Below are 87,312 nucleotides of genomic sequence, written 5' to 3'. Positions count from 1 at the left end.
TACTTACCAAAGAGAAGTGGGGGCCACCGCTCCACGCATCACCACGGCGATTGGATTTCCAACTGGGAGCCGGGAGCGTCGGTTCCATCGTGGCAGGAAGGCGTTTCGCATACCGCGAAATCCGCGAGCTGAGACGCGCGGAGGGAGGTGGCCGAAACTGACGCCCTAGCGCCGCGCTTTATGCGCATAAAGCGCAAACCCGTTCCACAACAACAGCATCGCTCGTTGAGTATTCAACTATGCTCGTCCTCCGCCGCGGCATTCGCTGCCGAGAAATCCACGCGCGGAACGTCGTTCACTTCGGCGCGAGCTTGCGAGATCGCCGTCTCGCATGGGCAACCCGCGTGGTCTCTGCGCGAACTAGCTGCCCCAACGGTGCACCACACCCATCGTCAGTCTGCGCACATGCAATAGATTATCGAAAAATTCAAAAACAAAAAATGCACCCTTAACGGAAGGTCCAATCCCCCCGCGCAAATCATCCCTCGCATAGCGCTGCCAAAGTGTCCCAGCCCCTTCGGCCCCGATCTGCCACAGCAACCCACCTCCCCAACCGGTAAGATCCCCACATAAACCACCCAACCTCCCGTCGCACACGCGCAGTCCGCAACCCCTACTCACCACCACCCCGAAACCATGATCACGATCTACCACAACCCCCGCTGCTCAAAATCACGCGCCGCATGCGAGCTGATCGCCGACACCTACAACAGCGCAAACGAAGCAACGGAAATCGTCGAATACCTCAAGCATCCGCTCACGGTCGATCAGCTCAAGCAACTCACCGCGCAGCTAGGCTGCGCAGTCCGCGAAATGATCCGCGACACGGAAGCCGAGTACAAAGAACTCCAGCTCTCCGATGCTACGCTGACTGACACTCAGTTATACGAAGCATTGGCGAAACATCCCATCCTTTTGCAACGGCCAATCGTCGTGCGAAACGGGCGGGCCGTGATTGGCCGCCCGCCCGAAAAAGTCGCCGCGCTATTCGCCTGATTGCGCCCGACAGCGCCTGATTGGCGAAACAGACCGAGCAGACAGACCCGGCAACTGGAAAACTGTACGTCAGGCCAGCAGACTAGACCTTGCTCGCTGGCAACGCCGCATCTTTAGTCACGATCCGCGTCGGGATGACGTGCAGGTCGGCGAACGTGTCGGCGATATGCTGTTGTTCCGCGAGCACACTCGCATCGACGGGTTTGTAGATGTGCGCATAGTGTCGCAAGCCCGCTTCGATCACGCCTGCGTCGAGCCCTTGAATGGGCGCGAGCTGTGCGGCCGCTTCGCTGTAATGCCCCCGCACCCACGCCCCTTCCTTGCCGACTTCGTCCATCGTGATCGCGAGCACATCGGCGTTCTGTTGCGCGAACGACCGCGCGCTCAGGAAGAACTGATGATGGCTCACGATGCCCTCGCCATCCGCGAGTAAGCGCGCGTTCGACTGCCGCTTCGCCGCTTCGAGGAAAGGATCCCAGATCGCCCACGCATCGATCGCGCCGCGTTCAAAAGCCGCGCGGGCATCGGCGGGCGCCAGGTAGACGGGCTGAATCTCGCTGTACTTCACGCCGCTCTTCTGCAGGGCAGCGACCAGAAACCAGTGAACATCCGAGCCCTTGTTGAAGGCGATTTTCTTGCCCTTCAGATCGGCCAGCGTTTTGATCGGTGAATCCCGATGCACCAGAATGCCTTCGGCGTGCGGCGTCGGGATTTCATAGGCGACGTAGACGAAGTTCGCGCCGGCGGCTTGTGCGAACACGGGCGGTGCCTCGCCAACATAGCCGAAGTCGATGGCGCCGACATTCAGCCCCTCAAGCAACTGCGGCCCCGCGGGAAACTCAGTCCATTTGACGGTGATGCCAAGCGGCGCGAGCCGCTTTTCAAGCGTGCCATGCGACTTGAGCAACACGAGCGTATTGGCTGCCTTTTGATAGCCGATGCGAAATTCCCTGGCGTGCGCATCGGCGGAAAAAACGGACGTGGAGACGACGGGCAACGTGGCGGCAGCCAACGAAGCGCCCACACCGGCAATGAACGCGCGGCGCGTGAGCAGCGGATGACGTGACATAAAAATGCTCGTTAAAAAGACGGACGCAAAACGGACCGATTGGCCTTGACAATAATTCGTCTGCAAGCCTGGACGAACCGATAAATTCGCATAAGCAAATCACGCGAGCTAGCGAAGCTCGCGGGGCTCCCGATCCGGCGCCTTCTGCGTCCAACCGCCGCCCGCCGCTACAATTCGTCATCCGCGGGCGGCCCGCGGATGCGTCACTCTCTCGACCAAAAGGGACACCGTGCATTTAACAACAACACTCGCGCCGTGGTCATCCCACGACACCCAACTGATCCTCTCGTGCGCGCTCGGGCTCGTACTGATCATCGTTTTCATCAGCGCGCTGAAGCTCGCGCCGTTCCTGTCGATTCTGGTCGGCACGTTCGCAGCGGGGTTTTCGGCGGGCCTGCCGCTCGAAGCTGTTGCCAGTGCATTCAGTAAAGGAGCAGGCGCGCTGCTCGGCGACGTCGGCATCATCATTGCCCTTGGCGCCATGCTCGGCGCGCTCATGGCCGAATCCGGCGCCGCCGACCGGCTGGTCTCGACCATTCTCAAGCACTCCACGCCGCGCACGCTGCCGTGGATGATGGCGCTGGTCGCGCTGATCATCGGCTTGCCGCTCTTCTTCGAAGTCGGCCTCGTGATGATGGTGCCGATCATCTTCGTGATGGCGCGCCGTTCGCAGCAACCCATCCTGCGTATCGCGATTCCCGCGCTGGCCGGTATGACCACGCTGCACGCGCTCCTGCCGCCGCATCCGGGTCCGCTGATCGCGGTGAGCGCGCTGCATGCCGATCTCGGCCTCACGCTCGGGCTTGGTCTGATCGTCGCGATTCCTGCGGTGATTCTCGCGGGACCGCTCTACGGCATCTGGTTATCCAGGCGGATGCACGTGGTCGAGCCGGAAGAAATGGGCAAACTCTTCAGCGCCAAACAGGACACCGGCGAGCCGCCGGGTTTCGCGATCTCCCTTATCACGATCCTGTTGCCCGTCGTGTTGATGTTGGGCCGCACGGTCGCCAAGCTGCTGCTTCAGCCCGAGACGTTCCTGTTCAACACGCTGGATTTCCTCGGTGAGCCGTTGGTCGCTCTCGGCCTCACCGTGCTGTTCGCCGTGGTGGCGCTGGGTTGGTCACGAGGTATGGCGCGCGAGCGCGTGGGCGGCATTCTGCGCAAGAGCCTGCCGCCGATCGCCGCGCTGCTGCTGACCATCGGTGCCGGCGGCGGCCTCAAGCAGGCGCTGGTGGTTGCCGGCATCAGCACGACGATCGGCAAGATCGCGGTCGGCGCGCACATGCCGCTGATTCTGCTGGCCTGGCTGATCGCGGTCGCGCTGCGTCAGGCGACCGGTTCGGCGACGGTTGCCACCACCACCACGGCCGGCATTGTCGCGCCGGTCGTCGCGGGGCTCAGCACGACGCACAATTCGCTGATGGCGCTCGCCATCGGCGCGGGCTCGGTGTTCTTCTGCCACGTGAACGACGCCGGCTTCTGGATGGTCCGCGAGTATTTCGGCCTGCAATTGAAACAGACGGTGATGGTCTGGTCGGTTTTGCAGACGATCGTGTCCGTCGTCGGCCTTGCGCTCACGCTCGTGTTGTGGACCGTGCTGACGTGAGCATGGAATAGGCTGGCGCGGCATTGGCAGGAATTGACGTGGCGCTGTCAATTCCGGGTGGCCGGTGCCGCTTACACTGGCCGGCAGGCGAAAGGCGCTTGCGCACCTCGCTTCCCTGACAATGCGGAGCCACCATGCTTGAACTGAGACCGTCCTGCGAAGGATGCGGCAAGTCACTGCCGCCCAACGCATCCGACGCCATGATCTGCACGTACGAGTGCACCTTCTGTGAAGTGTGCGCGTTCACGAGGCTGCGCAACGTGTGTCCGAATTGCGGCGGCAATTTCCAGCATCGGCCGATTCGCACACGGGCTCAACTCGAGAAGCATCCGGCCGGCGCCACGTCGCATCCCGTTTCGATCGACGAAGCATCGCATGCGCGTTTCTTCGAGCGCTACCGGGACACGCCACCCGGCGAGCGCTAGACTGCGCGGCGCGATCGCGAGCGCCGCGCGGCCAAAGCGCAACGCGTCGCCCGCACGCGCGAGGCGCGCTTCAATCCTCGCGATTATCCGCTCTCAAGGCTTTCTGGAAGGCGTCTTCCGCGTCGGCGGCATGGCTCAATTGCACATGTGCGGAGTGACCCCTCTCACGGACCTCAGCACGGAAATCCTCGCGGATTGTTTCAATATGCAAAAAATTGTCTTCTTGTCTTCGCTGTTTGTCGGCGGACGTTGAATCGATATTCTTCAGTCCATCGATCGGGACCCGATCGCGAACCAAACGCCGAAGAGGAGTAGCACCATGAAACGTATTCTTTCCGCCCTGATCGCTTCCGTTGCCCTGTTTGCAGCCGCGTCGGGCGCAGCCAACGCTGCAACACCGGCGCCGTGCAACGGCCCGGCTTCATATTGCAACGTGTTCTTCGGCAACTAATCGGTCAAAGCGGCCAAAGCAGACGAAGTCGAAAGTAAAGACTAAAGGCGCCGTTAGTGGCGCCTTTAGTTCATCTGGACAGCGCGGCGGGCCAACAGCGTCAGCAAAGCGGCAAACAATACACGGCACTCCAAAGCAACACTTGGGCCTGATGCGTAAATGCGTTCAACGCTCACCCTACTAACGTGTTACAGTAGGTCAACAGCTTGCAGTTCTCCTGCGCGTATCGCGCAGTTTCTATCGCAAACGCCTCGCATCAGAGCGCCCTGACCGAACAGGGTCCCTTCCTTCTACCTGGCTCTACGGTGTCGTCAATCCGGCTTGATTAAAAACGGCCGTTCTTCACGTGCATCGTCGATCAACACCACGCTTCGCAGATACGCCGCGATTTGCCGGCATTGCGCCTGTCAAAGACGCCGCGTTCAGCGAAAGCCTTCATCGGAGACGAGCACCATGAGCAATACAATCAGAAGTTACCGGGGTCTTGAGATCTATCCGCTGGTGTATCCGCATCAGCCTCGCGGTCTCGATGGCACCCGCCATTACGACGCCGGCTTCGACGCTGCCGTACGAATCTGCCGCCGCGGCACCGACGACACGATGACCAGCAGCCGCGTCTTTCGCGTGCCGAGTCGCTCGCCGTTCGGCGCGGCGGGCGACGCCCGCATAGCTTCGGCCAGTTACGCAGAGCAGGTTATCGACGGCATGGTTGCCGGCCAGTCGATCGCTGGACTTTGATGCGCGCGCCGATGGCAAGTCAGGTTTCCAGGCGCTCGCAGCGCGCGAATCTTCCTGCGCTCACTGGCCGTGCGAACTATCAGGTCATGGCGTCCTCGCGCCGTACTTCGAGTGGCACGGTGCCGACGTTGAAAGTGATCCGCTTGAGCGACGAACGGGTGATCTACCCGTTCCAGGGCCACGCTGACATGCCCTTTTTCGACGACGCCGACGCTGCGCAGTTATTTGCCGAGACCTACGGCTGGCAACTGGTGGATGGCGACATCGCCGTGCCGGAGTGAGCGCGTTTAACGCGCCAGGTTAAATCCGCAGTAACGCAGTAAGTAAGACACTCTCCAGATTTCAGGCAGCAAGGCATCGCGCCTTGCCGCCTGCCACAGTGGCGCGCTTTCCTGCTTTATCGGCTAGCGCGCAACCGCCGGATGCGCCACCACACGAGCATGGCGCGAGGTGCGGCATCACCACTACCGGCGGCTAGATCTTCCCGCCGCCATCCATGCCGCTGCCGCGACGCCACACTTCCTTGCCACGTTCGGACAGTTCGCCGCTGCTATGCACGGCGTCCGCTTCCGTACCGTCGACGGCCATCTCACCGCCGGGCTGCTCCTGCGCCCGTTGCTTTTCTTTCTTGCGGGCGGCCACCGCTTCATCGTGGGACTTTCCTGCGTAGTTGAGACTCATGGCTGGGTCCTCCGTCAAGTAGATTTGTTCACATACCGCCTGCATTGCCGGTCATTTGTGCCGGGCTCCTTCGACTTCCGACAGAGCGGGACAACCGCGAGCAACCGTTTGCCTCAAAACTTGCTGGACCGAAAGCATGCTTGATTGACAAGGCAAAAGTATCAGTTATCCACAAGGTTATTCAGCGAATCTGTGGATAACTTTTCGCGATGCCGGGTTATCCACCGCCCAAGGATGCACGCCGTATCGTCCCCAATAGTCGTCCGTTTTGGCTTTTTGCCGCCCGCCGTCGCGGCCCATGCAGCTTTTGCCTATGATGGACAACTCGAACCTTTTGCGCTCCAGGGCGCCACACCATAAGGAAGCGAATCATGGCCTATCACATTGCGGTCGTCGTCGGCAGCCTGCGCCGCGAGTCGTTCAACCGGCAGTTAGCGCAAGCTGTGATATCGCTCGCGCCATCCGACTTCACGTTCGAATTCATCGACATCGGCTCGTTGCCCCTGTACAGCCAGGACTACGACGCCGACTACCCCGAAGCCGGCAAGCAGTTGAAGCAGCGCATCGAAGCCGCTAACGGCCTGCTATTCGTCACACCCGAATACAACCGGTCCATTCCCGGCGTGCTGAAGAACGCACTCGACTGGGGTTCGCGCCCGTGGGGCACTAACTCCTGGGGCAACAAACCGGGCGCCGTGATCGGCACTTCGGTTGGCGCGACCGGCACAGCCCTGGCGCAACAGCACCTGCGCAATGTGCTGGCGTACCTGGACGTTGCGACACTGGGTCAACCCGAGGTGTTCATCAAGCACGATCCCGCGGTCATCAACGAAAAGGGCGAGATTCTGAACGACGGCACGCGCAAATTCCTGCAGACTTTCGTCGACCGTTACGTTGCGTGGGTCAAGCGTCAGATCGCATCCTGAGGCGGTCATCGTGGTAACAGGAGCGATCGGCGCAAACTGAACGCCGTGACGGCAATGGCTGTCATCGAACAGCCTGCCGCCGCGCGGGCGCTCACACTCACACGTGGTGGTGCCCAGTCACGCGCTCCCAGCCATGCCGCACGGCCATCTTGAAGCGCTCCCAGGTGCTGTCCGGCGAAGTCGATTCCCAGTGGCGGCGCGCCTCGGGTTCGACATCGTCCCACGGCTGGTCGCGATAACGCTCGTCCTTGCCGATTTCCGTGCCGTAGCGATAGGCCGGCACGTAGTCTTCGTAACGTTCGTTTTCCGCCGCGTACTGCTCGTCGTAGTGCGCACGGAAGTCTTCCTCGTACTCCAGATATTCGTTCGGCATCTGACCGCCTAAACCGGCGGTTGGCTGACCCGCTTCGGAGACGACCTCGGACGGCCGCATGACCGCGCCGGAACCCGGCATCGAGCCGGCGGCGACCGCACTTCGTCCCGCGTCGCCGACCAATGGATCCGTGACCGGTTCGTTGACCGGATCGATCACAGGCCGCTCGCTGAGGGGCGGCGGCACGAACGGTTCCGCATCGGTGCTGCCTGGCTGGACGGCGTACAGCGGATCGACCGGCGTACCGGACCGGGCGGCTGGCGTCGTCACGTCCGGCGTACGCGGCGTGCCCGGTGTGACTGCGCCGATGCCAAGCTCGTCGAGGACAGAATGCTCGCGCCCGGCTTCTGTCTGCTGGTCCCAATCGGGCGCGCGCTCGCCAATGTCGGTCGCGCCCAGTCTCGTGAACGTGTTACGAGCCAGCTCCGCGTGCGCTTCGCTTGCCGCGTTCACACACACCAGCACGGCGCCGCGCCGCACGGCCTCGGCATAGCGCGCTGTGTCCGGCTCGCGCTGCCCGCTTGTGAACAGGCTCGACAGAAAGCGCTCGATATTGGCCAACACACCCGAACCGGCGACTTCGTCGGTTGCAGAGCCGACAGACGGTTCCGGATTTGCCTGCAACTCGATCGTTTCGCGTGCGAAACCGGTTTGTACAAGGGTGTCGCGTGCGGCTTCAGCTTGGGAAAAGGTGTCGAATAAACCAATTACGGTGTGTTGCATGGCTGTCTCCCGACGTATTTAGGCGGAACGGACGACGCGCAAACGCGCCGCTCTCCTTGCGTCATTAACCGCCGCAACGATCGTGCCGGGCCCGTGCCACAAGGCTGCGCGCCCGCTGGCGCCGGTCCGCGCGAGGGCGGCGGCGCAAAAAACGCGACGCGCCGCCGCGCTTTTACAACCGTGGGTAAATGCAGACCTGGCCGTGCAGCGCTGGCCGGACGCCCACCAGCGTCAGCCTTACTCCGCCGGATGCGCCGCCGGGTCGGCGCCCGTCTGCGTCAGATCGTGCTGGATTGCTTGCAGGAGTTTTTCCAGCAAACCGATATCGAAAGGCTTGGAGAGCACCCGGACGTTGACGTGGCGCGCTCGCTCGAGCTCTTCCGCGTAGCCGGTGACCAGAATGACCGGTAGCGTGCTGTCGAACGCGAGGACCGCCTCGGCCAGATCGATGCCGTTCATGGTGCCGGGCATATGAATATCGGATAACACCAGATCGAACGGCGGCGGTTCGCCGGTGCGCGCCTGCCGCGCGCGGGCCTCGTCGAACAGGCGCAGCGCGGTGTCGGCGTTGAAGACGCACGTGACCTGATGGCCCATCATCTGCAGCAGGGCTTCCGTACCCGCGGCCACTTCGCTATTGTCCTCGACCAGCAGAATGCGCAGGCCCTGAGGTGCGCCACTTTCCTCCGCGCCGGCTTCGGGCGGCCCGTCGGCGGCGGGTTCGGCCGCGGCACGCGGCAGATAGAGACGCACCGAAGTACCGGCGCCGACCGCGCTGTCGATCGCGGCAAGACCACCTGAGCGCTCGCAGAACGCGAAAACCTGCGGCAAGCCGAGGCCCGTGCCCATGCCTTTCGGCTTGGTCGTGAAAAGCGGCTCGAAGGCTCGCGCGAGTACCTCCGGCGCCATGCCCACGCCCGTATCTTCGAGCGATAGCTGCACGAAGTCGCCTGTCAGCGGAAAACCGTCTGCGGGCCGGAAATGGATATTGGTGGCTTGCACCGTGAAGCGCCCGCCGTTCGGCATGGCGTCGCGCGCGTTCACGGCCACGTTGATGAGCGCCAGCTCCAGTTCCGCGACGTCGACGTGTATCGGCCAGATCTCGACACCGAGATCGATGACCAGCGACACCTTCGCGCCGAGCGACGCGCGCAGCAACTCGCGGCATGCCGGCAGCCAGCGTTCGAGCGACAACGTCTCGTTGCGCAACGGCTGCTTGCGCGCTACGCCGAGTAACTGCCGGGTGAGCGACTGGCCGCTCTTGAGCGCCCGTTCCATCGCCGACAATTCGCGGTCGAGTCCGGCTGCGCCGCGCCGCCGGGCGATCTGCAGGTTGGCCGAGAGGATCATCAGCAGGTTGTTGAAATCGTGCGCGACGCTGCCGACCAGCGTGCCCAGCGCTTCCATCTTGCGGGACTGACGGTACGCCGACTCGATCGAGCGGCGCATGGACGCTTCGGCCTGCCAGCGCTCCCACGCTTCCTCTTCGGCGCCAAGCCGGCGCAGCGACAACCAGATCACGCACCACAGCACGATGGACGGCGTGAACATCGACAGGATCAGCACGCCGAGATGCCGGTACCACGCGGCCCAGATCGCGGAGGCGCGATAGCCGCAGACCACGTAGACGGGATATGAACCGACGTGGCGGAACGCGAGAATCAGATTTTCGCCGTCGACGTTCGAATGCATGCGCACGACGCCGGCCCGCCGTCCTTGCGCGAGGGCTTCGGCGAACGGCGTGTGCTGCGCCATTGCGGTGGGTTCGTGCGGTGAGCGCGGGTAGTGCGCGAGGATCGAGCCGTCCACGCGCACGAGGCTCATGGTCATCGGTGTGCCGCTGCCGCCGAGCAATTCGCGGTAGAACGCGTCGAAATAGCTCGGCCGCAGCGCGACGGTGACGACGCCCGCGAACGAACCGTCGCCCCCAGTCCGCTCGACGCCCATGTTGAACACCTGTTCGCCTGCAACATGGCCGGTGATGACCTTCGACACATGCTCGAGACTCTTGCCGTCGCGAACGCCGGTGAAATCGTCGCGCTCGCCGATCGAGACGGCAGGCGACGGAAAGTAGCGGCTGCTGGCGAGCAAGGTGCCGTCGCGCCCGAAGATCGACACGGCAGCCACCTGCGGATAGCCGCCGCCCATCACGCGCAGCTTCTCGTGGATCGCGGCTTCGCGCGCGCGGATGCCGCTGTCGTCCAGACCGTCGGTCAGATCGACGATGCGCGAGTCGAGCGTCTCATTCATGTCGAACACTTTCAGCGCGTGTTCTTCCGCGACCCGCACCGTGCGCAGCGTCATATCGGTGGCGTCGGCCTCGCGCGCGCGCAGATCGCTGATCGCCATTGCTGCGACATACAGGCACGGCAAGACAATCGCCGCGATCAGGAGCGCGATCAGCGTGATACGCCGCACCTGGAAATTCTGTTCGGGCACGGCGGGGAACAGCGCCCCGTCCTGCCGGCCAGCGGAAAGGCGGCTCGCGGATGGCGGGGCGGACCGGTCTGATGTCATTGTCGAATTTACTAAGGTCTTTCGGGATGCAGAGGCCGGGAGTCAGCATCATACGAGAAGCATAGACACGGCGCGGCGGTAGAAGTTACCGTGACCGGCAGCGCGCGTTGGAGTCGCTGTCCAACGGTTGTGGAAACGTGTCCTGACCGGCCGTGTTTTTGAAACAGCGACGAAACAGGAAGCGCAAACGTACACAAAAGTATAAAAGTGAATTCGTGACATAAGAACCTACATATATTTTTCTGTAAATGGCGGGTTGTCAGAAAATCTCATTAATGAAAGTGAAATTGGCGAGTTGCTTTTCCGCCGTTTTACTTCGAAAATCGGCGCCATGATAAAAATGCGTCCGCCATGTTCGGACGCGTCTGCCGCGGGGCACCCAGCCGCATCATGCGTATCGCGCGTGACGGAAGGCGTTCGCGGAATCACGCGCGCGGTAAAGACCAGCCCGATCCACGATGGCCGCGCAGATTCATCTACGGGGTAGGCTTCGAACATGCCGGTCATAGCCGTCGTCCACCGTGCGCGCACGCTTTCATGCTTGCCCACCGGTTCCGTCTATCGCGCCTCGCCGCGTGTGCTGCCCGTTCGTCCGCTACCCGTATTTCCGCAAGCTTCAGCGCACTTTGTCGCTGGTCGACAGACGTCGCGCTAAAGAACCCACCTCGCTTCGCCGTTAACGCGAAAGAGCTAATTCTGCTTTCCGACCCGCCCATGCCTTTGCCTATTGTGATCGCCGATGATTCGTTGCTTGCCCGCAAAGTGCTCACCAAGGCATTGCCGCCGGACTGGGAGGTCGACGTGTCTTACGCATTGAACGGGCGCGAAGCGCTCGCTCTGTATCGTGAAGGCAAAGCGTCGGTGATGTTCCTCGACCTGACCATGCCGGACATGACCGGCTATCAGGTGCTGGAAGCGTTGCAGCACGAGGATCTGAACACCTTCGTCATCGTCGTCTCCGCCGATGTTCAGCCGATGGCCCAGCAGCGCGTGCGCTCGCTCGGCGCGGCCGCGTTCATCGCCAAGCCCGTGACGCCCGAGGCGGTACTGCCCATCCTCAAGGAGTACGGGTTGTATGTCTGAGCCAGTCCTCACCGAAGATCAGCGCGACGCGCTGCAAGAGGTCGCCAATCTGGCGATGGGCCAAGCCGCGACACGCCTTGCGCGGCTGCTCGATGCGTTCATCGAATTGTCGGTGCCGCGCGTGAAAGTGGTGGCGGTCAGCGAGGCGGCGCAGGCGCTGCGCGAGATGACCGGGATCGAGGACACCGTCAGCGCCGTGCGCCAGGGCTTTCGCTCCGACATCAAGGGCGAAGCGCTGGTGATTTGCCGCAGCGACAGCATCGAGCAACTGTGTTCGCTGGTCAGCGATCCGTATTCGCGCTCGACTTACGAGACGGTGAGCCAGAAGGAACTGGTGTTCGACGTCGCGAATGTGCTGACGGGCGCATGCGTATCGTGCATTCTCGATCAGCTCGGCCGCACGCCGATTTTCTCCGCGCCGGGCCTGCTCGGCGAAGCCATGACGCTCGACGCGGTCTTTCAGCCCGGCGTGCTGCAATGGGAAGTCGCCCTGCTGGTCGAAGTGAATTTCGCGCTCGAGGATCAGAGTTTCCGCGCTCACCTCGTGATGCTGATGGCCGAAGAATCGATTCGCCACATGAACGGAGCGCTCGACGCGCTGTTGTCGAGCTTATGAACGTGCCCGTGGAGTCGTTGAGCGATCTGGTGGTCGAACGTGTCGGTTTCGGCATTTTCGTGCTGGACCGCGATATGAACGTGCTCATGTGGAATCGCTTCATGCAGGATCACAGCGGACTGTCGCCGCAACAGGTGGTCGGCAAGTCGCTGTACACGCATTTTCCGGAACTGCCGCGCGTGTGGCTGTCGCGCAAGATCGAAAGCGTCTTTCAGCTCGGCAGCTTTGCGTTCAGCTCGTGGGAGCAGCGCCCTTATCTGTTCAAGTTCGATCACGACCGGCCCATCACCGGCGGCGTCGACTTCATGCAGCAGGACTGCACGTTCATGCCGCTCATGCGCGAGCGCGAAGTGGTGGCCGTGTGCGTGACCATTTCGGACGTGACGCATGTGAGCATCGTGCAGCGCGAACGCGAAGAGGCGGTCGCGAAGCTTCAGGAATATGCCGACCGCGACGGCCTGACGGGGATCGCCAACCGTCGTTTTTTCGAAACGCGCCTGCGCGACGAATACACGCGCTGGCAGCGGTACGGCGGCGATATGTCCATGCTGCTGTTCGATCTCGATCATTTCAAGAAGATCAACGACCAGTTCGGCCACGGCGTCGGCGACACGGTGCTGCGCGTGATGGCGCAACGCGTCGCCGAGGTGGTGCGGGCGCAGGACACCTTCGGGCGCTTCGGCGGCGAGGAGTTCGCGTTGCTGCTGCCGTGCACGCCGCTCGACGACGCGATGCGCGTGGCGGAAAAAATCCGCTGCACGATCGCCGACACACCGGTCGAAGTGCAGGGCACGAGCGTGCCGGTGACGGCGAGCGTGGGCGGCGCGTGCGCCCGTGTCGGCGTGCCTTCGTACGACGTGCTCATCAACGAAGCCGACGCCGCGCTCTACAGCGCGAAGCGGCAAGGCCGCAACCGTTCGGTCGCATTCGTCTGAGGCCGCCCGGCGGCGGGATTCCGGTTCGCGAGAGGCGCCGCGCGCGCCACACGGCGCATTGCCGGGCGCCCGCCCCACCGGCTTCGGGCCTGCTTCCTGCCCTGTATTCGCCGGCGGAACTGCGGCATCTTACAAAGATTGATATACTTTTCGCCGTTTCCGGCCTCCCAGCCGGGTGTTTCGCGCGTGTCCGCGCGCGCGTGCCGCCTGCCTTGCGGCAGGCATCAAACTTCTTGAACGCCTTTCAGCGGGCGCCTCCAGCGGAGATCGTCTTGGCTGTTTCCAATCTTGTCGTGGACGATACAGAAATCGACGCCGCTGCCGCCACGTCCGGCAGCTCGTTCTATCTCGCCATGCGCATTCTGCCGGCCGCGCAGCGCGATGCGATGTATCAGGTCTACGCTTTCTGCCGCGCCGTCGACGATATCGCCGACAGCGACATGCCGCGCGCCGAGCGCGCCGCCGCGCTCGAACGCTGGCGTGCCGATATCGACGCGTGCTACGCCGGTGCGCCGCGCACGTCGTTGCGCGCGCTGACGCGGCACATTCATACGTTTCATCTGCAACGCGAAGATTTTCACGCAATGATCGACGGCATGGCGATGGACGCCGCCGCCGACATCTGCGCGCCCGACGAAGCCACGCTCGACCTCTATTGCGACCGCGTCGCGAGTGCGGCGGGCCGTCTGTCGGTGAGGATATTCGGGATGCAGGACGAGCCTGGCCGGCTGCTTGCGCACCATCTGGGCCGCGCGCTGCAGCTCACCAACATCCTGCGCGATATCGACGAAGACGCCGGCATCAACCGCTGCTATCTGCCGCACGAACTGCTCGCGCGCGAAGGCATTGCGGTGACGAGCCCCACGCAGATCGCTGACGACCCCTCGCTGCCGCGCGTGTGCGCCACGCTTGCCGAGCGGGCCAGGCAACACTTTGCCGCGTCCGACGCAATCATGGACCGCGAGCCGCGCAGCCAGGTGCGGGCGCCGCGCATCATGTCGGGCGTGTATCGCGTGCTGCTCGAACGGACGCTGGAGCGCGGCTTCGACATTCCGCGCACCAAGGTCCGCAAGCCGAAGCTGCGCATGCTGTGGATCGTCGCGCGTTACGCGTTCTTCTGAGCTGATGCAAAAGCTCGTACATGTGGTCGGCGCGGGCCTTGCCGGCCTGGCCGCCGCAGTGCAGTTGCAGCGGCGCGGCGCGCATGTCGTGCTGCATGAAGCCGCTGCCCAGGCGGGCGGCCGCTGCCGTTCGTATTACGACGCGAGGCTGGGCGCGACGCTCGACAGCGGCAATCACATGGTCCTCGCGGGCAATGTCGCGACGCTCAACTACACGCGAGCGATCGGCGCCGCCGACGAACTGACCGGACCGGCGCAGCCCGAATATCCGTTCGTGGACCTCGCCACGCGAGCGCGCTGGACCGTGCGCCTGTCGCCGGGACACCTGCCCTGGTGGATCTTCGATCCGAACGCGCGCGTGCCGAACACCGGGCCGGGCGATTATCTGGCGCTCGTGCCGCTACTGTTCGCCAAACCCGGACGCAGCGTCGCGCAGACCATGCGCTGCAACGGTCCGTTGTGGGACCGCCTGCTGCGGCCGCTGTTTCACGCGCTGCTGAACGTCGAACCACGTGAAGCGTCGGCGGAACTGACGGGCGCCATCGTGCGGCAGACGGTGATGGCCGGCGGCCTCGCGTGCCGGCCGCTGGTCGCGCGCAATGGTCTCGGCAGCGCGTTCGTGGATCCGGCGTTGCGGCTGCTGCAGCATGGCGGCGCGGCGATCAGGTTGGGTTCGCGCCTGGAAGAAGTGATATTCGCCGCCAACAACGCCCGTGCGCAGGCGCTGCGGTTTGCCGGCGAAAGCATCGCGCTCGAAGCGGGTCACGCCGTGATCCTCGCGGTGCCGCCGGAGACCGCACAGACACTCGTGCCCGGTGTGCGCGTACCAGCGCGCTTCGCGGCGAGCGTCAACGTGCATTTCGCGATCGATCCGCCGTTTGGTTTGCCGCCGGTCACCGGGCTGCTCAACGGCACGGCCGAATGGCTGTTCGCCTTCGACGGGCGCCTGTCTGTGACCTTGAACGGCGCCGAGCGGCTGCTCGACACGCCGCACGAAGCGCTCGCGGCCACTGTCTGGGCCGAAGTGGCGCAGGCGGCCAACCTGCCTGCCACGCCCATGCCGGCGTGGCAAGTCGTCGTGGAAAAGCGCGCGACCTTCGCCGCGCTGCCGGATCAGGAAACGCTGCGGCCCGGCACGCGCACTCGCTGGAAAAACCTGATGCTCGCGGGCGACTGGACGGCCACCGGCCTGCCCGCGACGATTGAAGGCGCGATCCGCTCAGGCCAGAAGGCCGCGGATACGCTGCTGAATGAACCGATGGAACGCCGATGAACGATTTATCCCAAACCCAGCCGCGGGACGCCGTCCTGCCCGAAGCCGCCGGCGCGGTGCCGCCCGCATCCGCGCCCGCGCCGGCTGCCGCGAGCGAAGCTCCCGCAGCATCGCTCGACACCGCCATCACACGCGCCACCGATGCGATCCTCGCCGCGCAAAAGCCGGACGGCCACTGGGTCTACGAACTCGAAGCCGACGCGACGATTCCCGCCGAATACGTGCTGCTGGTCCACTATCTCGGCGAAACGCCGAACGTGGAACTGGAGCAGAAGATCGCGCGCTATCTGCGCCGCATCCAGTTGCCCGACGGCGGCTGGCCGCTCTTTACCGATGGCGCGCCCGACGTCAGCGCCAGCGTCAAGGCGTACTTCGCGCTGAAGATGATCGGCGACCCGGCGGACGCGGAGCACATGGTCCGCGCACGCGAGGCGATTCTCGCCAACGGCGGCGCCGAAGCCGTGAATGTGTTCACGCGGATTCTGCTCGCGCTGTTCGGCGTGGTGTCATGGCGCGCGGTGCCCATGATGCCCGTCGAGATCATGTTGTTGCCCATGTGGTTCCCGTTCCATCTCTCGAAGGTGTCCTACTGGGCGCGTACCGTGATCGTGCCGCTGCTGGTGCTCAATGCGAAGCGGCCGCTGGCGCGCAACCCGCGCCGCGTGCGGATAGACGAGCTGTTCCGCGGTGCGCCGGTCAACACCGGCCCGCGCGACCGGGCGCCGCATCAGCATGCCGGGTGGTTCCGGTTTTTCAGTGGCGTGGACATGCTGCTGCGCGCGGTGGACGGCCTGTTCCCGAAAGCCACGCGAGAGCGCGCGGTGCGCGCGGCGGTGGCCTTCGTCGATGAACGGCTGAACGGCGAAGACGGGCTCGGCGCGATTTTCCCGGCGATGGCGAACTCGGTGATGATGTACGACGTGCTCGGCTATCCGGCCGATCACCCGAATCGCGCAATAGCTCGCCAGTCGATCGAAAAGCTGCTCGTTATCAAGGATGACGAAGCATATTGCCAGCCGTGTCTGTCGCCGGTCTGGGACACCTCGCTCGTCGCGCATGCGCTGCTCGAAACCGGCGAGGCTCGTGCCGAGCAGGCCGCCGAACGTGGGCTCGCGTGGCTGCGTCCGCTGCAGATTCTCGACGTGCGCGGCGACTGGATTTCGCGCCGTCCGAATGTGCGGCCGGGCGGTTGGGCATTCCAGTACAACAACGACTACTACCCGGACGTCGATGACACGGCGGTGGTGGTCATGGCCATGCATCGCTCGGCGGCGCTCACGCATTCCGAGGTCGATCGCGAAGCCATAGCGCGGGCGCGCGAATGGGTGGTCGGCATGCAGAGCAGCGACGGCGGCTGGGGTGCGTTCGAGCCGGAAAACACGCAGTACTACCTGAACAACATTCCGTTCTCCGACCACGGCGCCTTGCTCGATCCGCCGACCGCGGACGTCTCCGGCCGCTGTCTGTCGATGCTCGCGCAACTCGGCGAACTGCCGCAGGGCAGCGAGCCGGCGCAACGCGCGTTCGCGTACATGCTGAAGGAACAGGAGCCGGACGGCAGCTGGTATGGCCGCTGGGGTCTGAACTACATCTACGGGACGTGGACGGCGCTGTGTTCGCTGAACGCAGCCGGCATGCCGCACGACGACCCGCGCATGAAGCGCGCCGCGAAGTGGCTTCTGTCGATCCAGAACGAAGACGGCGGGTGGGGCGAGGGCGGCGAGAGCTACAAGCTCGACTACCACGGCTATGAACGCGCGCCGAGCACGGCTTCGCAAACGGCGTGGGCGCTGATGGGCCTGATGGCGGCGGGCGAGGTCAATCACGAAGCGGTGGCGCGCGGCGTCGCGTATTTGCAGCGGGAACAGCGCGAGCATGGCCTGTGGGACGAAACGCGTTTCACCGCCACCGGCTTCCCGCGCGTCTTCTATCTGCGCTACCACGGCTATCGCAAGTTCTTCCCGCTGTGGGCCCTGGCGCGCTTCCGCCATCTGAAGCGTCATGGCCTGACGCGCGTCGCGGTCGGGATGTAACGGATGCCTCTTCCGAGCACTCCGTCAACGGATGGCGGCCGTAGCCGCTTGCCGGTCATCATGGTGACCGGCATGGCGTTCGAAGCGCGAATCGCGCGTGGCGAAGGTGTCGAGGTCGTCTACGCGGCGCGCGCCGATCTGCTCGAACAGGCATTGAGCGCGGCGGTCGCGCGTGGCTGTTCGGGCATCATGAGCTTCGGTACGGCGGGCGGTTTGGCGCCGGATCTGCAGCCGGGTTCGGTGATCGTCGCGGACGCGGTCGAGGGGCCGTTTGGGCGCTTGCCGACCGACCGGCGATGGGCGGACAGGCTTGCGGCTGCGCTGGCGGTCGGGCCGCTCTCCGGGCGTGTGCGGCGCGGGCTCATGGCGGCCGTCACGGCGCCGTTGGTGAGCGCGGGCGACAAGGACGTTCTGCATCGCTCGAACGGCGCGCTGGCGGTGGATATGGAGTCGCATATTGCCGGCGCGAAGGCTGCCGCGCATGGGGTGCCGTTCGCGGTGTGCCGCGCGATCGTCGATCCGGCGTGGCGCACGTTGCCGTCCGCCGCCACGGCGGGCCTGCGCGATGATGGAAGTACGGCGCTTGCGCCGATTCTGCGGGAATTGTTGCGACAGCCGTTGCAACTCGGCGCACTGATTCAGGTTGCCATCGACGCCCGGGCGGCGCGCATCTCGCTAGTCGAGGCGCGGCGCGCAATGGGCGAGGCCGGGGCGTTGCAGATGGCGAGCGTCTGAAAAAATTCGGCCTGAAAGAACCTCCGGCCTGATAAAGCCCGCATATCGGGTGCCGCGCTGAGGTCAGTCCCAAACGCGGCTTTCCTCTGAATGCTCAATCTCCTACTGCGTTGCCGGTGCCGAAGCCGGCCGTGTCGTGTCGGCCGGTGGCGCAGCGGGCAGTGTGGGGGCGGGTGTTTCTGAAGCGCCGGCCGGCGCTTCAGCCGGCGCAACCGGCGTCGAGCCCGCTGCACCGCTCGCCGGCGTATCACCCGGATCGGTGTAGTCGGGCACGCCCGCCGGCGCACCTGTAGCCGCGCCGGAAGCCGCGTTCGGCGCTTCCGCGGCGTCGCCCGGATCGGCGTAATTCGGCAGAGCACCTGCCGCCGGCGCGCCTGCTGCCGGCACCGACGAAGCGCCGGAATCACCCTGATCGTCGTAGTTCGGCAGCGGCGCCGCATTGTCGCCCGTGCCGCGCAGACGCGCGCGGCGTTGCTGCGTATAGGCGTCGCGCACGAACGAGTACTTGTCCAGGGCGGCCTGTTGCAGCAGGTCCGACGCGCCCAGCAGGTCGGAACGCACGCTGACGAACTGGAGCACGTAAAGCGGATTGCGCACCGCCGGCTCCATGTAGTTCAGCGGGTTGAACTTCACGTCGACGATAAGCCCCATGCTGTCACGCACCGTGCTCGGGCCGAACAGCGGCAGGACCAGATATGGGCCCGACGGAATGCCCCAATGGCCCAGGGTCAGGCCGAAATCCTGATGATGCTTGGGCAGCCCGGCGGGTGTCGCCCAATCGAGCAGGCCGCCCAGACCGAAGGTCGAGTTGAACGCGAAACGGACGATGTCCTCGGTCGCGTCGGTGATCTTCAACTGCAAGAGCGCGTTGGCCGCGTTCGACAGATCACCCAGATTCGAGAAGAAGTTGCTCACTGCTGTGCGCAACGGCTGCGGCGTTACTTTCTGATAACCCTTCGCCGCCGGAACGGCGATATAGCGGTCCAACCCATCGTTAAAACTGAACACCGCCCGGTTCATCGGTTCGAACGGGTCGCCCGGTTTGCGGTCGGGGCCGGTGGCACAGCCAGAAATCAAACCGGTGGCGACGAGTGCCAGCGCGGTGTTACGCAGCTTCATGCTCATATTCCTTTTTGCTTCGCGCGACGTGCGCGCGGCTTGCCCATCAGCACGGGTTGAAACACCACGGCGCCGATCAGCGTGCACAACAACGAGAGCGCCAGCAGGCGCCCCATACTTGACGTCCCCGGATGGTGCGACAGCCACAGGCTGCCGAACGCCGTTGCCGTGGTCGCCGCGCTGAACAGCACGGCGTGCGTCAGGCTCGACTGCAGGAGGCCGGTTTGACCGTTGCGCCACGCCATCACGAAGTAGATCTTGAACGCCACGCCGACGCCGAGCATCAGCGGCAGCGCGATGATATTCGCAAAGTTCAGGGGCATGCCGAATACCACGCACAGTTCGAGCGTCACGAGCGCCGAGACCAGCAGCGGAACCAGCGTGCGCAGCATGTCGCTGACACGGCGCAGCGCGATCCACAGCAGGATCGCAATCGAGATGAGCGCGTAGGCGGCGGCCTGCAGGAATGCCTTGATGATGGTGTCGGCCGAATGCAGGATCGAAATCGGCCCGCCGATCGCGCCTGGCTCCGCCTTCTTCACCGCGTGGGCGAAGCGGGCCAGCATGGCGTCGTCGTTCGGATCGGTGCCGGGTTTCACCTTCGGCGAGATGTCGACGAGCGCGCGGCCGTCCTTCGATACCCAGCCCGACGAGATTTCCTTGGGCAGATTGTCGCGGGTGATTTCAGTCGGCTGAAGCAGGTTGGCCAGCTGACCCAGTGCGATGCGCAGCGTGTCGGACATCGCGGTTTCGGCGCGGTCGCGCGTGGCGGCGTTGGCGGCGGCCAACTTCTCTAGTGTGGCCGATAGATGCTTGGCTTCGGCGGCGCCGGGGCCGGGGTGATCGTCGGCGGCGAGCGAAAGCTGGTTCGACGCGCGCTTGAGCGCGGCGACGCGCACCGCGTCCGTGGCCTGTTGCGCGGGCTGCTGCTGCAGCGCGGGCAATAGCTGCTGCGCGGCGCTCGCGATCAGCATCAGCTTTTGCTGCTGGTCGGTGGGAACGAAGGTGTCGAGCGTGTTGACGCGGCCCACTTCCGGCAGCGTGCGCAGACGCGCGGCCATGCGGTCGGCTTCGGCGAGCGAAGGCGCCAGCACATGCACGTTGTTGACCGCCGCTTCCGGAGAGTCCTTCAGCGACAAGAGCGTGGCCATTGACTCCGTATGCGGATCCTTCAGGTGCAGCGGATTGAAGTCGAAGCGCAAATGCGTGAGCAACGGCGACGCGCCGATCACGACGATGAGCGTGCCGATCAGCACCGGCTTGCGATGATGATCGAGAAAATCGTCGACGGGCGCGAGCTGCTTGAAGCCCGGCGAACCGGCTTCGCCCGGCGGATTGAAGATCTTCAGCAGGGCCGGCAGCAGCGTCATGTTGGTGAAGTACGCGACGAACATGCCGACGCCTGCGATTTCGCCCAACTCGGACACGCCGCGGTACGCCGTCGGCAGGAACGAGAAAAAGCTCAGCGCGACCGCGACCGCGGCGAGCGTGAGCGGCACGCCGATGCTGTGCGACGTATGCATGAGAGCGGCGGACAGACGGTCGTCGCGATTGCGCTCCTCACGATACTTGACGCCGAACTGCACGCCGAAATCGACCCCGAGCCCGACGAACAGCACCATGAAGGCGACCGAAATCATGTTGAGCGCGCCCACCATCAGCAGGCCGAGTGCCGCGGTGATGGCGAGCCCGACAAACAGCGTGATGAACACGGCAGCGATCATGCGGCCCGAGCGCAACGCCAGCCACAAAATGATCAGCACGACGATAAAGGTGCCGATGCCGTTGAGCACCGCGCCGTCTTTGACCGACGCGAATTCTTCGTCGGCGAGCGGTTGTTCGCCGGTCAGACGGATCGTGGCGCCGTAGCGCGAGTCGAGGTGCAGCGAGGCTGCGGTGTCGCGGATCGACTTCGAGGCTGTTGCGCCCGGCTCCAGCGCGTCGTAGTTCACGACCGGCTGCACGACGACGAAGGCGCGCGCCGGCTCCGTGGCCGCGCTCCTGTCCACCAGCGCGCGCCACGAGAAGGCCGCCGGCTGGCCGGCCAGCACCCGGTCCAGGGTGGTCGCGCTTTGTGACAGCAGATGGCTCATGTCGCCGAGCTTCACCTGGCCGATCTGTAGCGGCAGCAACAGGCTCGTGGTGAGCGTGCCGGCGAGGCCGGTCAGGCTCGGATCATGTGCGAGAGCGTTGACGAGCGGGCGCGACTGAACGAGTTGCGAGGTGGTCGACATGACCTCGTCGGTCGACGGAAACAGCAGGCCGTTGTGTTCGAAGAACGGGCCGCCGGCCGGCTGCGACACTGCCACGAACTCCTTGGGATCGGCTTTGAGCGCGGCGGTCAGCGCTTGGGCGGCGGCGTCGGCGAATTCCGGCGCGCGCGCTTCGACGACCACCAGCACGGTGTCGCCGCGATCGGGGAAGGCCTGGTCTATCGCGTTGTCGAGCGCCGTCCACTGCTTGTCGGTCTCGATGAGACGACTGATGTCCGTGTTGATCTTGAAGTTATGGGCAACGTAGAAGCCGCTCAGAACCGCGAGCACGAACGACACGGCGACGATCCGCAGTGGATGACGCACAGAATACGCGACGAGACGGACAATAGATGACTTCAGCATGTAGGCGAAGGTGGTCTTATCACGGTGTTGTTTTTGACGAAAGTGCACAAGTATACAGAGCCGGAGCGATCAGGCTCTGGTTCGCTAGCAAGTGCGGCTCCCGGAAGGGTGCTTTGGGGCGGGAACGCAATGTCGGTATACTGGTCTATCCTGCTTTCGCCGCGAGCTTGCGAGCCCGGCGGCGCTTTCTTCTTTCAGGTTCTGTCGAGCGTATGAAACGTTATCTGTCTGCTTTTCTGGCTGCGGCCGTCGTATCCACTGCGGCTTATGCGCAAAGCGCGCCCGACGCGGTGGTAAAAAGTGCCGTCGAGGGCACGGTGGCCGCAATGAAGGCTGACCCACAGGCGCGCGGCGGCGACATGGCGAAGATCACCCAGCTCGTCCAGTCGCGTTTCCTGCCGGCCACCGACTTTCAGCGCACCACGCGGATCGCGGTGGGCAAGGCGTGGACCACCGCGACGCCCGAACAGCAAAAGCAACTGTACGAGCAGTTTACGCTGCTGCTCACCCGCACTTATGCTGCCTCGCTATCGCAACTGCGTGATCAGGACGTCAAGTTCAAGTTCTTGCCGACCAACGTGCCGGCCGGCGCCAAAGACGTCGTCGTGCAGTCGCACGTGCTCAGCAATGGCGGTGACGACGCGATTGACTATCGCATGACCAAAGACGGCGCCGGCTGGAAGGTCTACGACATCAACATGATGGGTGCCTGGTTGATCCAGGTGTACCAGACGCAGTTCGCCGATCAGATTGCCAAAGGCGGCATTGACGGGCTGATCAAATTTTTGACCGCTCACAATGCGCGCAGCGCGGGGTAATGGTGGAACGGGTTGAATGCCTCATGAGACATGAGGCGTAAAAAAGCGCGGTGGCCATCAAACCACCGCGCTTTTTTTATTCACGATCACCGGCGGCGCGACAGCACCGCCGCCGACCTGCTTAGTGTGCCGCAGTAGCCGTCTGTACTTTCTTGCCCTTGCCGGAAACCTTGATCTCTTCCAGCTTGATCTCGACGTGGCGGGAGAAGACGTACTCAGCCGGACGCTGCTTATCCAGAGGAATATCTTTGGTGAACGCGCCCGACGTTTTCGGTCCGCGCAGGCTGACCTTCAACGCTTTCAGCGGATGCGCCACCGTGTCCATCACTGCGGTCGCTTCGAAACCGCAGTGAACCATGCAGTCGGCACACTTCTCGTAGTTACCCGTGCCGTATTTTTCCCACTGCGTGGTTTCCATCAGTTCCTTGAAGGTCTTCACGTAACCTTCGCCGACCAGATAGCACGGCTTTTGCCAGCCGAACACGGTACGCGCGGGGTTGCCCCACGGCGTGCACTCGTACGTCTGATTGCCGGCCAGGAAGTCGAGGAACATGCCCGACTGGCTGAACGACCAGTTCTTGCCATTGTTGCCGCGCTTGAAGATTTCGCGGAACAGTTGCTTGGTCTTGTCGCGGTTCAGGAAGTGCTGCTGATCCGGCGCGCGCTCATACGCATAACCCGGCGAAACGGTGATGCCGTCCACACCCATCGGGCCCAGCGTGTCGAAGAACGCGGCGACGCGTTCCGGCACGGCGTCGTTGAACAACGTGCAGTTGATGTTCACGCGGAAACCGCGGCGCTTCGCTTCCTTGATGGCGGCGACCGCCTTGTCGTACACGCCTTCCTGCGACACCGAGTGATCGTGCGCCTGCTGATCGCCGTCGAGGTGAACCGACCACACGAAGTACGGATTCGGCTCGTAGTCGTCCATCTTCTTTTCCATCAGCAGCGCGTTCGTGCACAGATACACGAACTTCTTGCGCGCGATGATGCCCTTCACGATTTGCGGCATTTCCTTGTGCAGCAGCGGTTCGCCGCCCGCGATCGAGACCACCGGTGCGCCGCATTCGTCGACGGCGCCGAGGCATTCTTCCAGCGACAGACGCTGATTCAGGATGGGATCCGGATAGTCGATCTTGCCGCAGCCATTGCAGGCGAGATTGCAGCGGAACAGCGGCTCCAGCATCAGGGCGAGCGGGTAGCGTTTATTGCCGGAGAGATGTTGACGCATGATGTATGCGCCGACCCGGACTTTCTGTAGCAGCGGAATAGACAAAACGTCCTCCTTAAACTTCGCGTGCGGCGAGTGGTTGCATCAGCTTCGATGGCAACTTGAATTCGACTTTCTCTTCACGGCCCGCCATCGTCGTGACATCGACAGGCCCCAATGCGCTCAGCGCATCGATTACGTTCTTCACCATCTCTTCCGGCGCCGAAGCACCGGCCGTGATGCCGACAGTCTGCACGTTCGCAAACCATTCCGGCTTCACTTCCGAACCGTCGGCGACGAGGTAACTCGCCACGCCGCTTTCGCTGCCGATCTCGCGCAGCCGGTTCGAGTTCGAACTATTGGTCGCGCCCACCACCAGCAGCACGTCTACCTGTTTGCTCAACTCGCGCACCGCCGCCTGGCGGTTTTGCGTGGCATAGCAGATGTCGCGCGTATCCGGACCGACGATGTCGGTGAAACGGCTCAGCAAGGCGTCGATAATGCCACGTGTGTCGTCTACCGACAGCGTGGTCTGCGTGACATAAGCGAGCGGCGTGTCGAGCGGCAGGTCGAGGTTTTCGACCTCGGCCTCGCTCTGCACCAGCAGCACTTTGCCCGGAATCTGGCCGACCGTGCCTTCCACTTCCGGGTGCCCGGCGTGGCCGATCAGAATCAGCGTGCGGCCGGCGCCGACATATTGGCGGCCCTGCACGTGCACTTTGGTGACCAGCGGGCAGGTCGCGTCGAGCACGTCGAGACCGCGCGCTTCGGCGTCACGCTCGACGGTTTGGGCGACACCGTGGGCGCTGAAAATTGCCACGGCGCCTTGCGGCACTTCGTCGAGTTCCTCGACGAAGCGCGCGCCTTTCTGGCGCAGATTGTCGACCACGTGGCGATTGTGAACAATCTCGTGGCGTACGTACACGGGTGCGCCGTGTTGCTGTAACGCGCGATCGACGATCTCGATTGCACGAACAACACCCGCACAAAAGCCGCGGGGTTGAGCAAGGATGACTCGCATAAGTTGGCGAACTCCGACTGACGCGGGTTCGAAGAAGTCGGTAAATATGACTCTATCGCCGCGATCATCTAATTAGTTGACGTCTTGAGCCCGGCGATAGCCGGTACAGCAAAACCAAACGCGCATTCTAACGCTATCAGGCCGGCTTTGCTTTGGGGGCGCCCGGCCGGTGTTGGGCGGGCGCCGCACCGGCAGTACCGGTGGCCGGAGCCGCAAGCAGGCTCACGGCAATGCGATGCGGCAATCATTACACGCTGCAGCGGTTTGACGGAACCCTTAAACTACGTAGTCCTGCGGCGCCGCGGCGCCCGCATTACGAAATGGTTTCGAGGCTCGCTGGATGGACGTCGATCAGTACGAAAATTTTCCGGTCGCGAGCGTGTTGCTGCCCAAGGCGCTGCGCGCGCCTGTCGGCGTAATCTATCAGGTCGTCCGCACGGCGGGCGACATTGCCGACGAAGGCGACTGGAGCGCGGCCGAACGGCACGCCCGTCTCGCCGACTTCCGCGCCGGTCTCGACGCGGTGGCGGAGCGGCGTGCGGCGCCGGTGCACGCGCTTCTGTTCGGCAAGCTCGCCGGTGTCGTCGCGCAGTATAAACTACCGCTCGCGCCGTTCTACGATCTGCTGCATGCGTGCGCTCAGGATATCGACACCAATCGCTACGCCGACCGGGCCGCGCTACTGGACTATTGCCGCCACTCGGCGAACCCGCTCGGGCATCTGATGCTGCACCTGATCGGCGCGGCCACGCCGGAAAATCTCGCCGACGCCGACGCGATCTGCACGGCGTCGCAGCTGATCAGCTTCTGGCTCGACGTCTCCGCCGACTGGGAAAAAGACCGCGTATATCTGCCGCTCGCCGACCTGCGGCGCTTCAACGTCGGCGAGGCGCATATCGCCAACGGTGTCGCCGATCAGGACTGGCGCGCGCTCATGGCACATGAAGTGTCCTTCGTCCGGCAGATGCTGGTGCGCGGCGCGCCGCTCGCCTTGCGCATTTCCGGCCGGCTGGGAATCGAGTTATGCGGCGCCATTCACGGCGGCCTGCGCTTGCTCGAACGGATCGAGAAGGCAGGCTACGACGTGTTTCGCGAGCGACCGGAACTCAACACGTTTGACTGGTGCGTCGTCGCGGCCCGCACCGCAGTGATGTGGCTGTCGCGGCGCGTCGGTGTGGCAGCGCGTTCAATCGAGGGTAATGCTTAATGGCGGTGGTTCTGTTTCTTCTTTCGTGTGTTTCCCTGCTGATCTGGTGTGTATTGCTGTTCGCGCGCGGCGGTTTCTGGCGCGCGCGTCCTGCCGCGCCGCTCACCATCGGACCGCGCGCATCCTGGCCGGCGGTGGCCGCCGTGGTGCCGGCCCGCAATGAAGTCGATGTGATCGCTGAAGCTGTCACCACGCTGCTTCAGCAGGACTATCCGGGCGAATTCCACGTGATCGTCGTGGACGACCACAGCGCCGACGGCACCGCCGACGCCGCCCGGGCGGCCGCGCTGCAGTTGCAATGCCCGGACCGCCTGACCGTGCTGAGCGCGAAGCCGCTGCCGCCGGGCTGGTCCGGCAAGGTGTGGGCGCAGTCGCAAGGTATCGAGGCCGTGCGCACGCTCGGCTTGCCGGCGGACTTTCTGCTGCTGACGGATGCCGACATCGGCCATCCCGCCGACGCGGTCGCGCAACTCGTCGCGCGCGCGGACGCGGAACAGCGTGATCTCGTCTCGCTGATGGTGCGCCTGCGCTGCGATTCTTTCTGGGAAAAGGCGCTGATTCCCGCGTTCGTCTTCTTCTTTGCCAAGCTGTACCCGTTCTCGTGGGTCAACAACCCGCGCAATCGCACGGCGGCGGCCGCGGGCGGCTGCATGCTGGTGCGCCGTAGCGCGCTGGAAGAAGCGGGCGGCATCGAGTCGATCCGCGCCGAGCTGATCGACGATTGCAGCCTGGCCGCACGCATCAAGCATCGCGGCACGGGGCGCCATGCGATCCGGCTGGATGTGGCGGCGCGCAGCGTGTCGCTGCGTCCGTACGACAGCTGGCGTGAGATCTGGAACATGATCGCGCGCACGGCTTTCACGCAGTTGCATTACTCGCCGTTGCTGCTGGCGGGCACGCTGGTGGGCATGACGATCATCTATCTGATGCCGCCGGTGGCCGCGCTGGTGCTCGGTCCGACGGGCTGGCCCGCATGGCTCGCGTGGGCGGCCATGTGCTGCGCTTATGCGCCGATGCTCAGCTACTATCGCCGCTCGCCGCTGTGGGCGCCATTTCTGCCGCTGGTCGCGCTGTTTTATGTCGGCGCGACGTTTGCGTCGGCGGTGCGCTACTGGCGCGGCAAGGGCGGGCAGTGGAAGGCGCGAGTTCAGGCGCCGGTGCAGGAACGCTGAAGCAGCGCTCAGAAACGGTCGGAATGGAAAAGCGGCGCTCCCGGGCGCCGCTTTTTCACATTAGCCTTTGGTGAGCATCATGTAGAGCTGGATCACCATGTCCGGCGAGAACGTGAACGGTACCCAGCCGTGGCCGGTATGGCGCATCACCAGCAAACGGTCGCCGTTCGACTGCTTCTGCACCGCCATGACCGGATTCTTGGTGGATACGAAGCGCCACCCCGTAGGAATACCCGGCGGCGGTTCCGGCGTCATTGAGGCGCGCGCGTTCGACAATTCCTCGATCAGTTGGCCGATCTGCTCCGCGCGCAGCGCGACCGTCTGGCCGCCGATCGTCATCGTGATCTCGTTCTGCGCGGGGCGATTGATTTCGAGCGTGGGCTGAAGCTGCGGGGCTGGTGCCTTGTCTTCGACGACGGCCGCCTCGGTTTCAGCCGCAACTGCTTCCGCCGTGGCCCCGGTCGCGACCGGAGCCACCGCCGCCGCTTGCGGCGCGGCGGTGTGAGCGGGTGTCTCGGGAGTGTTTTCGGCCTGCGGGGCCACGACAGCCTGAATGAGCTGGTCGACGCCCATTTCCAGCGCGCCGAGCTGTTCGTGAAGATTCATGCGAGGTTTCTCTGGTAAGACCTACGATTTTACCTGCTGCGCGTAGGCTTTTACCTGTCGCTGACACGGTGACGTTGTAACAAAATGCTTGCGGCCACGCCGGATTGTCCGGCGCAGGCCGCGTGTCCGGACATGCATCAGGCCTTCAGATAGCCTGCTTGCCGGAACCATTCGAGCGCGTCGCCCAGACCCTCGCGGTAGGGGCGCGCACGATAGCCGAGCTCGCGTTCCGCTTTCGCCGACGTGAAATACATCTTGTTCTTCGACATTTTCAAACCGTCGACGGTAACGAACGGTTCGCGTTTCGTGATCTTGGCGATCGCTTCGGCGCCCATAGCCAGCGGATAGAGCGGCCAGCGCGGCAGGCTCAGTGTGGGCGCCTTGCGGCCGGTCAGCGCCGCGATATCCGCGAGCATCTGTTGAAGCGGCAGATTTTCGCCGCCGAGAATATAGCGCTCGCCAATCTTGCCGCGTTCGAGCGCGAGGAAATGGCCGGCCGCGACGTCGTCCACGTGCACGAGGTTCAGGCCCGTGTCGACGAACGCCGGAATCTTGCCGAGCGCCGCTTCCACGATGATGCGTCCGGTCGGCGTCGGCTTGACGTCGCGCGGACCGATCGGCGTGGACGGATTGACGATCACCGCGGGCAGGTTGTCTTCCGCGATCATCCGCTCGACCGCGCGTTCGGCCAGCACCTTGCTGCGCTTGTACACGCCAATGGCCTGGTCGGCTTTGAGCGGCGAGGTTTCATCGGCGGACTGGCCGGAGCTCGTCACTTTGAGCGTGGCCACACTGCTCGTGTAGACAATGCGCTCGACGCCTTCCTTCAGCGCCGCGCGCATGGTCGCCTCGGTGCCTTCCAGGTTCGAGCGCTCGATCTCGCTCGGGTCCGGTGCCCACAGGCGATAGTCGGCGGCCACGTGCAGCAGGTAGCGCACGCCGCGCAGCGCGTTGCGCATCGACGCTTCGTCGCGCATGTCGCCGACCACGATTTCCGCGTCCAGCGACTCGACGTTCTGACGCGGACTGGTGGCGCGTACCAGCACACGCACCTTGAAACCCTTCTGTTGCGCGATGCGCGCCACCGACGAGCCGACGAAGCCGGAGGCGCCGGTCACGAGCACGAGATCGCGATTCTGTTCGGTCATTCTGTTTCCATTTTCCTGCGTGACAGTCGACGGATTGTACGTGGCGCGCGTGTTGCGTGTCGCGCGGGCGGCCTCGAGCGGATGGCAGGAGGCGCGTTGCCGAGCAAGCTCGCCGTGACACGACTAGAATGCCGGCTTGAAGATTTTTGCGTTTGCATGGGACCGGAGTCAGCGCTGAAGCGCTAACTCCGGCCGACAGAGGAGAAGACGGCATGGCCCCGGATCTGGATCAGCGGATCGAAACATATTACGTGCGGGTGCGCGGCACCGTGCAGGGCGTGGGCTTTCGCCACGCGACCGTGCGGCAGGCCCACGCGCTCGGAATCAAGGGATGGGTGGCGAATCTCGACGACGGTTCCGTCGAAGCCATGTTGCAAGGCTCGGCCAACCAGGTCGACCGCATGTTGTCTTGGCTGCGTCACGGACCGCCGGCGGCGCGCGTGACCGAGGTCAGCGGCGAAGAGCGCTCGACCGAAAAGCGTTACGAACGCTTCGAACAGCACTGAGCCGACTTCCACGCAAAGAAAAGGCGTCGCGCCATCATACCGGTGGCGCGACGCCTTGCTTTTTTGCGCGGCTACTTAAGTGAGCCCGCGAGCCACCGCGTTCACCGCGCCACGAGCAGGCTTTCCGCAAAGCCCCAGTCTTCCTCGATCCATTGATGGCTGCACACGAAGCCGGCGTCGTCGGCAATCGCGGGCATTTCTTCCGCGCGATATTTGTGGCTGCTCTCCGTCCAGATCGTTTCGCCCGCTTTGAGCGACACCGTCAATTGCGCCGCGCCCACGTGCGCGGTGATATCGCGCTTCGCCCGCAGATGCATTTCGATACTGCGCGCGTCCGGGTTGAAGCGCGCGACGTGTTCGAATGCATCGAGCGGGAAGTCGCCATCGAGCTCGCGATTGATGCGCGCCAGCAGATTCAGATTGAACGACGCCGTGACGCCGATCGAGTCGTCGTAGGCGGCGACCAGTACGGGCGTCGGCTTGATCAGATCCGTGCCGAGCAGCAACGCGTCGCCGGGCGCGAGCATGTTGCGGATATCGCGCAGAAAACGTGTTGCCGCGAGTCTGCCGAAATTACCGATCGTACTGCCAAGAAACAGTACGAGTAACCGTTCGCCCGTTGCGCGCTGCTTGCTCACTTCGGCGAGGCCGGCCAGGTAATCGCGTTCATAACCCACGATCGAAATGCGTTCGATGTCGCCGAGTTCGCGCCTGCACAACTGCAATGCGCTGCGCGAAATTTCAATCGGGCAGTAAGAAGTGGGGCGCTTTTTACACAGCGCTTCCAGAATGCGCCGCGTTTTGCGGCCGCTGCCGCTGCCGAGTTCTGCCACTGTCACGTCGTGCGGCAGGTGCGCGACGATGTCCGCGGCATGTTTCGCGAGCAGGCGTTCCTCGGCGCGGGTCACGCCGTATTCCGGCAGCACGGTAATCACTTCGAACAGCGCGGAGCCCACTTCGTCGTACAGATATTTCGACGGCAACTCTTTTTGCGGCGTATGGGTGAGACCTGCGCGAACCTCGGCGGCGAAGGCGGCGCGCAGATCGGGCGATGCGTCGTGCGATAGGGCTGGCTGGGTCATGCTGTCTCCAGTAGTCACATTCGAGAGCGGGATTGCTGCCGGGGCGGCGGCACGCGCGGTGAAACTCAGTTGAGGCGTGCCGCGAGGAAGAAGGGTGGGCAGGGTCCGTAGGACTGCCATTGCCGGCCCGGCTCATGGATGCTGCATATGTCGTCCCACGGGGACTTCCTGCGGGGTGTTGCGAGCAACGCTGCCAACAGCGTCGCAATACTTCGTAGCAAGATTCGCGCTTGAGCCGCATTGCGCGAGAGAGTGTGCGATGTTGCCGCTGACAAATCGCGGCATGGCCGGTCGCACGTGCAGTTATGTTCTAGTGCACCGACGCGCAATGCGCACGGAATAATTGCAGTCGCCTGTAGACGCCAGCAGACCGGTGGGCGGATACCCGTCTAGAATGCCGGATTGCGCCGCTTTTGCACTGTCCGCTGCTAAGACCGCTTGTGAGACTTCAATTCCAATGACAACGACCCACGCCGCGCGACCGCATGCTGCGCTGCAAATACAACCATCAGCCTACGCACACGCATCTGCACCGACTGCCAAAGCGACCGCGCGACAGGGCGTTCAATGAACCAGTATGACCCAAAGCGCGGTATCGCGTTGTCGGTCGGCGCGTCCGCGATGTTTGCATTACTTTCCGCTTACGCAACACTACTCGCGCCACTGAGCGGGCTCGACATTTTCGCGTGGCGCATTGTATGGACGGTGCCTGGCGCGTTACTGCTGATCGCGCTGCGAAAGCGCCTGCCTATTCTCCGGCAGCTTCTTTACCGCATGGTGACCGAGCCGACGCTCGGCGCGGCGATGACCGTGAGCGCGGCCCTGCTCGGCGCGCAACTGTGGGTGTTCCTCTGGGCGCCGCTGCATGGAAGGATGCTCGAAGTCTCGCTCGGCTATTTCCTGCTGCCGCTGGTGATGGTGCTTGTCGGGCGCTTCTACTATCACGAGCGTCTCGACGGTTTGCAGTGGTTGGCCGTTGCCTGCGCCGCTGCGGGTGTCGGCCATGAACTGTGGATGACCGGTGCCTTTTCGTGGCCGACCTTGCTGGTCGCGCTCGGCTATCCACCGTACTTCGTGTTGCGTCGCAAGATCAATCAGGATTCGCTGGCCATGTTCACCGTGGAAATGATGCTGCTCCTGCCGGTGGCGATCGTGATGGCGCTCGGCAGCGATTCGCTGGCATTGATCGCCGGGCGCGCGGATATGTGGTGTCTGTTGTTGCCCGGCCTCGGCGCATTGAGCACCATTGCGCTGGCTTCGTATCTGAAGGCGAGCCGCCTGTTGCCAGTCGCGTTGTTCGGCATTCTCGGCTATGTCGAGCCGGTGCTGCTGGTGCTGGTTTCGATCACGTTGCTCGGCGAAACATTGGGCGCCGCACAGTTGGCCACCTACATTCCAATCTGGATCGCGGTCGCGTTGACGGCGTTGCATGGCGTGCGTCTCGTTCGCCTCGCGCCGGGCTGATCCGGATCGATCCGCACCGAACATGCAGCCGATGAATCAGGCGGCGCGCTCTAGTGATGGGCGGCCGTACGGTCCGCATTGATACGCGTCGGACCGACTTGCTCCTCGATCGCTTCGCGCAGCGCGGGTCGCCAGCCGAAGCCGAACAACGCTTCCGCAAGCACGAACAACGGTCCAATCAGCAGGCCGATCACGTCGTCGACGAAGGCAGGCTTGCGATGCTCGTAGGCAACATGCCCGACGAACTGAAACACCCAGCCGACCACAAAGAGCCCGACGCCGATAACGAGCCACGCCAGCGTGGATTGCGCCGCCGTCCACTGGCCGAACGCGACACATAACGCGGACACGAACGCCATCATCACGCCGAGCGACACGTCGAGCACGAGGTAGTAGAGCGTGGCCGCGACGAACAGCACCCAGGCCGGCGACAGCATCACCGGCAACGCGCCGACAGCAAAAGCGGGCCGGCTCAACAACGCCGCCAACGCCAGCACGATCATCGGAATGCCGATGAAATGCGTGGCGATATTGCGCCGGTCACGATGGTAGGCCGCGTATTGCGTAAGTTGTTGCGTCAGCGTTCTCATGGATCCCGCTCCCTGGTTAAAGTCAGCATAATCGCGGGCAGCGGAATTTGAAACCATCGGGTAGCCGACAATCGGACACGGGTGCCGTCCTATGACTGCGAGTTTTCCATCGAACAAGCTTGCGGCGGTGCTCGAGCGCAGCGCGTGGTTTCGCTCGGCGCCGGCTACCATGCAGGCGCAACTGGTCGAAGCGGGGCGTCTCGAACGGCTCGCCGCCGGTCAGCGGCTCTTCACACGCGGCGATTCCGATGACGGCCTCTATTGCGTGCTCGACGGCCTGGTGAGAATCGGTGCGGCCAGTTCGGCGGGCAAGGAGGCCTTGCTCGCCGTCATCGAACCGGTGAACTGGTTCGGCGAGATCGCGCTGTTCGACAATCGGCCGCGAACCCATGATGCGTATGCCGAGCGCGATTCCGAGCTGTTTCATGTGCCGCGCGCGGCGCTCGCCGCGCTGCTCGAACGCACGCCGGCTTATTGGCACGTGTTCGGTTTGCTGTTGACGCAAAAGCTGCGCCTTGCGTTCGACGCGATCGAAGAAGCCGCGTTGCTGCCCGCAGCGCAGCGCGTAGCGCGCCGTTTGTTGTTGATGGCGGGCGGCTACGGCGAGCCCGGCGCATTGCGGCGCGTACTCAAAGTGCCGCAGGAAGATCTCGCGATGATGCTGGCGCTGTCCCGGCAAACCATCAACCAGGTCCTGAAGCAGTTCGAAACGCAAGGTGCGCTGAAGCTCGGCTATGCGGAAATCGAAATTACCGATGTGCAAAAACTGGGCGCGTTGGCGCAACTGAATCCGGCTGCAGATTGACGGCCGTGCTTCTGTTGTTGCCTGCATAGACCTCGCGCGATACACCACGCGCCGCCGCATCTTTATAAGCATTTTACGGCGCGCCCCTATTTCTATTGCGATTCGCTACATCCAGCCTGGTAAGGTCGAGAGATCCCGGTCAGGAAGCGAAACTATGCATGGAGATAGCGCTCTGCAAGGTCTGTCACCACGACGAAGAACCGACCCTTACCCGGCAACTCGGGGTTTGAAGATCATGCTTGCGGCGATCATGTTCCCGTTCGCTGCTGCCGCGCATGCCGCCGAGACCGATGCCGCTGCACAGTCGGCCGTATCGGCTCCGCTCATCGCGAGCGACGCGACTCTGGAAGCCGGCTTGCCCACGCTCAGCGATATCACCGCCGTGCTGCGCGCGCAGTTTCGCGTGGCGCCGGCGGAATCGCTGCAGATTGCCCGCGCGGTGCTGACCGAAGCCGACCGCCACGCCATCTCGCCCATCCTGCTGCTCGCCGTGATGGCGGTCGAATCGAGCTTTGATCGCTATGCGGTCAGCGTCGCGGGCGCGCGAGGGCTCATGCAGATCCTGCCCGCCGCGCATCCGCAACTGATCGCGGGCGCGGCCGATCTGACCGATCCGGCAATCAACGTGCGGATCGGCTCGACCATTCTGCGTCGCTATCTCGACCAAAGCGGCGGCGATCTCGATGCCGCCTTGCTCCGCTACAGCGGCGGCGGCCGTGGCTATGCGCGGCGTGTCGTGCTTCGCATGCGGAGTTTCGACGCAAGCTTGGGCCGCGAATGAAGTACTCATTCGTGGCGCAGTGACGGCAGATCGAACAGGGATTCGTTAGTTCATCACGCCGGCGAACTCCGCGCGCAAGTCCTGCAACCTGTCGCGCGCGGTGCTCAGACGCTCGACCAGTTGCGCCGATGCGCGCGAGACCGGCATGCGTGTTTCGTCGCTGAGCGAATGATCGAAGGCGAGCATGGCCTTGATGGCGGACGGATTGGGCGCGGCGAACAGGAGCCGTAAAACCGGCAGCAAGCTGGCGAACAGATTTCGTGCATCCACGTCGCGTCCTGCTTGCAGCAGATCCTGGAACGCAACCAGCAGGTCGGCGCAGACGTGCGCGCTGGCGAGAATGCCGCCTGTGCCGCCGTGATGCAGACAGTCGTCGAGGGCTTCGTCGGTGCCGCACAGGACGTTGATCGGCAGGGCGCTCAACGGGCTGAAGTGCTCTTTCACGCACTCCTTGATCGCGACGATGTTGCCGCACTCGACGAGCCGCGCGACGGTATCCGGCGCGATCGACACGCCGGTTCGGTGTGGCACGTTATAGAGGACGACAGGACGCCCGGTCGCGCCGGCAACCTGCTCGAAATGCCACCGCACGCCGGCCTGATCCGGACATATGTATGAGGGCGCGGAGACCAGATAGCCCGCGCAGTCCCAGCGCTCGTAGCGCTGGATATCGTGCAGGACGTCGCGTGTACTCGATCCGCCGACGCCGATCAGCATCGGCAGACGGGAGCGGACTACATCGCTTAGCGCCTGCAATACGGTGAGACGCTCGGCGTCCTGTAGCAAGGCTGCTTCGCCGGTTGTACTCAACGCGACAATGCCGGCGATCTCCGTGCGCGAATAGTAGTCGGCGAGACGCTGCAATGCATCGATGTCGACTTCGCCGTTGCGCAGCGGCGTGACGATGGGCAACCAGATACCTGAGAACATGATTAGCGCGCCTTCGCGACCGCGCTGCGGCGCTTCAATGGGCCGATCATCGCGGCGGGAAGTGTCGAGATCAGCGTATGCAGTGTGAAGTCGAGGTCGTCGAAGGCAATGTCGAGTTGGACGCGAATTTCCTGGCGCATCGCTTCAGTGGCAACGACATAGACACCGAGGGGAGAATGAAGCAGGACGCGAAGTTGGGTGCCGGGAAGTTCGCACGATCGGTGCGGCAGGATGACCTGCAAGCGAACGCGTGCAGTGGGAAAGGGAATGACATTGTTGCGTTGAGCGCGCGGCTCGTTGAGCGGCTGAGCGGCAGCGTTGCCGATTGATTGTGAGAGAGCCATGTGATGCGGCGTTCGTGGACGCCAAGGTTGACCGGGACAGTTCGAGATTAGACGTCCGCAGGTAAACGCAGTGCAAAAATTGGGGCGTCCGCTGAAAAAATCATGCGGGCCGAATGCGGATTTGCCTTGCCCGCAAGCATTCGTCGCGTGCCCGAACGCGCATAAAAAAAGGCGAGTCATATGACTCGCCCTCCCTGAACGGCACAGTTCGGCTTCGATTACCTACACATGCCTGGCCGGTGCGTGCCGAAACCGATCACCTGTTATTGCGTTTTCGTCGTGTCGGTTTTTGCGCCGTCGGCTTTTGCCGGGGCATTGCTGGCCTCTTTCGCGCTCCCGGTTTTGGGATTGGCGGCGCTCGTTTCTGCCGCAGTCTTCTTCGTGGTCTTGTGAGCTTTGGCCGTGTGATGGGCGGAAGTCTTCTTCACATGCGCTTTGGCGGCGGTTTTGGACGGCGCTTTGGCGGCCGCTGCACCTTCGTCCGTCGTGCCCGTTTGCATGGCGGTGCTCGCCTTCAGGTTCGCCTGTCCGGCGGGCTGCGTTTGCGCGGATTGCGCGGATTGGGTGCCGGACGGTGCGGCCGTTTGAGCAAAAGCGGTCGACACGAGCAGAGCGGAAGCGAGAGCGGCGAAAAGCGTCTTCATGGTTTGACTCCTGGTTTAACCGGTTGATTCTTGTGTCGCGGCTGAAATGATTCAGCGCTGCCGGTTTAACGCGGGCCGGGAGACAGGAGTTGACGAGCTTGTGGTGACAAAACGTAACCGCCGAAACATATCTTTGGATGCCGAAGCAGTTATTGAAACGGATTCTGCACGACGCCCGGTTTGGCATCCGGTTCCTCCTTCACCCTGGCGGGCAGATTGCTCTGCGCCTGCAAGCTGGCGACGATCGCATCCACCGCTTCCTTCAACGCTATCGCCGCTTTCAATCCGCGCTGATCCTGCGTCAGTTCCAGCGTGCCGTTCAGCACGATGCGCGTGGTGCCGTTGCTCACGGTCAGCGCATCGCCATGAATGTTGAGCACGTCGTCGTCGTTCGAATAGGGTTTAAACACCTTTCAGTCCTCCCGGTCGCTGATCTTTGAGGTTCTCCGGAATGCCCGGAAAACGGATGCCCGATGCTGCCTCGAGTTCGTGAACCGTCCTGATGTCGTAACGGTTGGTCGAGACATTGTCCACTACCACCGCGAACGCCATCTGCCGCGAAGGTACGTAGACCACCTTGAACAACTGCGTCGGCACGAAAACGCGTGTCGGTCCGATGGTCTGCAACTGCTGGCCGTTGAAGATCGGGCCGGTGACGACATAGGTATCGTCGTACGACACCGCGATCCTGCGCACGGAGGTTTCAATGCGCGCCCACAGGCGCTGGTTGTTCTCACGGTTCTGCGGCACCACGTTGGCGAGCGAGAACGATTGTGCCATCGCTTCCTGATTCCAGCGATTGCCCGCCGGGCTCATATGAAATACCCGGTTGGGTTTCATACTCATACAATTCTTGGCGTATTTCATTTTCAACGGGGTGAAGGTTGTATCTATTATTCGTAGATAGCGGCCTGTGGAGGTTGTGAATTAGGCTGGAGTCCTGTGGGTGACCTGTGGGCAACCCAACGGGTTGTCCATCAGGCTCATCCACAGGAAGCAGCCGGTCCCCGAAGGGGAAATTCACAAATCCACAGGCCAACATCGGGTCTACGAAGTGAGGATGTCGGGGTGGGGCTCGCCATTTGAATTGTGTATGCAGTTGTCAGGCTTGGATGTTTGAGAGGATTGAGCGAATGGCATCCACGAAGGCTGGCGGAAACAGCATGTCGCCCTGCTCAGATTGAATGCTCCCATCTTGGGCCACCTGCAGTCCTTGTTGCGCGAGACGCGTCTCGTCAATTCCCTTTCGCAAGGCAATTACATACCGTTGGGAAAGAGAGGCCGCAGTGGCTCCTTGGTCGGCGGCGCTGACAGATGGTTCGCTCTCGACCGTGAGCCTATGTAGGACGGCCCCGACCTGAAGAGACTTGAATGCCGCATGCAGGTTGTCGTTCACAACCTTTAGTCGTTTCGCGTTGTCCAGCGCAACCCTCAACGTGGCGCGAATACTGGGGTCGGTTATCAATTCCAAGGCCTGGTCTACATTGGCCTTTGTCTTCGGCACATACCTAGTGGATCCGCTTACGGCATCGGCATATGCCGTGATGATTTCTCGATAATGGGCACCCTGGGCATTACGAAGGCTTTGGGTTTTCGGGCCTCCAACAGCCTCTAGGCGGCGACCAACCTCGGCCAGGGAGTAGTCGCGGCCGCCGTCATCACGAATTGCGTTAAGCACCCCCCATACCTTGTCCAGGTTTTCGACCTTAGTCGGCTTTGTCGCGGTGCTGCGATGCGCCGCGTATAGCTGACGAGCATCTTTCAAGATGTCCGGGGCGGTTGTCTGAGTGGTAGCCACTATTCCTGCTCCAGCAAGATTGTCGAGGCAGCCAAGGCAATGCTCTTGGGCTCCAACGTTTCTAGTTGCGCTACAAAGGCTTTTTCAAGGCCCAAGGCCCGCAAGGTCGTGCGCCCATCCACCAACGCGTGGACTGTGTTGGCATCCAACCGAGCGTAGAGGAAGTGACCCATTGCGTTTGCTACCCGCAGCGCATCGCTATCATCCAGCAGTGAAAACCGAGGGGCGTGACCTGAGTTGCGCAACATCCGGTCAAACAGACGTGCCCGCTCTAAATTAGGCTGCCGCCAGTTGATGTTCAGTCCGTCATACAGCGTTGCATTAGTGCAAATCCGATGAAGCTGCTCAAACTCGTGTGTCTCTGACAGCACAGCTTCGAGTTGTCCTATGCCACCGGCAACGACCAAAGAAAGGCGGTCGCCGCTCTCTTGGGCTGCAATCCGAATACACTGCTCAGTCAACGCGTAAGCCGATTGCAGACTGAGTGCGATGGAATCTACCTCGGCCGTAGCGGCCTCGAGCGAGGTTTCCGCTATCTCCAACTCACGTTGCCGGTGGAAAGGCTCTCCACCGCTCAGCGCAGCAGCGTGAGCATCAGCCAGCACATCAAATTTTTCTTGCGCGGACTCAAACGTAAAAGATGCCTTCTTCAACCGATAGGCCAAGTCGTTCACATGCGCTTCCATCCCGAACAAGAACGCGGGACCGGTCATGAAGAACCGACAGCGAGAACAATTTGTGGCGCCGCCCGGCACGGCCTGATACCGGGTTACGCCTGAGTCAACGTCTAGCACGGCCAGTCCTTCATGGCATCGCTTTGCAGCGGCCGGGCAAAGCCCGTGGTCCATAACGAGCAGGCCAACTCCCGTCCCGCTAGCCGCCGCATCCAGTGCAGAGGGATGGTGAAACGCCACTGCCTTTTCCAGTTCGCCACGGCTCGCCCGCGTAATAAACCCGGCCATTTCAGCTTGCGATTTGCGCTGCCGCTCAAGCAATGCCTCGTCCATGCGAAGGCTCAACGTTTCCGCGTTAAGCTTCGTATAATAAAGCGTCATCAACACCGTGGCGTGACCTACGATTTTCATCAGATACTCAGGTGGCACGCCTTCCTCATACATTGCCGTAATGATAGAAACGCGCAAACTATGAAGGTCGAAGGTCGCTCCTGACGCGTTCCCATGCTTATCAAGGGATGCAATCAATTTAATCGGGTCTCCATTGCTCAGCGTCTCCCCAGCCACCGTCAAACGATGCTCCATCTCGGCCATTAGTTTCAGCCACAGATTCCGCACACGGACATCCGTAATCGGCAAATCGGGGCGAAGCTTGTTCGCAGGGTCTCTGAACAAAAAGAAATTGCTACCCATCTTCAGCAAGTCGTCAGGGTGCTTAATTTTCTTTAGATCAGGAATGTCCCGCCAAGCCGTCTGAGATTTTACGGGATTGTATTTTCCCTGCCAATCACGTAAATTAACGAGCAGCTGTAGCGCATCCTGCTTTTCCCATGGCATCACATATCCTTTAATGTCGCTATCAACATCGGCTGTCTTATTGGTATTGAAATAAAACACAGTCCCGGTGCTGCCGTCTTTACGGGTATATCGGCGAAATACGCCACGCTCTACAGGCGCTGTCCCAGGCTTAGGGCGATGCGGCCCAGAATTGGGGATCCACTTTCCATTGCCGGTGTAGCAATATGTGTCACCTTCACCGCTATCAAGCATGCGAACCTGATATGTCCGCGCAGGGAGCAATAACTTTAGCAAAATCGTATAAACCCGGACCGGACTCCAAACGCTCTCGAATTCACCCGTATCAGGATTAACCCATCTAAAGGTATCCGCTACCCGACCCACTTTCCGTGCCCAGGCGAAGTCATTTTCAGTGAGAATATGTGTCGCAAGATTAATCAATCGAGTAGGCATCGCTTCTCGATGGGTCTCGCCCTGATTGACACCTTTATAGCTGACCTTTGGAAGTGGATTCGCGAACCCCGGCATCAAAATGGGAATTTCGTTATCGTCCGGTTGCGTACATACCTTGAATAGAACGTCATTTAAAAAATCAAATATAGCCGCCATCATCTGCCGCCCCTTATTACCGGGGGCATCAAACAAGCTCATAGGGCGTCGACGAATATCAAAATAGGCCGCCGGGTTACGCGGGAGGTCGGGATGTTCTGCATAATGAAGGAGGAATCGATTAATCGAAGACTTTCGTTTTTTATAATTTCCCGGATTTGCTGCCAGATGCTCTATGCCAAGCCGAGACCACTCAGCCATCGCCGGGTCCAGCTGGAGCAACCATTCAAACTTTTCATCACGCGCAAGCAGTCCCATTTTAGCTTTAAAAAAGCCAAAATCTTCCGGGGACCAGGCTTGGGCTTGGTCGTGGTACCTGTCGCGCAATAAGTGTAAAACTGCCTGAATACCCGTGGATCGTAACTTCCTGGTTCGAGTGCGTTCCGGTGTCAAATAAAACGTCTTGGGGGTAAGGTCTCCTATTTCCTGAATTCCTGCTCGGGCTAGCAGGTGGTCCAAGATGAACCGAAAATTAACTGAGTCATCGGGGTTCCCTCTATTGAGATAGTCTTGAATGGTTGTGAGGTAGGAAAGCGGTATCTCGGTGAAACCTATATTGTTAAGCTTCAAAACCGGATTGCCGAACGGCACTTGAGCCTTACCCGGCCATGCAACAACTCCTGCAGACCAGAGGGACAGCATCAGTTCCACCAGGAATCGCAGGCGGCTCTTGATTGAACTCGACTCCAATTTCGCTTGGTACTCGGTAACCAAGAGTCTGTCCAGCGCGACTGCAAGCTTGGCTCGTGTATCGCACTGTATGAGCGCCTTAACGCCTGCTCTGATACCCGGCGTGGGCTTGTGTACAGCGGGAACTAGTTCGATTCGTTGCAGCCACTGACGGGCTATTGCCACAACAGCGTCAAAAGACGTGTCGGGCGATATCAAATACTGCTCCAGCGCGTTATTAACATAGATAGTTCTCCCAGTCAGTTCGCTGGAAATGGCGGTGTAGTCGTCAAGCTGACAAATCATTGGCTTTCAATTCTCAAAAATAAGGGCTGTTGCATAGCGGTGATTTTCCCAATCGCATCCGCAACTTTATCGACACCCAGTTGGCGATACACTTCCTGGCTTTTGGCGTTTAGGTGATGCATCGCCACCTGGCCTTCCTTGTTGCCTAGGCCTAAATCATTCAACCACTGGCCATACCGGTGACGTAGCCCATGGCTCGATGTCCCAGCCCACTTGGCTGGGGTTAGTCCAATCCGGCGCACCGCCGCATTAAACGAGTCCTCGTACCCCTCGGCGCCAAAAGGCTGGCCTGATTTCGTTAGAAATGCCCAAGGCATCTGAGGTGTGACAGGCCTGATATGCTGGATATAAAGCCGCCATAGCGTCAAAAAGATGCGGCCAGCATTCTTGTCGATCCAGAATATCTGGAAGGCCTTTCGGGTCCTATGTGTGAGTAGCGCACCTTTCCAACCAGCATGTCGACGCCCTGTCTCGCGGGTCAAGGGTTTGCGGCCGGCACAAAATCGCTGCAGGAAATCGGCTCGTGTTGTCGTGCGTCGGGCTCCAGTTATCGCATCGACGTATCCGACTGTGCCTTCGCTGGGCTCGTGGATAAGCACCAGGGCCAGTTCCGGGTCGTTAGGGTCCACAAAAACGTCATCAACCCAAAGGTGGAGCGGTTCAGATGCGCGGCAGCCTCCGTATACGCAAAGAAGCGAAACGAGAATGTCTCGGATGTTGTACTTCACCCATGGTCTGGAGTCACGCGCCTTTCCGGGGTTAATGAAACCCTGCCAAAGCAATTCGTCCAGGCGCTCAGCCGGAAACGCCTTTGCTTCGGTGAGGGCTTCATTGCCATTTCGAGGTAGCTTCACCTGCCGGGCGTAATAGGCAGACTCATCCGCGGCATGTCGACTTTTCGTGTGGGCCAGCAATGAGCCTGATCTTTGCTTGTTCCATTTACGCCAGAAGATAAGTTGGTCCGCAGTTGACGCGTGGTTATGAATAGGGTTCAGCATCGTCGTGCCGTACCGCCGATTCAGCCAGTCACTGAACTCGATAAGTCCATTGACCAGTCGTTTCAAGTTTTTCTGGCTTGTAGCGCGCCAGTGAAGCCCGGTTTCATCCACTCCATCGCGATAGGTTCCAAATCGCAAGTCATGCACAAACGCGGTGTACAAAAGGCTACGTTTCGAAGTGTCGGTAAACTCAACCGCGCGCACCGACAGCCACTCAATAAATCGGCCGGTCGCCTGTGCGTACGTGCGCTCCGCCGAAATTGAAACGCACTTTTCGCGAAGAAACTCCAGGAGTTGCTCAAAAGGAGCCGCCCCCACGAGAAGAATTATGGTCGGGGAGTCTGCACGAAGACTGTCGCGAACCAGTACTGACTCGGTGTAGACCATGTGTGTGGGTTTAAGAGCCGCTGATAGAACGTTTGACCGGAAGTCCGCCCAGCAGGCAGAGCTCCCTCATGCTCACAAAAATCGCGCAATCCAAAGAGATACGGTTTTCCTTGTTCGGGCACTCTCCCCCTGGTGTTCACAATCCGTGTGCCCGATCAAGATATGCCCCGCACCTCAAGCAAAGTAGAAACCCTGTCTCTTTCGATCACTTGACATGCGTTAGAACTCCGAAAGCACGACTACGTCGCGTCATCCAGCCATAAGCACTCTCACGATTCTGAGGGAACAATAAGCGTAGGCTTCTGTCGATCCCAAGAAGAGATTCTGCGCATGGGTACGACCAACATGTGATGAACATCTGGAAGACTCTTTTATACGGAATAAGCCAAACGCGCTGGCAGGCTTGAACCAAAAGGTATGCAGCAAGGCATGGTCTTCTAGCGAAGGACCATCATGGACAGAACGCCGCCGGCGCATAGAACGGGTTCGCACCATCCGGAGATTCACGCGGAATAGGATAAGCCCGTTGTGCTGCGGGCAACGGCGGCCGAACTGTAAGGAACGATGTTGGCACGGTCGGTAAAGGAATGCGAAGAAAGCGAAGGCCCGGCTGTAATAGGGGGATAGCCTCGCTGTCTGCGGCATTCTACAATGCCGTACGCCTGAATTCGCCTTTGGGCTGCCTGTCGCCCGGTGCCTATGGGGCAAAGCCGACAGCGAAAGAACCTATCAGCCTGTCCGAAATAGCTCGACCATTACACTTTTTAATTTCCTAATTTTTCTTGCCGGTCCCGACGCAGCCGCGTTTTCTGCTAAACCAGAAATTCCGTCAAAGTTTTGTTGAAGACCTCCGGCGCTTCGAGCGGCGGCGCGTGGCCGCAATCCTCGAGAACGACAAATCTCGATCCGGCGATTCCTTCGTGTATCGCGCGTCCGAGGTGATAGGGCGCAACCTTGTCTTGGCGCGCCTGGATCACGAGAACAGGGCGGCGTTCGAGCCCCGTGAAAGCGCTTTCGAGTGTGTCTTCCCTGCGCGCCCACGATTCGCTGATTGATCTGATCACCGCGCCATCGCCTTTGCCGAGACGGTCTGCATAAAAACCGTCGATCAGTTCCTCCGTCACCAATCCCTGATCATGAAAGACCATTTCCAGCAGACGTCGTGAATCATCGCGCGTAGCCGGGTTCAATGCCCAAAGACCACCGGGCGTGACCGCATGGCCGAGGTCACGAGGATCCTTCACCTCAGGAAGGGCAAGGCCGTAGCCAGCGTTGACGAGGACGAGCGCTTCGACTCTCTCCGGATACTGCGCGGCAAACAGGCCCGCGACATGCCCACCCATCGACTGACCCACGATCGATACCATCTCGAGCCCCAATGCATCCAGCAGAGGCGCAACCATGTCCGAGAGCGTGCGCGGACGAACCGGTACGCTGGGCTTAGATGATTGACCAAATCCCAACTGGTCGGGTGCGATTACGCGCCAGCCACGTTGTGCAAGTGCCGGCATGGTGCTCAGCCAGTTGCTCGCATCGCTCGTGATGCCATGTAGGAGCAACAGGGTTCGAGGCCCGTCTCCGAGTTCAAGGTAACTGATGGTTTGACCGCGCACGGTCGTTTCCAGGCGTTTGATCTCATTCATCTACGGATACTCGTCGGTCAAAACGGTTGCAGGATTTTGCGGGTTTACCCCCTTGCAAGTCTACCCGTCTGATTTTATATAATCAACATCATTGATATTTAATCAACTCATGGAGGCAGGAATGGACATTCGCTCGCTGGACCACTTCACGCTGCGCACGCGGTGCTTGCCGGAAACAACAGCGTTTTTCGAACAGGTTGCGGGGCTACGTGTCGGCCCACGCCCTGCCTTCAAGTTCGACGGGCGCTGGCTTTACCGGGGAGACTGGGCTGCCTTGCACCTCGCCGTCTACGACCCCGCAGATGAACAGTTGCGCGCCTATCTCGGCGACAGGCAGGCGGCTCCCGGAAATACGGGCACTGGCGCGGTGGATCACATTGCGTTCCGCTGCAATGGACTGCCGTCGTTCGAAGCACGGCTGCGCTCGCTAGCGATGCCTTACCGCGCCCGCACTGTGCCCGACCTGCACGAGCACCAGGTATTCGTCGTCGACCCGAACGGCGCCACGGTCGAATTCATTTTTTCATCCTCTGAAGATGCGTCCTGGGAAGGCACTGCGGAGTACGCACCGGCACAGACGTCGGACGCGGTCTGAAAAATTCATTGCCGGCGTTTGCCGGTTCGATGCACGGCTGAGATAAAAGGAGACAGCGACATGAACTACCCTGCCGAAGCGAAGGTAATCGCCGACGCGAGTGCCACCCCCGAGACGCGCCTGATGGCGCTTGGACTGATGCTGCCCAAACCGCCGGCGGCCGTCGGCGCATATGAGCCGTGGGCCCGATACGCGAACTTCATCACGACCTCGTTCCAGTTGCCGTTCGATGGAGAAACGTTGCGCCACGTGGGTTTGCTCGGTGATACCGTTTCTACTCAGGATGGCATTGCGGCCGCCCGTCTTTGTGCGCTCAACGGACTCGCGCAACTGGCTGAGGCAGCTGGTTCGCTCGCGAATGTCCGGTTGATCCGTCTTGATGGACACGTCGGCTGTACGCAGGACTACGACGACATGCCGCTCGTGCTCGATGCCGCATCGAGGTTGCTGCAGGACGTGCTAGGCGAACGCGGGCGACATGCCCGCACGGCGCTGGGTCACCACGTCATGCCGCTTGGTGCGCCAGTGATGTTGGGTTTCTTTGCGGAAATCATCACGACCGAAAGGGGGCTGGCATGAACCGCTCAAGACTTTTCATGGCCAGTTGCATTTCGATGCTGACTACTGCGCTGGTCTTCGCCATTCGCGGCGACATCGAAGCCCCCCTGCGTGCAGCATTTCATTTGAGTGGCGAGCAGATGGGCCTGATCTGGGGGCCGGCGTTCTTCGGCTTCACGGCGTCGATCTTCCTCAGCAGCTTTGTGATTGACCTGATCGGCATGAGACGGCTTTATCTGCTGTCGGGATTCGGCTTCCTCGCAAGCCTCGTCATCATCGTTCTAGCGCCTTACCCGGTCGTACACGCTGATTCGATCTTCGCGCACCTCGGGACGACGATGCTCTACGTGGGTTTCCTCGTGATGGGCCTGAGTCAGGGGCTCGTCGAGGGCGTGGTGAATCCATTGGTCTCGTCGATCTATAACGACCAGAAGACCACGCGCCTGAACGCGTTGCACGCATGGTGGCCTGCCGGCATGATCGTCGGTGGTCTCGCGGCGTTGGGGCTCACCCAGTTCCACGCGATATGGCAGGTCAAGCTCGCGGTCGTCGCAGTGCCAACGCTGACTTACATGGCCATGTCATGGAACCAGAGTTTTCCGCCGACCGAACGCGCCGCTAGCGAAGTACCTACGAACGAGATGTTGCGCGAGACGGTCAATCCCCTGTTTCTGGTGCTGTTCTGTTTCATGTGGCTCACTGCAATCACCGAACTCGGCGCCGATCAATGGTTTCCATCAATGATGAAACAGTTGACCGGTCTCGATGGCATTCTCTTTCTGGTGTATACGGCGGGGCTAGTGTTCACTATGCGCACTGCGGTGGGTCGCTATGTGCACCGGTCGCCGTTCTTTGCACTCACGCTATGCAGCGCGCTGTGCGCGGCGGGCCTATGGATGCTGGGCTCACTCCATCCAGGCGACTCGGTATTGGCTGCGTTCGCTGCAGCGACGCTGTTCGGAGTCGGCAAATCGCTGTTCTGGCCGACCATGTTGGGCATTACCTCGGAGCGGTTCCCACGAGGTGGCCCGCTTTGTCTCGGATTGATGGGCGGCGGCGGATTCTTGTCGATTGCGGTCGCATTGCCGATCATTGGGCGCAACCTTGATCAACTCGGGCCCAATGGAGCGATCAGGGCACTCGCGGTGTTGCCTGCGGCGCTGGTGATCGGCTTCATGGCGATCTATATGCTGTTCAAACTCCGGGGCGGATATACGGCGATCCTGCTGAGACCTGTCGAGGCCCAAGACTGAGACCGGCGGTTTGCAGTTTGTCGGGCGGTAGTTCATAATTCGCATGGTCATTGATTAATGATCAACAACCATGCGTAACGTCCGTGCCAAAACGCCGAGCGCCGAACCGGCCGACTCCGCGGAAGCGTTGCTTTCTGAACCGCGCGTGCGGGAGAAGGCCGACACCACCATCATCATGTCGCTTGAAAAGGGCTTAAACATTTTCGAGCACATCCTGATGGCAGATCGCCCGCTCAAGCTTCACGAAATCGCCACGCATTTCGATATCGACAAGAGTTCTGCATTCCGCTTTCTCAACACACTTGAACGCAGCGCGCTCGTCAACAAGAATGCCGCGCTGAAGACATACACGCCGGGCCCAAAGCTGGCCGCCTGGAGCAGGTTGATTCGTACGGACGCGTCCCTGGTGGAAACCGCGCGACCGCTCCTGAAACGGTTGTCCACGATGACGAAACAGACGTCGCATCTTGCTGTTCTGCAGAACGACCGGGTTGTGCTGATCGAGGTGATGCCGGCCGACAACGTGGTCTCGGTCAAGCAGACGCCGGGCGACTGGGAACCCTTGTACTGTACCGGGGTAGGCAAGGCGATTCTGGCCTTCCTGCCTGAGCACGAGCGCAATCGCCTGATCGATCAGATCACCTTCCGAGAGCAAACCCCGCAGACGCTGACGACCCCCGAAATGCTTCGGATCGAACTCGACCGTGTCAGGGACGAAAAGCTAGCCTTCGATGTTGGCGAAGCAAATCCCCAGTTGTGTTGCATTGCTGCGCCCGTATTCGACCCCGGTGGCTATCCAGTCGGATCCATCGGTATCTCGATGATCTATCCGGTGTTTCCGGATGGCCCACGGGCCCAGATAGCGTTCATCAGCGCAGTAAGGCAGACAGCGCACGAAGTCAGTACAGCGCTTGCGCGTGGTGCCATTTCCCGGTAGCACGCCTGAATCGCTTGGTTGGTGTGGGCGGCACAATGTCGCTGGCGAAATCGTTGGCAAGAGTAGCGTTTCGGCAGTACGGCGCGATCTGCCGATCGCGAAAGGAGATGCAACCTGTGGGCTAACGCGTCCGATAGCACGCTCACGTGCTGCGCGTACATTGGACGCAACAGTATCACTCTCCGGTTCGCATGCCGTAACCTTCGCAGCCAGAAACGATCAACCGGAGCCGCGGCAACGGAGGCTGCTTCGGCCGCGTTGAATTGTAATGAAATGCCCGGATGACCGGTCTTCAAACCGCAATCGTCTGCGTGGAGTCAAGAAGACTAATGGCCGTCTCGATGCTCAAACGGTCATAAGAGCGTCCTACGGGAGACGTTAATGCTTGCGCAAAAACAGGGTCCCAGGATCGTCACGCCGGGATTTTTTCAAGCGCGTAGCTGCTGAGCCCAATCCACGCCCTCGTCCTCTGCGAGAAACTTCAGCCCCCACACTACATCTCTGCGGGGACAGTGATCGACCAGCTCCTGCAGAACGTTCAGCCGGATGTTCCTAAGGCTGCCGATGAGGTCTCGCACGTCTTCTATCAGGACCAGCTCCAGTGAGACACTGACGTATTCGAGAATTGCGCGTTCAGGAACCGAAACCAGCACCTGCGGGTGGCGCCACGCAAGCGGCTTCAACCCGTAGCCTTCATCCATCCGCGTGTCAAACAAGGGGTGGGAATAGTAGGAACAGGCAAGCCTGTCCACCGCCCAGGAAGGAATGCTGCAATAGCCGCGCCCCCATAAATCAATCCGGTCGCGGAAACGAAGATGATGCATCATCCGATGCCACTCTAGCGCCGCTCTTCCCCCTACATGGAGATTTGGGATAAACGCTCGCAAATAGGCAATCGTTCCATCGACCCCCGGCTGGTCGCCGCGAAGCAGATAAGCATCCTCGGACAACTGTCGCAACCATCCCAGTTGCACGAGTTCGCTCACCTGCTGCACGTCAATTCCAAGCGCCGCGAAGTAGCGCAGACCAAGCGGCTGCGATCGTGGCGCGAAGTCCATCAGGAACTGCACGATTTCAGTGGGGTTCAACATATTCTTGCTAACCGATGTACCGAATCGCGTAGTCGGTGCCGAAAAGCAGCGGCGCACCGACTCGCGCATGGAGGCGACGCGGACAGTTCAGCAAAGGGGCGCCGCGCCGCCGAACGTCACACAAGCAGATATTCGTACAGAGATATCGGGAGGCTTGATCGTCTACGCTCATCTATAAGCTTTTGAATCAAGACAGGTGTGTTGCGTCCGAATCTGCATGCGCCCAAACAATCACCTTGCTATGTGCGTCGAGAGGATCGGGTTGCTGAGGTTCGCAGGCTCGCAGACGGCCGTGTGCATCCGCATAAGCAAGATAATCCCGGTCATCTTCAGCGTACGAGTATGACCAAACGCTCGAAACAGGAACCAACGTTTCCCAATCGATCGCCAGCAAACGAGGCTTGGCGGCTCCGTACCCTTCGAGAACCGAAACAAGAATTGATGGATCCGCGACGATAAAGGAATAGCCGTCGGGATCATCAGGTCGAGTCTCCGCAGCCCGTATCAGGAACGTCGTGGCTACGTGATTGAGGCCGGCGAGGCGCCAACGGTTAAACGGGTCATGTCTGATCCGATACGGCGTCTCCCATGGAGATTTTGTAAGCAGCATCTTTTCGAAAAAATCAACGGGCTGAAGTCAACGGTGTCACCGCTACGCGCTGGGCTTGCGAGATTCGGCCCTGTCGTTCAGATGACGTACGGTCCGCAAGAGGTGGTTTGTTACATTTTGCACATTATCAATTGTAGCGCAATCGTGTGCATCCGACGACAGTGACATCTTCAAATTTACCCATATGACTGATGTCGATTCGTCTTGGCCTGGCACGCGGATTGAGAGCGGCTCGCAGAATGCGCGGCATATCTCAAGACGGTCTTGGCGTGTCCAGCAGGACATATCTAAGTGCACTGGAGCTTGGAAAACAGACCCCCACGCTGGACAAGCTCGACGAAATCGCGCGCGCCATAGGCGTACACCCCCTCAGTGTTCTCTACTATGCGTACGCGGTTGACCTGACGCCGCAAGAGGTCCATGCGCTGGGCCGCATTGTTTGCTCGGAGATCGCCGGGCTCGAGAAATACGACATCGCAAGCGGCTAACGCTGCCCGGTGCAGTGATCTTGGAAATCCGCCCGCTCTTTTTATCAGCCAGCCTGAGATTAGTTTTTTCGAAAAGACTTCGGCATGTCTTACCAGATAAACGGGCTAAATTGCTCGAGCGCATCATTTGCCCGTCGGGTGATCGCACATGGCTTTCATTGAGCTTACTCGTGTCCATGGAGCTTTCTTTCGTTCGCGAAGTGCCCTCGGGCCCGTGGTATAACTTCGTATGTCAAAACCTCATGCTGAAACCTCTCTCGATGAGCTTCGCCTCCACTTTAAGCTTGGCACAATACATTTCTCTTTAACGTTCTCGCACATAATGCAATGTCGCTTTAGGGCGACCGAATGCGCATGAACCCTTGCGGCCGCGGCATCACTCCGACGCCTTTGGCCGGGAAGGCCAAAGGCCGGTGCAGATTGCAGCCGTCCAGACACTGATCGAAGGGGGCAACCCGACGGGCAACTATCGGACTCGTAAGGCAGCGATAAAGAAAAGGCAGCATCAGCCGTGCGATCTGGAACCGCCTAACCTGATCGTAAAATCTGCTTCCTGTCCTGCATACACTCCACTATGTATCGCTGGATACGGATCTTACGTGTTTGAAGAAAATCGTCACGGGGCCGTTCGACCGCGGGGAACTGTGCGCTGAAGATCGGCTAGCTCGGCTAGGAATGGCTCAGGATAGTCCCGACCAGATACTGAATGCCAGAACGGTGCAGTCATCGACATGACAAGAGATCAGTGCGAGTGCACTGAATTTCTTCTTGGTATCCACAGAAGACCGCGCATGATTCCGCGGCTACGCGTCGCCAGCAGAGGTTGAGGAGACTTACAATCGAAACGCGGTGCTGTCCACTCGCGCGGCATAGAGCCAGACTCGACGTTCTTCGACAAACCCGGAGCGGTTCAATCCGCGGTTTCACGCGAATGGACCTGAATATTCCGCGCGAGATCCTCAGTGAAGAGGAAAGGCAGCGCCATCACATTCGGAGGATTGCCGAGCTGGCAGTTGCGCGCATGCGGCAACGGGCCTTGTCGATTCTTCAGAAAGAGATGAAGAGCGGCAAGAGCATTGAAGAAATATAGGAATCCCTACCAGATCTCGGGCACCGCGCGAGATATGTCCCGGGGTGTGGTAGTCATTGTGCGGCAGAGCCACCGCTGAAAGCGGTTGCAGGACACTTATTCGGTATCAAATTTGCCTTCAACCAATGTGAGGTGCGATCCCTCCTGACGAGTCAGAACAAGTTCATTCTGCTTAATCCTTACCGTGAACTTCGCCTGTTCGACAATAAAGGTGGGTGGAAACAAACTCCCGTTTTTGACGGTGATCAGGCCTCCGTCGCCGGCTGGCGTCCAACTGGCAGTGCAGCCTCGCGAAAAGAGAATGTCCTCAGGGTGAGCGGTCTGATTGTTTGTGCAATTGGTTTCGATCATGCCGTCGTTGCGGAAGCTGATCCAGTAAGCATCCTCGATGCCCCCTTGGGACGACTCCTTCTTTCCAGTCCCGACTTCTACTGCGGTCAAGCGAACGGTATAGGGAGGCTCTTTTTCTTGCGTAACGGTTGTTGCCTCATACTGTGCTTTGTGCAGATACCATTTCCGTCCAGTTAGTTGAGATAGTGGGGACCTCGGGGGTTGTCCATCGCGAATGCGCTTGTCAACCTCGAGCGCGCATTTGGTAAAGATGTCGAAGGCCTTGAGTTTGTCCGTGCTGTTGAGTGACCCGTCGTTGATCAAGGTGGCCTTTACCGATGAAAGGCGCTCCGCGCTGAGTTCGCCGCCATTGCCAAGCTGGGCTTTCGCCTTGGCTGAAAGGCTGTCGTCCAATCCCCCGCCACACATGGCAAGGACCGTCACGCTGTGGTCCTGCGATTCAGCATGCAACTGTGAGGTTGCCGTTGTGCAGCCAGCAACAACCCCAAACAGGCCACTGGCGATAACAAGCAGGAGAGATCTTTTGATAGTTCGCATTTATCACGCTCGAAAAAACTGACTATGTGCCTTATCGGCTGTGCCGCCAAAAACCTTGAGGTTGAAATGCGGATCTTGGTGGAATATTGAATGGTGAGATGTGTTGCGCATTGGTGCCGCTCACGGCCCGATGGCGTTTTGCCGCTCGTTGCAGATCGGACTAAAACGAGCGCTAGGCCAAAGAAGTCGCAACTGCGTGTATGAATAGTCGCTCGACCAGAACGTAAAGGCGTCACGTCGGGAGTTCGCCGTTCGTTCCTGACGGCGAACGGCTATCAAGTACCCGTGAATCCTCCGTCAATGACTAGGGAGCTACCACGCGTACGTATTCCGCCAGGGAGCGGTTGACGTCATTAGCCACATGCGCTGGCCAAGCGACTTTACTAGGGCGCATCGGGATCGCCGCGGAATTCGACCGGTGCGCCCTTGATCACGCGAAGGGGCGAGTCTGGAAAAACGTCCGCCGGCGTCTGTTCATCAAGCAACGCATGCGGCGAATAAAGCCAGGACGCGCGTCTCCAGCCATCACGATCGTCGTCGCGCGGGGAGTATGGCGAGGAGTGCTGCGATTTCCTTCCGGATGGCGCCAGAGTGGTCAAACTGGAAATCCGGATGGACGAAGCCATGCAACTGCCCTGACCAGACACCAAGTAGGGCGCCCCTTACTCTCGCCTGAGTCGCATACGTTGAAGCTTCCGGATCAGATGTCTTCCCGGTTAGCTCGACAACACGGCGATCGTCAGGCCAGCCGCTCGCGAGTAGCTCGTTACGGAAGTCAATCGCGGCTGTCCTCGCCGGTTCATGCGCGGGATCATCTGTCATGGACATTGACGGAATGCAAACATTAGCCAGGATCGGGAAGGATCTAGCGAAATCTGCCGACGCGGAGAATTTTGCATGAAACAAACAATACCCCTATCCCCTATGATATTCTCGCAGTGAACATATACCCCATAGGGGTATTAGGAGGGTGCGATGAGTCACACGGTTCAGGAAAAACAGAAGCTTCTTAACAGGGTTCGTCGTATCAAGGGGCAGGTTGAAGCCATCGAACGGGCGCTCGAAGAAGAGCACGGCTGCTCGGATGTTTTGCAGCGGATTACAAGTTGCCGGGGCGCGATGAACGGGCTGCTTGCAGTTGTGCTGGAAGATCACATCAGGAACCACCTTGTCGACGCGGATAACGGCGAGGACCACGGTGGCAGCGCGATGGAACAATTCATTGAAGTTGTTCACAGCTATTTCAAGTAGAGTCAAAAATGAGTGATTTCAAAGACGCCGCATTCGGCGCAGGACATGACCACATCTTTCTTGGTGCCGGTCATGAAAAGAACGAGCGCAACACGTGGGCCGTAATTGGGCTGTGCAGCGCGATGATGCTCGTTGAAATCGTTGGCGGCAGCATGTTCGGATCACTTGCGCTCGTTGCCGACGGTCTTCACATGTCGACACATGCCGGTGCGATGTTGATCGCGGCCCTCGCGTACACCTATGCTCGAAAGCACGCGACGGACTCCCGCTTCGTGTTCGGTACCGGCAAACTAGGCGATCTCGCAGGATTCACGAGCGCCATTGTGCTGGCGATGATTGCCGTGCTGATTGGCTACGAAGCGGTGCCACGATTTCTGTCGCCAGTACCGATTTATTTCGGCGAGGCGATTCCCATCGCGGCGGTCGGCTTGCTGGTTAACCTGGCAAGCGTGTGGCTGTTGAGTGGCGGTGACCACGGACACAGTCACGGTCATAGTCATGGCCATGACGAGCACGCTCGCGAAGACGAAATGAAGAAGATTTTTGCTCAGTCCGGCGTGTTTGCCGTCTCCATCTTCGAAGATGGTGTGCCGCCCGTTTTCCGGATTACGCCAGCGACGGCAAATTCGCGACTGGACTTGTCTTCATTGTCCGTGAAGACCGTACGCATTGACGGGACGCAGCAGGTATTCGCTTTCGCGGACTGCGGCGGCTATCTGGAATCGAAGGAAGATGTTCCTGAACCACATGCCTTCAAGGCCATTGTTCGGATGCCGGACGGCGAACACGAGGTCGAATTCGAAGAGCACGGCCATGACACTCATGATGCAGCAACCCGGGACCACAACATCCGCTCGGCCTACATCCACGTAATGGCTGACGCGGCGGTCTCGGTGCTGGCAATCATTGGACTCGTACTCGCTCGCACATTTGGATGGATGTGGATGGACCCGTTGGCGGGTGTCATCGGAGCACTCGTCATTGCAAACTGGTCGTACGGGCTAATGCGCGACACCGGTGCAATCCTGCTCGACATGAGTCCTGACCGGCGCGTGGCAGAAAACGTGCGTCATGCCATCGAGGACCGTGGCGACAAGGTCGTCGATCTGCATTTGTGGCGCGTGGGTCCGGGTCATATAAGCGCGGTGGTGTCGGTGGCTACGAGCGAGTCCCAGCGGGACTCACGTTTCTATCATGCAGTGCTCGGGCGCTTCAAAGAGTTGTCGCATGTCACGGTTGAAGTGCAAGTCACGCCAATGGTGGCTTGACCTATGAGGGTCAAGGTGCTATGCCTTGATATAGTTCACTGCGAGCTTCGAGTTCCTCTTTAGAACCTCTCCGGGTTCTGGTGGAAATCATCGATTCAATGGATGGTCGCCTCGACTATGCCAGCAAGTGCGCACACCACAGCCAGACCGAGGGGCGGAATCTTCCAGCGGGTGAGCAGGAAAAGCCGGTGGTTGCCACGGCAAAGTCGAGTTCCGAGCGAATCGCACTCGTCCAGACCGGTGGGTACAGCACGGCGGCCAGGATCCAACGACCGTATCATTCACCCCGGCAAGCAAAGCAGCCATCGACGGGCGGCCGCGCAACGCCTGCCAGTATGGGAGCGCCGCGATCACGAGTAGCAAACCCGGGAGAAAAGTGCCCGCCGTAGCGAGCAATGCTCCGACCCAGTGATTCGGCGCTTCGTGCATTATCCAGGGCGGTTTCAAGGGTGAAGCGCAACAGCGGGATTAATGTTTAGAGCCTTGAGGTTGACTTGCTGAAGCAAGGGTGGCGGTGAAGACCTCGAATGGCGAATGGAAGGCGTGAGTGGCGCGAGGCCGGCTGTTCAGACTGTCGGCAATGGCATCGAGTTCGTCCTGCCTGTAGACCGAAAGGTCCGTGCCTTTGGGCAGATACTGTCGCAGCAGCCCGTTGGTGTTTTCGCAGGTGCCCCTTTGCCATGGACTGTGCGGGTCGCAGAAGTACACCTTCACGCCGGTCGCGGCGGTGAACTCTTGATGTCGCGACATTTCCTTGCCCTGGTCGTAGGTGAAGCTCTGCCGTAATGGCTCGGCAATCGAATTGAGCTTGGCGGAGAAGCCCGCCAGCGCTGAAGCGGCGGTGGCATCTTCCATCTTCGCAAGCAGCACCAGGCGGCTGGTCCGTTCGACCAGAACGCCTACCGAGGACTGGTTGCCCGCGCCCTTGATGAAGTCGCCTTCCGAGTGCCCGGGCAGCAGCCGGTCCTCGATTTCGGGCGGCCGCACATGAATACTGACCATGTCCGGAATCTGTCCGCGCCGGTCCGTGCCTCGTGTACGCGGCATGCGCGTGCTGTGACCATGGCGCGGGCAGGCAATGAGTTGTCGGCGCAGCTCGCCGCGCGGCTGGGCGTAGATGGCCGTGTAGATGGTTTCGTGCGAAACCTGCCGGGTCGGGTCAGTCGGATACATAAGCTTCAGTGTGCCCGATATCTGCTGGGGTAACCATTTCCACTCGAGCAGGGTGAGAACGATACGCCAGCAGACGCTTTGCAGGCAAAGCTCTGTGGGGCGGCGGCCCGCACTGCGGCGTGCGGCGCTCAACGCTTCAGCCGGCACCGATCCGTAACCTGCAGGAGAGCTGTTTCGCGTCAGTTCACGGCTAACAGTGGCTGGCGAGCGCCCGAGTATCCGGGCCATGGCCCGGATACTCGAACCTTGTAGATGCAGGCTTGCAATGATGAGGCGCTCTTCCGGTTGAAGTTGCTGGCACTGAGTCTTTTCGTGCATCGCAACACCTTATACGAAACCGTGTTGCACTTCAGATTTGAGGCCACCCAGCCAAGAAAAGCTGCGAATGCGAACAAAGGGCCCGGGACCGCCTGTGCGGCCCATAGCCTGCAAGAAAATCGTTCGGTGATACCCAGCCGGTCGCGACTGTTTGCTGTTGCAGAAGTGGAAGCACGACGTGACCTCCGCCAAACACCAAGGCGCCAGAACGATAGAAGGCCTCGAAGACCATGACCTGCCGCCCTGCATGAAGCCCGACCAGCGTCGGAAGACTGAGCAGCAGCACACAGAAGGAAGCCAGTGCGACGGCACTCACCGTGCGGGAGACGCGAATTTCACTGGTTTGCTGGAGCACTCGAATGGTATCCGCCGGTATCTTCTTTCGGCACAACGCGATCCCGAGCCACTCGGCTCGCAAGAGGCCGATCCAGAATCCCATCTGGCTGCTCGCTGGTCCTGGAAGGAACTGACAGAGTCCGACCAGATCGGTGAAGGTTTCGTCACCGAGCCAACCACGCCGTTCGACGAACTCCCTGCGGACGTACGCCAGATGAGCGACGGGACCGCCGAAGCATGTCAAGCCCAGTTTGAGAAACACCTCGAAAACCTCTGTAATAGTGCGTGCCCGGGTGGGTTGCTGCGAAGCGGTTCCAGTTTTCATGGTCCACTGATTTTCCTGACAGAGAAGCTCAGCACGGTCGCCCGATCCGGGAGGTAAATCAAGGGGACTCTCTGCTACTGCGGTTACGCGTGACGTGGCCCTCGACAGCATAAGGTCATCTTAAGAAAATAATGGTTAGATGCCGCTGGCGCTGAATGAAACCGGATCCATGAGAAGCGGCATCCATGGAAAGGCTAAAACCACACAGCGCAGACCCATTAGCAAGAAGCAGTGAGGCACCTATGACAAGGACTCGGCAATGCAATATGACGAGTGATCTCTATTTTTGCTCATATCTCCTATGACCCCGGAGATGCCTTCACCTTCACCCACCAGACCATCTATCCCACGTACGGTCTGGGCGCTTGGCTTCGTGAGCCTGTTCATGGACCTGTCGTCGGAACTGGTGCATGCACTGCTGCCCGTGTTCCTCGTGACCACAATGGCCATGAGCGTGACCGCACTCGGCTTGCTTGAAGGCATTGCCGAAGCAACGGCTCTCATCGTAAAGGTATTTTCCGGCCCGCTCAGCGATTCGCTCGGCCGGCGAAAGGGCCTGTTGTTACTCGGCTATGGATTGGCGGCTCTGACGAAGCCGCTGTTCCCGCTCGCGACCTCACCCGGCGGGGTCATCACGGCCCGGTTGCTCGATCGTGTCGGCAAGGGCATTCGAGGCGCTCCACGCGATGCGCTGGTCGCCGACGTGGCGCCGCCGGAGATCCGCGGCGCGTGTTTTGGATTGCGTCAGTCGATGGATACGATCGGAGCTTTCCTCGGTCCCGCACTCGCCATTGCGCTGATGTTCTGGCTCACCGACCACATTCGTACCGTGCTGTGGTGCGCCGTCGCTCCTGCCTTCATCGCAATTGGTCTCATCGCGTTTGGCATCGATGAATCGGGCCATGCGACGGCACGGCGTGCCTTCCGCTCTCCATTGCGGTGGAGCGTGCTGCACGAGTTCCCGGCCCGCTACTGGGTCGTTCTCGTCATCGGCGCGACCTTCACGCTCGCGCGCTTTAGCGAAGCATTCCTTGTCTTGCGTGCACAGCAAACGGGTCTTGAACTCGCGTGGATTCCCGGCGTGATGGTCGTGATGAGTCTGGCGTATTCGTTGTCGGCGTACCCGGTCGGCGTGCTGTCGGACCGACTGGATCGAAGGCTTCTGCTCGCGCTCGGCATGGTGCTGTTGATTGCGGCCGACCTGCTGCTAGGTATGGGGCACTCGGTCGTATCGGTATTCGTCGGCATCGCAATATGGGGGCTGCACATGGGTTTCACGCAGGGTATCCTCGCCGCAATGGTGTCCGAGACTGCGCCCTCGACGCTGCGAGGTACGGCCTTTGGCGCGTTTAACTTGGCCTGCGGTGTGTGTGTGTTGCTCGCTAGCGCGCTGGCCGGCTGGCTGTGGGACCGCTTCGGCGCTCCGACAACCTTTCTTACCGGTGCAGCAATCGTCCTGGTACCACTACTGCTGTGCGGTCTTGCGCCGCGGCCAGCAATACACCGTGCCTGATGGACGCCTATAGATGACGTCGTGGCTATGAATACACTTGAGGCTGCCAACCGGGCGGTGTTTCTACTGATCAACGGCACAACTGCGACTCCTGCATGGCTAGTCGGTATTGCTATGTTGACCGCCGCTTACGTAATCTGGTTGATCCCGCTACTTATGGCGGCTATGTGGTTAGGAGGCAATGAGGAGCAGCGGAATCTGGCGCTTCGGGCCTGTCTCGTGGCGATGCTCGGCGTTGGCGCGAATCAGTTGATAGCCGTCGTGTGGCAGCATCCGCGGCCGTTCATGATCGGTTTCGGGCACACGTTCTTGCCGCATGCGCCGGACTCGTCCTTCCCGAGCGACCATGCGACCGTCTTTGCCGGCATCGCTCTCACGCTGTTGTGGGGAGGTGCACGCTGTCTGGGCGGACTCACTTTGCTTGCCGGGGCCCTAGTTGCATGGGCGCGGATATTTCTTGGTGTCCATTTCCCGCTGGACATGCTCGGCGCTGTCATCGTCGCCGCCATATCGTTGGAAGTGATCTCACCGCTCTGGCATCTCGCGGGCGATGCTGTCACGAGACGGGCGATCATGCTTTATCGCAACCTTTTCTCACGTCCGATCGCACTTGGCTGGTTGCGCCGGTGATCGTCAATGGTCAACCGCGCATGCGTCGATTGATGTCCGCTTAAAGGCGGACAGCAACAATTTGGCTTTAGCGAGGACTGGCACGAGCCGTGGCGGGTGGGATGTCCCGTGCCCCGTATATTTCCGTCAGCGGGTCGCCGGACAACAAATGTCGGTCCGCGAAAGCGTGCTACCGGAAACAGGCGAACGACGCGATACTCTTGCAGAGGTTGTCGTTCACGGTTAGGTGGCGAAGTCCTTGCATGCCTTTGGCGTGCTATCGCAGGCGTGCGCGACGGCGAGCGTCTAACATTGCCCTTGATATTTGGCCATCCGAATGTCTCGTGCGAGCGTAAACAGCCGTTCGGCTGACACTGAGCTAATGTCTCAAATGTTTCAAGACGCTGTCACACGTCATTGTCGAAGTGAATCGGACTCAATCGATGATGTGACCAGCAAATCTCCGATCCGTGAACCGGTCCACCAGTGGTCGGCGAAATAACCATGTACGTGTACTCCGCACCGATGGCGAGTGGAAAGGCGGTGAGCAGACGGGGTTCACCTCTTGCCGTGATATAGCACCCCGCCGGATTGACGCTCCAGCGGCGAACTTTTGCTAGGCCACGTCAGAGGCTCTGAACCGTTCGCGGTAGTAACCTGGGCTCGTACCAAGCTTGGCGCGAAAGTGATTCCGCAAGGTAGCAGCGGCGCCGAAACCCACTGCAGATGCGATGTCGTCAACGGATAGGGGCGATTCTTCGAGCAATTCACGGGCACGCGTTAAACGCTCTGTGAGCAGCCATTCGCCCGGTGGCATTCCCATTGTGCTCACGAAATGCCGTTGGAAACTTCGACCGCTCATCGCTGTAGCCGCGGCCATGCGCGTGATTGTCCAATTTTCCCCCAGCGCGGCGCGCACCGCGTCGACAAGGGGCGCTAATGTTGATCCACTGCGCCGCTGGACAGGCTCTTCGACATACTGTGCTTGCCCGCCTTCACGGTGAGGTGGCATTACAAGACGTCGGGCAACTTGGTTGGCCGCCCGAGACCCCATGTCGCGCCGTATCAGGTGCAAACATAGATCAATGCCGGCCGCGCTGCCGGCGGAGGTGAGTACATCGCCGGCATCAATGTAGAGAACGTCTGGCTCCACCGAAATTGAGGGATAACGCTCTGCGAGTCCGCCAGCATGCCGCCAATGGGTCGTGGCACGTTTTCCATCGAGCAGACCAGCGGCTGCAAGCACGAAAGCCCCTGTACAAATGGACATAACGCGTGCTCCGCGCTTATGTGCCTTTTTCAGCGCAAGGCAGAGGCCAGCGGGCACGGGCTCCTCGATCCCGCGCCATCCGGGGATGATGATTGTTCTTGCCTTTGACAAAAGCTCAAGCCCACCATCGGCGCGCACCTCGATGCCGCCTGCTCCTCGCAAAATACCCGGCTCGGCGGCTGCGGTCGCGAATCGATACCAGCCATTTCCCATTTCCGGCCTGGGAAGACCGAAAACCTCGACGGCACACCCATACTCGAAAAGGCTCAAGCCATCGTAGACGACCACGGTGACCAAGCCCGCATCCTTCCCCTGAGCAGATTTCATTTTGGCATCATCCGGACGTTAATAGGCATTCGCGCCACTGGCGTCGCCATTTTGCACTATTTACTCTTCGGGTCAATAAGTTGGCTTGATGAAATTTTGAGTGGGTAAGCGGAGCAGGCGGATGAAAGTAAAGATCGTGGCCAGACGAGAAGTGGCCGTTGGAATCGCAGCGTTCGAATTGATGGATCCCCGCGGAGCCCTGATGCCGGCGTTTTCTGCCGGCGCACACATCGACGTACATGTCAGCAATGGGTTGGTGCGCCAGTATTCCCTGTGCAACGACTCTAGGGAGAGGTCCCGCTACATGATTTGTGTATTACACGACCCTGAAACGCGCGGTGGGTCCAGGGCAATGCACGAAATGCGCGAAGGCCAGACCCTCGAAATCAGCGAGCCCAGAAATCATTTCCCACTTGCATCAGACTCAGGCCATTCGGTGCTGCTGGCCGGGGGCATCGGCGTAACGCCGATCGTGTCAATGGCGTTCTCGCTCGCCAGTGAGGGTGCGTCTTTTGAGATTCACTACTGCGCCCGGGGACCATCTCACGCCGCATTCCTCGACCGATTCGCGGAGCCGGATCTACGAGACCGGACTCGCCTGTATTTCGACACCAGCCCAGCGTGCGACCGGTTGCGAATGCAAGATGTACTGGCGACACCGAGCACGGAAAAGCACCTTTACGTTTGTGGACCGAAGGGATTCATTGATGCGGCCGTGACCACTGCGATGGAAGCCGGGTGGAAAACAACGAACGTGCACAGGGAACATTTTTCCGCAGACCCGATGCCTTCCGGAGAGGCGGGTTCGTTCACTGTACGCCTAGCTAAAAATCAACGGACGGTGAATGTTGGGCCCAACGAGCGCGTCATTGACGCGCTTGGCAAAGCTGGTGTATTCGTCCCGGTTTCCTGCGAAGAGGGCGTCTGTGGCACGTGTTTGACGGGCGTCCTCGCAGGCGAGCCTGACCACCGCGACAGCTATCTAACAAAACGAGAGCGGACGAAGAACGATCGCTTCCTGCCATGTTGTTCACGCTCCAAAACACCATTGTTGGTACTGGACCTTTGATTCAACATATCGTTTTTTAGGTGTATTGAAAAACCATTGGCCACCAAGAAAACCGCAGAACCGCTATGCCCCTGACAACGATGATTATTGAGTCCGGCCATTTGACATTGGCCCAACTACGTCGCATTGCACACTTCTCCGAGACAGTCCAACTTTGTCCCAGCACCTTTGCTGCGATCGATGCGTCTGCACAGGCCGTTGAGAATATAGTGAGAAAAGGAAAGCCGGTGTACGGCGTTAATACGGGGTTCGGTCGTCTCGCGAGCACGCACATTCCCTTGGAGCAGCTCGATCTATTGCAGCGCAATCTCGTGCTCTCGCATGCTGTAGGCGTGGGCGAACCGATGTCGCGATCTGTTGTGCGTTTGATGATCGTGCTAAAGGTGTCGAGCCTCGCCCGTGGACACTCGGGTATTCGGAGGGAAGTAATCGCCGCTTTGGTTACGCTTCTCAATGCCGACGTCCTACCGGTAATCCCCGTCAAGGGATCGGTCGGAGCATCGGGCGATCTCGCGCCTCTGGCGCACATGTCCGCCGTGCTTCTTGGCGTCGGTGAGGTGACCATTGGCGAGCGGCGTGCCAGCGCAAACGAAGGCTTGCATGCTGCGGGACTTGAGCCATTTACCCTACGCGCCAAAGAGGGATTGGCGTTACTGAATGGCACGCAAGCATCGACGGCACTCGCGCTGTTCAACATGTTTGCCATTGAGGACCTGTTTTGCACCGCACTGGTAGCCGGTGCGCTGTCAGTGGATGCGGCGGCCGCCTCCGTTGTTCCGTTCGACGCCCGTATCCATGCGCTACGGGGCCATCAGGGGCAAATCGATTCGGCGGCAGCGTACCGTGCCTTGCTGGAGGGCTCCGAGATTAACCTGTCGCACTCAGACTGCGACAAGGTGCAGGATCCCTACAGCCTTCGCTGCCAGCCACAAGTCATGGGTGCTTGTTTGCACCAGATGCGCCACTCGGCGGAAGTGCTTCTGTGCGAGGCAAATTCGGTCTCCGACAATCCTTTGATCTTCCCGGATACCTGCGACGTGCTTTCGGGTGGAAATTTCCACGCAGAGCCCGTCGCGTTCGCGGCTGATAACCTGGCGCTTGCTGTTGCCGAGATCGGCGCGCTCGCTGAGCGCCGCATCGCACTTTTGATCGACACAACGTTGTCCGGACTTCCTCCCTTTCTAGTTCGCGATAGCGGCTTGAACTCGGGATTCATGATCGCCCATGTGACTGCCGCGGCGCTAGCATCCGAGAACAAGACGCTCGCTCACCCAGCTTCCGTGGACTCGTTGCCGACCTCGGCAAATCAGGAGGACCATGTCTCGATGGCCACCTTCGCCGCGCGAAAGCTTGGCGATATGGCTAGCAACACAGCGCACATTCTCGCGATCGAGCTACTCGCGGCCACTCAAGGAATAGACCTGCGTGAGCCACATCGCACCAGCATGCGCTTGCAATCGGTCACCGAGGCAGTTCGCCGGGATGTAGGCCACTACCACTCGGACCGACACTTTTCTCCCGACATTGCTGCGATCGCAGCGCAGGTGCTGAATGGAGAAATCGCGCGACACAGTCCGTTTAGGTTTCCATCGAACCCCTAAGAAATCAAGCATCGACACTACGCTGCGGTAAGGCCCAATTTGGCGCGATCAGGACGCTAAAAGGCATTTGTGCCACTGGTGTTCAATTTTTTCGCTGCATACCCTAAGTCATCGGAAAGAGCGGCCGACGTCCCGCGCTTACCAGAAATGTCCCTTTTTACGGAGCTTCAAAATGAGCACAACCGCGAATCCAGCCGCGCGTCCAAAGTCGAGGCTAACGCCGCTGCGGGCACTCGTCATTGGTCATCGATGGGTGGGAATCCTACTGTGCCTGTTCTTCGCCATGTGGTTCGCGTCGGGCGCCGTCATGATGTTTGTTCCTTATCCGTTTCTCGGTGACGGCGCACGCATTGCACACATCGAGCCGCTACGTACTGAACAAATTGTCGTCGCGCCCGGTGCCGTCCCGGCAGAAGCTGGAATCTCGAATCCCAGCCGCATACGACTGCTCGAAGTTGCAGGGCGGGCGCTCTACGTCGTGAACCCACCGAAAGGCCCTCAGGTCATCGTATCCGCGACGACCGGTAAGCGAGTCGACGGCGTGACCGCGGATCAGGCGAAGCTTGTAGGCGAACACTTTGCGCAAACTCCCGTAGCAAACGTCTCCGAACCGTTCGACTATGACCAGTGGGTTGTACATCACCGGTTCGATCGCTATCGTCCGGTGTATCGAGTCGATCTCGCCGATGGTGCCGGGACACAGCTATATGTGTCTCAACGCTCCGGAGAAGTGATCCAGCGGTCCACCCATTTTGAACGGGCGTGGAACTACGCCGGAGCCGTTATCCACTGGATCTACCCGACGATCCTCCGAAAGAGTTGGGTTACGTGGGACCGCACCGTGTGGTGGCTTTCCCTCGTAGGCGTTGCCGTGACCATCGCAGGCATCTGGCTGGGGATTGTTCGCTGGCGAAACCAGGTGAAGTCCGGGCGCGGCGGAATGAGCCCCTACCGTGGATGGATGAAGTGGCATCACATTGGAGGCATCGTTGCGGCCGGCTTCGTCTTCACCTGGATCTTCAGCGGCTGGCTCTCGATGGATCACGGTCGGATTTTTTCGACCGGTGAGATGAGCGACGCTGAAGACTCCGCCTTCACAGGCATATCGCCGCTGCAGGCCAGCAAATCGGTTACGCGGGACATGCTGCGACGAATGCTACCGGCGTCAGAACTCGAAGTCACGGCGCTCGCGGGCAAAGCATATATCGTCGCGCGAGGTGCGGGTTCCGGTCCGAAGGTGCTGGAGGTCGGAAGTTCTGCGGCGCCGTCGAGCGCATTCCCAGACGCGGCGATCTGGACCGCCGTGCAGGCGGCGTGGCCCGGAAGCAAGGTTGATGCACCAACACTGATCCCTTTGGACGACATATACGCTCGATTGCGAAGCACCGATGGCATCGGCGGCGATGGCGTACGCGTCGTGGTTCATGACAGCAGTAATTCCGACGTTTATGTCAATAACATCACGGGCAAGGTCATCGAGGTAATGGATACAAGTCGGCGAGTCTACCGGTGGCTTTATTTCGGCTTGCATACCCTTGATTTCCCCTTCCTGTCCAATAACGTGATCTGGAAGCCCCTGATGCTGATCTTGCTGATGCTTGGCTTTGCGTTCAGCGTTACGGGCGTCACCATCGGCTGGAAACGGCTCGTACGTAAGCTCTCGTTCCGGCGCGCTTAGCTGGCCGTTTCTGCAGGCCATATCGATGTCATGCAGCGAGCCAAGCTTGCGCCGACAGACCAAGTCTTCAACCAGCAGTGAGACACAAAGTGAAAGATAAATTATTCATGCTTCGTCCAGGCTTTTATCAAGGCACCGAAGGTCCGTTCTATTGCGGAGACTCCGTTGCGGTCGAAGGACTTCTCGGCTTTTTCCCCCAACTTCGCGGCGAGGTCGACGTCGAGTACATCGACGCGCAGCGTCCACGCATAGCACTGGTCGGATTAATTGGAGACGAAAACCAATCCGCACCTGTTCTGATTCTAGCGGACGGAAAAATACCGCTGGACGAAGGTGTACAAACACGCCTATACGGCAACACACGCTTCATTGATTCCCCGGATCACATTCGTCGATACCTGTCCTCTCAGTACGGCGTCGCGCGACCTGCTTAACGACCGATTTCCTATCCAAAGAGTCCTCTCATGCAAACTCGGCACATTATGGCCGCTGTCGTAATCGGCAGTATCGCAAGCTCGGCTCATGCCCAAAGCGGTGTCACGCTATATGGAATCATCGATGACGGTATCGCCTACGTGAACAACATCGGCGGGGCGCATTCAGTACAAGCGTCAACAGCAAATCTGTACGGCAACCGCTTTGGCCTGAAGGGTGCCGAGGATCTCGGCCAAGGGCTCAAAGCTGTGTTTGCGTTGGAAGGCGGGTTTAACGGATTCAACGGCCGCCAGGGACAAGGCAGCCGGGAATTCGGGCGACAAGCGTATGTGGGCTTGGCTGATACCACCTACGGCACACTGACCCTTGGTCGTCAATACGACCCGATCGTCGATACTGTCAGTAATTTCTCAGCCCAGAACGAGTGGGCGACGGACTATGCCGCCCATCCCGGTGATGCCGACAATCTTGACGGGGATTATAGAATCAATAACTCGGTGAAGTACGTGAGTCCGACGTACAGAGGTTTGCAGTTGGAAACTCTGTACGGATTCAGCAACCAGGCGAGTACCGGCGGTGGCGAAGGATTTTCAAACAATCGAGCTTATGGGGTTTCCCTTTCGTACGCGAATGGTTCATTGAATCTGGCGGCTGGCTATCTCAAGCTCGACAATCCGAACGCAGCCAACAACACGAATGGCGCAGTTAGCGGTGACTTTGGCGGCACGCTCTATGTCAGCCCTCAGTCGGGTGCTGCTGCGACATCCCAGCAGGTGGTAGCGGCCGGTGGTACGTATGCAATCGGCAAAGCCACTCTTGGCGCGGTCTACACCAACGTCAAACTAACCTATCTCGATCAGACCAGTCTGCATCTTGACAACTATGAGATCAACGGACAGTACCAGTTGACGCCGGCGTTACTGCTGGGACTTGCATACACCTACACAGACGGTAAGAGCGACATGTTGACCGGCGCTCAGCATCCGCGGTTCCACCAAGCCGAGATTGGCGCCAACTACTTTTTGTCAAGACGAACTGCCGTCTACCTCGTTGGTGCTTTTCAACAGGCTGCGGGTGACGCGAGAAGTGCAGAAATTGCCGAACTAGATGAGGCGTCTTCTACAAACAGACAGGTCCTAGTGGTTGCTGGGATCAAACACAGCTTTTAGATCCGTCGCCAAGCCGGAGAGATGATGTAATAGAAACCGTATAAATTTATAGACATCTTCCTACATTATATTTTCGTAAATAAGTAGTACTGATCGCATAACGTCACTATTAATACTGGCGAGAAGTGACTCCGCTAGTGTCGCCAACAGACTGAAGAACGGATAGAACATGTCAATTAAACGTAGGAAAGCCGTAGTGGTATGCCTGTCACTGCTGATAATGGCACAGGGCGCAACTACTGTGAACGCGAAGGATGCGCAGACTTTGACCGTCGCTTTGGCTCAAGAGGCCGGTAAGCTCGATCTTCTTCAGAACGAGTCCGCGTTGAGCTCATACGGGCTCGTATTCGATGGTTTGGTGCATTACGGGCAAGGGGGAAAACTGGAGCCCGACCTTGCCGAAAGCTGGAATGTTTCGCCAGACGGGAAGATCATCACATTCCAGTTGCGAAAGGATGTCCGCTTCAGCGATGGCACGCCGTTTGATGCCAACGTGGCTCAATGGAACATGGCTCGCTGGATTGGAAAGCCGGACTTCTCGTGGATTAGTGTGTCAGAGAATTTTGAGAGGATGGAGGTGACGGGCCCGTACACTCTCAGGCTCTTCCTCAAAGCACCCGCTCCAGTTGCATTGGCGGAGCTTTCGATCGTGCGTCCAGTGCGCTTTTTGTCGCCGAAAGCCGTAGACGCCAAAGGCCAGCAGACTTCGCCTGTCGGCACCGGACCCTGGAAGATATTGCAAAACGACAGGAGCGAGACGGTACTGGTCCCCAACGACTATTACTGGGGCAAAAAGTCATCAATCAAGAGGATTAACCTCTCAGTAGTACCCGACGAGCTTTCGCGTGCCAATGCGCTGCGTTCGGGCGATTTGGACATCATCGGTGGCGAATGGGTCGCCCCCCTTTTGCCTGCCCGAGCCAAGGCCCTATCCACTGATACTGAGGTCGGTGTGTTCGCTGCACCGGGCGTCTCGACGGTCTTGCTTGGATTTAACGACACCCGTGGGCCACTGACAGATGTCAACGTTCGCCGCGCAATCAACCTTGGGATCGACCGCACATCAATCGCCAAAATCCTTTACCAGGGATATGCCGATCCAGCCAGTAACCTCTTTCCACCTACAATTCCCGACGCGGGTAAGAGAGAGCCGGTAATCGTTCGGGACGTCGCAACCGCGAATAAGATTTTAGATGCTGCGGGTTGGGTTAAAGCGGGGGCAGTCAGACGCAAAGATGGGAAAGATCTCGCTTTGAATTTGCTCGCATCTGATCAGGTTCTGCCAGGTTCTCGCCGTCTATCGGAACTGCTCCTCGGCCAATTGGCGGACCTTGGGATTACGGTCACTGTGTCATCGCTTGACGATGCCACCTATCACGATCGGCGGCAGAAATTCGACTATGACCTTGCCTTCTTCACAACCTACGCGGCACCCTATGACCCACAAGGTTCTTTGTCCGCAATGTTTGTCTCAACTGCGGATAGCGGACCAGACGGCAAAATCTTTGTATCGAAGGACCTCGATGCTGTCGTTCAAACAGCATTGTCGGCAGCCGGGGACGACAGAAAGGAAAAGGTGCAAAAAATCTACGACTGGATGGACAAGAACGCTGCGATCTGCCCGCTCGTCTATCCGCAGCGATTGTGGGCATATAACAAGCGGGTCGACGGGTTCGCTTTGCCGCCCACCGAATACGATATGCCGATTTCCAATCTTGTTCTGAAGCCGTAAGGCCCCCTCCCGTTGTTGCACTGAGTAGGAAAGACGTAATGGTTAGCCTCTTTTGTCGCCGCTTGGCGCTGGCCCTAGGTCTTGTCATATTGGCCAGCTCTTTGACGTTTGCATTGATCGCGTCTGCGCCGGGTAATGCCGCGAACTTTCTCGCGGAACGAGCTGCGGGACCAAAAGCGACTCATGCGCTGGTTGAAAAGATCGAGCACGATCTTGGACTAAATGATCCGCTTTACGTGCGTTACGGCCATTGGGCAGTCGGAACCGTGCGCGGTCAGTGGGGAGAATCGTTGCGCACAGGGCGTCCTATTACGAAAGAGCTCGCCGAACGATTGCCGACGACCATGCGACTTCTGGCGGGTGGTGGCGTAATTGCTTTGGTTATGCCTCTGATTTTGGGCCTTCTCGGGGCTGTGAGCAACGGCGGTCCAGTTGACCGTACCTTGCGGGTACTTGCGCTGTTCGGGGCCTCGGCACCCAACTTCTTTGTCGGTGCGATGCTGGTGTTGTTGCTCTCTGTGAAATTACATTGGCTACCGGCATTCGGCACGACCGGCTTTGCTTCCTGGGTGATGCCGTGGATAACGGTCGGATTGTTTCCCACGTGTGTGCTCAGTCGGGTTGTGCGTGTCAGCCTTCAAGAACTCATGTCGCGCCCTTTCACCACGACAGGCTTCGCGAAGGGTTACGGCCGTACCGAGGTGTTGCTTCGCGAAGCTTTACCAAATCTCGCAGTTCCGTTCCTTACGACCTTTGGTGCGCAGTTTGCGTTGATGATCATAGGCGCAATCGTGGTCGAATCCGTATTCGCTTGGCAAGGCATTGGAGCATTCTTCATCGACTCTATTCGATTCAGAGATTTCCCTGCGATGCAGGCGGTGCTCATGACGTTTGTGACTTTTTTCGTGCTCGTGAATTTTGTGGTCGACATGCTCTGCATGGCAATCGATCCACGCATTCGACGATCCCATATTGCAGGTGCCTAAAGTGATTAGTCGTTTTCGCACGAGGTTCGGAGGCATCAGCCCGTATGCGCTGATTCCGGTCCTATTATTTATCCTGGTGGCACTGTTTGCGCCCGTCCTCGCCCGGTACGCCCCTGATTCTCAGGTCATCACGGATGCGATGCAGGGACCTAGTCCGGCTCATTGGTTGGGGACTGATTATCTGGGTCGCGACGTCCTCAGCCGCCTTATCTGGGCAGCTCGGGTATCTCTGGTAGCGATGTCTATAGTGCTGATTTCGGCGTTGGTGATCGGCATCCTAGTCGGTTCAATTGCCGGCTACATTGGCGGGAAGGTCGATCTTCTGCTCATCGGCATGATCGACATCATGCTTAGCCTGCCCAGTCTGATCATCGCGTTGGCGCTCATTGGCATCATCGGTCCTGGCTATTGGTCCATGATCGCGGCCCTCACTCTTGCGTGGTGGGCAAACTACGCGCGAATGAGTAGAGCAGTGGTGGCGGGTGAAGTCCATCAGCCACATATCGAGGCGTGCCGGATCGTAGGCGCCAGTCATTGGTGGATTTTCACGCGGCACATCCTTCCATCGGTGTTGGGCGTGGTACTCGTGTACGCAAGTGCCGACGCGGGCGCCCTAGTCCTGTCCATCGCAACCCTTAGCTTCCTTGGACTAGGTGTCGTACCACCTACACCGGAGTGGGGGCAGATGGTGGTCGATGGCATGAATTATCTCGAAGATTCTCCCGGTATGGTCGTGTTGCCTGGTCTCGCATTGACGCTCGTGGTGATTAGCTTCAACGTGCTGGGCGAAGCAATCGCATTGCAAAAGCTACCGCGCGCCGTGAAAGGTAGGGCTATGACGAAACGTATGCGAGCCCGGGCGCTCGAAGAACAGGCTACGAAGCGGAGCGCCCATTGATGTCGAAGACTGACCAGAGGCAAAGTGGTGAGCCGATTTATGAAACCAAAAACCTTGTTGTCGACCTCTACACGGAAAACAACGTTATACGGGCCGTAGACGAATGCTCATTTTCGCTATTTGCTGGAGAGACGCTGGCTGTCGTAGGCGAAAGCGGTAGTGGCAAAACGGTTATGACGCTCGGTCCGCTGGGCTTGCTCCCCGAAGGCATCGCCGTTCATATGCGCGGAACGGCGGCAACCTCGAGAGGCGATCTCCTTCGCTTCGGCGGCCGGCGTCGTGCATCTGTCAGAGGGAACGACTTTGGGGTGGTCTTTCAGGACCCCCTCAGTGCGCTGAACCCGATGCGACGGATCGGCCCTCAACTGGCGGAACAAGCGTGCCGTTTCGCAGGGATCACTGCTAGCGGTACCAAGGCCGATGCCGTATCGAATCTTCGCCGCGTCGGCATTGCGGATCCAGAGGACCGCTACTGGCGGTATCCGCATGAGTTCTCCGGAGGCATGCGTCAGCGCGCCATGATCGCACTGGCATTGGCCTCCAGGCCTAAGATACTTCTCGCAGACGAGCCGACCACAGCACTGGATGCGACGGTTCAGGCACAAATTATCTCTCTTCTTAAGCAGATTCAAGCCGAGGACGGACTGGCCATCCTCCTGATCACCCACGACATTGGAGTCGTGGCAGGAATGGCCGACCGGGTTGCAGTCATGTACGCGGGACGAATCGTTGAGGAAGGCGCGGTCACGGATGTGTTGAAGAATCCCGTGCATCCCTATACCCAGGGGTTGCTCTCATCGGTTCCTGATCTCGATACGCCAATTGGCGAGAAGCTCACTGAAATCCCGGGCACCCCCCCGGACCTATCTCGCCTGGAAGCAGGCTGTCGATTCGCGCCGCGTTGCTTCGCTGCGCAGCCATCGTGCAGTCTGGCTCGCCCCACCCTGTCATCCGTCTCCATAACGGCACCCACTCATAAAGTCGCTTGCTTCGTGATGCAGCCTAAATACCAGGAGGTTATCGGGTGAATGCTTCGAACACCATCGCTGTGAGCGACCTCATGGTTCACTTTCCAACTTCGCGTGGCGTTACAGTGCGTGCAGTGGACGGCGTGAACCTGCAGGTTCAGCAGGGAGAGTTCCACGGGATTGTGGGGGAGTCCGGCTGCGGGAAAACCTCGCTCGCGCGAACGATAGCAGGGTTGCAGCGACCAACTGGCGGAAGCGTACTTATTGACGGCCGCGAACTGAACGATTGGCGCGGCGACCGTCTTGCTTTCAGCAGACACGTCCAATTCATCTTTCAGGACCCGCTGGCATCTCTAAGCCGTCGCCAGACGATCCAGGAGTCCCTTGAAGAACCCTTGAGAATTCACGGAATCGGACCCGCCTCCGAGCGCCGTAGGCGGGTTGCGCAATTGCTGCAGCTAGTGAGCCTACCCGAGGCGTGCCTTGATCGGTTACCGCGAGCATTGTCTGGTGGGCAGCGCCAGCGGGTTGCGATCGCCCGCGCGTTGGCACTTGATCCGCGCATTCTCATTTGCGACGAACCGCTGAGTGCCCTTGACGTCTCGATAAGAGCGCAAATCCTCAACCTGTTCGCTGATTTACAGAAGAAACTCGATCTTTCGATCGTGCTAATCGCCCATGATCTGGCTATCGTTCGTCTCGTTTGCACTCGGGTTAGTGTGATGTACCTGGGGAAGATCGTTGAGACCGGCCCGGCTCATGATCTCTTTGCACAGCCGCGCCATCCGTACACCAGGGCATTGCTGGATGCCGCGCCTTCAACCGATCCGAAAATCGAACGCTCGCGCCGCGTTTCGTTGTTGGCTGGTGACCCACCGAGTCCAAGTGCGCCGCCATCGGGTTGCCGATTTCACACGCGGTGCCCGTTGGTGAAACCGGTGTGCAAGACTGAAGAACCCATGCTTCGATACATCGGCGATCAGGTCTCGGTCGCCTGCCATCTAGCGTAACGAATGCATCGAAACGGGGGTCCGACCGGCTCATTCAGACTCGAGGCGATAATACAACCGAGCGGTTAGAATAGGATTGCTTGTTGTGACATCTCGGAGGAGTTTTCCGGAGGCGAGGCACGCGCAGCCGCGCCCAATGGCCCATGACGATCCGCCTGCGCCATAACGTGCCCGATCGGATGACATACTGCAGCCTACACTACAGGCACGGTAACACTGCTTGCTTCCGTGGTTCATGTCACAACCGCCGACCGGCCGGGATTCGACGATTTGAAGGCCGCGTGATGGCTGGTCACCGGAGATCCTCTCGACATTCCCCAAGTGGTTTTGGGCGAGGTTGTGCTAGGGCCACACACGGTGGTTGCTGTTGGCCATGCCGCCACCTATGCGTTCTATCAGGCTGCCTATCAAACGGGAACGAGCGAACGGCTTGTGCTGAATGCGCCGACTTGGCGCGGGCCGTTCCCGACTATGACGGTCGGGCACTGCCACTGGTTCGATAGTGTCCGTACCGCGGTTGACAACGCGGTCATTGGCCCGCTGCCCTCTCGCCCCAACGTTAGTATGCCCGTCGTGCGCAGGATGGCGCAAAGAGATGTGTACGGACCCCCTGCTGGCTTATCGGGGATCGCCTGGGGGGAAGAGCTGCTAGTGAGCCGGGCAGCAGGCGCCGAGCCTGCCTCGGTATGTATTGTCGCCGATGGTCTCGACCGCGCGACAGCGTGGACGGCCGGGCCGATTTCCTAGACCCAGCCTGTCCCGCGAAGGTACCGATCCTGATCGTCTATGGTGACTAGACGCAGCCGAAATCACGTGCTGAAACGAGGGCGTTGGCGGCATTGCCAAGTGTTGACGTGGTGCAGCTTCCGCACGGAAACCACTCCATTTATAATGGATAACGAAAAGAAAAGTGGCGGAGCTATCGCCGTGTTTCTGACCGCTCTCGCTCTTGGGGCCTAAGGTTACAGCACCGGTTATATCGTTTCGATCCCGATACAATGGTTCATCCAGCCGGGGGCACAACGCAGATTTGTACATTACCCTGGGCATCGCATGGCGCCAGCAGCGCGTCACTAGGCCGCCATGCCAGCGCGCTGATTTCCGATTCACTGGTTGGGCCTCCCAGACGTCTACGTGCTCAAGCTTCGTAGGCGAATACCCGGCCATCTTCACCAGCGCTGACCACGCGCCGGTCTCCGTGGCTAAAGGCGATGGAGCTGATCGGCGCCCGATGCACGTCCTGGTAGTCGGGTTCCGTGCCTTGCGGACTGGTCCCGGCGCAGTCCCAGATGATTAACGGTTCACCGCCGCCGGTGGCGAAATAGTGGCTATCTGCACTCCACGCCGAGCGACGGACTTTAGTCGGATAGCCGTCACACATAAAGACGGCATTCCCTAGGCCGGTCACTTAGCAAGGAAGATTAAGACGATGCTCGCCGCGGCGTTAGCGGATGAGGCGGCAAGCTGTCTTAATGACATCAATACCGCGAAGCGTGGCGGACGCACGCCAAGGTCGCGTAGTCAATCACCCGATTGGGAGCTTGCGACGCGACGAAGTCTACTGGAGAGGGAAGCAACGGGACCCGGCGGATCTCGTGACCATATGCTGGCCCCGCTTGCGCGAATATTGCTCACGAATACTCGCCGAAGGTTTTGACCAGATTCAGCCAGTAGCTGGCGCCGATCGAAAGCGCATCATCATTGAAGTCGTAGTGTGGGTTGTGCAATGGCGCACCAGGCGTCTTGCCGTCGACCCCCATCCATACGTAGGCAGCAGGCCTGCTTTCTGCCATGAAGGCGAAGTCTTCGGACGCCATGGAGGGCATGATGCCGACGGTAACCGAATCGCTACCCACAGTCGCGCGCGCGGCGGCCGCTGCGACGCCAGCGGCCGAAGCTGCGTTAATGGTTGCCGGATAACCATAATGATAGCTGAGCGCAGCTATCGCACCGTGCGCGCGTGCGGTCGATTCGCTGATTTCCCCCAGCAGCTCGATAATGCGTTGCTGGATATCCGCTGAAAAGCAACGTACGGTACCTCGAATGACGACCCGATCTGGCAGGACGTTCCACGCCTCTCCACCGTGGATCTGCGTGACGCTGATGACGGCAGCCTCTTTTGGCGACAGTCGTCGGCTGACAATTGTCTGTAGCCCGATCACGATATGGCTCGCGCAAACCAGCGCGTCGATACCTTCCTCTGGCATCGCGGCATGCGACCCGTTGCCATCCACGAGAAGCTCAAACGTATCGAACGATGCCATCATTGGTCCATCGTTCAGCGCGAAGCGACCAAGTGGCAACCCCGGCCAGTTATGCAGGCCGAAGACTGCCTCACATTCGAAACGCTCGAACAGGCCGTCCTCCATCATTACCTTGCCGCCCCCGGCTACTTCCTCTGCAGGTTGGAAAATGAAATGTACGGTGCCACGCCAGCCAGAGTCCCGGCTAAGGAGTGCGGCGCCACCGAGCAGCATGGCGGTGTGGCCGTCGTGACCGCACGCGTGCATCTTGCCCTTGACCTCGGAGCGATGTTCGAACGAGTTGAACTCCGCTATCGGCAGGGCATCCATATCAGCGCGCAGCCCGATCGAACGGCCTGCGCCTCGCCTGAGCGTGCCGACCACGCCGGTCTGTCCAAGCCCTTCGTGCACTTCACATCCAAGCTCGCGCAATGTTTTCGCAACCATTCTCGCTGTTGCGACTTCCTCGAACGCGGTCTCGGGATGTCGATGCAACTGGCGACGCCAGTTGACCATCTGACCACGCAGTTCCTCATCGATCATGTTTCCCTCATCATATGGCGGATGGCGGTGCCGCACTGACGCCGCCACGTTGATCGTCGTCCGATCCACTAGACATCTGGGCAAAACGCGGCTGGCACAAGAAACACCGACTCCTGATGTTCGAGGTACGGAACAATGCGTGGCGTGAATGCCTGCCACTGAGGATCGGCCGCGAGCCTTTCCCGTTGCGCTGCGCGATGCGAATAATCATCGTAGGCCCACCAGAAAACGACGGAGTTAAGCGTGCCGGAGTCCTGCGTCCAGCAGCCGCGTAACCGGGCATACTGAGTGATAATTCCGAGCCCTTCATCCTGATAGATTTTCAGGAACTCTGGTACCTTGCCCGCGGTAATCCGATATGTCCGCATTTCGACTAACATATTGTCTTCTCCTCGCAAAAGGACGCCGGCTCAGGCCGGCACGTGCTCAAAAGCTATGACGGATGCCGACGCGAACCGCGACCTGGTTGGCAGTGTTTGATGGTGAGAGGTACGTGAGATCGGCGACTGCCGTGTGGCCTGTAGAGTCAATTCCACTTGCACGCTGCCATGCCACCACAAGGTAGGTGAACGTGCGCTTGGAGAACTGATACTGCGCTCCTCCGGCTACCTGGTTGTAGTGTGCAGTCGGCGTTGATGTGTAGTCGTAAGTTACCCCGCTCATTACCGCCGGCGTGAAGTTGTGCGCCACGAAGACTTCGTATGAATTGAGCGCCGCCGAGCCGGAAAACGACGTGCTCGATGTGGCGACCGCATCGTTAAAGCGCGTATTCGTGTACATCGCACCGAGCGTCGTCGCATTCCAAAGATAGTTTGCCCCGACACCGAACGTACGCATCGTATGTGCAGTTGCGTAGCCACTATAGATCGAGTTGGCGACTGGGTCGGTAAACGCGCGACCGGCCACCGCGGCCGCCGACCCGTCGAAGCGCGCGACGGCTGGATTGTTGACCTCCAGGAATGCTGCTGACACCTTCAACGGGCCATTTGCGTAGTTGGCTCCGAACCCATATTGTTGCGATGTGCCAACGGCGCCCGGCACGCCACCGAAGCTATACATTGCGCCGGCGTTCAATCCCCGGAATGTCGGAGTTACGTACTTGACGGCATTGCTGACCGGGTAAGTACCCCAGACGCCATCGACGTCGCCGACGTGTGACGACAGGGATCCACCGAACAGTTGCGCGGAGCTGAGCGCCTGCAGATTGGTGACCATAAAATCATACTGGCGGCCGAGCGTCACGGTACCGTAGTTGCCGGTTAGCCCCATGTACGACTGCCGTCCCCAAAGACGCCCGTTGTAGCCTAACTTTCCGCTGTTCACATCGAATCCATCCTCAAGTCGAAAGATTGCCGCAGTGCCGCCGCCCAGGTCCTCTCGACCGAGAAACCCCCACTTGCTGCCCCCCAGGCCGCCGCTGAATGTCTGCCAGGCGGCGTGACCTGACTGATTGTTCGTATATGTAATACCGTCGTCCATGACACCATACAACGTCACGCTGCTCTGAGCGAATGCTGCGCCTGACAGTCCAGCCAGAGTGATTAGTACACCTATTTGTTTGCAATACATAATACACCCCTATCGTAATTGAATGACCCGAAACTCTGCGAAACTCCGGACTACACCAACAACGTCTGCATGACTGCTCGTCCAGACTCAGACGACATGCGCAGCGAGCAATCCGACGACTACCCCAGTGGCGCCAGAAAGCGCCGCGATAATCCATACTGGCCAGCGCACGGTACCCGACGATGCGGACTGCGAAGCTGACTCACGAACGGAGCGCAACGGCTGCGTACGTTGCTCGCTTCCCGCGCGAGGTAAGCTGGCCACTCGGGGCGCTCCGTTTATCGTCTCGGGCCTGGGCGCTCCGGTGTCCGCGAAGTCTTCAGTAAGTTCGCTGCCGCTGACAGCCGTCACGGGCGTGTTCCCGGCCGACGTGTCCCCCGCCGCGGCAATGCGCTCGACGTGTGACTGAAAGGCACCAAAAAACGCTTCAATATTCTTTATCGAGGCCGACTGGATCAACCGCGCGCCGACACTCATCAGCTTGCCGCCAATCTCGACATCGGCGTCATACGTGAGGACCGTGCCAGTCTCGACGGCCACTAGCCCAACCCGGGCGACGACCTTCGCGAAGCCTGCGCCCCCCGCGTTACCCTGCCCTACGATCGTGTAGCGATTCGGTGGTTCGAGGTCCGACAGTTCGACCTCGCTGCGAAACGTCGCGGACGCGGGCCCCACGCGGACCTGGATAGTCGACTGGAAGTGATATTCATCGATGCGTTCAAGCGCCCGGCAACCGGGTAAGCATTCTTTGAGGACATCAGGGTCGTTTAACGCCACCCAGACAACCTCGGGAATTGCGGGCAATGTGTAATGGTCAGTGATTTTCATCCGTTTTCCCCCATGCGTACGCGTTGACAAGTGCCTGCGTGCCGGCGCGCGCGAAGCCGGTCTCCACGAGCTGTTGGTACAGGCGCTGCGCGAGTTGAAGACCCGGCAGCTCGTGGCCCATTGCGAGTGCCTCTTCGTAAGCGAGCGCCATATCCTTGACGAAATGCTCGATCATGAACCCTGGTGCGAAGTCCCCGTTTGCCATCTTCGGCCCAAGATTGTTGAGCAGGAAGCCGCTCGCCGCGCCGCTGCCGATCGACGACAGGACCGTCTGTACGTCGAGACCAGCGTTACGCGCATACGACAGACCTTCCGCGACCCCCAGCATCGTAGAAGCGATAACAATCTGGTTGCAGAGCTTGGTATGCTGGCCCGCGCCAGGACCGCCTTGCAGTACCACGTTGGTGCCCATGCAGTGCAGGATGGCTTCGACGCGTGCGAGTGCTTCGGCGGACCCACCAACCATGATCGACAGCCGTCCTTCGCGAGCCCCGATTTCGCCGCCTGACACCGGAGCGTCGAGCATATCGATGCTTCTCGCCTGCGCGTCCCTCGCGAGTTGCTGGGCGAGCGCAGGGCTAGACGTGGTCATGTCGATCAGCACGGCAGCCGGCCGCGCGTTGGCTAGCAAACCAGCATTGCCAAGGTACAGATCTCGCACATCCGTTGGCGTGCCGACTATGCTGATGATGACGTCGGCCACAGCCGCGAGTGAGGCCGGCGTGTCGTGCCACGTGGCACCAGCATCGACGAGCGACTGCGCTTTTGCGCGGCTGCGGTTGTACACATGCAGCGGGTAGTCCGCCGCCGCGACACGGGTCGCCATCGCGCCGCCCATGATCCCGAGACCGATGAAGCCGACCTTCGCCTTGTTTTCAGAGTGGTTCATTCTGCATTTTGTCCTTCAGGGTTTGTCGCGCAACAAATCGCGCACCATCATCGGTGTAAGGGGATGACGCTCGGCCACGACGCCCCACGGTGAGAGTGCGTCGTTGAGTGCGTTGGTAATTGCACCAAGCGCGCCCATGACGCCACCCTCGGCCATGCCTTTTATGCCGGCTGCCGTCGTGCGGTTCGGTGTATGCATCGGAATGAGCTCGAGATGCGGCAACTCGGGCGCGGTCGCGATCATGTAGTCAGCGAGGGAGCCTGTGGTGATCTGGCCCGCCTCGTCGTAGATGACCTCCTCGAACAGTGCCCCCGACAGACCCATCACAATTGCGCCATGTTGCTGCCCCTCGACGACGGTCGGATTCAGGAGCGTCCCGCAGTCTTCGGCAATCACGTAGCGAAGAATCTGGATCGCGCCGGTTGCAACATCGAGCTCGATTTCGCACGCGTGCGCGGAATTCGAATAGGTCATAGCCGGCGGATCGTAGGTTCGATGAAACTCCAGACCGGGCAGGAGGCCCGGTGGCAGTGAAGTCGGGTCCATATAAGCCTGGCGTGCGACGTCGTTAAGATCGACACCGGCGTCGAACCATCCATCACCCTCGCGCCGTTCGACGCAACCATCGATGAGACGCACGGTATCGGAAGGCACACAGAGCCGTGCCGCAGCGATTGCGAGCACCTTGTCGCGCGCATCGCGCGCGCACAGATACAACGCGCCGCCCCCGGCAGTGGCGCTGCGTGCGCCGCGGGTACCCATGCCGTATGGCGCGATATCCGTGTTGCCCAACAGGACTCGAACGCGTGACGGAGCGACACCGAGGCCTTCTGCCACCGCATTGGCCATCGCGGTTTCATAGCCTTGTCCGGTCGGACCGAGGCCGACGGACGCGTTGACGATTCCGGTTGGCTCGATACGGATCCAGCACGCTTCGTGACCCGAACCCGGAATGCCCGCAGCCTTGTAGAAGCGCGAACCGTACGTGGTCGGCTCTACAACGTTGCACAGACCCAGTCCAAGATGACGGCCGTGCGCGAGCGCCTCGCGCTGACGCGCGCGAAAGTCTGCGTAGTCGATAGCGGCAAGCACACCTTCGAAGGTCTCAACAGGTGTGACGTCGGCGATTACCTCACCCGTCGGCGTCGTGTAAGGCAGTTCGTCGGCGCGCAGCATATTGCGGCGGCGCACCTCGACCGGATCGAGGCGCAGCTCGCGCGCAACGGCTTCGAGCGTACCTTCCATTACCCAGCTAGTGATAGACATCGGTGCGCGCATTGGCGCATTTCCGCACTTGTTGCTGAGCACGATCTGAACGTCGAATGCGTAATGATCGAGCCGGTACGGTCCGCTTAATACCATCGCCACGACACGCGCGAGGTAGTTCGCCGGAAAGAAGCAGTACGCGCCAAAATCCTCGCGCATCTCCAGGGTCAGTGCAAGTAGCGTTCCGTATTTGTCGACGGCAGCGCGCGTGCGGCAAAAGTCTTCGCGCGAATTGGCGGCCGCGCTCAGGTTCTCAAGGCGGTCTTCGCGCCAGCGCACTGGACGGCGCAACTGCCGAGCGAGCGCCGCGACGACGAGCTCTTCCCGATAAAGCGCGATCTTCTGGCCGAACGAGCCGCCCACGTCGGGCGAGACCACGGTGACCTGAGACTCGCTCAAACCGAGCCGGCCGGCCAGATTGGTTCTCAGCGGATGCGGAATCTGGGTGCCGATATGGAACGTCAGATGCTGACGGCCTACGTCCCATTGTGCTGCACAGCCGCGTGTCTCGATCGGCACATGAGTCTGGCGTTGCTGATTGAATGTGGCCTCTACCACTCGGTACGCGCGTGCGCTTACTGCGTCCGGATTGCCGTGGGTGAAGGTCTGATGAGAAACACGGTTGCCCGGTACCATTGGGTCCACCTGCGGGGCGTCGGGTTCGAGCGACTGCCACATGTCTGTGACGGCCGGAAGCGCCTCATATTCGACCAGCACGCGCTCCGCCGCATCCTCAGCGAGGTACCGGTCGACCGCGACGACACACGCGACGATGTCACCCTGGAAGCGGACTGTATCGGTGGGCATCGTCTCAATCTCGACCGGCAACAGTCCCTCTATCGGCGGCGCCATATGCAGCGGGTTCGTCCACTGCAAGAGGTCCCGACCGGTAACGATTGCTGCAACGCCGGGCATCGCGCGCGCGTCCGCGGAGTTGATGGCCATGATCCGCGCATGGGCATGCGGAGAGCGTACAAAACATGCATGTAGCGCGCCGGACAGTTCGATGTCGTCGATGTAGCGGCCGTAGCCTGTCAACAGTCGATAGTCCTCAGTACGACGTACCGGCTTGTTCAGATAGCGGAAATCTTCAGACATTGTCGCTCTCCGCACACAGTCGTTCGGCCGCGAGACGTAGCGCGCGCACGATGTTTTGGTATCCCGTGCAGCGACAGAGGTTGCCCGACAACGCGTCGCGAATCTCTGCCTCAGTCGGGCGGGGATGGTCGCGTAAGTACGCATCAAACGTCATGAGAATGCCAGGCGTGCAGAAACCGCACTGCAGCCCGTGGCATTCGTGCATCGCCTCCTGCAGAATCGACAGACGACCATCGGGTGATAGCGCTTCGACGGTGCGGAGCTCGGCGCCCTCGGCCTGGACTGCATAGGTAAGACATGAGCGGACTGCGCGGCCACCGAGCTGCACTGTGCAGGCACCACACACACCGTGCTCGCACCCGACATGGGTGCCGGTCAGCCCGCAGTCCTCTCGCAGCGCGTCGGACAACAGCTTGCGCGGCTCGCACGTCATCTGATACGAGACACCATTGACGTCCAGCTGAATCGATGTCTTTTCCAAGGTTTTCGCTTCCATGAATTCCGATGCCTATCGCAAGTTGCACACACGGGCAAGCACGCGCCTGCACAGCGCCTCGACCAGCTCGCGACGGTAGGCGGCGCTGATGCGAGAGTCATCAACCGGCTCCACTGTCGCGGCAGCACGTTGCGCAATGCCTACGCACGTGGCGTCGCTCACAGTCTCCCCGACGAACGACTCAGCGAGGAATTCGAGCGAGACGGGAACATCGCTGACGCCGCCAATACCAATGCGGAGCGCCGAGAACTGGCCGTGGACGATCGTCGCGGTGATCGCGCACGACGCGATCGCGAAGTCACCGTGCCGCCGGCTGAACAGCTCGAAGCCGTGTGCTTCGGCGGGACTGCGGCACGGGAAATGGACAGCCGCGACAATTTCATCGGGTTCGAGTGCTGTCGTCATGGTGCCGAGCGCAAACTCGCCTGCAGCGATCTCCCGGGTGCCACGCGGGCCGATTGCCTGAATGCGCGCGCCGAGGGTCACTGCAGCGAGCGGCAACTGGGCGGCAGGATCTGCGTGCGCGAGGCTGCCGCCGAGCGTGCCGCGCTGGCGAATCGCATAATGTCCGACCGTCGCGGCTGCTGCAGCGAGTAGGGGACACGCCTCGTGCACCAAAGCGCTTTCAGCCACATCGTGGTGCCGCGTCAACGCACCGACGACGAGCCTGTCGCCTCGACGTTCAATACCAGTCAGATTCGGGACTGCGTTCAGGTCGATCAGTTGGGTCGGCTGCGCGAAGCGCATGTTCATCATGGGAGCAAGCGATTGCCCGCCCGCTATGACCTTTGCATCGAAGCCGTAGCGGTCGAGCAGCTCGACGACGGCGTCGATTGACGTCGGCCTGTGGTAGGAGAATGCCGCGGGTTTCATCTGTTATACAAGCTTAAGGTTAGTGCCTTCGGCCTGATCGAACACATGCATGCGTGCGCGATTGACCGTGATCGAGATGCGCTCGCCGATCCGCAGCGAGCGCTCCTTACCGACACGGAAGAACATTGGCTGTCCTTCCCCCTGCACGCAGATGAACTGATCGGAGCCCGCCGGGAGCAGTGCCGTGATCTGCCCGACGAGACGACACTCGACATCCTCCGCATCTTCAGTGACGTCCTCGGCGCGAATGCCGAGAGATACGCTCTGTCCCGCACGGCCCGAGAGTCGGCGTCGCGTCGAGTCATCCAACGCGAGTGACAGGTCGCCGCGCCGGAAGCGCAAGCCGTTACCGTCGTCCTGAAGAACGCCATCGATGAAGTTGATCGGCGGGCTACCGAGAAAATTCGCGACAAACTTGTTTGCTGGTCGCTCGTAGATATCATCCGGGGAGCCGATCTGCTGCACGACCCCGTCACGCATTACAACGATCCGGTCGGCGAGTGTCAGCGCCTCGGCCTGGTCGTGTGTTACGTAGACAAACGTCGTCTGCATGGACTGGTGTAGCGCCTTGATGCTCGCACGCATTGACACGCGCAGCGCCGCGTCCAGGTTCGACAGCGGCTCGTCCATCAGGAACGCGGCGGGCTGGCGCACCATCGCCCTCCCGAGCGCTACCCGCTGACGCTGTCCGCCAGAAAGCTGGCCGGGGCGCCGCTCAAGCAGATGCTCGATATCAAGCGAACGGGCGGCTGCGCGTACGCGTGAGTCGATTTCCGCTTGTGGGTGTCTGCGCATCCGCAGACCGAAGGCGATATTTTCGTAGACGTTCTTGTGCGGATAGAGCGCGTAGCTCTGGAACACCATCGCCACGTCCCGCTTATGGGCTGGCACGCTATTGACCTCGACGTCGTCAAAGCGCAGGCTACCGTCGGTGACCTCCTCAAGCCCGGCGATCATGTTCAGGGTCGTGGACTTCCCACAACCAGAAGGTCCCAGCAACACAAGGAACTCCTTGTCGCGGATCTGCAGGCTCAGGTTTTCAAGTGCGACGTGCCCGTTTATGTAACGCTTTCCGACATTATGGAATTCGATTTTTGCCATTTTTTGATCCTTAACCCTTGACTGCGCCAGCGGTAAGGCCGGAAACGATATAGCGCTCGAACACGACTGCAATGATCACCGGCGGGACGATCGCGACGACGCCAGCGGCGTTGATGAACGAAAAACTGGTCGTGAAATCTGATGTGAACGAGGCAACGATGATTGGCACGGTCTGCGATGCCGCGGTCTGCGTGAACATCAGTGCAAACAGGAATTCGTTCCAGCTCGTGAGAAATGTGAACAGGATTACAGCGACGAGCGACGGAAGCGCGAGCGGCAGGAATACCTTGATCATCGCCTCGAAGCGTGAGCATCCGTCGACGCGCGCAGCTTTGTCCAATTCGTCAGGCAAACCCTCGAAATAGCCGAGCAGCATGAAAACGCTGAAAGGCACTGTGATTGCAAGATAGGTAATGATGAGGGCGCCGATGTTGTCGAGAAGCCCCAGCTTGCGCACGAACAGAAAGAACGGTACGACAAGTGCAATATCGGGAATCACTCGCGTGGCAAGCATGAAATAGACGGAAAGATCACGCCCAATAAACCGGATCTTCGCCATTGCATAAGCCGCGGGTACACTGACGGCGAGATTCAGTATGACGACGACGATTGCGACGACGAGGCTGTTACGTAGCGCAGGCAGGAGGTACTGTGCGGTCGAAGGCAAGAACGACGCGTCGGCTGGTAACGCGCCACTCCCAGCTTCGACGATGGCGCGAAAGTTCGCGAGTGTTGGTGGCTGCGGAATCCAGTGTGGTGGAATCGAGGTGATGTCGGCCTCACGCTGCAGCGACGAGGAAACGAGCCACGCTACCGGTGCGAGCAGATAGATGAGTACGACGACGGACGCGACGAAGAGTCCGACACGCTTTAGAAGTAACGCGTGTGTCATCGTTCAAAGCCTCCTGCCGAGCAGACGGATAATCGCGTAGGACATGCCAAAGGTCGCGAGGGCGAGCAGATAAGCGACCGCCGCGCCAGTGCCGAACGACAGTTTGCGAAAGGTTTCGACATAGATGTGCCACGAGACAACATGCGAGGCGTCGGCCGGGCCGCCTTCTGTCAGAATGAAGAACAGGTCGAAGTGCCGCACTGCCATCATCGCTTCGTAGATCATCACCAGCATGAAACCGGGACGCATTGACGGCAGCGTTATATGCACGAAGCGCCGCCACAGTGTCGCGCCATCGACGCGCGCTGCCGCATAGAGGTCGGACGAAACCGACTTCAGCGTCACAAGCAGCAGAATGGTCGCGAGTGGCACTTCCTTCCAGACGAACGCATTTGCAATCAACGCCAGGGTCCTGTGAGGGTCGCCGAGCCATACCATTGAATGCTGAATCAGGCCGAGCTGCAGTAGCAGACCGTTGAGTGCGCCGTACCCAGAGTCGTAGATCCACTTCCACATCAGGCCGTCGACGACATATGGAATTGCCCACGGAATCAGCAACGCTGTCGATAGGACCCGCCGGCCACGAAACTCTGTGTTGAGCAGCAGGGCTATCAACGTCGCAATGACCATGATCGCGGCGACCGATCCAACCGTGAAGACCGCGGTGCGAAGTGCCGCGGCCCAGAACGACGGATCGCGAAAGATCTGCAGATAATTGCCGAAGCCAACGAACGTGGTGCTCATTCGTGTGAGATGGATCTCGAACAGGCTTGTCCACAGCGAATACACAATTGGGAACACCGCAACGACGCAGAGCACCACAAACATCGGAAGCAGCAGCAGCATCGCGCTGCGCTGGTCCGCTGCCGGCACGGAGTGCCTGGCGAGCCAACCCTTGTATAGATCAGGTGTGCTCATCGTCACACCTGCTTGCCCAGGCCGGTCCACTTGCTCGCCGACGCCTTCAGCGCATCGGCAGCACTCGCCTGACCGAGAATAGCCGACTGCCACGCGGTGCTGTTGGTTTCGTCCCAATCTCCGAACCACCGCGTGATCACGTCCTTTTTGCGCGCGAGATTCTGCTGCTGCTGGAACATTGCAAAATCGCCGTATTTCTCGTACGCGGCCTTGATCTCCGGATCCCTAAACAGCGACTTCACCCCGAACGCGGTGCCGGTGTCGAGGAATACGGCTTTCTGGAACGCATACTGGCCATCGAATTTGCCGCCGAACGCTTCGATCAGGCGGCCCGCACTCGCCGCGCGCGTCTTGTTCGCCGCTGTTGCGGCGCTCATGGCGTGCATGCGCATCCATGCGACCGTCGCGTGCGACCCGTTCGGGCCGGCCGGCATCAACGCCTGCTTGATGCGGCCGGCCACGTGCGATTGACGCGGATCATTCAGCGCCTGGATCCGGTAACGCGGCAGCAGCGCGAACGCATGATTGCCCGAGGCTACCGCCTTGAAGCCATTGAGTTCGCCACTTTCGACGCATGCCGGTGACACAATGTGATGCTTGTTGACCGCGTCGACCACCCACTGCAGCGAAGTCACCGCGCCATGTTTCGGATCGTCCATCACGACGCGATTGTTATCGTCAACAAAGCGGCCGCCATGGGAGAACACGAGCGACGACATGAATTCGATCAGCCAGCTCTCGCGCGCCATTGGCAGCATTAACGGGTAGGTTGACAGGCCAGCCTGCTTGATTTTCAGAGATTGGGCGACGAGTTCGTCCCAGCTTTCTGGGGGCGCCGGGATGCCCGCCTTTGCCAGCATGTCCGCGTCGTACAGGAAGGCCATGTAGTCGGTGTAGTAGGTCATCCCGTATTGACGATCCTTGTAGCGCATGGACTGAACGCAGAAGTCCTGCACGTCGCTGTTGTACTTGATCAGTTCTGGGAAACCGTCGATCGGTGCTATCCAGCCAGCGTCCGCCCATTCGGGTAGCCAGCCGTCCGAGACCCACAGCGCGTCGACCGGCGCGGCGCCGACAAATTTCGTAACCATTGCCTCACGGTACTGCGCAAACGGCAGGTTGTTGTAGTTCACCGGTACCCCGGTTTTCGCGGTGAACGCAGCGATCTGCCGCCTGACCGTGTCAACGCCGGCGGACCATGCATAAAAGTTGACAGCATCCGCGGCGAATGCTTGCGGTAGCCCTCTCAACAATTCCGTGGCCGCTAGTCCGGCTCCGACCGACAACTGCAGAAAACGACGACGGCTTCCGAACTTCGCCATTTCACTCATGGTTCGCTCCAAGCCGCTTGCGCGGCACAGTCTCTTGGTGGTGATAGCGCTGTAGCTACCGGATGGAGACGAACGATATTGGTGAAAAAATAAATCGTCAATTGACGACAAAAAGTCTACAAGGGATTCGCTTCATCTGACGATTGTAGTTACCATCAAAAAAATATTCTTTAATTACAAAGACTTGGAGAAATTATCTCCACTTGGATAGCCTGGATACGCAAGCGACAATTGTCGTCGTACGACGATTCACCTGCCATGAAAGAGGAGTGATTGGCCGGGCCGCGGCCCGGTGCTAGTGTTAGGCGCCGCGGGCGCGAAACCTGGGGGCAGGCTATCTCGGCGAAACAACCGAAATCATCAGGCAGTTTGAAGCGAAGGAAGCATCTCCGGAATGCTCACGAGGAACGAGCGCACACTCATTTCGATAACGCGCTCAGGCGAGACGGTGTTTTCGTTCGCATAGATCCGACGCCGTATGGCGAGGTGCGATACCGCGCCATGGAGAATCCAGCCGATCTCCGTTAGTTCGTCGACGTTCGCGGGAACACCGCGTTTCGAGTCATACGCCACTTCCTCGACGATGATTTCGAGCGCATGGGTGACGATCGCGTTTGTATAGATCGGCGCCATTCGCAGCCCGTCGAGCGATGAATAGAGGAATAGTCGCAGCCAGCGGCGCGTCAGGAGACTTTCGTAATAGTAGCGATAGAAATCGTTGAGGCGAGCCTCGAGCGGCACGCTGCGGTCCTTCAACTTGACGAACCAAATGGCCTGGAATAGTCCGGCGATTTCGCGATTGTAGACTTCCTCGATTAACGCATCTTTGCTCTGAAAGAGGCTGTAGAGCAGTCGCTGCGAAACACCGCACGCCTGCGCAATCGCGCGCGTCTGCGCGTTAAGCCCGTGCTCGGAGAAATACTCGGCAGCCTTCGCCAGCACGAGCGCCTGACGCTCGGCTCGAGGCAGCCTTTGCCTCGTCTTCAGTGTGGCACGCGTCGCCGTTGCTCTGCCCGCGGTCGGAGTCTTTTTCGGCTGCCTGAGGGGCGTCTTCATAAGCTGATCTCTCCTTATGCACATTTTGGCACGATTAAGTCGTCGACTGACGATTTATGGTTTGCTAGGCTGTATAGCTTCGCGGCAGGGTGTCGACCGCATCATGACTGCCGCGTTGGCGCAATCCGCCATTATCGCAGCCCGGCATATAACCCATCTAACTCGCCTTTATGGTGGATATCCGATGACACTCAGCGTTTTCGATCTCTTCAAGATTGGCATCGGGCCTTCCAGCTCGCATACCGTCGGGCCAATGCGCGCGGCGCTGATGTTCACGGAGGGACTCGAGCGCGACGGCCTGCTGGCTCGGACAGCAACTGTGAATGTCGAGCTGTACGGATCGCTTGGCGCGACGGGCAGGGGCCACGGTACAGACCGCGGCGTCATGCTTGGCCTGATGGGTGATGCACCTCACACCGTGAATCCGGAGACCACCTTCGAACGCCTTGAAGCAGTGCGCACGTCCCGTCTCTTGTCGCTCCTTGGTCGTCACACGATTCCATTCACGCCGAAGG

Annotated in this window: 82 protein-coding genes and 3 pseudogenes (1 of these 85 running past the window's edge); 42 read left to right on the top strand and 43 right to left on the bottom strand. The window is 60.2% G+C overall.

From position 1 onward, the window contains the following. Positions 1 to 636: 636 nt before the first annotated feature. On the top strand, positions 637 to 996 hold the full coding sequence (gene arsC, locus BXE_RS36760; RefSeq protein ID WP_011493187.1) for an arsenate reductase (glutaredoxin): 360 nt from the start codon (positions 637 to 639) through the stop codon (positions 994 to 996). Between the two features lie 82 nt (positions 997 to 1,078). On the opposite strand, the gene BXE_RS36755 is transcribed toward arsC, so the two are convergent. Then, the gene (locus BXE_RS36755; protein WP_011493186.1) at positions 1,079 to 2,065 is read right to left on the bottom strand and encodes a sulfonate ABC transporter substrate-binding protein; all 987 of its coding nucleotides are present in this window, start codon (positions 2,063 to 2,065) and stop codon (positions 1,079 to 1,081) included. Positions 2,066 to 2,294: 229 nt separating this feature from the next. Here BXE_RS36755 and BXE_RS36750 point away from each other — a divergent pair, with 229 nt between their 5' ends. The 5 genes from BXE_RS36750 to BXE_RS36730 all read left to right on the top strand — a co-directional run bounded on the left by BXE_RS36750 (position 2,295) and on the right by BXE_RS36730 (position 5,566). Further along, complete coding sequence (locus BXE_RS36750) at positions 2,295 to 3,671, top strand: gluconate:H+ symporter (RefSeq protein WP_011493185.1); 1,377 nt, start codon at positions 2,295 to 2,297, stop codon at positions 3,669 to 3,671. A 134-nt stretch (positions 3,672 to 3,805) separates the two neighbouring features. Next, positions 3,806 to 4,096 carry a DUF1272 domain-containing protein gene (locus BXE_RS36745; protein ID WP_011493184.1) on the top strand — a complete coding sequence of 97 codons (291 nt, stop codon included), beginning with the start codon at positions 3,806 to 3,808 and terminating at the stop codon, positions 4,094 to 4,096. 319 nt (positions 4,097 to 4,415) lie between these two features. Next, complete coding sequence (locus BXE_RS47970) at positions 4,416 to 4,547, top strand: hypothetical protein (RefSeq protein ID WP_267886394.1); 132 nt, start codon at positions 4,416 to 4,418, stop codon at positions 4,545 to 4,547. A 453-nt stretch (positions 4,548 to 5,000) separates the two neighbouring features. Beyond that, a complete protein-coding gene (locus BXE_RS36735; RefSeq protein WP_011493183.1) occupies positions 5,001 to 5,285 on the top strand; it encodes a hypothetical protein in 285 nt (94 codons plus the stop codon). Between the two features lie 11 nt (positions 5,286 to 5,296). After that, positions 5,297 to 5,566, top strand: coding sequence for a DUF6723 family protein (locus tag BXE_RS36730; protein WP_233518988.1), 270 nt, complete (start codon positions 5,297 to 5,299; stop codon positions 5,564 to 5,566). 193 nt (positions 5,567 to 5,759) lie between these two features. Here the strand turns inward: BXE_RS36730 and BXE_RS36725 are convergent, their stop codons facing one another. Next, on the bottom strand, positions 5,760 to 5,966 hold the full coding sequence (locus BXE_RS36725) for a hypothetical protein (RefSeq protein ID WP_040124209.1): 207 nt from the start codon (positions 5,964 to 5,966) through the stop codon (positions 5,760 to 5,762). A 371-nt stretch (positions 5,967 to 6,337) separates the two neighbouring features. Here BXE_RS36725 and BXE_RS36720 point away from each other — a divergent pair, with 371 nt between their 5' ends. After that, a complete protein-coding gene (locus BXE_RS36720; RefSeq protein WP_011493180.1) occupies positions 6,338 to 6,892 on the top strand; it encodes an NADPH-dependent FMN reductase in 555 nt (184 codons plus the stop codon). 97 nt (positions 6,893 to 6,989) lie between these two features. On the opposite strand, the gene BXE_RS36715 is transcribed toward BXE_RS36720, so the two are convergent. The 3 genes from BXE_RS36715 to BXE_RS46135 all read right to left on the bottom strand — a co-directional run bounded on the left by BXE_RS36715 (position 6,990) and on the right by BXE_RS46135 (position 11,012). Then, positions 6,990 to 7,988 (bottom strand): hypothetical protein, encoded by a 999-nt coding sequence (locus BXE_RS36715; RefSeq protein WP_011493179.1) that lies wholly within the window; start codon positions 7,986 to 7,988, stop codon positions 6,990 to 6,992. Between the two features lie 237 nt (positions 7,989 to 8,225). Continuing rightward, complete coding sequence (locus BXE_RS36710; protein ID WP_011493178.1) at positions 8,226 to 10,505, bottom strand: hybrid sensor histidine kinase/response regulator; 2,280 nt, start codon at positions 10,503 to 10,505, stop codon at positions 8,226 to 8,228. Positions 10,506 to 10,733: 228 nt separating this feature from the next. Continuing rightward, on the bottom strand, positions 10,734 to 11,012 hold the full coding sequence (locus BXE_RS46135) for a hypothetical protein (RefSeq protein WP_148223053.1): 279 nt from the start codon (positions 11,010 to 11,012) through the stop codon (positions 10,734 to 10,736). 207 nt (positions 11,013 to 11,219) lie between these two features. Between BXE_RS46135 and BXE_RS36705 the strand changes: the two genes are divergently transcribed. The 7 genes from BXE_RS36705 (at position 11,220) to BXE_RS36675 (ending at position 18,301) form a co-directional block, all read left to right on the top strand. Next, positions 11,220 to 11,588: a response regulator gene (locus tag BXE_RS36705; protein WP_011493177.1), complete on the top strand. Its 369-nt coding sequence runs from the start codon at positions 11,220 to 11,222 to the stop codon at positions 11,586 to 11,588. After that, the gene (locus BXE_RS36700) at positions 11,581 to 12,204 is read left to right on the top strand and encodes a chemotaxis protein CheC (protein WP_007178631.1); all 624 of its coding nucleotides are present in this window, start codon (positions 11,581 to 11,583) and stop codon (positions 12,202 to 12,204) included. Before BXE_RS36705 ends, BXE_RS36700 begins: the two co-directional genes overlap by 8 nt. After that, positions 12,201 to 13,139 carry a sensor domain-containing diguanylate cyclase gene (locus tag BXE_RS36695; protein ID WP_011493176.1) on the top strand — a complete coding sequence of 313 codons (939 nt, stop codon included), beginning with the start codon at positions 12,201 to 12,203 and terminating at the stop codon, positions 13,137 to 13,139. Before BXE_RS36700 ends, BXE_RS36695 begins: the two co-directional genes overlap by 4 nt. Positions 13,140 to 13,411: 272 nt before the next feature. Beyond that, positions 13,412 to 14,260: a presqualene diphosphate synthase HpnD gene (hpnD, locus tag BXE_RS36690; RefSeq protein WP_040124212.1), complete on the top strand. Its 849-nt coding sequence runs from the start codon at positions 13,412 to 13,414 to the stop codon at positions 14,258 to 14,260. A gap of 4 nt (positions 14,261 to 14,264) precedes the next feature. Next, positions 14,265 to 15,533 carry a hydroxysqualene dehydroxylase HpnE gene (gene hpnE, locus BXE_RS36685; RefSeq protein WP_011493174.1) on the top strand — a complete coding sequence of 423 codons (1,269 nt, stop codon included), beginning with the start codon at positions 14,265 to 14,267 and terminating at the stop codon, positions 15,531 to 15,533. After that, a complete protein-coding gene (gene shc, locus BXE_RS36680) occupies positions 15,530 to 17,566 on the top strand; it encodes a squalene--hopene cyclase (protein WP_011493173.1) in 2,037 nt (678 codons plus the stop codon). Before hpnE ends, shc begins: the two co-directional genes overlap by 4 nt. Positions 17,567 to 17,569: 3 nt before the next feature. Continuing rightward, the gene (locus tag BXE_RS36675) at positions 17,570 to 18,301 is read left to right on the top strand and encodes a phosphorylase (protein WP_011493172.1); all 732 of its coding nucleotides are present in this window, start codon (positions 17,570 to 17,572) and stop codon (positions 18,299 to 18,301) included. Between the two features lie 102 nt (positions 18,302 to 18,403). Here the strand turns inward: BXE_RS36675 and BXE_RS36670 are convergent, their stop codons facing one another. Further along, positions 18,404 to 19,420 carry an MlaA family lipoprotein gene (locus tag BXE_RS36670; protein WP_011493171.1) on the bottom strand — a complete coding sequence of 339 codons (1,017 nt, stop codon included), beginning with the start codon at positions 19,418 to 19,420 and terminating at the stop codon, positions 18,404 to 18,406. Positions 19,421 to 19,422: 2 nt separating this feature from the next. Then, the gene (locus BXE_RS36665; protein WP_011493170.1) at positions 19,423 to 22,038 is read right to left on the bottom strand and encodes an MMPL family transporter; all 2,616 of its coding nucleotides are present in this window, start codon (positions 22,036 to 22,038) and stop codon (positions 19,423 to 19,425) included. A 212-nt stretch (positions 22,039 to 22,250) separates the two neighbouring features. Between BXE_RS36665 and BXE_RS36660 the strand changes: the two genes are divergently transcribed. Then, positions 22,251 to 22,856 (top strand): MlaC/ttg2D family ABC transporter substrate-binding protein, encoded by a 606-nt coding sequence (locus tag BXE_RS36660; RefSeq protein ID WP_011493169.1) that lies wholly within the window; start codon positions 22,251 to 22,253, stop codon positions 22,854 to 22,856. A gap of 121 nt (positions 22,857 to 22,977) precedes the next feature. On the opposite strand, the gene hpnH is transcribed toward BXE_RS36660, so the two are convergent. Next, a complete protein-coding gene (gene hpnH / locus BXE_RS36655) occupies positions 22,978 to 24,132 on the bottom strand; it encodes an adenosyl-hopene transferase HpnH (RefSeq protein ID WP_007178622.1) in 1,155 nt (384 codons plus the stop codon). A gap of 10 nt (positions 24,133 to 24,142) precedes the next feature. Then, complete coding sequence (gene ispH / locus BXE_RS36650) at positions 24,143 to 25,087, bottom strand: 4-hydroxy-3-methylbut-2-enyl diphosphate reductase (RefSeq protein ID WP_007178621.1); 945 nt, start codon at positions 25,085 to 25,087, stop codon at positions 24,143 to 24,145. A gap of 340 nt (positions 25,088 to 25,427) precedes the next feature. On the opposite strand from ispH, the gene hpnC reads away from it, so the two are divergent. Then, a complete protein-coding gene (gene hpnC / locus BXE_RS36645; RefSeq protein ID WP_011493168.1) occupies positions 25,428 to 26,294 on the top strand; it encodes a squalene synthase HpnC in 867 nt (288 codons plus the stop codon). Then, entirely contained in the window at positions 26,294 to 27,466 is a 1,173-nt protein-coding gene (locus BXE_RS36640; RefSeq protein WP_011493167.1) for a glycosyltransferase, read from the top strand. The genes hpnC and BXE_RS36640 overlap by 1 nt, the downstream gene beginning before the upstream one ends. 60 nt (positions 27,467 to 27,526) lie before the next feature. Here BXE_RS36640 and BXE_RS36635 read toward each other — a convergent pair whose 3' ends face one another. Together BXE_RS36635 and hpnA are read right to left on the bottom strand one after the other, a co-directional pair. Continuing rightward, positions 27,527 to 28,072 carry a hypothetical protein gene (locus BXE_RS36635; protein ID WP_040124215.1) on the bottom strand — a complete coding sequence of 182 codons (546 nt, stop codon included), beginning with the start codon at positions 28,070 to 28,072 and terminating at the stop codon, positions 27,527 to 27,529. A gap of 137 nt (positions 28,073 to 28,209) precedes the next feature. Further along, the gene (gene hpnA, locus BXE_RS36630; RefSeq protein ID WP_011493166.1) at positions 28,210 to 29,220 is read right to left on the bottom strand and encodes a hopanoid-associated sugar epimerase; all 1,011 of its coding nucleotides are present in this window, start codon (positions 29,218 to 29,220) and stop codon (positions 28,210 to 28,212) included. A 212-nt stretch (positions 29,221 to 29,432) separates the two neighbouring features. Between hpnA and BXE_RS36625 the strand changes: the two genes are divergently transcribed. Continuing rightward, positions 29,433 to 29,726, top strand: a complete 294-nt coding sequence (locus BXE_RS36625) for an acylphosphatase (RefSeq protein ID WP_007178616.1) — start codon at positions 29,433 to 29,435, stop codon at positions 29,724 to 29,726. A 101-nt stretch (positions 29,727 to 29,827) separates the two neighbouring features. On the opposite strand, the gene egtD is transcribed toward BXE_RS36625, so the two are convergent. Then, complete coding sequence (gene egtD / locus BXE_RS36620; protein ID WP_011493165.1) at positions 29,828 to 30,808, bottom strand: L-histidine N(alpha)-methyltransferase; 981 nt, start codon at positions 30,806 to 30,808, stop codon at positions 29,828 to 29,830. 567 nt (positions 30,809 to 31,375) lie between these two features. On the opposite strand from egtD, the gene rarD reads away from it, so the two are divergent. Continuing rightward, positions 31,376 to 32,272 (top strand): EamA family transporter RarD, encoded by an 897-nt coding sequence (rarD, locus tag BXE_RS36615; protein ID WP_011493164.1) that lies wholly within the window; start codon positions 31,376 to 31,378, stop codon positions 32,270 to 32,272. A 50-nt stretch (positions 32,273 to 32,322) separates the two neighbouring features. Here the strand turns inward: rarD and BXE_RS36610 are convergent, their stop codons facing one another. Then, positions 32,323 to 32,862: a DUF962 domain-containing protein gene (locus BXE_RS36610; protein ID WP_011493163.1), complete on the bottom strand. Its 540-nt coding sequence runs from the start codon at positions 32,860 to 32,862 to the stop codon at positions 32,323 to 32,325. A 91-nt stretch (positions 32,863 to 32,953) separates the two neighbouring features. Between BXE_RS36610 and BXE_RS36605 the strand changes: the two genes are divergently transcribed. Both BXE_RS36605 and BXE_RS36600 read left to right on the top strand, forming a co-directional pair. Next, entirely contained in the window at positions 32,954 to 33,667 is a 714-nt protein-coding gene (locus BXE_RS36605) for a Crp/Fnr family transcriptional regulator (RefSeq protein ID WP_011493162.1), read from the top strand. A gap of 235 nt (positions 33,668 to 33,902) precedes the next feature. Beyond that, positions 33,903 to 34,448, top strand: a complete 546-nt coding sequence (locus BXE_RS36600; protein ID WP_049782374.1) for a transglycosylase SLT domain-containing protein — start codon at positions 33,903 to 33,905, stop codon at positions 34,446 to 34,448. A 45-nt stretch (positions 34,449 to 34,493) separates the two neighbouring features. Here BXE_RS36600 and BXE_RS36595 read toward each other — a convergent pair whose 3' ends face one another. The 9 genes and pseudogenes from BXE_RS36595 to BXE_RS43490 all read right to left on the bottom strand — a co-directional run bounded on the left by BXE_RS36595 (position 34,494) and on the right by BXE_RS43490 (position 44,248). Then, positions 34,494 to 35,378 (bottom strand): 4-hydroxy-tetrahydrodipicolinate synthase family protein, encoded by an 885-nt coding sequence (locus BXE_RS36595; RefSeq protein ID WP_011493160.1) that lies wholly within the window; start codon positions 35,376 to 35,378, stop codon positions 34,494 to 34,496. A 2-nt stretch (positions 35,379 to 35,380) separates the two neighbouring features. Next, on the bottom strand, positions 35,381 to 35,902 hold the full coding sequence (locus tag BXE_RS36590; RefSeq protein WP_011493159.1) for a hypothetical protein: 522 nt from the start codon (positions 35,900 to 35,902) through the stop codon (positions 35,381 to 35,383). An 83-nt stretch (positions 35,903 to 35,985) separates the two neighbouring features. Then, positions 35,986 to 36,366, bottom strand: coding sequence for a hypothetical protein (locus tag BXE_RS36585; protein WP_011493158.1), 381 nt, complete (start codon positions 36,364 to 36,366; stop codon positions 35,986 to 35,988). A gap of 149 nt (positions 36,367 to 36,515) precedes the next feature. Beyond that, on the bottom strand, positions 36,516 to 36,776 hold the full coding sequence (locus BXE_RS36580) for a hypothetical protein (RefSeq protein WP_011493157.1): 261 nt from the start codon (positions 36,774 to 36,776) through the stop codon (positions 36,516 to 36,518). Then, positions 36,769 to 37,185, bottom strand: a pseudogene (locus BXE_RS36575) (DNA/RNA non-specific endonuclease); the annotation flags it as partial. The gene BXE_RS36580 and the pseudogene BXE_RS36575, both read right to left, overlap by 8 nt. A gap of 283 nt (positions 37,186 to 37,468) precedes the next feature. Then, positions 37,469 to 38,164, bottom strand: a complete 696-nt coding sequence (gene gmtX, locus BXE_RS36570; RefSeq protein WP_011493156.1) for a gamma-mobile-trio protein GmtX — start codon at positions 38,162 to 38,164, stop codon at positions 37,469 to 37,471. After that, on the bottom strand, positions 38,164 to 41,220 hold the full coding sequence (locus BXE_RS36565) for a gamma-mobile-trio integrase GmtZ (protein WP_011493155.1): 3,057 nt from the start codon (positions 41,218 to 41,220) through the stop codon (positions 38,164 to 38,166). The genes gmtX and BXE_RS36565 overlap by 1 nt, the downstream gene beginning before the upstream one ends. Continuing rightward, entirely contained in the window at positions 41,217 to 42,605 is a 1,389-nt protein-coding gene (gene gmtY, locus BXE_RS36560) for a gamma-mobile-trio recombinase GmtY (RefSeq protein WP_011493154.1), read from the bottom strand. The genes BXE_RS36565 and gmtY overlap by 4 nt, the downstream gene beginning before the upstream one ends. A gap of 812 nt (positions 42,606 to 43,417) precedes the next feature. Next, the gene (locus BXE_RS43490; RefSeq protein WP_011493153.1) at positions 43,418 to 44,248 is read right to left on the bottom strand and encodes an alpha/beta fold hydrolase; all 831 of its coding nucleotides are present in this window, start codon (positions 44,246 to 44,248) and stop codon (positions 43,418 to 43,420) included. Positions 44,249 to 44,369: 121 nt separating this feature from the next. Between BXE_RS43490 and BXE_RS36550 the strand changes: the two genes are divergently transcribed. From BXE_RS36550 to BXE_RS43485, 4 genes are all read left to right on the top strand, one after another. Next, the gene (locus tag BXE_RS36550) at positions 44,370 to 44,843 is read left to right on the top strand and encodes an extradiol dioxygenase (RefSeq protein WP_011493152.1); all 474 of its coding nucleotides are present in this window, start codon (positions 44,370 to 44,372) and stop codon (positions 44,841 to 44,843) included. 60 nt (positions 44,844 to 44,903) lie between these two features. Beyond that, positions 44,904 to 45,422 carry an Atu1372/SO_1960 family protein gene (locus BXE_RS36545; RefSeq protein WP_011493151.1) on the top strand — a complete coding sequence of 173 codons (519 nt, stop codon included), beginning with the start codon at positions 44,904 to 44,906 and terminating at the stop codon, positions 45,420 to 45,422. Beyond that, positions 45,419 to 46,654, top strand: a complete 1,236-nt coding sequence (locus tag BXE_RS36540) for an MFS transporter (RefSeq protein WP_011493150.1) — start codon at positions 45,419 to 45,421, stop codon at positions 46,652 to 46,654. Before BXE_RS36545 ends, BXE_RS36540 begins: the two co-directional genes overlap by 4 nt. Before the next feature lie 70 nt (positions 46,655 to 46,724). Further along, positions 46,725 to 47,591, top strand: a complete 867-nt coding sequence (locus BXE_RS43485) for an IclR family transcriptional regulator (protein ID WP_011493149.1) — start codon at positions 46,725 to 46,727, stop codon at positions 47,589 to 47,591. Between the two features lie 428 nt (positions 47,592 to 48,019). Here the strand turns inward: BXE_RS43485 and BXE_RS36530 are convergent, their stop codons facing one another. After that, positions 48,020 to 48,682, bottom strand: a complete 663-nt coding sequence (locus BXE_RS36530) for a type IV toxin-antitoxin system AbiEi family antitoxin domain-containing protein (RefSeq protein WP_040124221.1) — start codon at positions 48,680 to 48,682, stop codon at positions 48,020 to 48,022. Positions 48,683 to 49,483: 801 nt separating this feature from the next. On the opposite strand from BXE_RS36530, the gene BXE_RS36520 reads away from it, so the two are divergent. Both BXE_RS36520 and BXE_RS46765 read left to right on the top strand, forming a co-directional pair. Then, on the top strand, positions 49,484 to 49,780 hold the full coding sequence (locus tag BXE_RS36520) for a helix-turn-helix domain-containing protein (RefSeq protein WP_011493147.1): 297 nt from the start codon (positions 49,484 to 49,486) through the stop codon (positions 49,778 to 49,780). A 931-nt stretch (positions 49,781 to 50,711) separates the two neighbouring features. After that, the gene (locus BXE_RS46765; protein ID WP_158340984.1) at positions 50,712 to 50,870 is read left to right on the top strand and encodes a hypothetical protein; all 159 of its coding nucleotides are present in this window, start codon (positions 50,712 to 50,714) and stop codon (positions 50,868 to 50,870) included. A gap of 96 nt (positions 50,871 to 50,966) precedes the next feature. Here BXE_RS46765 and BXE_RS36515 read toward each other — a convergent pair whose 3' ends face one another. Next, entirely contained in the window at positions 50,967 to 51,758 is a 792-nt protein-coding gene (locus tag BXE_RS36515) for a hypothetical protein (RefSeq protein WP_011493143.1), read from the bottom strand. Positions 51,759 to 52,141: 383 nt separating this feature from the next. Further along, complete coding sequence (locus tag BXE_RS47510; RefSeq protein ID WP_233518989.1) at positions 52,142 to 52,384, bottom strand: hypothetical protein; 243 nt, start codon at positions 52,382 to 52,384, stop codon at positions 52,142 to 52,144. A gap of 349 nt (positions 52,385 to 52,733) precedes the next feature. Between BXE_RS47510 and BXE_RS36510 the strand changes: the two genes are divergently transcribed. Next, entirely contained in the window at positions 52,734 to 53,009 is a 276-nt protein-coding gene (locus BXE_RS36510) for a metal/formaldehyde-sensitive transcriptional repressor (RefSeq protein ID WP_011493141.1), read from the top strand. A gap of 8 nt (positions 53,010 to 53,017) precedes the next feature. After that, entirely contained in the window at positions 53,018 to 54,277 is a 1,260-nt protein-coding gene (gene dmeF / locus BXE_RS36505) for a CDF family Co(II)/Ni(II) efflux transporter DmeF (RefSeq protein WP_011493140.1), read from the top strand. A 95-nt stretch (positions 54,278 to 54,372) separates the two neighbouring features. On the opposite strand, the pseudogene BXE_RS44885 reads toward dmeF, so the two are convergent. The 3 genes and pseudogenes from BXE_RS44885 to BXE_RS36495 all read right to left on the bottom strand — a co-directional run. Then, positions 54,373 to 54,712, bottom strand: a pseudogene (locus tag BXE_RS44885) (chromate transporter); the annotation flags it as partial. A gap of 33 nt (positions 54,713 to 54,745) precedes the next feature. Then, complete coding sequence (locus tag BXE_RS36500) at positions 54,746 to 55,768, bottom strand: IS30 family transposase (protein WP_011493138.1); 1,023 nt, start codon at positions 55,766 to 55,768, stop codon at positions 54,746 to 54,748. 44 nt (positions 55,769 to 55,812) lie between these two features. Next, a pseudogene (locus BXE_RS36495) lies at positions 55,813 to 56,429 on the bottom strand (chromate transporter); the annotation flags it as partial. A 301-nt stretch (positions 56,430 to 56,730) separates the two neighbouring features. Here BXE_RS36495 and BXE_RS36490 point away from each other — a divergent pair. Together BXE_RS36490 and BXE_RS36485 are read left to right on the top strand one after the other, a co-directional pair. Then, on the top strand, positions 56,731 to 57,942 hold the full coding sequence (locus tag BXE_RS36490; protein WP_011493137.1) for an MFS transporter: 1,212 nt from the start codon (positions 56,731 to 56,733) through the stop codon (positions 57,940 to 57,942). A 27-nt stretch (positions 57,943 to 57,969) separates the two neighbouring features. Continuing rightward, positions 57,970 to 58,572: a phosphatase PAP2 family protein gene (locus tag BXE_RS36485; RefSeq protein WP_011493136.1), complete on the top strand. Its 603-nt coding sequence runs from the start codon at positions 57,970 to 57,972 to the stop codon at positions 58,570 to 58,572. 595 nt (positions 58,573 to 59,167) lie between these two features. On the opposite strand, the gene ftrA is transcribed toward BXE_RS36485, so the two are convergent. Further along, complete coding sequence (gene ftrA, locus BXE_RS36480) at positions 59,168 to 60,148, bottom strand: transcriptional regulator FtrA (protein ID WP_011493135.1); 981 nt, start codon at positions 60,146 to 60,148, stop codon at positions 59,168 to 59,170. 121 nt (positions 60,149 to 60,269) lie between these two features. Between ftrA and BXE_RS36475 the strand changes: the two genes are divergently transcribed. The 10 genes from BXE_RS36475 (at position 60,270) to BXE_RS36435 (ending at position 71,694) form a co-directional block, all read left to right on the top strand. Next, entirely contained in the window at positions 60,270 to 61,217 is a 948-nt protein-coding gene (locus tag BXE_RS36475; RefSeq protein ID WP_011493134.1) for a PDR/VanB family oxidoreductase, read from the top strand. Between the two features lie 65 nt (positions 61,218 to 61,282). Next, the gene (gene hutH / locus BXE_RS36470) at positions 61,283 to 62,818 is read left to right on the top strand and encodes a histidine ammonia-lyase (RefSeq protein WP_011493133.1); all 1,536 of its coding nucleotides are present in this window, start codon (positions 61,283 to 61,285) and stop codon (positions 62,816 to 62,818) included. A 172-nt stretch (positions 62,819 to 62,990) separates the two neighbouring features. Then, positions 62,991 to 64,496: a PepSY domain-containing protein gene (locus tag BXE_RS36465; RefSeq protein ID WP_011493132.1), complete on the top strand. Its 1,506-nt coding sequence runs from the start codon at positions 62,991 to 62,993 to the stop codon at positions 64,494 to 64,496. A gap of 89 nt (positions 64,497 to 64,585) precedes the next feature. Further along, a complete protein-coding gene (locus BXE_RS44880) occupies positions 64,586 to 64,930 on the top strand; it encodes a DUF3088 domain-containing protein (protein ID WP_081435608.1) in 345 nt (114 codons plus the stop codon). Positions 64,931 to 64,960: 30 nt separating this feature from the next. Then, a complete protein-coding gene (locus tag BXE_RS36460) occupies positions 64,961 to 66,100 on the top strand; it encodes a porin (protein ID WP_011493130.1) in 1,140 nt (379 codons plus the stop codon). A 169-nt stretch (positions 66,101 to 66,269) separates the two neighbouring features. Then, positions 66,270 to 67,832, top strand: a complete 1,563-nt coding sequence (locus BXE_RS36455; protein ID WP_040124225.1) for a nickel ABC transporter substrate-binding protein — start codon at positions 66,270 to 66,272, stop codon at positions 67,830 to 67,832. A 38-nt stretch (positions 67,833 to 67,870) separates the two neighbouring features. Further along, positions 67,871 to 68,818, top strand: coding sequence for an ABC transporter permease (locus BXE_RS36450; protein ID WP_011493128.1), 948 nt, complete (start codon positions 67,871 to 67,873; stop codon positions 68,816 to 68,818). 1 nt (position 68,819) lies between these two features. Beyond that, positions 68,820 to 69,716, top strand: a complete 897-nt coding sequence (locus BXE_RS36445) for an ABC transporter permease (protein WP_011493127.1) — start codon at positions 68,820 to 68,822, stop codon at positions 69,714 to 69,716. Continuing rightward, the gene (locus BXE_RS36440; RefSeq protein ID WP_011493126.1) at positions 69,716 to 70,744 is read left to right on the top strand and encodes an ABC transporter ATP-binding protein; all 1,029 of its coding nucleotides are present in this window, start codon (positions 69,716 to 69,718) and stop codon (positions 70,742 to 70,744) included. Before BXE_RS36445 ends, BXE_RS36440 begins: the two co-directional genes overlap by 1 nt. Next, a complete protein-coding gene (locus BXE_RS36435) occupies positions 70,741 to 71,694 on the top strand; it encodes an ABC transporter ATP-binding protein (protein WP_040124228.1) in 954 nt (317 codons plus the stop codon). The genes BXE_RS36440 and BXE_RS36435 overlap by 4 nt, the downstream gene beginning before the upstream one ends. Before the next feature lie 1,138 nt (positions 71,695 to 72,832). On the opposite strand, the gene BXE_RS48335 is transcribed toward BXE_RS36435, so the two are convergent. From BXE_RS48335 to BXE_RS36365, 14 genes are all read right to left on the bottom strand, one after another. Next, positions 72,833 to 73,075, bottom strand: a complete 243-nt coding sequence (locus BXE_RS48335; protein WP_148223050.1) for a WD40 repeat domain-containing protein — start codon at positions 73,073 to 73,075, stop codon at positions 72,833 to 72,835. 250 nt (positions 73,076 to 73,325) lie between these two features. Then, the gene (locus tag BXE_RS36425; RefSeq protein ID WP_011493123.1) at positions 73,326 to 74,480 is read right to left on the bottom strand and encodes a M20 aminoacylase family protein; all 1,155 of its coding nucleotides are present in this window, start codon (positions 74,478 to 74,480) and stop codon (positions 73,326 to 73,328) included. A gap of 68 nt (positions 74,481 to 74,548) precedes the next feature. After that, positions 74,549 to 74,860: an NIPSNAP family protein gene (locus BXE_RS36420; protein WP_040124230.1), complete on the bottom strand. Its 312-nt coding sequence runs from the start codon at positions 74,858 to 74,860 to the stop codon at positions 74,549 to 74,551. 46 nt (positions 74,861 to 74,906) lie between these two features. After that, entirely contained in the window at positions 74,907 to 76,049 is a 1,143-nt protein-coding gene (locus BXE_RS36415; protein ID WP_011493121.1) for a porin, read from the bottom strand. An 87-nt stretch (positions 76,050 to 76,136) separates the two neighbouring features. After that, positions 76,137 to 76,877, bottom strand: a complete 741-nt coding sequence (locus BXE_RS36410; protein WP_011493120.1) for an SRPBCC family protein — start codon at positions 76,875 to 76,877, stop codon at positions 76,137 to 76,139. After that, complete coding sequence (locus BXE_RS36405) at positions 76,864 to 77,766, bottom strand: NAD(P)-dependent oxidoreductase (RefSeq protein WP_011493119.1); 903 nt, start codon at positions 77,764 to 77,766, stop codon at positions 76,864 to 76,866. The genes BXE_RS36410 and BXE_RS36405 overlap by 14 nt, the downstream gene beginning before the upstream one ends. A 15-nt stretch (positions 77,767 to 77,781) precedes the next feature. Beyond that, the gene (locus BXE_RS36400; RefSeq protein ID WP_011493118.1) at positions 77,782 to 80,130 is read right to left on the bottom strand and encodes a xanthine dehydrogenase family protein molybdopterin-binding subunit; all 2,349 of its coding nucleotides are present in this window, start codon (positions 80,128 to 80,130) and stop codon (positions 77,782 to 77,784) included. After that, positions 80,123 to 80,626, bottom strand: a complete 504-nt coding sequence (locus tag BXE_RS36395) for a (2Fe-2S)-binding protein (protein ID WP_011493117.1) — start codon at positions 80,624 to 80,626, stop codon at positions 80,123 to 80,125. Before BXE_RS36395 ends, BXE_RS36400 begins: the two co-directional genes overlap by 8 nt. A 12-nt stretch (positions 80,627 to 80,638) precedes the next feature. Next, positions 80,639 to 81,499 carry an FAD binding domain-containing protein gene (locus tag BXE_RS36390; protein ID WP_011493116.1) on the bottom strand — a complete coding sequence of 287 codons (861 nt, stop codon included), beginning with the start codon at positions 81,497 to 81,499 and terminating at the stop codon, positions 80,639 to 80,641. 3 nt (positions 81,500 to 81,502) lie between these two features. Continuing rightward, positions 81,503 to 82,600: an ABC transporter ATP-binding protein gene (locus BXE_RS36385; RefSeq protein ID WP_011493115.1), complete on the bottom strand. Its 1,098-nt coding sequence runs from the start codon at positions 82,598 to 82,600 to the stop codon at positions 81,503 to 81,505. Positions 82,601 to 82,610: 10 nt separating this feature from the next. Beyond that, a complete protein-coding gene (locus BXE_RS36380) occupies positions 82,611 to 83,492 on the bottom strand; it encodes a carbohydrate ABC transporter permease (RefSeq protein ID WP_011493114.1) in 882 nt (293 codons plus the stop codon). 3 nt (positions 83,493 to 83,495) lie between these two features. Next, positions 83,496 to 84,410, bottom strand: coding sequence for a carbohydrate ABC transporter permease (locus BXE_RS36375; protein WP_011493113.1), 915 nt, complete (start codon positions 84,408 to 84,410; stop codon positions 83,496 to 83,498). Positions 84,411 to 84,412: 2 nt separating this feature from the next. Beyond that, the gene (locus BXE_RS36370; protein WP_011493112.1) at positions 84,413 to 85,741 is read right to left on the bottom strand and encodes an extracellular solute-binding protein; all 1,329 of its coding nucleotides are present in this window, start codon (positions 85,739 to 85,741) and stop codon (positions 84,413 to 84,415) included. 360 nt (positions 85,742 to 86,101) lie between these two features. Further along, positions 86,102 to 86,797 (bottom strand): TetR/AcrR family transcriptional regulator, encoded by a 696-nt coding sequence (locus BXE_RS36365; RefSeq protein ID WP_011493111.1) that lies wholly within the window; start codon positions 86,795 to 86,797, stop codon positions 86,102 to 86,104. Between the two features lie 184 nt (positions 86,798 to 86,981). Between BXE_RS36365 and BXE_RS36360 the strand changes: the two genes are divergently transcribed. Next, positions 86,982 to 87,312: the beginning of an L-serine ammonia-lyase gene (locus BXE_RS36360; protein WP_040124233.1), read on the top strand. Its footprint extends 1,058 nt past the window's final position; the window shows 331 of its 1,389 coding nt (coding positions 1-331); the start codon lies at positions 86,982 to 86,984; its stop codon lies off the right edge, out of view.

The sequence above is a fragment of the Paraburkholderia xenovorans LB400 genome (genome assembly GCF_000013645.1).
In the GTDB taxonomy this organism is placed as follows: domain Bacteria; phylum Pseudomonadota; class Gammaproteobacteria; order Burkholderiales; family Burkholderiaceae; genus Paraburkholderia; species Paraburkholderia xenovorans.
Note: the sequence above shows the minus strand (reverse complement) of the source record. Positions and strands in the feature narration are given on the sequence as shown.

Excerpts from the sequence above, each read along its gene's own strand:
- arsC (WP_011493187.1), top strand. The coding sequence starts at position 637 with ATGATCACGATCTACCACAACCCCCGCTGCTCAAAATCACGCGCCGCA.
- BXE_RS36755 (WP_011493186.1), bottom strand. The coding sequence starts at position 2,065 with ATGTCACGTCATCCGCTGCTCACGCGCCGCGCGTTCATTGCCGGTGTG.
- BXE_RS36745 (WP_011493184.1), top strand. The coding sequence starts at position 3,806 with ATGCTTGAACTGAGACCGTCCTGCGAAGGATGCGGCAAGTCACTGCCG.
- BXE_RS47970 (WP_267886394.1), top strand. The coding sequence starts at position 4,416 with ATGAAACGTATTCTTTCCGCCCTGATCGCTTCCGTTGCCCTGTTTGCA.
- BXE_RS36735 (WP_011493183.1), top strand. The coding sequence starts at position 5,001 with ATGAGCAATACAATCAGAAGTTACCGGGGTCTTGAGATCTATCCGCTG.
- BXE_RS36730 (WP_233518988.1), top strand. The coding sequence starts at position 5,297 with ATGGCAAGTCAGGTTTCCAGGCGCTCGCAGCGCGCGAATCTTCCTGCG.
- BXE_RS36725 (WP_040124209.1), bottom strand. The coding sequence starts at position 5,966 with ATGAGTCTCAACTACGCAGGAAAGTCCCACGATGAAGCGGTGGCCGCC.
- BXE_RS36720 (WP_011493180.1), top strand. The coding sequence starts at position 6,338 with ATGGCCTATCACATTGCGGTCGTCGTCGGCAGCCTGCGCCGCGAGTCG.
- BXE_RS36715 (WP_011493179.1), bottom strand. The coding sequence starts at position 7,988 with ATGCAACACACCGTAATTGGTTTATTCGACACCTTTTCCCAAGCTGAA.
- BXE_RS36710 (WP_011493178.1), bottom strand. The coding sequence starts at position 10,505 with ATGACATCAGACCGGTCCGCCCCGCCATCCGCGAGCCGCCTTTCCGCT.
- BXE_RS46135 (WP_148223053.1), bottom strand. The coding sequence starts at position 11,012 with ATGACCGGCATGTTCGAAGCCTACCCCGTAGATGAATCTGCGCGGCCA.
- BXE_RS36705 (WP_011493177.1), top strand. The coding sequence starts at position 11,220 with ATGCCTTTGCCTATTGTGATCGCCGATGATTCGTTGCTTGCCCGCAAA.
- BXE_RS36700 (WP_007178631.1), top strand. The coding sequence starts at position 11,581 with ATGTCTGAGCCAGTCCTCACCGAAGATCAGCGCGACGCGCTGCAAGAG.
- BXE_RS36695 (WP_011493176.1), top strand. The coding sequence starts at position 12,201 with ATGAACGTGCCCGTGGAGTCGTTGAGCGATCTGGTGGTCGAACGTGTC.
- hpnE (WP_011493174.1), top strand. The coding sequence starts at position 14,265 with ATGCAAAAGCTCGTACATGTGGTCGGCGCGGGCCTTGCCGGCCTGGCC.
- shc (WP_011493173.1), top strand. The coding sequence starts at position 15,530 with ATGAACGATTTATCCCAAACCCAGCCGCGGGACGCCGTCCTGCCCGAA.
- BXE_RS36675 (WP_011493172.1), top strand. The coding sequence starts at position 17,570 with ATGCCTCTTCCGAGCACTCCGTCAACGGATGGCGGCCGTAGCCGCTTG.
- BXE_RS36670 (WP_011493171.1), bottom strand. The coding sequence starts at position 19,420 with ATGAAGCTGCGTAACACCGCGCTGGCACTCGTCGCCACCGGTTTGATT.
- BXE_RS36665 (WP_011493170.1), bottom strand. The coding sequence starts at position 22,038 with ATGCTGAAGTCATCTATTGTCCGTCTCGTCGCGTATTCTGTGCGTCAT.
- BXE_RS36660 (WP_011493169.1), top strand. The coding sequence starts at position 22,251 with ATGAAACGTTATCTGTCTGCTTTTCTGGCTGCGGCCGTCGTATCCACT.
- ispH (WP_007178621.1), bottom strand. The coding sequence starts at position 25,087 with ATGCGAGTCATCCTTGCTCAACCCCGCGGCTTTTGTGCGGGTGTTGTT.
- hpnC (WP_011493168.1), top strand. The coding sequence starts at position 25,428 with ATGGACGTCGATCAGTACGAAAATTTTCCGGTCGCGAGCGTGTTGCTG.
- BXE_RS36640 (WP_011493167.1), top strand. The coding sequence starts at position 26,294 with ATGGCGGTGGTTCTGTTTCTTCTTTCGTGTGTTTCCCTGCTGATCTGG.
- BXE_RS36635 (WP_040124215.1), bottom strand. The coding sequence starts at position 28,072 with ATGAATCTTCACGAACAGCTCGGCGCGCTGGAAATGGGCGTCGACCAG.
- hpnA (WP_011493166.1), bottom strand. The coding sequence starts at position 29,220 with ATGACCGAACAGAATCGCGATCTCGTGCTCGTGACCGGCGCCTCCGGC.
- BXE_RS36625 (WP_007178616.1), top strand. The coding sequence starts at position 29,433 with ATGGCCCCGGATCTGGATCAGCGGATCGAAACATATTACGTGCGGGTG.
- egtD (WP_011493165.1), bottom strand. The coding sequence starts at position 30,808 with ATGACCCAGCCAGCCCTATCGCACGACGCATCGCCCGATCTGCGCGCC.
- rarD (WP_011493164.1), top strand. The coding sequence starts at position 31,376 with ATGAACCAGTATGACCCAAAGCGCGGTATCGCGTTGTCGGTCGGCGCG.
- BXE_RS36610 (WP_011493163.1), bottom strand. The coding sequence starts at position 32,862 with ATGAGAACGCTGACGCAACAACTTACGCAATACGCGGCCTACCATCGT.
- BXE_RS36605 (WP_011493162.1), top strand. The coding sequence starts at position 32,954 with ATGACTGCGAGTTTTCCATCGAACAAGCTTGCGGCGGTGCTCGAGCGC.
- BXE_RS36600 (WP_049782374.1), top strand. The coding sequence starts at position 33,903 with ATGCTTGCGGCGATCATGTTCCCGTTCGCTGCTGCCGCGCATGCCGCC.
- BXE_RS36595 (WP_011493160.1), bottom strand. The coding sequence starts at position 35,378 with ATGTTCTCAGGTATCTGGTTGCCCATCGTCACGCCGCTGCGCAACGGC.
- BXE_RS36590 (WP_011493159.1), bottom strand. The coding sequence starts at position 35,902 with ATGACTCGCCTTTTTTTATGCGCGTTCGGGCACGCGACGAATGCTTGC.
- BXE_RS36585 (WP_011493158.1), bottom strand. The coding sequence starts at position 36,366 with ATGAAGACGCTTTTCGCCGCTCTCGCTTCCGCTCTGCTCGTGTCGACC.
- BXE_RS36565 (WP_011493155.1), bottom strand. The coding sequence starts at position 41,220 with ATGATTTGTCAGCTTGACGACTACACCGCCATTTCCAGCGAACTGACT.
- gmtY (WP_011493154.1), bottom strand. The coding sequence starts at position 42,605 with ATGGTCTACACCGAGTCAGTACTGGTTCGCGACAGTCTTCGTGCAGAC.
- BXE_RS43490 (WP_011493153.1), bottom strand. The coding sequence starts at position 44,248 with ATGAATGAGATCAAACGCCTGGAAACGACCGTGCGCGGTCAAACCATC.
- BXE_RS36550 (WP_011493152.1), top strand. The coding sequence starts at position 44,370 with ATGGACATTCGCTCGCTGGACCACTTCACGCTGCGCACGCGGTGCTTG.
- BXE_RS36545 (WP_011493151.1), top strand. The coding sequence starts at position 44,904 with ATGAACTACCCTGCCGAAGCGAAGGTAATCGCCGACGCGAGTGCCACC.
- BXE_RS36540 (WP_011493150.1), top strand. The coding sequence starts at position 45,419 with ATGAACCGCTCAAGACTTTTCATGGCCAGTTGCATTTCGATGCTGACT.
- BXE_RS43485 (WP_011493149.1), top strand. The coding sequence starts at position 46,725 with ATGCGTAACGTCCGTGCCAAAACGCCGAGCGCCGAACCGGCCGACTCC.
- BXE_RS36530 (WP_040124221.1), bottom strand. The coding sequence starts at position 48,682 with ATGTTGAACCCCACTGAAATCGTGCAGTTCCTGATGGACTTCGCGCCA.
- BXE_RS36520 (WP_011493147.1), top strand. The coding sequence starts at position 49,484 with ATGTCGATTCGTCTTGGCCTGGCACGCGGATTGAGAGCGGCTCGCAGA.
- BXE_RS46765 (WP_158340984.1), top strand. The coding sequence starts at position 50,712 with ATGGACCTGAATATTCCGCGCGAGATCCTCAGTGAAGAGGAAAGGCAG.
- BXE_RS36515 (WP_011493143.1), bottom strand. The coding sequence starts at position 51,758 with ATGCGAACTATCAAAAGATCTCTCCTGCTTGTTATCGCCAGTGGCCTG.
- BXE_RS47510 (WP_233518989.1), bottom strand. The coding sequence starts at position 52,384 with ATGGCTTCGTCCATCCGGATTTCCAGTTTGACCACTCTGGCGCCATCC.
- BXE_RS36510 (WP_011493141.1), top strand. The coding sequence starts at position 52,734 with ATGAGTCACACGGTTCAGGAAAAACAGAAGCTTCTTAACAGGGTTCGT.
- dmeF (WP_011493140.1), top strand. The coding sequence starts at position 53,018 with ATGAGTGATTTCAAAGACGCCGCATTCGGCGCAGGACATGACCACATC.
- BXE_RS36500 (WP_011493138.1), bottom strand. The coding sequence starts at position 55,768 with ATGCACGAAAAGACTCAGTGCCAGCAACTTCAACCGGAAGAGCGCCTC.
- BXE_RS36490 (WP_011493137.1), top strand. The coding sequence starts at position 56,731 with ATGACCCCGGAGATGCCTTCACCTTCACCCACCAGACCATCTATCCCA.
- BXE_RS36485 (WP_011493136.1), top strand. The coding sequence starts at position 57,970 with ATGAATACACTTGAGGCTGCCAACCGGGCGGTGTTTCTACTGATCAAC.
- ftrA (WP_011493135.1), bottom strand. The coding sequence starts at position 60,148 with ATGAAATCTGCTCAGGGGAAGGATGCGGGCTTGGTCACCGTGGTCGTC.
- BXE_RS36475 (WP_011493134.1), top strand. The coding sequence starts at position 60,270 with ATGAAAGTAAAGATCGTGGCCAGACGAGAAGTGGCCGTTGGAATCGCA.
- hutH (WP_011493133.1), top strand. The coding sequence starts at position 61,283 with ATGCCCCTGACAACGATGATTATTGAGTCCGGCCATTTGACATTGGCC.
- BXE_RS36465 (WP_011493132.1), top strand. The coding sequence starts at position 62,991 with ATGAGCACAACCGCGAATCCAGCCGCGCGTCCAAAGTCGAGGCTAACG.
- BXE_RS36460 (WP_011493130.1), top strand. The coding sequence starts at position 64,961 with ATGCAAACTCGGCACATTATGGCCGCTGTCGTAATCGGCAGTATCGCA.
- BXE_RS36455 (WP_040124225.1), top strand. The coding sequence starts at position 66,270 with ATGTCAATTAAACGTAGGAAAGCCGTAGTGGTATGCCTGTCACTGCTG.
- BXE_RS36450 (WP_011493128.1), top strand. The coding sequence starts at position 67,871 with ATGGTTAGCCTCTTTTGTCGCCGCTTGGCGCTGGCCCTAGGTCTTGTC.
- BXE_RS36440 (WP_011493126.1), top strand. The coding sequence starts at position 69,716 with ATGTCGAAGACTGACCAGAGGCAAAGTGGTGAGCCGATTTATGAAACC.
- BXE_RS48335 (WP_148223050.1), bottom strand. The coding sequence starts at position 73,075 with ATGTGTGACGGCTATCCGACTAAAGTCCGTCGCTCGGCGTGGAGTGCA.
- BXE_RS36425 (WP_011493123.1), bottom strand. The coding sequence starts at position 74,480 with ATGATCGATGAGGAACTGCGTGGTCAGATGGTCAACTGGCGTCGCCAG.
- BXE_RS36420 (WP_040124230.1), bottom strand. The coding sequence starts at position 74,860 with ATGTTAGTCGAAATGCGGACATATCGGATTACCGCGGGCAAGGTACCA.
- BXE_RS36415 (WP_011493121.1), bottom strand. The coding sequence starts at position 76,049 with ATGTATTGCAAACAAATAGGTGTACTAATCACTCTGGCTGGACTGTCA.
- BXE_RS36410 (WP_011493120.1), bottom strand. The coding sequence starts at position 76,877 with ATGAAAATCACTGACCATTACACATTGCCCGCAATTCCCGAGGTTGTC.
- BXE_RS36405 (WP_011493119.1), bottom strand. The coding sequence starts at position 77,766 with ATGAACCACTCTGAAAACAAGGCGAAGGTCGGCTTCATCGGTCTCGGG.
- BXE_RS36400 (WP_011493118.1), bottom strand. The coding sequence starts at position 80,130 with ATGTCTGAAGATTTCCGCTATCTGAACAAGCCGGTACGTCGTACTGAG.
- BXE_RS36395 (WP_011493117.1), bottom strand. The coding sequence starts at position 80,626 with ATGGAAGCGAAAACCTTGGAAAAGACATCGATTCAGCTGGACGTCAAT.
- BXE_RS36390 (WP_011493116.1), bottom strand. The coding sequence starts at position 81,499 with ATGAAACCCGCGGCATTCTCCTACCACAGGCCGACGTCAATCGACGCC.
- BXE_RS36385 (WP_011493115.1), bottom strand. The coding sequence starts at position 82,600 with ATGGCAAAAATCGAATTCCATAATGTCGGAAAGCGTTACATAAACGGG.
- BXE_RS36380 (WP_011493114.1), bottom strand. The coding sequence starts at position 83,492 with ATGACACACGCGTTACTTCTAAAGCGTGTCGGACTCTTCGTCGCGTCC.
- BXE_RS36375 (WP_011493113.1), bottom strand. The coding sequence starts at position 84,410 with ATGAGCACACCTGATCTATACAAGGGTTGGCTCGCCAGGCACTCCGTG.
- BXE_RS36370 (WP_011493112.1), bottom strand. The coding sequence starts at position 85,741 with ATGAGTGAAATGGCGAAGTTCGGAAGCCGTCGTCGTTTTCTGCAGTTG.
- BXE_RS36365 (WP_011493111.1), bottom strand. The coding sequence starts at position 86,797 with ATGAAGACGCCCCTCAGGCAGCCGAAAAAGACTCCGACCGCGGGCAGA.